98 protein-coding genes and 2 tRNA genes (2 of these 100 cut by a window edge) are annotated in these 115343 nt (G+C 38.2%); 62 read left to right on the forward strand and 38 right to left on the reverse strand.

The features are described from left to right. The 4 genes from serS to BW142_RS08295 form a co-directional block, all read left to right on the forward strand. Positions 1–359, forward strand: partial view of a serine--tRNA ligase gene (gene serS, locus BW142_RS08280; RefSeq protein WP_076924549.1) — the 3' end only. It extends 946 nt beyond the left edge of the window; the window shows 359 of its 1305 coding nt (coding positions 947–1305); its start codon lies off the left edge, out of view; its stop codon occupies positions 357–359. Between the two features lie 479 nt (positions 360–838). Beyond that, on the forward strand, positions 839–2314 hold the full coding sequence (gene dgt / locus BW142_RS08285) for a dGTPase (RefSeq protein ID WP_076924550.1): 1476 nt from the start codon (positions 839–841) through the stop codon (positions 2312–2314). 558 nt (positions 2315–2872) lie between these two features. Continuing rightward, positions 2873–3292: a hypothetical protein gene (locus BW142_RS08290; protein WP_076924551.1), complete on the forward strand. Its 420-nt coding sequence runs from the start codon at positions 2873–2875 to the stop codon at positions 3290–3292. 126 nt (positions 3293–3418) lie between these two features. Further along, positions 3419–3841 (forward strand): hypothetical protein, encoded by a 423-nt coding sequence (locus BW142_RS08295; protein WP_253188809.1) that lies wholly within the window; start codon positions 3419–3421, stop codon positions 3839–3841. Between the two features lie 196 nt (positions 3842–4037). Here the strand turns inward: BW142_RS08295 and BW142_RS08300 are convergent, their stop codons facing one another. Then, positions 4038–5228: a PQQ-dependent sugar dehydrogenase gene (locus tag BW142_RS08300; protein ID WP_076924553.1), complete on the reverse strand. Its 1191-nt coding sequence runs from the start codon at positions 5226–5228 to the stop codon at positions 4038–4040. Between BW142_RS08300 and BW142_RS08305 the strand changes: the two genes are divergently transcribed. Then, a complete protein-coding gene (locus BW142_RS08305) occupies positions 5213–5665 on the forward strand; it encodes a hypothetical protein (RefSeq protein WP_076924554.1) in 453 nt (150 codons plus the stop codon). The two genes, BW142_RS08300 and BW142_RS08305, sit on opposite strands and share 16 nt — an antisense overlap. 102 nt (positions 5666–5767) lie before the next feature. Here BW142_RS08305 and BW142_RS08310 read toward each other — a convergent pair whose 3' ends face one another. The 4 genes from BW142_RS08310 to BW142_RS08325 all read right to left on the reverse strand — a co-directional run bounded on the left by BW142_RS08310 (position 5768) and on the right by BW142_RS08325 (position 11729). Then, positions 5768–6967, reverse strand: a complete 1200-nt coding sequence (locus BW142_RS08310; protein ID WP_076924555.1) for an Nramp family divalent metal transporter — start codon at positions 6965–6967, stop codon at positions 5768–5770. Positions 6968–7369: 402 nt separating this feature from the next. Continuing rightward, positions 7370–8632 carry a valine--pyruvate transaminase gene (locus BW142_RS08315; RefSeq protein WP_076924556.1) on the reverse strand — a complete coding sequence of 421 codons (1263 nt, stop codon included), beginning with the start codon at positions 8630–8632 and terminating at the stop codon, positions 7370–7372. A 134-nt stretch (positions 8633–8766) separates the two neighbouring features. Continuing rightward, a complete protein-coding gene (locus tag BW142_RS08320; RefSeq protein WP_076924557.1) occupies positions 8767–9426 on the reverse strand; it encodes a glutathione S-transferase in 660 nt (219 codons plus the stop codon). Positions 9427–9437: 11 nt separating this feature from the next. After that, a complete protein-coding gene (locus BW142_RS08325; protein ID WP_076924654.1) occupies positions 9438–11729 on the reverse strand; it encodes a peptidase U32 family protein in 2292 nt (763 codons plus the stop codon). 296 nt (positions 11730–12025) lie between these two features. On the opposite strand from BW142_RS08325, the gene BW142_RS08330 reads away from it, so the two are divergent. The 3 genes from BW142_RS08330 to BW142_RS08340 all read left to right on the forward strand — a co-directional run bounded on the left by BW142_RS08330 (position 12026) and on the right by BW142_RS08340 (position 16362). Next, positions 12026–13135 (forward strand): endonuclease/exonuclease/phosphatase family protein, encoded by a 1110-nt coding sequence (locus tag BW142_RS08330; protein WP_076924558.1) that lies wholly within the window; start codon positions 12026–12028, stop codon positions 13133–13135. A 413-nt stretch (positions 13136–13548) separates the two neighbouring features. Continuing rightward, positions 13549–15753: a tetratricopeptide repeat-containing diguanylate cyclase gene (locus BW142_RS08335; RefSeq protein WP_253188810.1), complete on the forward strand. Its 2205-nt coding sequence runs from the start codon at positions 13549–13551 to the stop codon at positions 15751–15753. 189 nt (positions 15754–15942) lie between these two features. Beyond that, a complete protein-coding gene (locus BW142_RS08340; protein ID WP_076924560.1) occupies positions 15943–16362 on the forward strand; it encodes an MAPEG family protein in 420 nt (139 codons plus the stop codon). A gap of 131 nt (positions 16363–16493) precedes the next feature. Here BW142_RS08340 and BW142_RS08345 read toward each other — a convergent pair whose 3' ends face one another. Together BW142_RS08345 and BW142_RS08350 are read right to left on the reverse strand one after the other, a co-directional pair. After that, a complete protein-coding gene (locus tag BW142_RS08345) occupies positions 16494–18341 on the reverse strand; it encodes an ABC transporter ATP-binding protein (protein ID WP_076924561.1) in 1848 nt (615 codons plus the stop codon). A 151-nt stretch (positions 18342–18492) separates the two neighbouring features. After that, the gene (locus BW142_RS08350; protein ID WP_076924562.1) at positions 18493–19371 is read right to left on the reverse strand and encodes a hypothetical protein; all 879 of its coding nucleotides are present in this window, start codon (positions 19369–19371) and stop codon (positions 18493–18495) included. A gap of 247 nt (positions 19372–19618) precedes the next feature. On the opposite strand from BW142_RS08350, the gene BW142_RS08355 reads away from it, so the two are divergent. Continuing rightward, positions 19619–20023 (forward strand): GFA family protein, encoded by a 405-nt coding sequence (locus tag BW142_RS08355; RefSeq protein ID WP_076924563.1) that lies wholly within the window; start codon positions 19619–19621, stop codon positions 20021–20023. Positions 20024–20029: 6 nt separating this feature from the next. On the opposite strand, the gene BW142_RS08360 is transcribed toward BW142_RS08355, so the two are convergent. Further along, complete coding sequence (locus BW142_RS08360) at positions 20030–20827, reverse strand: hypothetical protein (RefSeq protein WP_076924564.1); 798 nt, start codon at positions 20825–20827, stop codon at positions 20030–20032. 149 nt (positions 20828–20976) lie between these two features. Between BW142_RS08360 and BW142_RS08365 the strand changes: the two genes are divergently transcribed. The 3 genes from BW142_RS08365 (at position 20977) to BW142_RS08375 (ending at position 23532) form a co-directional block, all read left to right on the forward strand. Next, positions 20977–21390 (forward strand): hypothetical protein, encoded by a 414-nt coding sequence (locus BW142_RS08365; RefSeq protein WP_076924565.1) that lies wholly within the window; start codon positions 20977–20979, stop codon positions 21388–21390. A 173-nt stretch (positions 21391–21563) separates the two neighbouring features. Beyond that, the gene (locus BW142_RS08370) at positions 21564–22967 is read left to right on the forward strand and encodes a M28 family metallopeptidase (protein ID WP_076924566.1); all 1404 of its coding nucleotides are present in this window, start codon (positions 21564–21566) and stop codon (positions 22965–22967) included. A gap of 118 nt (positions 22968–23085) precedes the next feature. After that, positions 23086–23532, forward strand: a complete 447-nt coding sequence (locus BW142_RS08375) for a DUF4826 family protein (protein ID WP_024597931.1) — start codon at positions 23086–23088, stop codon at positions 23530–23532. 72 nt (positions 23533–23604) lie between these two features. Here the strand turns inward: BW142_RS08375 and BW142_RS08380 are convergent, their stop codons facing one another. The 5 genes from BW142_RS08380 to mnmA form a co-directional block, all read right to left on the reverse strand. Next, positions 23605–24063 (reverse strand): GNAT family N-acetyltransferase, encoded by a 459-nt coding sequence (locus tag BW142_RS08380; RefSeq protein ID WP_024597930.1) that lies wholly within the window; start codon positions 24061–24063, stop codon positions 23605–23607. 154 nt (positions 24064–24217) lie between these two features. Beyond that, entirely contained in the window at positions 24218–25375 is a 1158-nt protein-coding gene (locus tag BW142_RS08385) for a cupin domain-containing protein (RefSeq protein ID WP_024597929.1), read from the reverse strand. A gap of 88 nt (positions 25376–25463) precedes the next feature. Beyond that, complete coding sequence (gene purB / locus BW142_RS08390; RefSeq protein WP_076924567.1) at positions 25464–26834, reverse strand: adenylosuccinate lyase; 1371 nt, start codon at positions 26832–26834, stop codon at positions 25464–25466. A 31-nt stretch (positions 26835–26865) separates the two neighbouring features. Beyond that, positions 26866–27468, reverse strand: a complete 603-nt coding sequence (hflD, locus tag BW142_RS08395) for a high frequency lysogenization protein HflD (protein ID WP_024597927.1) — start codon at positions 27466–27468, stop codon at positions 26866–26868. Beyond that, positions 27468–28568: a tRNA 2-thiouridine(34) synthase MnmA gene (gene mnmA / locus BW142_RS08400; RefSeq protein WP_007375708.1), complete on the reverse strand. Its 1101-nt coding sequence runs from the start codon at positions 28566–28568 to the stop codon at positions 27468–27470. Before mnmA ends, hflD begins: the two co-directional genes overlap by 1 nt. Positions 28569–28928: 360 nt before the next feature. Between mnmA and BW142_RS08405 the strand changes: the two genes are divergently transcribed. Beyond that, complete coding sequence (locus tag BW142_RS08405; RefSeq protein ID WP_076924568.1) at positions 28929–30200, forward strand: sensor domain-containing diguanylate cyclase; 1272 nt, start codon at positions 28929–28931, stop codon at positions 30198–30200. A gap of 45 nt (positions 30201–30245) precedes the next feature. Here BW142_RS08405 and BW142_RS08410 read toward each other — a convergent pair whose 3' ends face one another. The 7 genes from BW142_RS08410 to BW142_RS08440 are packed head-to-tail and all read right to left on the reverse strand — an operon-like array spanning position 30246 to position 33385. Beyond that, positions 30246–30683, reverse strand: coding sequence for an NUDIX hydrolase (locus tag BW142_RS08410; RefSeq protein ID WP_076924569.1), 438 nt, complete (start codon positions 30681–30683; stop codon positions 30246–30248). Next, on the reverse strand, positions 30676–31362 hold the full coding sequence (locus tag BW142_RS08415) for a pseudouridine synthase (RefSeq protein ID WP_076924570.1): 687 nt from the start codon (positions 31360–31362) through the stop codon (positions 30676–30678). The genes BW142_RS08410 and BW142_RS08415 overlap by 8 nt, the downstream gene beginning before the upstream one ends. Beyond that, the gene (locus BW142_RS08420; protein WP_007580207.1) at positions 31362–31691 is read right to left on the reverse strand and encodes a TusE/DsrC/DsvC family sulfur relay protein; all 330 of its coding nucleotides are present in this window, start codon (positions 31689–31691) and stop codon (positions 31362–31364) included. Before BW142_RS08420 ends, BW142_RS08415 begins: the two co-directional genes overlap by 1 nt. Positions 31692–31694: 3 nt before the next feature. Continuing rightward, positions 31695–31961, reverse strand: a complete 267-nt coding sequence (locus BW142_RS08425; RefSeq protein WP_076924571.1) for a DsrH/TusB family sulfur metabolism protein — start codon at positions 31959–31961, stop codon at positions 31695–31697. Then, a complete protein-coding gene (gene tusC, locus BW142_RS08430) occupies positions 31958–32314 on the reverse strand; it encodes a sulfurtransferase complex subunit TusC (RefSeq protein ID WP_024600506.1) in 357 nt (118 codons plus the stop codon). The genes BW142_RS08425 and tusC overlap by 4 nt, the downstream gene beginning before the upstream one ends. After that, entirely contained in the window at positions 32311–32664 is a 354-nt protein-coding gene (gene tusD, locus BW142_RS08435; protein ID WP_076924572.1) for a sulfurtransferase complex subunit TusD, read from the reverse strand. Before tusD ends, tusC begins: the two co-directional genes overlap by 4 nt. A gap of 55 nt (positions 32665–32719) precedes the next feature. Beyond that, positions 32720–33385: a Bax inhibitor-1/YccA family protein gene (locus tag BW142_RS08440; protein ID WP_007580214.1), complete on the reverse strand. Its 666-nt coding sequence runs from the start codon at positions 33383–33385 to the stop codon at positions 32720–32722. 251 nt (positions 33386–33636) lie between these two features. Here BW142_RS08440 and BW142_RS08445 point away from each other — a divergent pair. From BW142_RS08445 to BW142_RS08545, 21 genes are all read left to right on the forward strand, one after another. Next, positions 33637–33727, forward strand: a tRNA-Ser gene (locus BW142_RS08445). An 83-nt stretch (positions 33728–33810) separates the two neighbouring features. Further along, a tRNA-Ser gene (locus BW142_RS08450) sits at positions 33811–33901 on the forward strand. A gap of 178 nt (positions 33902–34079) precedes the next feature. Further along, the gene (locus tag BW142_RS08455; protein WP_007586920.1) at positions 34080–34460 is read left to right on the forward strand and encodes a hypothetical protein; all 381 of its coding nucleotides are present in this window, start codon (positions 34080–34082) and stop codon (positions 34458–34460) included. Between the two features lie 128 nt (positions 34461–34588). Next, positions 34589–35047 (forward strand): GAF domain-containing protein, encoded by a 459-nt coding sequence (locus tag BW142_RS08460; protein WP_076924573.1) that lies wholly within the window; start codon positions 34589–34591, stop codon positions 35045–35047. Further along, a complete protein-coding gene (locus BW142_RS08465; RefSeq protein WP_002961910.1) occupies positions 35047–35325 on the forward strand; it encodes a hypothetical protein in 279 nt (92 codons plus the stop codon). The genes BW142_RS08460 and BW142_RS08465 overlap by 1 nt, the downstream gene beginning before the upstream one ends. A 15-nt stretch (positions 35326–35340) precedes the next feature. Continuing rightward, positions 35341–35991: an RNA chaperone ProQ gene (gene proQ, locus BW142_RS08470; RefSeq protein WP_024600504.1), complete on the forward strand. Its 651-nt coding sequence runs from the start codon at positions 35341–35343 to the stop codon at positions 35989–35991. Positions 35992–36017: 26 nt separating this feature from the next. Beyond that, on the forward strand, positions 36018–38042 hold the full coding sequence (gene prc, locus BW142_RS08475; protein WP_076924574.1) for a carboxy terminal-processing peptidase: 2025 nt from the start codon (positions 36018–36020) through the stop codon (positions 38040–38042). 181 nt (positions 38043–38223) lie between these two features. Next, positions 38224–39687, forward strand: a complete 1464-nt coding sequence (gene nhaC, locus BW142_RS08480; protein ID WP_007586912.1) for a Na+/H+ antiporter NhaC — start codon at positions 38224–38226, stop codon at positions 39685–39687. Between the two features lie 47 nt (positions 39688–39734). Then, the gene (pepN, locus tag BW142_RS08485) at positions 39735–42329 is read left to right on the forward strand and encodes an aminopeptidase N (RefSeq protein WP_076924575.1); all 2595 of its coding nucleotides are present in this window, start codon (positions 39735–39737) and stop codon (positions 42327–42329) included. Beyond that, a complete protein-coding gene (locus BW142_RS08490; RefSeq protein ID WP_033036512.1) occupies positions 42330–42551 on the forward strand; it encodes a DUF2835 domain-containing protein in 222 nt (73 codons plus the stop codon). 252 nt (positions 42552–42803) lie between these two features. Then, positions 42804–44903, forward strand: coding sequence for a DUF1302 domain-containing protein (locus BW142_RS08495; protein ID WP_076924576.1), 2100 nt, complete (start codon positions 42804–42806; stop codon positions 44901–44903). Between the two features lie 13 nt (positions 44904–44916). Then, positions 44917–46281, forward strand: a complete 1365-nt coding sequence (locus tag BW142_RS08500) for a DUF1329 domain-containing protein (protein WP_076924577.1) — start codon at positions 44917–44919, stop codon at positions 46279–46281. 131 nt (positions 46282–46412) lie between these two features. Further along, positions 46413–47408, forward strand: a complete 996-nt coding sequence (locus BW142_RS08505; RefSeq protein WP_076924578.1) for a YCF48-related protein — start codon at positions 46413–46415, stop codon at positions 47406–47408. Further along, positions 47408–49729 (forward strand): MMPL family transporter, encoded by a 2322-nt coding sequence (locus BW142_RS08510; RefSeq protein WP_076924579.1) that lies wholly within the window; start codon positions 47408–47410, stop codon positions 49727–49729. The genes BW142_RS08505 and BW142_RS08510 overlap by 1 nt, the downstream gene beginning before the upstream one ends. A 208-nt stretch (positions 49730–49937) precedes the next feature. After that, complete coding sequence (locus BW142_RS08515; protein ID WP_076924580.1) at positions 49938–54779, forward strand: NAD-glutamate dehydrogenase; 4842 nt, start codon at positions 49938–49940, stop codon at positions 54777–54779. 120 nt (positions 54780–54899) lie between these two features. Further along, positions 54900–55910: a quinone-dependent dihydroorotate dehydrogenase gene (gene pyrD / locus BW142_RS08520; RefSeq protein WP_076924581.1), complete on the forward strand. Its 1011-nt coding sequence runs from the start codon at positions 54900–54902 to the stop codon at positions 55908–55910. 117 nt (positions 55911–56027) lie between these two features. After that, positions 56028–56558 (forward strand): cell division protein ZapC, encoded by a 531-nt coding sequence (locus BW142_RS08525; protein WP_024599589.1) that lies wholly within the window; start codon positions 56028–56030, stop codon positions 56556–56558. A gap of 91 nt (positions 56559–56649) precedes the next feature. Continuing rightward, a complete protein-coding gene (gene rlmKL / locus BW142_RS08530; RefSeq protein WP_076924582.1) occupies positions 56650–58767 on the forward strand; it encodes a bifunctional 23S rRNA (guanine(2069)-N(7))-methyltransferase RlmK/23S rRNA (guanine(2445)-N(2))-methyltransferase RlmL in 2118 nt (705 codons plus the stop codon). Beyond that, complete coding sequence (locus tag BW142_RS08535; RefSeq protein ID WP_024599587.1) at positions 58760–58999, forward strand: glutaredoxin family protein; 240 nt, start codon at positions 58760–58762, stop codon at positions 58997–58999. The genes rlmKL and BW142_RS08535 overlap by 8 nt, the downstream gene beginning before the upstream one ends. Positions 59000–59014: 15 nt before the next feature. Beyond that, positions 59015–60928 (forward strand): ABC transporter ATP-binding protein, encoded by a 1914-nt coding sequence (locus tag BW142_RS08540; protein WP_076924583.1) that lies wholly within the window; start codon positions 59015–59017, stop codon positions 60926–60928. Positions 60929–60939: 11 nt separating this feature from the next. Next, entirely contained in the window at positions 60940–62685 is a 1746-nt protein-coding gene (locus BW142_RS08545; protein ID WP_076924584.1) for a DUF3466 family protein, read from the forward strand. A 119-nt stretch (positions 62686–62804) separates the two neighbouring features. Here the strand turns inward: BW142_RS08545 and BW142_RS08550 are convergent, their stop codons facing one another. Next, positions 62805–63311: a DUF2062 domain-containing protein gene (locus tag BW142_RS08550; RefSeq protein WP_007586895.1), complete on the reverse strand. Its 507-nt coding sequence runs from the start codon at positions 63309–63311 to the stop codon at positions 62805–62807. On the opposite strand from BW142_RS08550, the gene BW142_RS08555 reads away from it, so the two are divergent. From BW142_RS08555 to tcdA, 7 genes are read left to right on the forward strand one after another with little or no spacing between them, the layout of a single operon-like run. Next, positions 63291–65558, forward strand: a complete 2268-nt coding sequence (locus BW142_RS08555; RefSeq protein WP_076924585.1) for a DNA internalization-related competence protein ComEC/Rec2 — start codon at positions 63291–63293, stop codon at positions 65556–65558. The two genes, BW142_RS08550 and BW142_RS08555, sit on opposite strands and share 21 nt — an antisense overlap. Positions 65559–65618: 60 nt before the next feature. Continuing rightward, positions 65619–67364 (forward strand): lipid A export permease/ATP-binding protein MsbA, encoded by a 1746-nt coding sequence (gene msbA / locus BW142_RS08560; protein ID WP_076924586.1) that lies wholly within the window; start codon positions 65619–65621, stop codon positions 67362–67364. Next, positions 67361–68341, forward strand: a complete 981-nt coding sequence (gene lpxK, locus BW142_RS08565) for a tetraacyldisaccharide 4'-kinase (RefSeq protein ID WP_076924587.1) — start codon at positions 67361–67363, stop codon at positions 68339–68341. The genes msbA and lpxK overlap by 4 nt, the downstream gene beginning before the upstream one ends. Continuing rightward, entirely contained in the window at positions 68331–68528 is a 198-nt protein-coding gene (locus tag BW142_RS08570) for a Trm112 family protein (protein WP_024599582.1), read from the forward strand. The genes lpxK and BW142_RS08570 overlap by 11 nt, the downstream gene beginning before the upstream one ends. Beyond that, the gene (kdsB, locus tag BW142_RS08575; RefSeq protein ID WP_076924588.1) at positions 68516–69277 is read left to right on the forward strand and encodes a 3-deoxy-manno-octulosonate cytidylyltransferase; all 762 of its coding nucleotides are present in this window, start codon (positions 68516–68518) and stop codon (positions 69275–69277) included. The genes BW142_RS08570 and kdsB overlap by 13 nt, the downstream gene beginning before the upstream one ends. Then, positions 69274–69954 carry a TIGR01621 family pseudouridine synthase gene (locus BW142_RS08580; RefSeq protein WP_024599580.1) on the forward strand — a complete coding sequence of 227 codons (681 nt, stop codon included), beginning with the start codon at positions 69274–69276 and terminating at the stop codon, positions 69952–69954. The genes kdsB and BW142_RS08580 overlap by 4 nt, the downstream gene beginning before the upstream one ends. Continuing rightward, positions 69955–70752, forward strand: a complete 798-nt coding sequence (gene tcdA, locus BW142_RS08585) for a tRNA cyclic N6-threonylcarbamoyladenosine(37) synthase TcdA (RefSeq protein WP_076924589.1) — start codon at positions 69955–69957, stop codon at positions 70750–70752. Positions 70753–70758: 6 nt separating this feature from the next. Here tcdA and BW142_RS08590 read toward each other — a convergent pair whose 3' ends face one another. The 3 genes from BW142_RS08590 to BW142_RS08600 form a co-directional block, all read right to left on the reverse strand. Further along, positions 70759–71175, reverse strand: a complete 417-nt coding sequence (locus tag BW142_RS08590; protein WP_076924590.1) for a SufE family protein — start codon at positions 71173–71175, stop codon at positions 70759–70761. A 33-nt stretch (positions 71176–71208) separates the two neighbouring features. Continuing rightward, a complete protein-coding gene (locus tag BW142_RS08595; protein WP_076924591.1) occupies positions 71209–72435 on the reverse strand; it encodes a SufS family cysteine desulfurase in 1227 nt (408 codons plus the stop codon). Positions 72436–72548: 113 nt separating this feature from the next. Next, the gene (locus BW142_RS08600) at positions 72549–73835 is read right to left on the reverse strand and encodes a citrate synthase (RefSeq protein ID WP_007586875.1); all 1287 of its coding nucleotides are present in this window, start codon (positions 73833–73835) and stop codon (positions 72549–72551) included. A gap of 419 nt (positions 73836–74254) precedes the next feature. On the opposite strand from BW142_RS08600, the gene sdhC reads away from it, so the two are divergent. The 8 genes from sdhC to sucD all read left to right on the forward strand — a co-directional run bounded on the left by sdhC (position 74255) and on the right by sucD (position 84122). Then, positions 74255–74632: a succinate dehydrogenase, cytochrome b556 subunit gene (sdhC, locus tag BW142_RS08605; protein WP_076914908.1), complete on the forward strand. Its 378-nt coding sequence runs from the start codon at positions 74255–74257 to the stop codon at positions 74630–74632. Further along, complete coding sequence (gene sdhD, locus BW142_RS08610; protein ID WP_007586873.1) at positions 74623–74970, forward strand: succinate dehydrogenase, hydrophobic membrane anchor protein; 348 nt, start codon at positions 74623–74625, stop codon at positions 74968–74970. The genes sdhC and sdhD overlap by 10 nt, the downstream gene beginning before the upstream one ends. After that, a complete protein-coding gene (gene sdhA / locus BW142_RS08615; protein WP_024594659.1) occupies positions 74971–76743 on the forward strand; it encodes a succinate dehydrogenase flavoprotein subunit in 1773 nt (590 codons plus the stop codon). It begins immediately after the preceding gene. Between the two features lie 10 nt (positions 76744–76753). Then, positions 76754–77470 carry a succinate dehydrogenase iron-sulfur subunit gene (locus BW142_RS08620; protein WP_007375751.1) on the forward strand — a complete coding sequence of 239 codons (717 nt, stop codon included), beginning with the start codon at positions 76754–76756 and terminating at the stop codon, positions 77468–77470. Positions 77471–77565: 95 nt separating this feature from the next. Continuing rightward, complete coding sequence (gene sucA, locus BW142_RS08625; protein WP_024599576.1) at positions 77566–80385, forward strand: 2-oxoglutarate dehydrogenase E1 component; 2820 nt, start codon at positions 77566–77568, stop codon at positions 80383–80385. A gap of 3 nt (positions 80386–80388) precedes the next feature. Continuing rightward, a complete protein-coding gene (odhB, locus tag BW142_RS08630; protein ID WP_024599575.1) occupies positions 80389–81906 on the forward strand; it encodes a 2-oxoglutarate dehydrogenase complex dihydrolipoyllysine-residue succinyltransferase in 1518 nt (505 codons plus the stop codon). 177 nt (positions 81907–82083) lie between these two features. Beyond that, positions 82084–83250, forward strand: a complete 1167-nt coding sequence (sucC, locus tag BW142_RS08635) for an ADP-forming succinate--CoA ligase subunit beta (RefSeq protein ID WP_024599574.1) — start codon at positions 82084–82086, stop codon at positions 83248–83250. Further along, a complete protein-coding gene (gene sucD, locus BW142_RS08640; protein ID WP_024599573.1) occupies positions 83250–84122 on the forward strand; it encodes a succinate--CoA ligase subunit alpha in 873 nt (290 codons plus the stop codon). Before sucC ends, sucD begins: the two co-directional genes overlap by 1 nt. 59 nt (positions 84123–84181) lie before the next feature. Here sucD and BW142_RS08645 read toward each other — a convergent pair whose 3' ends face one another. After that, positions 84182–85252, reverse strand: a complete 1071-nt coding sequence (locus BW142_RS08645) for a DUF3083 family protein (protein WP_076924592.1) — start codon at positions 85250–85252, stop codon at positions 84182–84184. Between the two features lie 218 nt (positions 85253–85470). On the opposite strand from BW142_RS08645, the gene glnS reads away from it, so the two are divergent. Continuing rightward, on the forward strand, positions 85471–87129 hold the full coding sequence (glnS, locus tag BW142_RS08650; RefSeq protein WP_076924593.1) for a glutamine--tRNA ligase: 1659 nt from the start codon (positions 85471–85473) through the stop codon (positions 87127–87129). 109 nt (positions 87130–87238) lie between these two features. Here glnS and fur read toward each other — a convergent pair whose 3' ends face one another. The 5 genes from fur to BW142_RS08675 form a co-directional block, all read right to left on the reverse strand. Next, positions 87239–87682, reverse strand: coding sequence for a ferric iron uptake transcriptional regulator (gene fur / locus BW142_RS08655; RefSeq protein ID WP_007586857.1), 444 nt, complete (start codon positions 87680–87682; stop codon positions 87239–87241). Between the two features lie 186 nt (positions 87683–87868). Continuing rightward, positions 87869–88396: a flavodoxin FldA gene (fldA, locus tag BW142_RS08660; protein ID WP_007586856.1), complete on the reverse strand. Its 528-nt coding sequence runs from the start codon at positions 88394–88396 to the stop codon at positions 87869–87871. 14 nt (positions 88397–88410) lie between these two features. Then, positions 88411–88689 carry a LexA regulated protein gene (ybfE, locus tag BW142_RS08665; protein ID WP_002962928.1) on the reverse strand — a complete coding sequence of 93 codons (279 nt, stop codon included), beginning with the start codon at positions 88687–88689 and terminating at the stop codon, positions 88411–88413. 2 nt (positions 88690–88691) lie between these two features. After that, complete coding sequence (locus tag BW142_RS08670; protein WP_002962930.1) at positions 88692–88913, reverse strand: DUF2788 domain-containing protein; 222 nt, start codon at positions 88911–88913, stop codon at positions 88692–88694. Between the two features lie 95 nt (positions 88914–89008). Continuing rightward, the gene (locus tag BW142_RS08675) at positions 89009–89776 is read right to left on the reverse strand and encodes an alpha/beta fold hydrolase (RefSeq protein ID WP_076924594.1); all 768 of its coding nucleotides are present in this window, start codon (positions 89774–89776) and stop codon (positions 89009–89011) included. Positions 89777–89996: 220 nt separating this feature from the next. On the opposite strand from BW142_RS08675, the gene seqA reads away from it, so the two are divergent. The 7 genes from seqA (at position 89997) to BW142_RS08710 (ending at position 97976) form a co-directional block, all read left to right on the forward strand. Beyond that, positions 89997–90593: a replication initiation negative regulator SeqA gene (gene seqA / locus BW142_RS08680; RefSeq protein WP_076924595.1), complete on the forward strand. Its 597-nt coding sequence runs from the start codon at positions 89997–89999 to the stop codon at positions 90591–90593. Positions 90594–90602: 9 nt separating this feature from the next. After that, positions 90603–92240 (forward strand): phosphoglucomutase (alpha-D-glucose-1,6-bisphosphate-dependent), encoded by a 1638-nt coding sequence (pgm, locus tag BW142_RS08685; protein WP_024599567.1) that lies wholly within the window; start codon positions 90603–90605, stop codon positions 92238–92240. 119 nt (positions 92241–92359) lie between these two features. Continuing rightward, on the forward strand, positions 92360–93412 hold the full coding sequence (gene astE / locus BW142_RS08690) for a succinylglutamate desuccinylase (protein WP_076924596.1): 1053 nt from the start codon (positions 92360–92362) through the stop codon (positions 93410–93412). Positions 93413–93677: 265 nt separating this feature from the next. Beyond that, entirely contained in the window at positions 93678–94892 is a 1215-nt protein-coding gene (locus tag BW142_RS08695) for a thiamine pyrophosphate-dependent dehydrogenase E1 component subunit alpha (protein WP_076924597.1), read from the forward strand. Beyond that, a complete protein-coding gene (locus tag BW142_RS08700; RefSeq protein ID WP_024599564.1) occupies positions 94892–95869 on the forward strand; it encodes an alpha-ketoacid dehydrogenase subunit beta in 978 nt (325 codons plus the stop codon). The genes BW142_RS08695 and BW142_RS08700 overlap by 1 nt, the downstream gene beginning before the upstream one ends. Before the next feature lie 8 nt (positions 95870–95877). Then, entirely contained in the window at positions 95878–97461 is a 1584-nt protein-coding gene (locus BW142_RS08705) for a dihydrolipoyllysine-residue acetyltransferase (RefSeq protein ID WP_076924598.1), read from the forward strand. Between the two features lie 149 nt (positions 97462–97610). Then, positions 97611–97976, forward strand: a complete 366-nt coding sequence (locus BW142_RS08710; protein ID WP_010552684.1) for a DUF805 domain-containing protein — start codon at positions 97611–97613, stop codon at positions 97974–97976. A gap of 69 nt (positions 97977–98045) precedes the next feature. Here the strand turns inward: BW142_RS08710 and BW142_RS08715 are convergent, their stop codons facing one another. Both BW142_RS08715 and BW142_RS08720 read right to left on the reverse strand, forming a co-directional pair. Beyond that, complete coding sequence (locus tag BW142_RS08715) at positions 98046–99221, reverse strand: putative manganese transporter (protein ID WP_076924599.1); 1176 nt, start codon at positions 99219–99221, stop codon at positions 98046–98048. A gap of 160 nt (positions 99222–99381) precedes the next feature. Beyond that, a complete protein-coding gene (locus tag BW142_RS08720) occupies positions 99382–101007 on the reverse strand; it encodes a M28 family metallopeptidase (protein WP_076924600.1) in 1626 nt (541 codons plus the stop codon). A 113-nt stretch (positions 101008–101120) separates the two neighbouring features. On the opposite strand from BW142_RS08720, the gene BW142_RS08725 reads away from it, so the two are divergent. The 4 genes from BW142_RS08725 to BW142_RS08740 all read left to right on the forward strand — a co-directional run bounded on the left by BW142_RS08725 (position 101121) and on the right by BW142_RS08740 (position 107254). Beyond that, positions 101121–101933, forward strand: coding sequence for a DUF3025 domain-containing protein (locus BW142_RS08725; protein WP_076924601.1), 813 nt, complete (start codon positions 101121–101123; stop codon positions 101931–101933). Further along, the gene (locus BW142_RS08730; protein WP_076924602.1) at positions 101930–102718 is read left to right on the forward strand and encodes an ATP-binding cassette domain-containing protein; all 789 of its coding nucleotides are present in this window, start codon (positions 101930–101932) and stop codon (positions 102716–102718) included. Before BW142_RS08725 ends, BW142_RS08730 begins: the two co-directional genes overlap by 4 nt. Next, positions 102711–103919, forward strand: a complete 1209-nt coding sequence (locus BW142_RS08735; RefSeq protein ID WP_076924603.1) for an ABC transporter permease — start codon at positions 102711–102713, stop codon at positions 103917–103919. Before BW142_RS08730 ends, BW142_RS08735 begins: the two co-directional genes overlap by 8 nt. A 275-nt stretch (positions 103920–104194) precedes the next feature. Next, the gene (locus BW142_RS08740) at positions 104195–107254 is read left to right on the forward strand and encodes an ATP-binding protein (protein ID WP_171972319.1); all 3060 of its coding nucleotides are present in this window, start codon (positions 104195–104197) and stop codon (positions 107252–107254) included. Between the two features lie 25 nt (positions 107255–107279). Here BW142_RS08740 and BW142_RS08745 read toward each other — a convergent pair whose 3' ends face one another. The 6 genes from BW142_RS08745 to BW142_RS08770 all read right to left on the reverse strand — a co-directional run bounded on the left by BW142_RS08745 (position 107280) and on the right by BW142_RS08770 (position 114516). Then, complete coding sequence (locus tag BW142_RS08745) at positions 107280–108113, reverse strand: UDP-2,3-diacylglucosamine diphosphatase (RefSeq protein WP_076924604.1); 834 nt, start codon at positions 108111–108113, stop codon at positions 107280–107282. A 591-nt stretch (positions 108114–108704) separates the two neighbouring features. Beyond that, positions 108705–110429 carry a proline--tRNA ligase gene (locus BW142_RS08750; RefSeq protein ID WP_024599556.1) on the reverse strand — a complete coding sequence of 575 codons (1725 nt, stop codon included), beginning with the start codon at positions 110427–110429 and terminating at the stop codon, positions 108705–108707. A gap of 89 nt (positions 110430–110518) precedes the next feature. Then, positions 110519–111223, reverse strand: a complete 705-nt coding sequence (gene tsaA, locus BW142_RS08755) for a tRNA (N6-threonylcarbamoyladenosine(37)-N6)-methyltransferase TrmO (RefSeq protein WP_076924605.1) — start codon at positions 111221–111223, stop codon at positions 110519–110521. Between the two features lie 205 nt (positions 111224–111428). After that, positions 111429–111998: an outer membrane beta-barrel protein gene (locus BW142_RS08760; protein ID WP_024599554.1), complete on the reverse strand. Its 570-nt coding sequence runs from the start codon at positions 111996–111998 to the stop codon at positions 111429–111431. 273 nt (positions 111999–112271) lie between these two features. Beyond that, positions 112272–112736 (reverse strand): acyl-CoA thioesterase, encoded by a 465-nt coding sequence (locus BW142_RS08765; protein WP_007586808.1) that lies wholly within the window; start codon positions 112734–112736, stop codon positions 112272–112274. A gap of 133 nt (positions 112737–112869) precedes the next feature. After that, positions 112870–114516 (reverse strand): electron transfer flavoprotein-ubiquinone oxidoreductase, encoded by a 1647-nt coding sequence (locus BW142_RS08770; protein ID WP_076924606.1) that lies wholly within the window; start codon positions 114514–114516, stop codon positions 112870–112872. 221 nt (positions 114517–114737) lie between these two features. Between BW142_RS08770 and BW142_RS08775 the strand changes: the two genes are divergently transcribed. Continuing rightward, positions 114738–115343 carry the 5' portion of an electron transfer flavoprotein subunit beta/FixA family protein gene (locus BW142_RS08775; protein ID WP_076924607.1) on the forward strand. 144 nt of this gene lie beyond the right edge of the window, so 606 of the gene's 750 nt are visible here — the first part of the coding sequence; the start codon lies at positions 114738–114740; the stop codon falls past the right edge of the window.

The following is a 115343-nucleotide window of genomic DNA, read 5'->3' on the forward strand; positions in this document are numbered from 1 at the left end:
AAATACTACGAGCACTTGACCTACCATACCGAAAAGTAATTTTATGTATGGGCGACATGGGCTTTGGCTCAGCTAAAACATACGACTTAGAAGTATGGTTACCTGCGCAAGATACATACCGCGAAATTTCATCATGTTCAAACATGGCTGACTTTCAGGCGCGTAGAATGCAAGCACGTTTTCGCCGTGAAGGTGTTAAAAAACCAGAGTTACTACATACACTAAATGGTTCAGGCTTAGCCGTTGGCCGTACACTCGTAGCAATACTCGAAAACTACCAACAAGCCGATGGCTCTGTAGTTGTACCAGAGGTTTTACGCCCATACATGGGTGGACTAGAAGTAATTGGTAAACAATAAAAATCAACTTTAAGTTAAGCACGCTTTAAGCTTGTAAATCTTAAGACGAAAGCCGCTGTTTGTAATAAACAGCGGCTTTTTTGTTTTAGGTTAAAAGTAAAAAGGTTCAGCTAATATGTAGGGCGTGCTTTAGTGCTTTATAGTTCTTAGCCAAAAATATGCGCCTGTCCTTTTATCTGTTACGGGGTCAAGTGAATGAGCAATGGCAACTGTATTGCCTTGTTCATAATATATAAAAGATGCAAAACACGATGCATTAAGAAGGATAAGCGCTTTTAACCTAAATAAAAACCACTTAAACACCCGTAATATCTTCCAAAATGCCAATTAAAACAACACCAAACACTTTTTATATGCTACGTAAAAGTACAGTAATAGATTGAACCAAAATAGGAACTCAGCTATGGTTTGTTTATCAATAAAAATAAATAAAAACGAATTAATCTACAGGCTCGTTATATCAATATTCAAGGAGTATTATGAACTATCAAGAAAAGCTTAAAGTTAATAGGTTTAGAAAGTCTTCAATTGAGGGGCGATCTTTCAATGACGAGATGGAAAGCGATCGAGGTAGATCTATAAACTCCGCTGCGGTTAGGCGTTTACAGCAAAAAACTCAAGTATTCCCACTAGAAGCAAATGCAGCGGTTAGAAGCCGATTAACACATTCATTAGAAGTACAACAAGTTGGTCGTTATATAAGTAAACTCATCCTAAAAAAGCTTAATGATCAAGGTATGGAAACTAATGAATACTCAGAGGGCTTTGTGAGTGCAGTTGAAGTTGCCTGTTTATTGCATGACATTGGAAACCCTCCCTTTGGGCACTTTGGAGAGGAAGCAATCAATTTGTGGACAGAATCGTTTTTGTCTGGAGTTATTCATGATTTATATAGTGATGAGAACGACTGTGAAAAATTAATTAAAGATCTGTGTAACTTTGAAGGTAATGCTCAAGGCATAAGGTTGCTTCATCACATTCAAGAATTGAACTTGACCTATACACAGTTGGCTTGCTTAATTAAATATACGCGCTCTGCTTATGAGGATAAACCAAACGAAGATACTCCAGAAGGAAAACGATCTCAGTATAGAAAAAAGAAGCCTGGTTATTATTTTTCTGAAGAATATTTATACAAAAAAATACAAGATAAATTATCTATAAGCAGTGGCTGTCGCTTCCCTTTAACATATATTATGGAAGCCGCTGATGATATTTCTTACTGTATTGCAGACGTAGAGGATGCTGTGGATAAAGGTATTCTGTCGATAGAAAAGTTACACTCAGAAATTACGAGAATATGGAATTCTTTTCGAGGAAACGAAGGGGTCAAGGATTCAGTAGTCGATGAAGGTTACTTGCTCAATATTGCAGATATCGCAATGAAGAAAGCTGTTAAAGAAAAATTTAATAGTAGTCATGTATATACATTAACTTTAAGAACAATTTTAGTTAATGATTTATCAAAATATGCAGCAAATCGCTATGTCGAAAATCATGAATCAGCTTTTAATGGAACATTAGATGAATCCCTACTAGATGGTTCTGATAAATATAACTTAGCTACGGAAACACTAAGATACCTTTCTGTAGATAATGTTTTTAACCACAGTGAAGTAGAAAATTTAGAGCTTAAAGGGTATGCAGTTATATCTGGTTTATTAAAGATATACTCCCCATTGATGACGCTTACATATGAAAATTTTAAAGATTTGATTGAAAAAAACAGATTGAAGAATAAGCCAATTGAAACTCGACTCTTTCATAAGCTATCGAGTAAGCATAAAGCAACTTACTTAGCATCTGTTTGTACTTTACATGATCAAAGTGAGTTAACGAATGCAGATAAACTCCATGAACTTTATTATCGTTCAAGACTTCTTATAGATTACATAAGTGGAATGACCGATGGTTTTGCTCTTGAAGAGTATCAAAATCTTAGCGCATCTACGTAAATTGATATAACAACACGCCCTGAGGTGGACAGCAAGCACTAAAGCTCACTTTCCACCGCAAATTTTAACAGCGGTGATCCCTTACTTTTCAATGCGGTTAAGTAAGTTAATTGAAAAGTAAGGGCGTATGTGTTTTCCAGCACCTAAATAGTATTCGTGTCCACTTAAACGTCAATGATTTGATGATGGTATTATGGGGCTTTCCTTTTGCCATTAGCTTTATTGTTGGTTATTTCATGTAAATTAATTCGGTATCACCAACATAAGCTTTGAATCTTCCCCATCGGTTAATATAACTATATTTTCCTCAGTTGTTACAAACACATCTCTTAGTCGTCCTGCGGTCTCTAGGAATATGTGAGACTTCGTAAACTCACCATTAGCCAGATTAATTTACAATTGGAGTGGCTGTCTAGTTTAATGCGAGCTTTGATATCACGCGTAAACATTCAACAATCGATTGTACCCAGTTAGAAACCCGGCTATGGTTTGTTTATCAAGATAAATAAACCAGTTAATTTACAGGTTCGTTATGTCTCTCGGAGGTTTTATCGCTCTATGAATGTTTTTCTAATAATTGCAGGTACATTAAGTGCTGTTGTAGCAACTTTGCATTTAGGTTGTATCTATTTTGGAGGTTCTTGGTATCGGTTCTTCGGTGCAGGAGAGCAAATGGCATTACTTTCTGAGCAAGGAAGTATTCAACCAACTCTTATTACTAGTGTAATTGTTCTGATCCTATCAACTTGGTCATTGTATGCATTTTCAGCCGCAGGTGTGATTTTTAAACTTCCATTCATTCGCCTAGCTCTTGTACTAATAACTTTTATTTATTTAGCCCGCGGTGTTGCTGGATTTTTTTTAATAAATAACCCTATGGGGCGTTCGCCTGAGTTTTGGGTTTGGAGTTCTATTATTTGTTTATTTTTTGGTATTGTTCACTTTGTTGGTTTAAAACAACAATGGGCAAGCTTGTGAGTAAAGTGTAATCTAATAAAGAATCAAACAAGGGCTATTACACTTGGCTTTTAGTAAAGCATTATATTTATAGTAAACTACTTCTCGCCAATAATTAACGGAACAAGGAATATTAAAATGGATAAAATGTCAGTTCACATAACCCCTAAACCTTTAGAAACTTACCCGCAAAAACAAACTTTAAAGGTGGTAGCTGATGGCGTAACCGAAAAAGCGACTATGCACAAAGCAGCGGACCAAAGTGACCAAGTGGATATATCTGAAGAAGGAAAAGAAAAAAGTCTGGAAGATCAAAATCGAGAGGCGTTACGTAAATTATCAGGCAATGAAGATGTAAGCCAGGCATCGCAATCTGAAGAAGACCCACTTGATGAACAGATTGCTGAAATACAAGAAAAGATAGAAAAACTACTACAGGAAACTGCATTATTACGCAGTAAAGAAGATGAAGAGTCACAAGCTAAAGTGAAGGTGCTAGAAGCCGAAATTACAGGGCTTAACACTCAACTGATTGAGTTATTGAAACAGCAATTAGAATCGGGTAAATAACAAGCACAGTAAGTATATGCTAAGGTAATTGGAGACAAGAACGTTATTAATAACATAATAAAGACGCTCATCTTAATTTTAAAACTAAAGGGGTTAACCCCTGATCTTACTAATCAAATTACTTAATTAACCAAAGTGGCTTATTGAAAGCCGCTACTTACTTTAAAAGCGCAGCGGCTCTTATCCCCTTTGTAAATTAATTTGATGTCATCAACATTAGCTTTGCCTCTTTACCATCGGTTAATACCGCAACATTACCTTCAGCTGTTACAAACACATCCCGTAATCTACCTGTCGCCTCTGGGAATACGTGAGTTTGCGTAAATTCACCATTGGCCAGATTAACGCTGTACAGCTTTTTATCGACTAGTGTTGTGATTAGTACATGTTGTTGCAATGAAGGATAAGCGGCATGTTTAGAGCCGTAATACGCCATGCCTGATGGCGCTATTGATGGCGTCCAATTAACACTTGGTTTTTGCATGCCTTTATATTCGGTAAATGGTGAAATACGCGCTTGCGAGTAATCTTTACCGTAGGTGATTACCGGCCATCCGTAATTAGTGCCAGCGGTTAAGTAGTTTAGCTCGTCACCGCCTGCAGGGCCGTGTTCGTTGCTAACAATTTGCTGCGTATCGTAATCATAAACTAAGCCTTGAGGGTTACGGTGACCAAGTGAGTAAACAGCATGTGCATTTTGGTTTTCGTGATTAATAAATGGATTATCTTTTGGGATGGTGCCATCTAGGTTTATACGTAATATTTTACCAAGTTGGCTGGTGATAACCTGTGCTTGCTCTCTAAAATCAAACCCATCGCCTGTTGAAACTAATAACGTATTGTCGGGTAGGACAAGGGCGCGTCCTGCGTAATGTTGCGGTGTGTTTTTATCAGTCGCTACTTTATAAATAACGTTAGGCTTTGAAAAGTCAGTGCCATTAAACGTGGCTTTGGCAACAACAAGCCTGTTTGCGCTTGCATCACCTTGGGCATAAGTAAAAATAACTTCTTTTGAGTCGTTATAATCTGGTGATAATACAATGTCGAGTAAACCACCTTGGCCTGCAACGTATAAACCTGTTAGGTTTAATTTTACTCTTGATTGCACGTTGTTTTTAACTATAACTATGTGGCCATCACGCTCTGTAATTAACCATGTGCCGTTTGGTAGTTTAACCATGCTCCACGGAGACTGCAGATGCGTAGCCAGTGTTTTTGTACTGTATTGCTCCTTTGGTAATGCGGCTTGTGCATTAACAGAAAACGAAAAAAGCGAAAGCAGAGTAAAAATAGAGATACATTGTTTACCGGGCAAGCCTTTGCTAGCATGACTAGTATAAGAGAAAAGCTTTATTTTAAGTTGAGATAACCATGTCGTTTTTAACACGTATGTTGCCTTCATTTTTAGTTTCTTGGTTACTTACATTCACACTTGCTAGCTTGTTTCATAGCCAATACGTTGTCAATGAATTAGTTAATGTAGGTGTAGTGGTGGGCTTTAGTGATCGGGTTAGTTTAACGCTTGATGATTGGCTAGGCCTATTACCTACCTACGGGGCTATTATTGCTGTGGCACTTGCCATCGCTTTTTTTGCTACAACAAAGCTTAATAAAAAGGTTCAAAAATACAGTACTCAGCTATTTGTTATTGCTGGCATTGTGGCATTTGCTATTGTGTTAATTGCCATTGAATCAATTATGAATATTCATATTATAGCGGGCGCAAGAGGCTGGGGTTTTTATGCTCAACTGCTTGCAGGCGCGGTAGGTGGTTTTGCGTTTTCGCAATTATTTAAGGCAGCTAAAATACAAAAAGCGTGTTGATGTGTGAATATAAGTACGGTTGATACGTTATTTGATGATTAACAAATAAAGGCTGCTGTTTATTGTAAACAGCGGCCTTTAAATATGATTTTTAGAGTTTAATTAAAAAATTAAACTAATTAGTTTGTAGCTACTTAGCCCAAAAATTAGGATTAAAACGGGTAGGGTGACTAGGTTTAAAGCCAAAGAGTTAGTGTAGTTTCCCATAACCCCTTTTTGATTAACCAGCCATACAAGGTAGGTGCTAACAATAGGGAGTAATAACCCGTTAGCCGCTTGTGCGAATATAATCACCGCTACTGGGTCTAAACCTAATGAGGCCACCGCAGCACCAAACAATAAAATAACAATAGCAACGCCTTTAAAGCGTAAGTTACCCATATCGTTTGACCAACCTAACATGCCGCATACGGCGTAAGCACCGGCAAGTGGCGCTGTAATAGCGCTTGTTAAACCTGCAGCAAATAAACCAATAGCAAAAAAGTAATGAGCGGCGTCGCCAAGCAATGGCTCTAGCTGTACGGCCATGTTGGCCGCACTAATTTGCCCTGCATCTGTGCCATAAAAGGCAACTGATGCAGTAGATAAAATAGCTAACGTGATGACACCGCCTAAAGTGATTGATAGGCCTGTATCAACATTTGTTTCTTTAATCATTTTTTGCATATCGCTGCTACTGTCGTGTCTGGCAGCGAGCACGCCGGAGTGTAAAAATAAGTTGTACGGCACAATGGTCGTACCGACTAATGCCAATATAGTTGTAATAGAACCTTCAGGCATACTAGGGATAAAACCAGCAAATACATCAGCGAGCGAAGGGGCAGCCATTACAAGTGTTGAGATAAACACTAAACTCATTAAAATAACGAGTAAAATTAGCGCGTTTTCAACCACTTTATGTTTGCCGCTATACAGTAAAGCAGCACTTAACAAAGCAATAAGTGGTGTCCATAGTTGGGAGTTAATTTGAGGGAATATTTCAATTAACCCCATGCTAGCGCCACTTAAGTTACCCGCTTCATAAGCTGCACTGCCTACGCCAATGGCGCTAATAACTAAAAATATCGCCAAGGATTTAAATAAAGGCGTTTGAATATTAGCTCTAAGAGCTTGTGCTAAATCTTGCCCGGTAGTAACGCCAAGGCGCGCCGCCATGGATTGTAATAATATAGTGGCAATTACTGAAAACAGTAACGTCCATATAAGTGCAAAACCAAAGTTTGCACCTGCCACGCTGGCGGTAGTAATGGTCCCTGGTCCAATGAAGGCAGCGGTGACGAGTAGTCCTGGTCCTAATCGCATAATTGACCTTAATAGTGCTATTGCATGTTGCTATTTAAAGTTACATCTAACGTTTAAAACTGATATTTATACGCGATGCCTGTTGTGTTATTGCTGCCACTTAGATTAAGTGCCCTGCAGCGATGTCGCCTCTTGGCTGGTTCTTTTTTACCAGCATATGCTAAAAAAGGTCGCGTAGGATACAAATTTATATATAAATTTAAAGGGGATACAATGCGTTTGCATGAATTTTAAACGAATAAGTGGTGCGAGTAGAGGTTACACGCGAAGTCTCAAAATTTAGTTAATGCTTACCGCATAAAAAAGTACAATATTTTATGCAGTAAATCACAAGAGAATGTATAAGCGACGCAAGTTAAATGACAGATGCCGATATTGCTATTAATAACAATATCAATGCATTTACTTTATTAGTGCTTTGATTGCTTCTAAGCCTTTTTTTAGTGTACTTGCATCGGTAGCATAGTTAATACGAATACACTCGTGTTTGTGTGGCCAGCTGTCGTCAATGCCGATAAAAAAGTTGTGACCAGGGATCACATACACGTCTTGCTCTTTAAGCTTTTGATATAACACCTCGCTTGTCATTTTTGCGTCTTTAAACCACAGCCACATAAAAAATGCGCCTTCAACTTTGTGCAAATAAACAGGCAATTCGGCAAACACTTCATCAAACAACTCAATCGCTATGTGTGCTTTATTACGATAAAAGGGCAGTACAACATTACGACACAGTGGGAGTAGTTCGTTGTCGTTAATTAAGCGTGTCACTAAGCTTGGACCAATACTATTTGGCGATAACACCATGCTGCCATTTACGCGGCCAATTGCTTTAATAATCTCATTGTTTGCAACCACAATACCGCTGCGTAAACCCGGTAGGCCAAGTTTTGAAAGTGACATACATAATATAATATTTGAGTTCCACGTTAGGTTTGCATCGGTGTAAATACAACCTGGGAACGGATCGCCGTACGCGTTATCAATAATGAGTGGAATGCCATATTGCTTAGCGAGCAAATCAAGGTGTTTTACTTCATCGTCAGTAATTACATTACCCGTTGGATTGGTAGGGCGTGATACGCACAGTGCGCTTATGCTGCTGTCATTTGCTAGTACTTTTTCAACTGCTTTAAAATCAATGACGTATTTAAACTGTTTTGATGCACTACCTGTATTTAAAATTTCGATATCAGGCTTTATGGCAACAAACATATCAGCCGATAAACCTTGATCGGCATAACCTATGTACTCTGGCGCAAGGGGGAATAAAATCTTTTTATGGCTGCCGCCCGGCATTTCGCCTGCCAACATATTAAACAGCACAAAAAAGTTAGCTTGGCTGCCATTACCAAGTGCTATGTTATCGGCGTTAATATCCCATGCATACTCTTTACTTAGCTGGCCTGCTAATGCAGCCCTAAACTCGTCGTTACCCGTTGGGCCGTCGTAAAGGCCAAATACTTGCGATACCTTATTACTGGCAACGAGTTTTTGTAATTCACTTAAAAAAACTTCATTTACTTGTGGTACTAATGCGGGATTACCGCCACCCAGCATAACAATATTAGGATTGTTGCTGTTTTTAGCACCGCCTAAATCTTCCATTAACTGAGTAATGCCGTTGGGTTGTGTAAATTTAGTGCCAAAGTTTGAGTAGTTCATAATGCATAGCGTTTGTTAGTAATGGGGGGGCAGTATAGCGTAAATAAAGGGCTTAAATTCGATGATGAGAATAATTCAATGCTTAGCTTTGTAGTTGGCTATGACAATAAAATTTCTATAAAACAAAGGCTAAGTTAAGATTTTTTAACGCCGTATAAAAACTCTTCGCCACAGTCCATATACAAATCAAATTTGGTCATAACTTTGGTAAACATGGGGGCGTGCAAAAATTCGTTTAACCAGGCGCGCACATGCGTGTATTCACTTTGCAAGTACCAGTGTTTATCTACACGGGCAAACTGTCTAATAAATGGTAGCAGGGCATAATCGGCAAGGCTTTTTTCATTGCCCATTAAGTATTTATGCGTGGTTAGTTTTGCTTCAAATTGCTTAATAAACTCTTCGCAGGCTTTTTGGTAATAAATTTGTGCCATGTCTTTTGTGCGCGCATAAAATTTGTACTTTTCGAGCACTGGTTTAAATTGTGTGTCGTTTAACTTAATTAATTCAAGCATGCGCTCAAGTGCTAATGGGTTTTGAGTATGCAGTAAATTATGCGGGTCATTTTGCTTTAATGCCCAGAGCATAATGTCTAGGCTTTCATCTATAACTTGGCCATTAGGTAATAATAAAACAGGCACCGTGCCTTTTGGTGATATTTCCAAAAGATGCGGTGGCTTATTTTTAGTTTTTATAGCGCGTAGGAGCACGTGTTGCTCTGCCATTAAAATACCCATTCGTGCACGCATTGCGTATGGGCAGTGTTGTAATGAATATAATAATGGCAATGTCATGTTTACTTACCTTAGCTATTTAAGCCTTCAACATATTGCTGACGTGTTTTTACTTTTACCATGTGATTTAACTGATCGGCCGCGTGTGTTTGCCCACTAATTAAATCTTGGAAGTGTGCAAGTAACACGGTTTTATCTAGCTTTTCTTTATCGCCTGAGCCAATGTCGGTTAAATCAATCATAAACTCATCAAACTTGTCAGCGTAATCGGTCACAATATCCATATTTAAAAATTGCTCATGGTTATAAATGCTCGGGTAGCCGCCTTTTTGTTTATCAATGGCAAAGCTAATGCCTTTAACATTGGTAACGGTTGTTTCTTTTTTACAGCTCAGCATACAGCTTGCGTCAATACGTGGTTTTTTACAGCCTACGGTTTGCTGGAAAAAACATTGTCGGCTGGTCATCATTAGTATTGGATGATAAATGCTGTACATCATTTTAAATTTGTTAGGGCGTTTAATACTACGCATTTGCTGTTTGTTAATCTCGTTTGAAATAAACGCGCCTTTAGCATTTAAATCCTCTTGTAGCGTTAATAATGCATAAGAGTTTGTGGTGTTTAATAACGGGCCTGCAATCCAGTCAATACCCATTTGCACTGCTTTGTATGCCACGCCGGTGTTATTACTAATAATAAGTTTAGGTTTTACAACCTCGAGTAAACGTACAGCTTCTTCAAAATCTTTACCAATTAGTACCGCTGGAAACCATGGAATTAACTGCGGATGCTCTAAAAATACATTTATGTATTTATCGTTATCGGTTCTAAAGCTCTCAGGTAATTTAAAGTAAACGTCACCATCTGTTAAATTACACAAGTGAGCGTCTTTTATGTCCGATATTAAAATAGAAAGTGTAGTTATATTTTCGGCTTTTTCGTGATTCACTAGTTTAGGTAATTCAACTTGCGCTATAACGTCTTTCCCTTCGTTTAATAAAAAAGCGACTTGCTTTTTAATACGCGCTAGCTCTTTAAACGGAATGCTTAAGTTGTCGCCGAGGTTTGTGTAATCCATATTTTTAATTTCAAAATTGGCATTACTAAACGTTTTAAAGCGCTTATCAATGGCAGCAATATCAACAACTGATTTGTCGGCTATTTGCATAGGCATTTGCGATTGAACTTCAAAGCGTAGAGGCTCTTTTGCGTTTTTATTTGAAAGGGTAATATCGTTTTTATCTTCAATAATTATGTTTACAGTGAATGGCTGATTTAATTGCCCTGTAAATTCTAATGAAAGCTCGCGCTTTGAAATATCTAAAAACTCAATTTTCTTTTTAACTAACGAATCAATTTCACTTTTTTGGGTAGAAAGCTCTTGTTGCGCATCGTAAATTTGCACTACCGAAATCGCGTTGTTTTTTTCGTTAGCGTGATCAAAGCTATGGTCGCGTGGATTGTCGGTAAACATGCTTTTGGTCATGTCGCCGGTTAAAAACTTATTAGTAAAGTTACGGTTAAACACTTTATATAAGCTTGAATCGTCTTCAATTAAGTTACCGGTTTGTACAAAGGTATCTATTTGTTTGCGCCAGCTATCAATAACCGTATGTACGTAGTTAGCGCCTTTAATTCGGCCTTCTACTTTTAACGAATCAACGCCTGCGGCTACCAGCTCTGGTAGGTCAAAATAAGCTGAGTTATCTTTTAAGTTTAATGGGTGTTTGTTACCCATTGCCGTTGGCTCATATTCATCACGACATGCTTGCGAGCAGCGACCACGGTTACCCGAGTTACCTACACTTACTGAGCTTGAATAACATTGCCCTGAAAACGCAATACATAATGCGCCATGTACAAACACTTCGGTTAGTACGTCGCATTTGTGCGCTACGTCGGTCAATATTTTAATTTCAGTTAAGTTAAGCTCGCGCGATAAATTTACACGCGTAGCGCCAATGCGCGCTAAAAACTCAACTTGCGATTCGTTATGCGTAGTTAACTGCGTTGATGCGTGAATATGCAAAGTAGGAAAGTGTTTTTTAACAATGTTGAACAACCCTAAATCTTGCACAATAATGCCATCAAGAGTTGTATTTACTAGCTGATTTAACAGCTTAAATAGCGCACCCATTTCGTGCTCTAATATTACCACGTTAAGCGTTAAAAAAATCTCACAGCCGTATTCGTGGGCTAAGCGAAGTGCGCCGTTAAGTTCATCAAACGAAAGATTAGACGCTCGGTTACGTGCATTAAAGGTATCTAACCCACAATAAACCGCATTAGCACCGGCTACAATGGCGGCTTTTACCGCGTTTACATCACCGCCAGGGGCTAATAGTTCAATCTTTCTACTCATGACAACTTCACTTCGCTCATATTTAATTGCCGCGAATTTTATCTGGTTAAGCACGTTAATGCTATTTATTGAGGGATATAATAAGTAGTAAAATAAAAGAGTGTATAAAATTACAATTAAGCTGGCTGATTTATTACGTAAACATGTAATAAAATGATAGTTTATAAGCAAGCTAGACTTTCAACTTTACTTAGGCGATACCCATCAGCAATCAATATATTAAACAGTTAGATACAGATTTAAATATTCAAGAATCTGTTATTACTAATACCCATCTAAAAATAGCCACATTTAACCTGTTTAATTACCTTGAGCCACCCAATGCATACTATGAGTTTGAGAAAATTTATACCGCGCAGCAGTGGGCTAAAAAGCAGCGTTGGATTACTGATTACTTAACAGAACATGCGCCTGATGTGATTGGTTTTCAGGAAGTGTTTAGTATTGATTCGTTAAAAGAGCTAGTTGCTGATCAAGGCTATAACTACTTTGCAGTAGTTGATACGCCAGAGGTAATTGATGATTTTATTTATAGACGCCCCGTCGTAGCGATTGCCTCTAAATATCCCATAGTTGAAGTAGCAGCGGTTGAACACGATAGTGAGCTTGCAAGTACGCTTGGCCTTAATAGTGAGTTTACTTTTAGTCGTAAGGTATTAAGAGCGACCGTTACTTTACCGCACATAGGCAATACTGATTGTTATGTGGTGCACTTTAAATCTAAGCGCTCAATGATTGAAGTTGATGAACACAATAAAGAGCTTGCACCTGAGCAAAACATAATTAAGATTTTAAAAGCGAATGTAGCGGGCGGGTGGGGCTCAACTATTCAGCGTGGCAGTGAAGCCACATTACTAATGATACAAATGATTACTCGCCGTGAAGCTACGCAGCAACCCATGCTATTAATGGGGGACTTTAATAATGAACTTGCGGATGGCGTATTAAGCCATTTACTCACAAATACATTACGCTTTGCTCCTGCGTTTGACGCTAAAACCTACCTTGCTAAATATTGTTTAAATGATTCATGGGATCTGTTTATTAAGTCGCAGCTAAGTATTGATGAGGTTTCTAGCGATGAAGCAATAACAAACGATGTACAAAGCGATTGTGATAGTAGTAACAGCGAGATTGCTGATTCAGCGGATAAAAGCCAAGTAAAAAATATAAACCTAACAAAGCCAGCACTGTTAAGGGCGCCAACACATTACTACGGCGCAAGCAGCTCTGTGCTTGATTACATTTTATTGTCGTGTGAGTTTGACGCTAGTTACGATGACAGCTTTTTTGAAGTCAGTAATTATAACACTTACGATAGGCACTTAATAAATCCCGAGTATGAACGTGATGATTTAACTACCGACCACGGTGTTGTATTGGTTACCCTTAAACTAAGAAGCTAGGTTTTCTCATCTAATAACTTACAGCGCACGATTAAGCTAAAAAAAGAATTAAGTTGCGATATGCATAATTATGCTAAAATCATAAATTAGCAATTACTCATATTGCAGCGAAACTTGACCTGCAGTCTTTATGTGTATATTTTATCGCCAGAATTTTTGCATTAAATTAATAACAAATCACTAAAATGGTAAATATGGAATTTTACACTCACTCGTATCACACGCGAAAGATGGACTTAATTTCGCAAGTACACTGTTTATTCGTAAATCGAATTTATAATTCTAAATTTTTAGTAAAAGCTTTGCTTTGTGCTTTGTTTATTAGCTTAAGCAGCGCTTACGCGCAAGAAACTACCTCATACAGTTTGATCAACGAATCCAGCGAAGGGCTACTAAAAAGAGCCGAATTACTTATGGATACTGACGTCATAACAAGTATCGAACTTAGTAAAGAATTGTTGTCACAAGCGCAGAGTGCCGATGACACATTACTCAGTGCAAAGTTGCATAACTTGTTAGGTAAAGCGAATAAAAAAAATAATAATATTAATGAATCGCTTCATCACTATTCACAATCCTCTGTTTATTACAGCAAGTTAAATGATGCTAATAACCAAATAAAAGCCTCTATTAATTATATAAAAATATTATTAGATGAAAAACGATATGACGAACTTGCTTCAAGCATTGAAACTTTGTTACCTACAACACTTGTGTATGGCGATGAGTTTTTTATAGCGCAAGTACTTCTTACTAAAGGGGATTCGTTTTATGACCAAAAAAAATATATTGATGCAAACGCACAATACTCATCTGCTTTAAAGTATCTCGTTGATGAGGATGAATCTGTACAAAAAAAGTTAGGTGAAACATATAAAAAATTAGCTCAGTCGTATAAACGGCTTAAAAATAGAGAGCAAACGGCTTATTTTTATACCAAAGCTTTAGGGGTATACACCAATTTAGGTGATTTAAAGTTGATGGCGCGCACATTAAATACACTAGCAGAAGCGCAGCGCTATTTAGATAATTTAGTTTTAGCCCTTGATTACTCCACTCGCGCATTAGAAATACATAAAAAAATTGACGACCCTGTTGGCTTTGCTAAAGCATTATTAGGTGCGGGTATTATTTATCGTCATATTAACCTTTACGAAAAATCACTCGAGCATGTAAATAAGGCATATTTATATTATAAAAAAGTAAATAACGTGCTTGGGATTGCTAAAACATCGAATCAAATGGGACTGCTATATACGCGATTAAAGCAATTTGATCAGGCCGAGCTTTTTTATCAAATAACCATTGATTTACCAGAAGGTATGGTTGAGGAAAAAACGCTGGCAACGGCTTTGAGAGAGATGGCTGTTATTAACTATGAATCTGGCGACTTAGATTCGGCGATGAAATTTGCACAAAAAGCTTACGTAACTTATAAAGCTGAAAACCTTAAGTCTTACATTTCCATAACGTCGCGGATTATTGCTAATATTTATCGCGCTCATGGGGATAAAAATAAGGCTATTGAGTATTATAAAGAGTCATTATCGGTCGCGAGAGTAACGGGTAATAAACTTTATGAAATAAAGTCGCTAACAGCGTTAGCCGCGATTTTAATTGGAATTGATACAAATGAGGCGATTATCTTACTTAAAAGATCACTCGCTTTATCAACGCAGTTAGATGATAAGTTACATATGCTATACGCTTATCGTGAAATTCGAATAGCCGAAAAGCTGCGTGGGCGCATAGACGAGTCACTTCGTTACGCGGAAGAAGAAATAGCCCTGACCGAAATTCTTCAAAACGAAAGAGACGAAAATAAGCTTGCTCTTGAAAAAGCACATTTGCATTCTCACAAGATGGAAACAGAGCTGGAGACCTTGAGAGAAAAAGAAAAACTCCATCAACTTGAGCTTGAAAAGAAAAACAATGAAATTGAAATATCTGACCAAGCTAGGGTTATATCAGAGCTAGAGCTTGCAAAAAACAAATATGCGAGTATTGCGCTCGCATTTTTATTAGCTGCTTGTTTAGCTATTGTTTTACTGGTTTATAGAAGTTTTATTGCTTCTAAAAAACGTAATGAAGAGTTGGACTATTTGGCTGCAAGAGATCCTTTGACCAATTGTTATAACCGTCGCATTTTATTTGAGGTTATGAATCGTGACTTTTTGAATTTACCTCAGATTGAAGAATATTGTATTTTAATGGTCGATATCGATCATTTTAAAAGTGTTAATGATACTTATGGGCATAGCATTGGCGACACTGTACTTTGTGGCGTTGCTGAGCTGTTACAAGCCAATATACGTAAAAGTGATCGTGTTGCTCGTTTTGGTGGCGAAGAGTTTTGTATTATTTTACCCAATACAACTCAAGAGCAAGCAATTCGGATTGCTGAGGCAATTCGAATTAAAGTAGAAGAAGCAATCTTTGATGAGATTCCTGTTACGTGTAGTTTTGGGGTTACCTCAATCAAATTTAAAGCCAGAACTCCTTCTGAGTTAATTGAGCAAGCTGATTTAGCTCTTTATGAAGCTAAGTCTTTGGGTCGTAACCAAGTTGTATTATGGGATGCTTCGTTTGAAGAATTTAAGCTTTTTAGATCGGAGTAAACCCAACTGTATATGGCTCAGTTTTGATTTCATTTTTAAAATCATAACAAGTAAATTTTATACAACGCTGTGAGTTACTTACATATGTGATTGGGCTGAAAAAATTAATCCTTCAAATATCAAGGTATTAACTTTGGCTTTGATATTGCTCCCCTAACTAAGTTAAAAAACAAAACAGGGAACTTAACAATGACAGAAGTTGCACTTTCGGCCTATTTGGCATTTTACCTCTATTTAATTATGTTGCTTGTACAGTGGGCGGTCGCTACGTTTAGCAAAGCTAAAGAGCCTAATGCTGTACCAGGTAAAATTAGCGATGATTTATCGCACGACAGCTTTATTTTTAGAGCACATCGTACATTTCATAATACGCTTGAAAACAGCGCGTTATTTATAGGTACTGTTTTATTTGCGTTTGTAATTAATTTACAGAGCCCTATTTTTGCAATGTGTGTTTGGGTGTACTTAATTGCGCGCTTAATCCATATGGTGCTGTACTATGCTATCGCAACAGAGAAAAACCCAAGCCCACGTAGTTACTTCTTTTTAATAGGGGTGCTTGCTAATGTGTTTATGCTGATAATGATAGGGTTAAGACTAATCTCTTAATTTATTAAAAAAGTTATAAACTCTATTTATAACTTTAAACAAAAAAGCGAAGAGCCTTTAAGGCATCTTCGCTTTTTTGTTTAGGTAGCAGCAGAATATAAACCACGTCTACAGTAAGGCAATATTAATGGCTAATCGACGCCTATAAACCCACCTGTTTGATGTGTCCATAGAGCTGCGTAAATTCCACCTTTAGCGATTAGTTCTTCATGAGTGCCTTGCTCAACTACGCCGCCATCATCAAGTACAATTAATCTATCCATTTGTGCAATGGTTGAGAGCCTATGCGCTATCGCGATGACTGTTTTGCCTGTCATTAAATCATCAAGGCTTGCCTGAATTGCTGCCTCTACTTCTGAGTCGAGTGCGCTGGTGGCTTCGTCGAGTATAAGTATGGGTGCATTTTTAAGTAGCACACGTGCAATAGCAATACGCTGACGCTGTCCGCCCGAAAGAGTAACGCCGCGCTCGCCTACTTGTGCGTCAAAGCCTTTGTTACCTTTGCTATCTACTAAGTCATTTATAAACTCAAGTGCTTTAGCTTGTTTAGTAGCGATTATCATCTCAGCTTGCGTTGCATCAGGGCGACCGTACAAAATGTTGTCTTTTACTGAGCGATGTAGCAGGGACGTATCTTGTGTAACCATCGCTATATAACGACGTAGGCTTTCTTGGCTTACATCTGTGATGTTTTGACCATCAATTTTTATTGTGCCAGAGTCGGTATCGTAAAAACGCAGTAGTAAGTTAACAAGTGTTGACTTACCTGCACCAGAGCGACCGACTAAACCTATTTTTTCGCCAGGTTTAATATTTAAGTTTAAACCATTCATTACTGGGCTGCGATTAGTCTCGTTTGCAGCTTTTCCGTAGTTAAAGTGTACGTTGTTAAACTCAATGGCACCTTGGCTTACGTTAAGTGTATCGGCATTTGGTTTATCGGCAACTTCAATAGGGTTAGAAAATGTTTTCATACCATCGGCTACGGTGCCAATGTTTTCGAATAAGCTGCTTATTTCCCACATGATCCACTGCGCCATACCGTTTAACCTAAGCGCTAAACTAACAGCCACTGCAATAGCACCTGCGCTAATTGCGCTAAGTGACCATAGGTAAAGCGAGACCGCAGCCACCGAAAATACCAATAGGTAATTTAAGCTTTGAATAACAAAGTTTAAGCTGGTGACCAAGCGCATTTGTTTGTACACCGGCTGTAAAAAAACATCCATGCTTTGTTTTGCGTATTGCTCTTCACGTTGGGTATACGAAAACAGCTTAATAGTAGAAATATTTGTGTAGCTATCAACAATTCGACCGGTCATTTCTGAGCGAGCATCTGCTTGTGAGCTGGCAATTTTTTTAAGGCGCGGTACAAAGTAAAGCTGCACGAAAATGTATAAAACTAACCAAACCAGTAGCGGAATCATTAACCGCCAATCAGCTTCGGCCACTAAAAACACCATAGAGCCAAAGTAAACCACTATGTACATTAATACATCGAGTAGCTTTGTAACGGTTTCGCGAACGGCTAAAGAGGTTTGTAATACTTTAGTGGCTATTCTTCCTGCAAATTCATTTTGATAAAAGCTAACACTTTGACGCAGTAAATAACGATGCGCTAACCAGCGAATCGACATGGGATAATTGCCTAGTAATGCTTGGTGCAAAATAGCAGAATGAAAAAATACAACAACGGGCAGCACAACTAATAGCATAACAGCCATTTTGATAAGTGCAGGCTTTTGCTCTACAAACAAGGTTTCGGGTGTGTAGGCGGTTAACCAATCCACAAGTTGGCCCATGTAGCTAAATAAAGAAACCTCTAAAATAGCGAGCATGGCGGCGCTGATTGACATTAGCAGCAGCGAGAGCTCCATTCCTTTGGTGTAGTGACGGCAAAAAGCAAATAAAGTAGAAGGCGGCTGAGTGGGTTGGTCCTCAGGAAATGCTTTTGTCATTTTTTCAAATAATCGATACATTTTAAAAACTTAAATGGCAAATAATGATGCGTATCATACCATTTAAGTATTTTTAAATGCAGGTTTGTAAGGTATTAATTGTGAATATACTAGAGCATTATTTATATAAACCTATGTCAAAAAGAGCATCAAAAAAGCACTTTACTTACTTTTATAGCATTGGGTTATTTAGGTTTTTGCCTTTGCTCATGTATAAATCGTCATATCTGAGGCCACCATTTCCGTAAGGCTTTTTAATCGGGCCTGTATTACAGTTTGCTAAAAAGTATATAAGAGGTTGTTCGCGCTTCATTCTAAATTGTGCATTTTTATACACCAGTGTTTGCTTGCTAAATTCACCGCCTTTTACGTAAACATCGTATTGCTGACCTTGCTTTGAGGCTGCTGCGTTATTAACAACATACCACACATCGTACCATGTATTTGTTTGCAGTGGCTTGGCCGATTGTTTGGTAGTGTAGTTTTGAATGTTGCTATACCCATTGCCGGTTTTAACCATTAATGCGCCATCGTTTACAAGCCCGTTTGATTCTGTTTTATCGGTTACGCGAAGTGTAGGCTCAAACGCATCGTACGCATGTTTATTAATTAGCTCTGGCATGAGGTTGCTTAATCCAAAAGCATGGTTATTAGGGAAAGCAGCCACGTTTATACGTATATAAAATGTGTAGGTTTGACCAACTTCAACCGCTTGTGGAAGCTTTGTATAAGAAAGCGCTTTGCGATTGCCAACAATGCCATCGCGTGCAGGCTTTTTTAGTAAATAATGATTTGTAGATGTAGATGTAGATGTAGATGTAGATGTAGATGTAGATGTAGATGTAGATGCTTGTTCTGGTTGTATAACCGTTATTTGTGGGTTTTTAACCTGTGGTTTAGTTTCATTTTGCGTATCGACACTCTGCCAGTCGCTAAGAGAGTTTTCAAAATTATCAATAAGCAGCCAATCGCTCGATGTACTTTTTTGAATGGTTGAACATGCTGATAGCGTGCTAAACAAACATAGAATTAAAATGTGTTTGGAAGACATAATTGGCTCTCGTAATATTATTGATATTTGGTTAACCAATTTAAATTTTGGCTATAGTTTTTATTGAGAGTTATATAACCAATTTAATGTTTTTATGTCAATCATTAAAGCAATACGTAATGGCGTGGGAACTGCGAAGATATAAAAATTATTATTCCATTCAAAAAATTAACCAGTAAACTTATCCATTAAATCAACTCAGCAAATTTCAGCTGAGTTTAAAATAATTTAATAGTTAGGATGTTATATGTATACGGGTTCGTGTTTGTGCGGTGAAGTAAGGGTTGAAGTGTCGGGCAGTATAACCAGCATTATTCATTGTCATTGTTCACTGTGCAGAAAAAACAGCGGGACTGCATTTGCAACCAATGGCTTTGTAAATACTGAGGACTTTATAATAACTAAAGGACAAGAGCAGCTGAGTGAATTTAGTTTTAAACCAGGGCGCACTCGTTACTTTTGTAAATGTTGCGGCTCGCCGGTTTACAGTAGCGACAATGATGACAAAAGCAGAATACGAATTCGTTTAGGAATATTCGATAGCGATATTACTGAGCTGGTATTATCGCATAATTTTGTTACGTCTAAAGCTAACTGGGAGCAGCTAGAAACAAGCTTACCGTGCTATGAAAAACATGAACCTGGGCGGTAACGCATTTTATTCAATGTGGTAAATACTGTTAATACTTTTATAAAGGTTTGGCGCAAAATTTATAAACACAGGTGAGTTTTGTATTTCATCAACGTTTATGTGCATTAATGTTTGCTGGCTTAGTATGATTACTATATTTTTGTATTCGTTAAACTCTATTATCGCTAAGCACTTAAAATGTTGCCTTAAAAGCACTAAAAGCATTTGCAACTCTTTGCCAGTTTGCGGGTTTAAATTAATGATTACTTGAGTACTTGGCTCACTACAGCGGTTTATGTTTTGCCAAAAGCTATAGCTGGTTAAAAAAGGCTGATGATATTCACCACTAAAAATATCGATAGTGATCACGTTAAAGTGATCAGAGCATTGCGAAATATATTGCTCGGCGCATTGTAAATAGGTGTTGTGGTTACTTGGTAAATTAAAGTGCTGGGCAGCAATAGAGGCAATATTTGTGTTTATTTCTACCGTATTAAATGTATTTATGGCATTTATATATGGCGTATTATTTTGCAAGTAATACATAACACGCTCAAACCCTGCTGTGCCTAGACCTAAATTTAGTATGTTTAATGTATTTTCCGGTTTAAGTAAAAACAACAGCATGCATTGATTTACAGGAACGATTACTTGCTCAGGGTGTGTTAGGTTCATAACACCTTGAATAGTTATGTCATCATTGGCCTTTTGTGCAAGGGTTAGCCAACGATATTCTTTATTTTGGTACACACATATGGGACCGTATGCACTTTGCTGCGATTCAATAAGGTTACTTTTAACTGTATCTTCTTTTAGCTGGCGCATAACTTAAACTATTTATATAAACACAATGATAGTGTGCCATGAAAAACACACTTTATAATAGATTATTGTGTAACAAGGTTTGTAATTTAACCTCTAAATATAATATTGTATTAGCAATTAATTAGTTATACGTTATTCAAGGATTGAAAATGGGATTAATTTTAGGGCCTGCTGTTTTGGCATGGTTTGCAGTATTTATCTATTCTTTACGATTAGGGTATGTGCTTATTTATAAAAACATGAGCGCACTGACCACAGTGACTACTTTTGCAATTGGTATTATTGGTCTGTTGGCTTTTATGACGTATGGATATAGGCATTTTGTAAACAACACCTCTGTTTGGGCGTTTGAGATCCCAAGTTATTTTTTATTTAGCAAAATTGCTTTTATAGGTGTCTTGAGTGGTTTTTTACTTAACTACTATATTAATCCTGAAAATAGTTCGGAGTTTTTGAGCTGTTTAGCATTTGTATTAATATTTATGTTTTCTGCTGGTGTGCTTGCAAGCTTAGGGGGACATGAGGCCTTTTTAAAAGAATTTGATATTAAAACCACTTATTAAAAATATGCATAATAAATTTTGGCCAGTACCCATTCAAGGTAGTGGGCTTTTTACTATCCTAGTAACCTCTTGTAAATGCGCTTTAGCGTGCTCCTTTCTGCGTCTACCTCAAATGTATTGCCATAAAATCTTACTTAAGTAATGGTTACACTATAATAATTAGGAGCTAATAGATGCTTAAAACACCTTTGAAAATTACAACAACGTTACTTAAATTTACTGCAATTGCAGGTGCCTGCACACTTGCATTATCAGCACATGGTGAAACACAATTACAATATACCGACCAACAAAAGTTACATGACATAGCAAGTGAAGTGTCGGCTACCCGTATTGGTAGTGATATTCAAACGCTGGTGGATTTTGGTACTCGTCATACGCTTTCAGATACTAAATCGGATACTCGAGGTATTGGTGCGGCTAGGCGCTGGATAAAAAAAGAATTTGAAAAAATATCGACACAGTGTGGTGGTTGCCTGGAAATTATTGAAGTAAAGGACACTATATCGGGCGAAAAACGCATTCCTAATCCTGTTGAAGTGGTTAACATAGTGGCTATTCAACGCGGATCAAGCGAGCCTAATCGAATGGTGATGATGTCGGGTGACATAGATTCACGTGTAAGTGATGTTATGGATTTTACTAGCGACTCTCCTGGCGCAAATGATAATGCATCAGGTGTAGCTGGTGTTATAGAAGCTGCTCGTGTTTTAAGTAAATACAAATTTAATGGTTCGGTAGTTTACGCGGCGCTTTCGGGCGAAGAGCAAGGTTTGTTTGGCGGTAAAATATTAACTGCTTATGCACAAAAGCATAACTGGCAAGTTCATGGCGTTTTAAACAACGATATGATTGGCAATATTACCGGTATTAATGGTGTAACTGATAACACGACTGCACGTATATTTTCAGAAGGTACCCGTGTTGTTGAAACTAAAAAGCAAGCTAATACTCGTCGCTTTACAGGTGGTGAAGTTGATTCAGCGAGTCGTAATTTAGCTCGCTACATAGACACTATTGCTGACAGGTACGTTCCTAGTTTAGATACAATGCTTGTATATCGATTAGATAGATTTGGCCGTGGTGGGCATCATCGTCCATTTAATGACGCAGGTTTTGCAGCCGTGCGTATTATGGAAACTAATGAGCACTACGATCGTCAGCATCAAGATTTACGCACTGAAGATGGTGTTGAGTATGGTGATACCATTGAAGGTGTTGATTTTGATTATACGGCTAAGTTAACCTCACTTAATGCGGTAACTATGGCGTCTATGGCGTGGGCACCCGCACCGCCAAAAGAAGTTAAAATAACGGGCGCTGTTACTGCTAACACTTCTTTCTCATGGGCGAAAAATGATGACGAGAACATTGCTGGATATAAAATTTATTGGCGTTATACGAGCGAGCCGCAATGGCAGTTTAGTAAATACGTGGGTAATGTTTCAAAATATACACTTGAAAATGTGGTAATTGATAATTATTACTTTGGTGTAGCTTCTGTTAGTAAAGACGGTGTTGAGTCACCAGTAGTTTTTCCGGGTGATGTAGGTTCGTTTGATCACAATATAAAATAATAGTTTGCCTAAAAACACAGCAAACAGAGAGCTTTAAGGTGCAAATGGGAGTTTTATGCTTGCACCTTATTTACTAAGCCCTTAGAGTGTAAAAAAAAGAAGTAAAAGGTTATTAAAAATGGAACAACAAGAAAAAAAGCCGTTAACAGCAAAAGAGCAAGTTATAACTGATGAGCAAAGAATGCAGTGGCAACGGGAGTGTTTTCAAGCAGCGCAAAAGCATTTAGCCGAAAAAGGCATTATGCCGAAATCAGTAGTTGATAAAGACAGCCGATTTTTAGCACCACTTTGTGCAATGTGGAAATTTAAAGCCCAGAACGGTAAAACATATTGGGTAGTTACAGGACGATTACCTACAGATCATGCTGAGGTAAGTGCAGCTACAGATGCTCGCGATGCAATGCGTTATTTTTCATTGCAGTGGCAATTAAAAGCGGATCAAATTATGAGTACAGGCGCGCGTGATAAAACTCAGGTAGATTTTGCTAACTTACTTATAAATAGAGCACATGGCTTATACGAAATGTATGATAATGAACCACTGTGGGCTAATGAACCCAAGTAGTTTAGGTAACTTAAGTTTAGTTTAAAATAATAATGTGGAGGGCGGTAGTTTATTTATTGCCCTTTTCTTTATCTAATGAACAAGTGTGAAGGGGGTTGTTTTAAACGCTGAAACAGGGCATTGCATGCGTTGCCTAGGTATTCCCGCTTCCATAAAAACATTTCCTTGTTGAATAAAGCCATTTCGCTTAAAACGCTCTACCTCATTTAAAATACAATTAATGCTTACTTCTTCTATACCTTGGTTTGACGCTAATTCAACAATAAAATTGAGAAGTGATTTATATACCTTGCGGTTACGATGCTCGGGTAATACAGCTATTCTGCCGATTAAGCCATCTGTACATAATCTACCTGTTGCAATAGGGCAGTTTGCATCGTCTGTGACAAGTACATGTAATGCAATTTTATCTAGGCTATCGAATTCTATGTGCTTGGGGATATGTAACTCGTAAACAAAAACTCGCTCTCGAATTTTTTGTAACATATCTTTTTTTATATCCCATTCAACTTTATCAACCAGATAGCCCATTGCAAACTCCTATTGATACCAAATTAAAATGAGTAAGCAATCGCAGCAAAATTATTTAAGCCAATATCAGGTGAAAATTGAAATTTTTAACTAACCTGTATACATAATATTTTACGTAGCAAAATGCTCACCATTATTAATAAAATTGGTATTATTATTCTTGGTCTATATTAAACCAGATCCCCTCATTAACAAGTGTAGTAAAGGTTTGAGTAAATACTAAACTTGGGTTTGTTAAGTTTAATGCTGAACTTTCAAACTCAGTATTATCGGTAAGTAGTTTTACCGCCGCTAAGTCAGTTAATGGCATAGCGTAATTTTCACCGTTAACACTTAATAGCACTTCGGTATCGAGCTGCTGGTAAATAGCACGCGTGCCACCTAAACGCTCAAACACAGTTTCTTCATCACTTAAATCATCGCTTATTTGCTCTGATGTAAATGGAGGCTCTACTGGTGCTAAATCCATTTCATGTTTGGGCTGACTAAGCGTTGAGCCTAACCATTGTTTAAATAAATCGTCATTTTCTAAAAGTGCCGCCATCAGTGTTTTAACTTTATCAACTTCAAGGTTTGTAAGTTCACCTTTTGACTTTCTTAGTGTGATATTGTGATCGGTATAACGTTTTTGTCCGCTTTCAGTATCAATAATATGATCGGCAAAGCTCGATAATAAATCTTGTTGATTTGGGGCTCTAAAACCAACTGAATAATTTAGTGCGTTTTCTACAGCGTAACCTTCGTGAGGGCACCCTGGTGGAATATACAAAATATCGCCAGGTTCTAAGATGCAATCTATTACGGCTTCAAATGCTTCAACCTGAAGTAGTTTTTTGTTTTGAGCAAACTGCTTAAGTGTTGGATCGGGTAAGCCTACACGCCAATGACGTTTGCCTTCACCTTGAATAATAAATACATCGTATTGGTCTAAATGTGGACCCACACCACCATTAGGCGTTGAATAGCTGATCATTAAATCGTCTATGCGCCAGTTGGGAATAAACCTAAAAGGTTCTAGCAGTTGTGCAGCATCGCTATGCCAGTGATCAACTGCTTGCACGAGTAAAGTAGAGTGATCGTCAGTTAATTGCTCAAAGTCTTCAAATGGACCTTGGTGTGTTTGCCAATCATTTTTATGATTGGTGATAATACGCGACTCTATGCTTTCTTCCATTGCTAGGCCGGCAAGTTCATTAGCATCAAGCGGGTCTTGAAAATCAGCAAAACCTTGTTTGATTAAAAGCGGCTTTTTTTGCCAAAAATGGCTTAAAAACTCTTGCTCAGACAAATTATTTATTTTTAATTGATACATACATTATGCCTACTAGTTAGTGCAATGGGGTTAAAACAAAAAAAGCGAAAGGATGATCCTTTCGCTTTTTAAAAGAGCAATTTAGTTTTTAAACTAAATCATCAATAAACTCAACAGCACGACCAATGTAATTAGCAGGTGTTAGTTTTTTCATTTCTACTTTAGCGTGCTCAGGAAGGTCTAAACCATCGATGAAGTCAGCCATTATTTCTTTGTTTACACGTTTACCGCGTGTTAAATCTTTAAGTTTTTCGTATGGTTTTTCAATGCCATATTTACGCATAACTGTTTGAATCGGCTCGGCTAGCAATTCCCAGTTTTGATCAAGCTCGTCAGCTAAACGTTGCTCGTTTACTTCAAGCTTGCTTACACCTTTAAGTGTTGATTGGTATGCAATAATTGCATAACCCATACCAACACCTAGGTTACGTAATACCGTTGAATCAGTAAGATCACGCTGCCAGCGAGAAACTGGTAATTTTTGTGCAAGATGAGAGAAAATAGCATTTGCTAAGCCTAAGTTACCTTCTGAGTTTTCAAAATCAATTGGGTTAACTTTATGTGGCATTGTTGATGAGCCAATTTCGCCAGCAATTGTTTTTTGCTTAAAGTGATTAAGGGCAATGTAACCCCACATGTCACGGTCAAAATCTAATAATATAGTGTTGAAACGTGCAATTGCGTCAAATAACTCTGCAATATAGTCATGCGGTTCAATTTGTGTAGTAAATGGGTTTAGTGTTAAACCTAAACTTGATACAAATTTATCTGCATGTGTGTGCCAGTCGTAATCTGGGTATGCGCTAAGGTGAGCGTTGTAGTTACCAACAGCACCATTAACTTTACCTAGCATTTCTACTTGTGCAATTTGGTCACGTTGACGCTTTAAACGCATGTATACGTTAGCAAACTCTTTACCCATAGTTGATGGTGTAGCAGGTTGTCCGTGCGTACGAGTCATCATTGGGATTGTTTTGTATTCAATTGCTTTAGCTTTAATTGCACTTAAAAGTTCGTCGCAATAAGGAAGTAAAACATTTTCACGTGCTTCGCTTAGCATCAAACCATGAGATAGATTATTAATATCTTCTGAAGTACAAGCAAAGTGAATAAATTCGTTTATTGCATGGAGCTCACTGTTATCGGCTACTTTTTCTTTTAGTAGGTATTCAACAGCTTTAACATCGTGATTTGTAGTGCATTCTATATCTTTAACGCGCTGTGCATCAGCTTCACTGAAGTTATCTACAATGGCGTTTAGAAGTGCATTAGCCTGTTCGCTAAATGCAGGTACTTCTTTAATATCGCTTGCTGCAGCTAACGCTTGCAACCAACGCACTTCAACAATTACGCGGTATTTGATTAAGCCAAATTCGCTGAAAATACTGCGTAGTTCAGTGGTTTTGCTGCCGTAGCGACCATCCACTGGAGAGATAGCCGTTAACGCTGAAAGCTCCATAATAACTCCTAAATTTTAGTTTGAACGATAGTTAAATTTTTGTTTTAGCAATGGCGAGTATTTTTCTTTTTGCAAAGAAAAAGTGACGGCGCTTACCGCCCATTTGTCGCCATAATACTGCACTTCTAATGCCGGCTAATAATAATGCACGGATTTTATTTTGAGTGAGCTGCTGTTTTAATAACTCGGGTTTACCATAAACCTGTATTCGGTGCCCAAGGGGGCTCAGCACCGACGAGTAAATATCTGCTAAACCGGCAACAACACTCTCATCGGTAATAGCAAAGTGGTCTAAACGACGATGAATATCATCAATGCGTTTACCTAATTCGTTTAAGCTTTTTTCGTTAGCGCTGAGTGCTCGCTCAAGCTGCATTAAACCACCTACGTACTTTACTATTTCAACATCTTTTTGAGCGCCAGCAGTAAGCTGCGCCATTAATGTTTTATAGCCATCACGTAAGTTGTCAGTACCTTGGTAAACATCTTCTGGCGATGCCGGAGATGTTTGAATAATGCTTGAAAGTAAGATTTCTAAATCATGTTCGTTATTGTTGCCGTACTGGGCAATTTTTTGAACTTGTTTAGCAGCCTGGCACATGGCGGCAAGCGCCATGACTTGGTGTTCATTCATTACTTAATCACCGAGTCAATAATACCACCACCTAAACACACATCTTCTGCGTAAAATACGGCAGATTGACCAGGTGTAACTGCTTTTTGTGGCTCGTCGAACAATACGCGGGCCATGCCGTCTTCACCTACAAGTAGGGTGCAGCTTAAGTCTTCTTGGCGGTAACGCGTTTTTACTGTGCAGCGAGTGGTGCCTTTAGGGCCAATACGGTCTACCCAGTGAAGTTGGTTTGCGTTAAGACCGTTGCTGTATAGGCGAGGGTGATCTTTACCTTGCCCCACAATAAGTACATTTCGCTCAAGGTCTTTATCTACTACGTACCAAGGCTCACCAGAACCTTCCTTCATACCACCAATTAACAAGCCTTTGCGTTGTCCAAGTGTGTGGTACATTAAGCCTTCGTGCTCGCCTACGTTGTTACCGTCTGTGTCTTCGATAACGCCAGGTTGTGCTGGTAAGAACTTTTGTAAAAAGTCTTTAAATTTACGCTCACCAATAAAGCAGATACCTGTGCTGTCTTTTTTATCGTGAGTGATTAGGTCTTGCTCTTCTGCTATGCGGCGTACTTCTGGTTTTTCGATATCGCCTACAGGGAATAACGTTTGGCCAATATGTTCATGGCTTAGAGTATATAAGAAATAGCTTTGATCTTTATTGTTATCAAGTCCGCGACACATTACGTATTTGTCATCGCGAAGCTCACGGCGAACATAGTGACCCGTTGCAATAAAGTCAGCACCGAGTGCTTGCGCAGCAAATTCTAAAAAGGCTTTAAATTTAATTTCTTTGTTACACATTATATCTGGGTTAGGTGTGCGACCTGCTTTGTACTCTGCTAAAAAGTACTCAAATACATTGTCCCAATATTCTGCTGCAAAGTTAACTGTGTGAAGCTCAATGCCTAATTTGTCACACACTGCTTGCGCATCTTTTAAATCATCAGCGGCAGCACAGTATTCATCATTGTCGTCTTCTTCCCAGTTCTTCATAAACAGGCCTTCTACTTGGTAGCCCTGTTGTTGTAATAAATATGCAGATACAGAAGAATCAACACCGCCGGACATGCCAACAATGACTTTAATGTGACTATTTTCGCTCATGAATAATTTCGCTTATACAGATTGCTGTTAACTTGGAAAGGCCGCGATTATAGCATGTATTTTGTTTGTGCTTAAAGAGACTAAGGGCGCAAAGAGGGGAATTAGTCAGTATTTTATTTATATAACAAATAGCGAACTAGACTTAAGCGCGTTATTAGGCTGTAACTTTAGTAATATTAAAGTGATCTTTACTAATAAATTAAGACTATAGAATAATTCATGTAGTTATTAAGTTTTATTAATAGTATTTTCTTTTAAAACTACTAGAGTAAATATACACTTAACAAAATAAAAATAGTGGTGAGTATATGAATGTAAACCACTTAAAATCGCTTAATATATAGTCAATGGAATGAATATATGAATTACGCCTATCAAATAAACAAGATAATCTCTTTAGTTGAACACTATACAAACGAATCTGATTTTGTGGATAGCGAATTACTTTATAGCAAAACGACAGAGTTTAAAAAGTCAGCCTATCACCTTTTTTATGAGTTAATAAAACTCAAAAACCCTCACATTTTCCAAGAACCAAACCATGTACATGAGTTATTTAGTTTAATTAAGGGCTCAGCCGCTAAAAAGAACATTGAGCTAAAGGTGCTTGAGCATGTAGAGCACTGGTGGCTTGAATGGTATTTTGCTTTAGAAATGGACGTAAAGCTTAGTATAGAAAAAAGTGATATGCCAATGAGTTACTTACCTCAAAGTACGCTCAACCCTATGCGCAAACATGAGATAAGTCACTACGCTAGGTTATTTACCGTTTTGCCAATGCCGGTATGTAATGTGTGTACCAAAACGGGTGATATTTTGAAAGTTAATCAACGCTTTGTAGATGTTTTTGGTTATACGGTAGAGGATGTACCTAATCTGAGGTCCTGGTGGGAGAAAGCGTATCCAGATCCACAATACAGAGCACTTGCAAAAGAGCTGTGGCAAGACTCACTTGAAAAGGCACTGAATAATAATAACGATATACCCGCAAATAATTATCGAGTGTCTTGTCGTGATGGAACACAAGTGATGATGGAGATATCAGGGATTGATATAGGTGAAGAGTTTTTGGCTGTTTTTAATGATGCAACAGAACGTTTAGAAGCGGAGGATATACTTAGAGATATGGCCTTTTTGGATGCATTAACCAAAATTGCAAATAGGCGCCGGTTTGATGAAAAACTAACGCATGAGTATGAACGAGCAAAAGAATGCGAAGGCATGCTGTCGATGATTATCATCGATATTGATCATTTTAAACAATTTAATGACCGGTATGGGCATGTGGCTGGCGATACGTGTTTATATGATGTTGCTCAAACAATTGCTTCAACGGTTAGTCGCCCAGAAGATTTTGTGGCTCGTTATGGGGGGGAGGAATTTGTTGTTTTATTACCTCAAACCGATAGGCAAGGGGCGTTGTTTATAGCTGAGCAAATACAAAAAGCTGTAGAAAACTTAGCTATTGCGCACCAGGATAGCTTTACCGGATTTTTATCTATAAGTATGGGGATTAATACCATTAGTGACTATACAAATAGTGACGAAATTAGCTTTGTTAAAGCCGCTGATAACGCCCTATACTATGCTAAAAAACAAGGGCGTAATTGTATAGCGCTAAGCTCAGAGTAAATAAAATAGAGTTAATTATCTTATTTACTCTACTCCCCAATATAGCTAATTGTAAATAGTTTCTAGGCTCAATACTGGTCGATTCAGGCTGTCGTTAATACACTTCAATACTAAAGGGCTTCTAAGGGAGAGTGATTTTATTTGCTCTAATGTGTACCAGTTAGCGCTGATAATATCGATATCTATTGGCGTTGGCGCGTTTATATTATCAGGCGCTTCAAATAAGAAGCAAAATCGCAAATAGTGCACTCCATTTTCAGCATGCAAATTATACACACCTAAAAAGCCGACTGGCTCAAGCGCTAAGCCTGTTTCTTCAAGTAGCTCTCTGCTTGCGGCTTGTGCAAGAGTTTCGTTTTGTTCTAAATGACCAGCAGGTTGATTGTAACAAACCTGCTGTGTAAATTTATCGCGCTCTTTGACAAGTAAAAACTCATTTTGCTTTTTTACTATTGCCGCAACGGTTACATGCGGTTTATGCATCAACTACGCCTTTAATTACTTTGTATTCTCCACAATTAATATCATCCAACGTATAGTTACCAATGCTATAGCGAATAAGGCGAAGTGTAGGGTGGCCAATATGCGCGGTCATTCTACGCACTTGTCTGTTTTTACCTTCGTTAATTGTAATACTTAGCCAAGTGGTAGGGATTGCTTTTCGCTCGCGTACAGGGGGATTACGAGTCCAAATTGTAGGTTCATCAATTATTTTAACGTTAGCGGGGAGTGTAAGCCCGTCTTTAAGTTCTACGCCATTACATAATGCGTTAATTGATTCACTGGTGGGTTCACCTTCAACTTGTGCCCAATAGGTCTTATTGGTTTTTTTATTAGGCGCAGTTAAAGTGTTTTGCAATTTTCCACAGTTTGTTAAAAGCAATAAACCTTCACTGTCTCTATCTAATCTACCCGCTGCGTAAACTTCTTTAATAGGGATAAACTCAGCAAGCGTTTTTCTGTCTGCGTCATCTGTAAATTGGCATAGCACATCAAATGGTTTATTGAATAACACAATTTTTCTGTCTTTAGATGCTATTTGCGGCTTTATCTCTCTTTTACCTGAAGGCGTTTTGTTAAGTGCACTGCGTGAATAAGTACGCCCTGTACTTCTTTTTGGCTTGGATTCAGTTACTTGATTATTGCCTGGTTTAGATCTCATTATATGCACCTAGCTGGTTTTGGTAATCCGGCAATTTTTGTTGCTTGCTTGGCTGGGCCTTTAGGAAATAATTTATATAAATAAAGGCTATTACCTTTGTCTTCACCGAGCGCTTTAGCCATTGCTTTTACAAGCATCCGAATTGCTGGACTGGTGTTATATTCAATATAAAAATCACGAACAAAGTTAATGACTTCCCAGTGTTGAACACTAAGGGTAATGTTTTCTTGGATAGCAATTACAGGTGCAAGCTCCTTTGACCACAAAGTATGGTCAAGCAAGTAACCTTGTTTGTCGGTTTCAATCTGTTGGTTGTTAAATTCAAGCATGAGTTACCACGTAATTGATTGATTAGTTGATAAAGTGAGTGCTACAAAGTCTTTATAGCTTATGGCTTTATCGTTATCTGTTAATTTTATTGCACGTACTTGCGCGTCTTGTTCAAGTATTAATAGTGTATCTGCAAATTGTCTAAATTGTTTTTTTGCAAAGCAGGCATCACCAACAAGTAGCACGTTATCGTCTGATAAAATTAAGTTTTCTAGCTGATTTGCCGAATAATAGTTAAGCGGCTTAGAAAAAATATGTAATGTACTCATAAATTCACCACATGTTGCTGCGCTTTAATTAATGTTTGTTGTTGGCTAAAGTTGAGTGCTTTTGCCTCTATGAGTAAATCATGTTTATTTAAACCATAATCAAGCAATGACTTTTCACACACGTAGATGTTTTCAACATCATAGATTTCGAGTGTTTTAATGTTTTTAAAAAAATCTTTTAAGCCAATATCGTTTGGTTGTTGATGCTTTTTTAAAGCCAAAACGGCGGGGCCGCTAAACAACCAACTCACATTTTGGTCAACGGCCGCAAATATCAATGTCATATCAAGTGCATCACGAATATTTAAATCGTCAAATGGGCTGCACTGACTCATTACTAATACGTTTATCATTTAAATTGCACCCATTTATCTGCGTCGCTTGCAAGCATTGCAAATTCAGCTAACCCTGCGACTGCAAATACACCTGTGTTTTTAATATCTAACCCGCGTTTTTCAGCGGCGGTAACACACAGCATTAAATTTAGTTTTTGATCGGCGAGTTGCTGCCAAAGTGCTGGTATTTGAAGTTCGTCTGAGGATAAATCAAAGTGGGTAGATGCATGATAAATACCTTGCTGGTATAAAAAAATAGCATCAATGATGTGCCCTTGGGCTAAACATGCATTCGCAAACTTAACAATGCGTTGCGTTGTATCGTGATCGGATGGTGGTGTATGTAATGAAAGAACAAAACGTGACAAAACAATTCCAATAAAAAAGCCCCAATTAAGGGGCTATTTTAACAGAACTATTTAATTAGTCATCACTTGCGCCAAGTAGAGCAAGTAAAGACGTAAATAAGTTATATACGCTTAGGTATAAAGACACTGTTGCACGAATGTAGTTAGTTTCGCCGCCGTTAATGATTCGACTAGTATCAAATAAAATCAAACCAGACATGATCAATACAACTGCAGCATTAAGCACCATAAACATAAGTGAACTGCCAACAAAAATATTAACAATGCTAGCTACAATCACAACGATTAAGCCAACCGTTAAAAAGCCACCCATGAATGAGAAGTCTTTTTTAGTGTTTAGTGCATAAGCAGATAAACCAAAAAAGATAAGCGCCGTAGAACCCAACGCTTGCATAATAAGCATTGGACCATTAGGCATTGCAGCATAATGGTTGAGCAATGGACCTAAGCCTGCTCCCATTAAGCCTGTGAAAGCAAACACCCAAAATACACCAGATGCTGTATCTGCTTTTTTATTTACAACAAATAATAAACCGAACGAAACAAGTGTAAACACAATTCCCATAAAGTAAGGTAATTGTAGTGCCATTGAAATACCGGCTGTAACTGCACTAAATGCAAGTGTCATAGCTAGTAAAAAGTAGGTGTTTTTAAGTACCTTGTTTGTTTCAATGGTAGACATTACCGGTTTCGCGGTATTGTACGATTGATTAAACGCCATTGTAGAGCTCCTTTAAGTGAAACGTGTGTGTTTCGATAATTTAACTAAAATTAGATTACCAACTCTTATATGTTTGGGCAAACCTTTGTAGATCAATAGAGTTAAATATTTAAATAAAAGAGTATTGACGGCTAAATTAAAAACACTTTGTTCTAACTTTAAACAAATTAATTGTTTTTTAAGCACTTAAACAATTAATTAAAAAAAAAGCTTCACAAAAGGGATGGGTTTCCCTATTATGCAGGCCGTGCGGAGAGATGGCAGAGTGGTCGAATGCACCGGTCTTGAAAACCGGCATGGGTTTATAGCCCATCTAGGGTTCAAATCCCTATCTCTCCACCACTTATTTAATAAGTGTGTGGTAATTAAATTATCATTCATTTAAATAGTTATTAGTACACTCTTACTTTTAACTTAGCAGTATCGGAGAGATGGCAGAGTGGTCGAATGCACCGGTCTTGAAAACCGGCATGGGTTTATAGCCCATCTAGGGTTCAAATCCCTATCTCTCCACCATATAACAAAATAGCCCGCTAATTTAGCGGGCTTTTTTGTGCCTGTAAAATAAATAACTACAGGTAGAAATAGCGCGTTTTATCATCATAAATTACGACCATAGTCTCTATTTCTAAGCTTTAGATCTTGGTGCATGCTTAATACATTAAAATTTATACTCTGTATTAAGGATTATTAGATGAAACATCAACTCGCAAAAAGCGTCGCGCTTTCATTATTGTCCCCGGTAATTATTGGCAGCTTGTTAGGATTGTATTACGCACTAACGCTACAGGGTGATTTCCTATCCGTATTTTTTCAACTTTTGATGACTGCTATCTCAAATGCACACATTGTAGGTTTAACAATGGCGGCTTTTGTCGTGCCAGGATATTTACTTATGTTTAAGTATTCTAAAGTTAATTATTCAGGTGTATTAACCCTTGGTTTGTTAGGTGGCGCTATATTCAGTTACTTATTAAGTGCATCAACTGGTGAGATATTTTTGATTAATAGTGTTATGTCAGCATTTGCAGCTGGACTGTTTTTATTTGGTCTTCGTAAATCGGTAAAAAAATAATCGCAGCATTATTAACCAAGCACGCTGATAAACGGTGCAATTTCCTTTTTTTTACCTCCAAAAGGTTCCAATTTTTCACGACAAAGAGTACCTTTAGCTACTGTATGTTTAATAAGAAGTAGTTTGGTATGCAAAAGCACGATTTTTACCAGTCATTAGTTAAGCAAACTGAATCGCTGATAGCTGGTGAATCTAATGTAATTGCCAATTTGGCAAACATAAGCGCGCTGTTATTTACCTCTTTAGAAGATGTAAATTGGGCGGGCTTTTACTTTATGGATTCTCCTACTGAATTAGTACTTGGCCCGTTTCAAGGTAACCCCGCATGCATCCGTATTCCCGTTGGGAAAGGGGTATGTGGAACAGCTGCGGCAACCGCAGAAACACAATTAATTGAAGATGTTCACGCTTTTGACGGGCATATAGCCTGCGATGCAGCGTCTAATTCTGAAGTAGTTGTACCTATCATGAAACATGGTAAAGTATTCGCAGTACTAGACATTGATAGTCCAAGTATTGGCCGATTTGATGCTGATGATAAAGTTGGCCTTGAAGCATTAGTGAAATGCTTAGAGGCGAGCCTGTAATGAAAGATTTGCTAAATGTTCAAGACTACCTATTTGCTGTGCAAGATGTTGGCGATTGGGAAGGCGAAGAAGAGCATGTAGCGGAAACGCTCAATGATTTAATTCATATTGCATGGGATCGTCTTCCAGATGATTCAGAATGTGAATTTATTGATGAAACAATTAATGGTATTTGGGAACACCTTCGGGGTGATATGGCTGTAATAGAAGCCGATTTCGAAGAGTTGGTCGACTGGGTAACACACTACGTCGATTCGTCCCTTGATGAAAAGATGTGAAAAATAGGTTCTAAAATGGAAACCACAAACAAGCTAAAAGATATTAATGAAGTGTTGGAATTTTTATATCAAGAATTCCCACAATGTTTTAAACAAAAAGATGGCATCAAGCCGCTTAAAGTAGGTATTTTTAAAGATATTGCTGAGCGTATTGAAGGGTCTGAAAAAGTAAGTAAGACTCAAGTTCGTCAAGCGCTTAGAAAATACACGTCTAATTGGCGTTATTTAGAAGCTGTGACTAAGTCAGAGTTTCGTATTGACCTTGATGGTAATCAAGGTGAAAAAGTTGAGCAAGAGCATATCGACCATGCACAAAAAGCATTGGAAGAAAGCCGTGCTAAAATGGCAAAACGCAAAAAACAACAGCGTCCACGCCAAGATTCTGATTCTAAATCTTTCAAGAAAAAACCAGCACATGCTAGTAAAGCAGGCGATAAAAACGCACCTGCAGCTAACAAACCTGCTAAAGCAGCGCCGGCTAAACGTTCAGGAAAAATTGAACCTTTACCAGCAACTGAGGTCAAGGTTAATAATAAGGTTAAGGTTAAACTTGGCCAAGCACTTGTAAACGCAGTAATCACTGAAGTGAACAAAGATGATGTTCATGTTGAATTAGTTACAGGCATGCAAGTTAAAACCAAAGCTGACAGCTTATATATTGTTTAAGTTGTAAATAAATTAAGGAGTTGTGTATGAGTAAAAAGTTTACGCTCATTCCGTTAGTTGCTGCCCTGTTTTCAGGTTCATTATTTGCTGCTGTTGAAGCCGTTACAATTGACGATTTACCCCAGCTTAAGCAAGAGAGTCAACATGGTACTGCTAGCAAACGAGTGGCTAGCTTATTTGCTCGTTCACACTATACACCGGTTCGATTTAACGATGAGCTTTCTAGTAAAGTGTACGATCGTTATATCGAATCCCTTGATTTTAATAAAAGCGTTTTCTTAGCCAGCGATATTGCCTCTTTTGAGCAATATCGTGATGACTTTGACAACGCGATTACTACCGGTAAATTAGAATTTACGTTTGATATTTTTAACTTAAGTCTTAAACGCCGTTTTGAACGTTACGAGTATTCACTTACTTTACTTGAAAAAGAAATGACGTTTGATAAAGAAGATGAATACTTTTATGACCGTGAAGATTCGGCATGGCCTGTGTCACAAGCTGAGCTTGATGAAATTTGGCGTGAGCGTGTAAAGTACGATGCACTGCGTTTAAAAATGACGGGTAAAGATTGGGAAGGCATTAAAGAAGTTCTGACCAAACGTTATAAAAATGCAGAAAAACGTTTAGTACAATCTAATTCAGAAGATGCTTTTCAAATTGTTATGAATTCGCTAGCACGCAGTATTGAGGCGCATACGTCTTACTTATCGCCACGTCGTGCAGAGCAATTCAAAATGGATATGGACTTAGAGCTTGAAGGCATTGGTGCCGTGCTAAGCCCTGATGAAGACTACACTGTTATTCGCAGCTTAGTGCCAGGAGGCCCTGCAGATAAAACAGATCAAATTAAAGCTGATGATCGCATTATCGGCGTTGCCCAAGATGGCGAAGAATTTGTAGACGTAATTGGCTGGCGTTTAGATGACGTAGTTGATTTAATTAAAGGCCCTAAAGGGACTAAAGTACGTCTACAGTACTTAAAAGGTGTTGACGCTCACGGTGCACCTAAAGTTGTTGAAATCACTCGTGATAAAATTCGACTTGAAGATAGAGCGGCTAAATCAGAAGTATTTGAAGCCAAATACTCTGACTTAACAAGTAAAGTTGGAGTGATTGAAATTCCTGGCTTTTACAATAATCTTTCTAAAGATGTAAAAGTTGAACTGGCTAAGCTTAAAGAAGAAAAAGTTGATGGCATTATTATCGACCTACGCCAAAATGGTGGTGGTTCTTTATATGAAGCGACTCAATTGTCAGGTTTGTTTTTTGACCAAGGTCCAGTTGTTCAAATTCATACCTTAAATAACCGTATAGAAGAGCAAAAAGATCGCGATGGTATAACTTATTACGATGGCCCTTTAACTGTTTTAGTTGACCGCTACAGTGCCTCTGCTTCTGAAATATTTGCAGCAGCAATGCAAGATTACGGTCGTGCGGTTATTATTGGCGAGCAAACATTTGGTAAAGGTACTGTACAGCAGCACAAAGGCTTAGGCCGCGCATATGACCTATACGATAATGCGCTAGGTAGTGTACAGTATACTATTGCTAAGTTTTATCGCATTAACGGGGGGAGTACACAACATAAAGGTGTGATCCCTGATATTTCGTTTCCATCAGCAATCGATCCTGCAGAGTGGGGCGAAAGTAAGCAAGATAATGCACTTCCTTGGGATAGCATTGTTAAAGCGAAATACAAAAAGTTAGGTAATTTAACACCTATTATTACCTACCTTGAGAAGCAACACGAAGTACGAATTAAATCAGAACCAGAATTTGGTTATGTATTTAATGACATTACCTTATACAACGAAGAGAAAGACCGTAAAACTATCTCTTTAGTTGAAGCTACGCGTATTAAAGAAAAAGATGAAGGTGAAGCACGTGCACTTGTACGTACTAACGAACGTCTTAAGCGTTTAGGTAAAGACCCGGTAGAAAACTTAGACGATTTACCAGAAGTAATTGAAGAGCTTGACCCATTTTTAGAAGAAGCTGCATTAATTACTCAAGACTATATTAATTATGGTCGTATAGCTAAGAAGTAATAACTGGTTTTACCTCTATAAAAAAGGCGCTTTAGCGCCTTTTTTACTACCTAAAATTTACTAAATTGTTATAATCTTTGATTACATAAATTTGAGCTAGATTAATGACGCTCAGTTAATGCGCTTAACGTGCTAAAAATAATAATTAAACACACAGTAAGTGTGTCTAGGAGTCTCTACTTTGAAGCTATTGGATGACAAACCAATCAAGCCCGCCTCGTTTTTTGATGCGTTAATTCCTATCTCTGTATTAATTTGTTTACTAGGTGCTGCAGTTTACTTATTTGGTGATAACTCTTCATCAGGGCCCAACCAAATTGCGCTTTTATTTGCTACTTTTGCAGCGGCTTTAATTGGGCTTAAAAACGGTTATACATGGAAAAAGTTAGAACAAGCCATGATTGAAGGTATAACGCTTTCGCTTGGAGCTATCCTAATTTTACTTATGGTAGGTGCGTTAATTGGCACTTGGCTACTTTCTGGAACGGTACCAACTTTAATTTATTATGGCTTGCAAGTTATAAACCCAAGTTGGTTTTACGCAGCGAGTTGTTTAATTTGTGGCATTGTAGCTATGAGCATTGGTAGCTCTTGGACTACTGCCGCTACAATAGGTGTTGCTTTATTAGGTGTTGCAACGGGTCTTGGACTTGAGCAAACAGTAACAGCAGGCGCTGTTATATCTGGCGCGTACTTTGGTGATAAGCTAAGCCCGCTGTCTGAAACAACAAATTTAGCGCCAGCAGTTGTAGGCGCAGATTTGTTTGAGCATATTCAACATATGCTGTGGACGACAGTACCTAGTTTTGTAATTGCACTGATTATATTTATATTCATGGGCTTTAACGCAACTGCTTCAAGCGAAGCGGGGCGTATTGATGAAATAACGGCTATTTTACAGCAAAACTTTAATATTGGTTTTGAAATGCTAATCCCGCTAATTGTACTTTTAGTTTTAGCGATTAAAAAAATGCCGGCCTTTCCTGCTATCTCTATAGGTGCTGTTGTAGGCGCTGTTTGGGCGATGTTGTTTCAATCTGATTTAATTGCTAGCCAAATTGATGTTTCTCAAGGACAGCTAGTTGGCTACTTTAAGCTTGTTTGGACGACGTTTTTTGATGGTTTTAGCATAAGTACAGGTGATGACAAAATGGACTCTCTACTTAGTGGTGGCGGTATGTCCGGAATGCTTACAACCACATGGCTTATTATGACTGCACTGATGTTTGGTGCAATTATGGAAAAAACAGGCCTTTTGGATATTTTTGTTAAAAGCATACTTAAAATAGCTAAAAGTACGGGATCGTTAATTGCGGCAACTATAGCAACGTGTATTGGTACTAACGTGATAGCGGCCGATCAATATATTGCAATTGTAGTACCTGGTCGTATGTTTAAAGATGAATATGAAAAACGTGGTTTGAAGCCTGTTAACTTATCTCGTACATTGGAAGATGGCGGTACAATTACCAGCCCTCTAATTCCATGGAACACGTGTGGCGCATATATGCAAAGCGTTTTACTAATAAACCCTTTTGATTATGCACTTTACGCTTTCTTTAACTTAATTAACCCTGTTTTAGCGGTTGTTTATGCCTACTTAGGCATTAAAATTTTACGTATTAAGCCAAAACAATCCGCCTAATTTTAAACAGCTCCTTTTAACTGAAAAGGAGCTGTTTTGGAGTATCTATGACTGAATCAAGTAAACCTCAAGCACAATATCTTAAAGACTATAAAGCTCCTGATTTTTTAATTGACCACACAGAGCTAACCTTTGACTTACAGCCATTATCAACCAAAGTAAGCTCTTTGCTAACACTAACGCGGGTTGGTGATAAAAAAGCACCTTTAGTACTTGATGGTATTGATTTACGCTTACTCTCTTTATCTGTTGATACGGTCGATATAACTGATTATGAAATTATTGGTGAGCAGCTAATAATTAATAATTTACCGGATAGTTGCCAATTAAGTATTGTGACCGAGATATCACCTGAGACAAATACTTCTCTAGAGGGTTTGTATTTATCTGGCGGTGCGTATTGTACACAGTGTGAAGCGCAGGGTTTTAGAAAAATCACCTATTACATGGATCGCCCTGATGTACTTGCCACGTTTGATGTAACTATCATTGCCGATAAAAAATATCTGCAACTTCTTTCTAATGGTAATCAAGTAGACAGTGGTGAAACACAAGATGGTCGTCATTTTGTAAAATGGCAAGACCCATTTAAAAAGCCGAGCTATTTATTTGCACTTGTAGCGGGCGATTTTGATGTTTTAAAAGACACGTACACAACTAAAAGCGGCAGGGATGTAGAGTTAGCATTGTTTGTTGATAAAGGTAATTTATCTAAAACACCCCATGCTATTGCTTCACTTAAAAAAGCAATGCAGTGGGATGAAGATCGCTTTAATTTAGAGTATGACCTTGATATTTATATGATTGTAGCCGTCGATTTTTTCAACATGGGCGCGATGGAAAATAAAGGGCTGAACGTTTTCAATAGCAAATGCGTATTAGCTAATCAAGAAACAGCCACAGATAAAGACTACCATACGATTGAATCTATTGTAGGGCATGAGTATTTTCATAACTGGACTGGTAACCGAGTTACTTGTAGAGATTGGTTTCAGTTATCGTTAAAAGAAGGTTTAACGGTTTTTAGGGATCAAGAATTTAGCAGTGATTTAGGCTCTCGTGCACTTAACCGAATTGATGCGGTTAAAGTAATGCGTACGCATCAGTTTAGTGAAGATGCAGGCCCTATGGCTCATCCAATTCGCCCAGAGAAAGTTATTGAAATGAATAACTTTTATACAGTTACTGTATACGATAAAGGTGCTGAAGTTATCCGTATGATGCACACATTGTTGGGTGAAACGAACTTCCAAAAAGGTATGACACTTTACTTTGAGCGCCACGATGGGCAAGCAGTTACATGTGATGACTTTGTTAGTGCGATGAGCGATGCATCAGGCGTTAATTTAGAGCAATTTAAACAATGGTACAGCCAATCAGGTACACCGCGTTTAAATGCAATTCAAAAATTTGATAGCAGCTCAAATACATACACTTTGACAATCGAGCAAACAGCGCCGGCTAATCAGCCAGAGAATAAACCGCTTCATATACCTTTTGCTATTGAACTACTTGATGCCAACGGGCAGAGTATTGCTCTGCAATATAAAGGTAAAAAGCTAGATCATGTACTTGATGTAACAAATACGACCCAAACATTTAGCTTTGACAATATTTTAGAAAAGCCTGTTGCAGTTTTACTCGAAGACTTTTCTGCTCCTTGTATTTTAAATCAGCAAACAACAGAGCCAGAACTATTGCATATTATGCGTTTTGCGCGCAGTGATTTTTCACGTTGGGATGCACAACAGCAGCTATTCATTAAGGCGATTAAATCTCAAATCACCGATACAACGAATAGCGTATTAAGTAGCGAAATTATAAATGCGCTACGTGTGCTTATAAACACCAAAGAGGGCGATTTAGCTTTAATTGCAGAGCTGTTTAAATTGCCAAGTTTTGACACGTTAGCTGCTGAATTTGATGTAATACCTGTTGATGAGATTATCGAAATAACAGAAAAGTTTGAGCAACAAATTGCTGATGAACTTGCTGATGAATTACTTAGTTGTTACGAATCTCTTGAAGATGATGGCAGTGTAAGTGCAACCTCCGTTGCGAATCGTGCTTTAAAACAAATATGCTTGCACTACCTTGCTAGAACACAAAAACCTGAGGCTGTAACCTTTATTAAGGAGGCTGCAAGTTCGACTAATATGACTAATGTACTTGGCGCCCTAAGCGCAGTGGTAAAAGCTTCACACCCTGTTCGACAAGCGCTTTTGAGTCATTTTGATAGTCAGTGGCGTCATGATGTTTTAGTCATGGATAAGTGGTTTGCACTGCAAGCTATGCAATCAGGCAGTAATGCGATAGAAAATATTAAAGCACTTTATGAACACCCGTGTTTTGACTTTTCAAATCCTAACCGTGTACGTGCACTTGTAGGAAGTTTTAGCCACTTTAATACAGCGCAATTTCATCGATCAGATGCTCAAGGCTATGCGTTATTAGGTGATTTATTAATAAAACTTAATGCAATTAATCCACAAAATGCGTCTCGTATGCTTACACCATTTATGTCGTGGAAGCGTTACGATGATGTACGTTCACACGCAATGAAATTGCAATTACAGCGTTTAGCCAACCTCGATGGCCTAAGTGCTGACTTGTATGAAAAGGTTGAAAAAGCGCTCGCATAAATGATTGAGTATTATTTTAGCCTAAGATTGAGCTATAACGAGTGCATGGATTACTACCATGGCCGTTTTAGCTCATTACAAGTTGTAGAAGATGGCGGGAAAACAGTACGTTTTTCTGCTAATCATTTAAGACCTTTTATTACCAGCCTAGGTATAAGAGGGCGTTTTAGAATGTTATTAACCCCCGAAAATAAATTCATTCGTATTGAACAAGTGGCTTAGCTCCCTGTTTTTATGTTATAAAACCATAAAAATATTGTATTTTTGTTAATTTCAATTTGTCCTATTGTTAAATAACGTGTATAAATTATCTGGTACGACGTCTTACCAATACGTAAGCGTTAACCAGAATAAAAAGTATATGACTGATTTGAGCGAGTATTTGTAATTTCACTGATTCGCTTCTATCGTTATGATTACACTAAAAACAATAACTTGATCACACAAAATGACCCGCGACAGGGGGGAACCAAAATGATAAGAAGATCGCTTTTTGTTAAAAATAGAATCGCTATAGGTTTAGCAGCCGCTAGTTTAGGTTTATCTGCAGCAAGTACTCAAGCTGTAACATTTGAAGCTGGAGGTTTTGATATTACCTTCGATTCAACTTTTTCATATGGGCAAAGTGTTCGCGTAGAGGATAGAGACTTTAACCTAATTGGTAAAAGTAATAATCCAGCATTTGATTGGACAGGATACAATCCTGCGCTAAGTAACACTATCTATTCATCTCAAGATGTATGGGCTCAACCTGGGTCTTATTCAAATAACGGTGATGCTGGTAATTTAAATTTTGATAGTGGTGACTCATTCTCAAAACTATTGAAGGGAACACACGACCTTTCAATAAATAAAGATAACTACGGTTTGTTTACTCGCTTCATGTATTTTTACGACTTTGCTTTAATGGATGGCTACCACGCTTATTCAAACCCTACATCAGGGCAAGGTGTTGATCCATGTGATGATAAAGACACTAAAGCACAAAGCTGTGCCGACATACGTTTATTAGATGCGTTTGTATGGGCCGATTTTGATTTAAATGATGGTAATAACCCTTTATCTGTCCGTTTAGGCCAGCAAGTAGTTAACTGGGGTGAAAGTACGCTTATATCTCATGGTATTAACGTAAACCCAGTTGATATAGATAGGTTAAAAGCTCCAGGCGCTGAGTTAAAAGAAGCATTTATACCAATAGGTATGCTTTGGGCATCGCTTGGTATTACTGAGAACATTACGCTTGAAGGTTTCTACCAATACCAATGGCAGGAAACGCGTTTACCAGCAGCAGGTACATACTTTTCTACTAATGACTTTGCAGCAGAAAATGGTTATCAGCAGAATGTTCAATTAGGCTTTACGTCTAATCCTGATATTGATGTTGCTTTTTTAACTGATAGTTTGAATAACCTAACATCCGATTTTGCATTAGCAGCCGCTGCTCAAGGTATTGATCCTTCAAGTGCTGAGGGGAGTGCTTTATTAGCCCAGATGTATCTTGCTTATCCAACTAAGGTTGCGCTTAAAGGCAAAGGGGATAATGGTAAAAATGAGCCTGAAGATGGTGGCCAATACGGTTTACGTTTAGGTATATTTTTACCTGAGTTTAATGATACTGAGATTGCATTATACCATGTGAATTATCACAGTCGTCGTCCGCTTATATCTGGTCGTGTATCAAACTTTTCGCAAGCAGCAATTGCACAAGATTTAGCAATGATCATGACAACAGAAATCACGTCAGATAATGTTGCTGATTTAACCGCTTTTTCAAAAGCTGAAAATGACTACCCTGAAGATATTAAACTATATGGTTTAAGTTTTAACACGACTATCGGTGAAACAGCCTTTGCAGGTGAATTTGCCTTTCGTCAAGATGAGCCACTGCAAATTGATGACGTAGAGCTACTGTACACAGCTATGCCTGAGCAGTTAGCGCTTGCAGGTCTTCGTCCAGACTTTGCAGGTATTTCGCAAATGAGTTTTGGCGATGATATTAGTTCTGTTGCTGCGGGTGAAGTTGCTCAAGGCTATATTGAACGTGATACGTCACAAATTCAATTTACTGCTACTCACCTATTTGGTCCTTCTTTAGGTGCAGATAGTTGGGCTGTTGTTGGTGAAGTAGGTGCAGTAAAAATTCATAATATGCCAGAATACGATGAAATGCGTTTAAATGTTTCGGGTACTGGCCGCAGTGGAACAATTACAGGCCCTGGTACAACTGATTACTCAACATTGCAACTTGGTTTATCAAATGGTGCTGAAGAAAAATCATTTGCTACTGCGTCTTCTTGGGGGTATCGCTTAATTGCTAAAGGTGATTACTTTAACCTATATAACGGTATTAACTTCTCGCCACGTTTTGTATTTTCTCATGACGTAAATGGTAATACTCCAGATCCTATGTTCTTATTTATCGAAGATCGTAAATCTTTAGGTGCAACTATGAACTTTAACTACCAAAATGCGTGGTCACTTGATGTGAGCTATAACTCGTTTTGGGGCGGCGGCGATATTAATACTTTCTCAGACCGCGATTACGTTTCTTTTAACTTAAAATATTCTATTTAGGGGTAACATTACTATGATTAAAAAACCTACCCTCATCGCTACAGCATTTTGTAGCTTGTTTGCAAGTAGCGCAGCTTTAGCTAAATTAAGCGCTGATGAAGTTGCTCAATTAGGTCAAAACTTAACGCCAATGGGTGCAGAAAAAGCAGCTAATGCTGATGGTTCTATTCCAGCTTGGAATAACGGCATTACAGCTGCTCCTACAGGTTATGAAGCTGGTATGCATCACCTTGACCCATTTACAGCTGATAAAGTACTTTTTACTATCGATAAAAGTAATATTGAAAAGTACAAAGCCAATCTAAGCCCGGGTCAAATTGCTTTATTTGAAGCATACCCGGACACATTTAAAATGCCAGTGTATGAAACACGCCGCTCAGCTTCGTACCCACAGTTTGTTTATGACGCGACTAAAAAGTTTGCACCGACTGCTGAATTAATTGAAGGCGGTAATGGTATTAAAAATACAGCGATTGGTATTCCTTTCCCTATTCCTAAAACTGGTTTAGAGGCAATTTGGAATCACTTATTACGTTACCGTGGCCAATCTATTGAGCGTTTTGGTGGTCAAGCCGCACCGACTGCATCTGGTTCTTATAACTATGTTGGTTTTGATGAGCAGTTATTAGTTAAATACTCAGACCCTAGTGCAACACCTGCGGAGCTTCAAGACTCAAATATTTTGTTTAAGTTTAAACAAAGCGTTACAGAGCCTGCGCGTTTAGCGGGTACTGCGTTATTAGTTCATGAAACGATGGACCAAATATTAACGCCGCGCCAAGCATGGACTTATAACTCGGGACAACGTCGCGTTCGTCGTGCACCTAATGTTGCATATGATGCACCAGGCACAGCGGCAGATAGCCTGCGCACTACCGATGACTTTGATATGTTTAATGGCTCGCCAAATCGTTACAATTGGACGCTAAAAGGTAAGCAAGAGTTATATATACCTTACAACAGCTATAAACTTCATAGTGATAAGCTAGAGTACGATGATATTTTAATGCCTGGTCATATCAATCCAGAACATACACGTTACGAAAAACACCGTGTTTGGGTTGTTGAAGCTAACTTAAAAGACGATACACGCCATATCTATAAAAAACGTGTGTTTTACATTGATGAAGATAGCTGGCAAGTACAGGTTACGGATATTTATGATAACCGCGACCAACTTTACCGTGTAGCAATGGCTTATGGCCTTAACTATTACGAAGTACCTACTCAGTGGAGTACGCTTGAAGTTTATCATGATTTAAATTCACGTCGTTATTTAGCAATTGGTTTAGATAACCAAGAAAAAATGTACGATTTTTCACAATCGTTTAATGATAACGAATTTACGTCAAGCGCATTACGTCGCGCAGGTAGATAGTTAGAAGTAAGGCACTTAACTTATGTTAAGTGCCTTTTCCTTTCACATCGCGTTTGTCTTATACCAAATCGCGCAACGCTTTCCTCAGTATATAAAGACAAACAATTCTCTCGTTCAAGGCGATTAAAATTATGAAGTATTTAGTATATGCCAGCCTGATCATAAGCGGTGCGGGTGTTGCCCAGGATGTTCCTGAAAACGCAATCAGTGCAATTAATGCAGATAAAACCCTACTTACTGATATAACAAACACAGGTAACGGGCTAATTGCAGTAGGCAAACATGGTACTGTTATTAAAAGTGAAACAGGTAATAAATGGCAGCAAGCTGAACTTGTACCGACTCAAGTGCTATTAACAGCTGTTGACTTTAGCGATGAAAATAATGGCTGGGCATGTGGCCACGATGCAACAATAATAAATACTACTGACGGTGGTATTAATTGGCAATTACAACAAGCACAACCAGAATTAGACAAACCATGTTTAGATATTCTATTTGAAGATGACTTGAAAGGTTTTGCAGTGGGCGCTTATGGTATGTTTTACCAAACTAGCGATGGTGGTAAACATTGGCAAAAGCGCTTTTTAGATTCGTTACTATTTAGTGATGACAGAGATTATTTAAACGATTTAAAAGAAAACGACCCCGAAGGGTATGAAGCAGAAACAGCTTCAATTTTACCGCACTTTAATCGAATCGAAATAACAGATAACGGATTAATATTGGTTGGTGAAATGGGATTAATGGCCAGAAGCATTGATGATGGTGAAACTTGGCAAAGGATAGAGGAAATTTATCCTGGTTCATTTTTCGCGGTTGCATCAGATAGCACACAAGAAATTGTGGCAGGGCTTCGTGGCAATGTTTTTGCGAAGCAAAATGGTGAACAGCAGTGGCAGCATTTCGAAAATGTAAAAACTGCGACGATCAACAACATCATTAATTACAATAATAAACAATGGCTCATGCTCGCCAATAGTGGCGTTATTTTTCATCTTCAAGATGGGTTACTCACCCATGAGCAGTTAGCCGATGGTAAAGCAATTTTAGATGGCGTGATTTTAAATAACAAACTAATCATGGCTACAGAAGATGGCATTAAAGTGAAGGAGTTAACCCCTTAATGCATAAGTTACTCGATTTTATTGAAAAGGCGATTTTTAGACATCGCTTAATTATGCTTATAAGTTTTGCGCTTATAACGTGTTTACTTGTATTCAAAGCAACTCAAATTCAATTAGATGCCTCGTTTAATAAAAACATCCCGTTAAATCACGACTATATGAAAGTATACACTAAGCATGAAAAACAGTTTGGTGGTGCAAACAGTATTTTGATTTCAGTGTGTGATGACAGCGGTGATATATTTAATCCAGAATTCTTTACTCAGTTAAAAGCGGTCCACGATCAGCTTTATTTTATTCCAGGCGTAAATCGTCCATTAGTTAACTCTATATTTTCACCCAGTGCTCGTTTTGTTGAAGTAGTCGAGGATGGCTTTGCAGGCGGTCCAATTATTCCTGCCAACTTTAAAGCTGACAAACGTGGCTTAGGTGTTGTAAAAGAAAATATCGAAAAAGCAAAAGTTGTAGGACGTATGATTGCCAGCGATTACTCGTGTGCAATGGTAACAGCTCAACTTTTAGAAACAGATCCACAAACACAACAAAAGTTAGACACATTAGCTTTTGCGCAAAAGCTAGAAAGTGATTTAAGAGAGCCTCTAAGCACAGAAAAAGTAAGCATCCATATTATTGGCTTTGCAAAAATGGCCGGTGATATAGCAGAAGGCGCTAAAGGGGTGGTCGTATTTTTTGCTATTGCTATCGCCTTTACCTTTATTATGGTATGGCTATTTTGTGGCAGTTTAAAGCTGACCATTTTGCCTATCGCGTGTTCTATCATTGCTGTTGTTTGGCAATTAGGTCTACTTTCAAGTTTAGGTTTTGGCCTAGACCCTATGTCTATTTTGGTACCGTTTTTAGTATTCGCTATTGGTGTAAGCCATGGTGTGCAGATGATAAATGCGATTGGTAAAAAAGTCGGTGAAGGTAAAACAACACGTATTTGCTGTCAGTCAAGTTTTAGGGCTTTATTGGTCCCAGGTGGTATAGCACTACTTTCAGACACTGTCGGTTTTTTAACATTACTTACCATAGATATTGGTATTATTCGCGAACTTGCCATTACAGCGAGTTTAGGTGTGGCAGTAATTATATTTACTAATTTAATTTTACTACCAGTTTGGGCTTCGTACATGAACTTTGAGAACAGTGTACATATTCAATCTGGTGATGCTACTAAGCCTAACATGCTTGATAAAATTCGAGACCTTCTTGTAAAAGCAACAGATCCTAAAGTAGCTAAAATGATTATTGGTTTTACACTTGTTTTATTTGCTTTAGGCTACTGGCAAGCAGATAAAATGCGTATAGGTGATTTACACGCAGGGGCGCCATCTCTGCATCAAGATGCGCGCTATAATCAAGATACATTCTTAATATCTGATAAATATACTATCTCGTCTGATATCTTAAAGGTAATTGTAGAAGCATATCCTGCAGCATGTACTGAGCATAGTGTGATGGAGCGTATAAGCCGTTTCCAATACAAAGTAGAGAATGTGGCCGGTGTACAGTCTGCTGTAAGTTTGAGCTCTGTAGCTCAATCGGTTAACGCAGGCTACAACGAAGGCAATCTGAAGTGGCAAAGCTTGCCACGAAATTCAGCAAGCTTAGTACAGTCAACATCTAGAGTTGAAACGAGTACAGGTTTACTTAACGGTGATTGTTCAGTTATGCCAGTGATTATATTTTTAGATGATCATAAAGCACAAACTATCGATACTGTAATTAAGAGTGTTAAGCAATTTGCACAAGAAGAGGGCACTGATAAATTAGCATTTAAATTAGCGTCAGGACCTGTTGGCGTAATGGCTGCTACTAATGAGTCTGTCTCAGAAGCGCAAATACCAATGATGCTTTACGTTTATGGTGCTGTTATTATTTTATGCTTAATGAGCTTTAAAAGCGTAAAAGCAACGATTGCCGTAGTATTACCGCTTTATATCGTATCAACGCTTGCACAAGCACTTATGGTGCAATTAGAAATAGGCTTAACCGTTTCTACTTTACCAGTTATTGCTTTAGGTGTGGGTATTGGTGTTGATTATGGTATTTATATACTGTCGTCGATGATGGGGCAGCTTAAGCAAAATGTACCATTGAGTGTTGCTTATCGAAATGCGCTTGTTGAACGTGGAAGTGCGGTTCTATTTACCGGTATAACATTAGCTATTGGTGTGAGTACCTGGATATTCTCAGATCTTAAATTCCAAGTTGATATGGGTATACTGTTAACCTTCATGTTTTTAGTGAATATGTTAGGTGCAGTGTTGTTATTACCTGCTATTGGTAGTCTTCTCTGGACTGACCAGAAAAAATAATGTGAATAATTTTGCTCCTAAATGGCCTGTAAAGGCCATTTATATCTACAATTTGTGAATAGATGACCAAATAGCTGAAATGCTTAAAATGTTTTCATCGAAAAGGCTGTTTATTAGCTGTAAAAGGGTTAGAATTTAATTGACTCCACGCTAATGAATAGCTGTACAAATTCCTGCTCCTGAGCAGTAATAGATTAAGGAACATACAATGACACGAAATGAAGGCCAAGCCTCGGTTATCCTAGATAATGTCTGTAAGCTGATCCAGAAAAAAGTTCGCGCTGATAATGTGTTACTCGTTGAGAAATTCGCCAAAGCCTTGTACAGCAATATGTCTAAAGAGGATTTGGCAAACCGCAACGATAGTGACCTATATGGCGCAGCATTAAGCCTTTGGAACTCGCTAGAAAAAAATACTACCGACGACGCTGTTATTCGCGTTTTCAACCCTGAAGTGGCAAAAGATGGCTGGCAGTCATCGCATACAATTGTAGAAATTATTACTAAAGACATGCCGTTTTTAGTTGATTCTGTTCGTATGGCCATGACACGTGAAAATATCGCCTCTCACTTATTACTTCACTGCCCATTAAAAATTAAGCGCGATGAAAACGCTAAAATTTCTGGTTTATCAAATTTAAAAGCAGAACAAGAATCTTCTTCTACTAAAACAGTATTCTTTATTGAAATCGACCGTCAAACAGATTCTTCTGTGATTGAGTCTTTCAAAAAAGAGTTAGAATCAGTTCTTGTCGATGTGTCGGTTGCCGTTGATGATTGGCAGCCAATCCGTAAAAAATTGATGGCAGTAACTAAAGAGTTACCTAAGCGTCATCATAATAAAACGAAAGAAGAAGTTTCAGAAACAACTGAGTTTTTAGATTGGTTAGCTAAAGATAACTTTACCCTAATGGGTTATCGTGAATATGAGCTAAGCCCAGTTCAAGGTGATTATCAATTAAAAGGTAAAATGGAATCAAGCCTTGGCTTGATGAAAAACTCTACTGAAGAACACACACGATTATTATCAGAATTACCAGAGGTTGCTCGCCAAGAAGCACGTAGTAGCAACCTACTGATCCTAACAAAAACTAACTCTGTTTCTCGCGTTCACCGTCCAGCCTACATTGATTATGTAGGTATTAAGCGTTTTGACGACGAAGGCAATGTAATTGGTGAAGACCGCTTTATTGGTTTGTTCTCATCAAGCTTTTACAATAACAGTGCTACTGATGTGCCAGTATTAAAAAGTAAAATTAATCGCATCATGGAAATGTGTGATTTTGCTAAAGGCACGCATGCTTACAAAGCTGTTTTAAATATTTTAGAAACCTACCCACGTGATGAGCTTGTTCAAGCGCGCGAAAGTGAGCTACTTGAAGTTGCTATGGGTGTGTTACAAGTACAAGAGCGCGATATGTGTCGCTTATTTGTACGTAAAGATGCGTATGGTCGCTTCTTATCTTGCATGGTTTATGTACCTCGCGAGCGCTATAACACGGCACTTCGTCGTGAAACGCAAGATATATTAGCCAATGCATTTAATTCTGACGATAAAGTCGAATTTACTACTTATTTCTCTGAGTCAACACTTGCGCGTACTCATTACACCGTTCGTGTGACCGACAACAAGATCGAATATAACGTGAAAGATATCGAAAACAATTTAGTAGAAGCTGCACGTACGTGGGAAGATAAACTTCAATCTGCACTTTTAGAATCTGCGGGCGAAGCACGTGGTAACGATTTAAATCGTAAATACTGTAATGCGTTTGCACGCTCATACAAAGATGAAGTGCTTCCAAGTGCCGCGGTTGTTGATATCGAAAAGTTAGAATTACTTAGTGATGAAAACAAACTAGAAATGCTTTTCTACCGTCCACAAGAAGAAGCTAATAGCAATATTGTACGATTAAGCTTATTTCATAAAGACGAACCAATTCACTTATCTGATGTTATGCCAATGCTTGAAAACTTTGGTCTGCGCGTTGTTGGCGAAACGCCGTATTCAGTTAAAACAAGCGATGGTCGTATTAATTGGATCATGGACTTCTCGATGCTTATTGATAGCAAAGGGATGGCTGATTTTGATAAGATTTCAGCACGTTTTCGCGCTGCATTAACAAATGTTTGGGGCAACCGCCTTGAAAACGATGGTTTTAACCGTTTAGTGTTAATGGGTGGCCTAACTGGCCGAGAAGCCTCTATTTTACGTGCTTACGCTAAGTATATGCGTCAAATCGGTGTTACGTTCTCTCAGACTTACATTGAAAGCACATTTGCTAACTATCCAAATATTGCTGCGCAAATTGTTAATTTATTTGCTAAAAAGTTCTCAATTAAGAGCCCAGCAAGTGCCAAAACACTTGAGAAGCTAAGCACACAAATCTATTTAGAGCTTGAAAATGTAGCAAACCTAGATGACGACCGTATTATTCGTTTATACGTCGATATGATTGTTGCAACGCTTCGTACTAACTATTTCCAAAAAGATGATGCAGGTCAGTTTAAGTCGTATGTATCATTTAAAATACAACCAAGCTTAATTCCTGATGTACCGCTTCCTCTTCCAGCGTTTGAGATTTTTGTTTATTCTCCGCGCGTAGAAGGTGTGCATTTACGTTACGGTAAAGTAGCGCGTGGTGGCTTGCGTTGGTCTGACCGTCGTGAAGACTTCCGTACTGAAGTTCTTGGCTTAGTTAAAGCGCAACAAGTTAAAAATACAGTAATTGTACCTGTTGGTTCTAAAGGTGGCTTTGTATGTAAACAATTACCAAGTGAGCGTGAAGCGTTTATTAAAGAAGGCCAAGAGTGTTATAAAATCTTTATCCGTGGTCTTTTGGATATTACAGATAACATTGAACGCGGTGAAATAGTGCCAGCTCGCGATGTTGTTCGCCACGATGAAGATGATGCTTACTTAGTGGTTGCAGCCGATAAAGGAACTGCTACTTTCTCTGATATCGCAAATGGCATAGCTAATGAATACAATTTCTGGCTTGGCGATGCATTTGCATCAGGTGGCTCGGTTGGTTACGATCACAAGAAAATGGGTATTACAGCTAAAGGCGCATGGGAGTCAGTTAAACGACATTTCCGTGAAATGGACATTGACTGTCAAACGACTGACTTTACAGTGGTAGCTATTGGCGACATGGCGGGTGACGTATTTGGTAATGGCATGTTGTTATCTAAGCATATTCGTTTACAAGTTGCCTTTAACCATATGCACATTTTTGTTGATCCGAACCCAGACGCTGCTACTTCTTATCCAGAGCGCGAACGTTTATTTAACATGCCGCGTTCATCGTGGGAAGACTACAACAAAGAGTTAATTTCTGCCGGTGGTGGTGTTTTCTCTCGTGCTGCTAAATCAATTACGCTTAGCCCAGAAATGAAAAAAATGTTGGGCACTAAAAAAGCAAGTATGACCCCAAATGAGTTAATGAAAGCTTCATTGATGATGGAGTTCGATTTACTGTGGAATGGCGGTATTGGTACATACATTAAAAACTCTAAAGAAACTGATGCAGATGTAGGGGATCGTGCAAACGATGCACTACGTATCAATGGTAGAGATTTAGGCGCTAAAATAATTGGTGAGGGCGGTAACTTAGGGGCAACTCAATTAGGTCGTGTTGAATTTGCAGCTAAGGGTGGTCGTGTTAATACAGACTTTATTGATAACGTAGGGGGCGTTGCTTGTTCAGATAACGAAGTTAACATTAAGATTTTACTTAATGGCTTGGTTGCTGAAGGTGACTTAACACGTAAACAACGTGATGAGCTACTTTATTCAATGACAGACGAGGTATCTGAGTTAGTATTAAAAGATTGTTATCGTCAAACACATACTATTTCAATTACGCAGTCTAAAGGTACTTCAACGCTTAAAGAAAAGATTCGCTTTATTCATGCACTTGAAAAAGATGGCAAGTTAAACCGTGCTATTGAGTTCATTCCAAGTGATGAAGAATTGGCAGAACGTGCAGCCGCTGGTAAAGACTTAACTCGTCCTGAGCTTTCAGTGCTAGTGTCTTACGCAAAAATGGTATTAAAAGAGTCTTTGGTAAGTGATGAAATTACTGAAAACCCTTACTATCGCCAATTGCTTGTGAAGTCATTCCCACGTCCTCTACGTGAGAAGTTTAACGATGCGATGAACAACCATCCACTTCGTAAAGAAATTATTGCAACTAAACTTGCTAACAGTATCGTTAATGATATGGGTTTAAACTTCATGGTACGTATGCATGAAGAAACCGGTGCAAACGAAGCTGAAATTGCAATGTGTTACTCAATTGCTAGCGAAATATTTGAAATGCGTGATACATGGTCTTCTATCAGCGCACTGGATAATAAAATACCAGCAGCGGTACAAACTGAAATGCTTTACCAACTTCGTCGTACTGTTCGCCGTACTACGCGTTGGTTCTTACGCCATCGTAATAAGTCACAAACGATTGAACAAGGAATTGAATTCTTTGCGCCAACATTTAAAGATTTAAGTGATAACTTAAATACCTACATGATTGAAAAAGAAAATGACCGCATTGTAATTGAAGCCAATAAGTTAATTGATGCCGGCGTTCCTGCAGATATAGCTAAGCGTATTGTTTCATTATCAAGCTTATTCTCTGTGATGGATTTAGCTGAAGTTGCTAATAATTCAGGTAAGAGTATTTCGATGGTATCGAATACTTACTTTAAACTAGGCGCAAGAATGGGTCTGCATTGGTTCTTAGAGCAAATAACTAAGCAACCAGTAGCAAATCATTGGCAAGCACTTGCTCGTTCATCTTACCGTGAGGAGCTTGATTGGCAGCAACGTACGTTATCTGAAGTGGTTTTAAATAGCTTTGAAGGTGATGAGAGTGATGTTGATAGTCAAATAGATCAGTGGATGGATAGCCAAGATTTATTACTTCAACGTTGGAAACAAATGCTGGCTGAGTTTAAAACATCACAAAGCCACGACTTTGCAAAGTTCTCAGTTGCACTTCGTGAACTTATGTTATTAAGTCACAACTGTGATACATCAGGAAAATAATTTAGCTTTAATCTATTATTTGTTTAGTAAATAAATAACTGATTGTTAAATTTGTTATACAATACCTCTGCCTTGTCTGAGGTATTTTTTTGTCTGAAATTTAAAAAGAGGATTATATTGATGTTTTATGATTTAGCTCGCCGTTTTATGTTTACCCGTGATGCGGAGTGGGCGCATGAGTTTGCACTTAATAATCTTCGTCGTTTTGCTAATACGCCTCTAAATCTAGCTTGGTCACAAAGTGTTTCAGATAAACCCGTAAACTTTTTAGGTCTTGAATTTAAAAATCCAGTAGGGCTTGCTGCTGGTCTTGATAAAAATGCAGAATGTATTGATGCTTTTAGCCAAATGGGATTTGGTTTTATCGAAGTAGGCACAGTTACGCCTCGTCCTCAGGAGGGCAATGAGAAACCGCGTATTTTTAGATTACCAGAATCAAACGCTATTATTAACCGTATGGGTTTTAATAACAAAGGCGTTGATAATTTAGTCAAAAATGTAAAAGCAGCAAAGTACAGTGGCATACTCGGTATCAATATTGGTAAAAATAAAGATACACCTAATGAGCAAGGTAAAGATGACTACATTCATTGTATGCGTAAAGTATTTGAGCATGCTTCATACATTACGGTAAATATTTCATCCCCAAATACCCCAGGACTTCGTGATTTACAATATGGTGCTGCACTTGATGACTTATTGCAAAGTCTTAAAAATGAACAGTTAGATTTAATTGCAAAGCATAGTAAGCAAGTACCTATGCTTGTAAAAATTGCACCGGATCTCGATCAAATACAAATAGAGCAAGTAAGTGAGTCACTTTTAAATAATAAAATTGATGGTGTAATTGCTACAAATACAACGCTTGAACGGGCTGCAGTCATGGGGCAGCAATATGCAGAAGAGGCGGGCGGTTTATCAGGTTACCCTGTTAGAATGCGCTCTACAGAGGTGGTAAGTGAACTAAAGCGCTTAACAAAAGGTAACTTACCAATCATCGGAGTTGGCGGTATTGATGATGCTTCATCTGCAAAAGAAAAGTTAGATGCAGGCGCAAATTTAGTTCAGGTTTATACTGGGTTCATCTACAAAGGTCCACAATTGGTAAAGTCGATCGTTAACGGCTTATAAGGATCAGTTATCTAAGCTTTTGATCGTTCGATAAATGTTCTAAGCAAACATTTTAAAAGTGGTCAAAAGTAGTTATACTGTGAGCAATAATTATTCAACATGCCCAAGGAGGAGTAAATGTTACAAGCATCAAAGCAATGGCAGTGGATTGCTTGTCCTGATAAAAACCGTTTGTTACTTGATTTAAATGACGACATGCAATTATGTACGCCTTACAAATTAAGACAACTCACCGATTCTGTTTTTAAAAATCCACGTTTTAGCCTAGAAGATGCTGCATTTTATGAGCAAGTTTATAATTATCTAGATGGATTTGAATTGTGGTCTGCGGCTCAAATTTGTCAAATATCATTAAATGCGACTGCTGTTAAATACCACTTAAAACCCGTTTTAGCAAAAAGTTGGTTTTTTGAAGAGTACACAGGTACAGAGCCAAGTGTAGAGGCAATAGTTAAATTAACATCTAAAGCGCAGTCAGGTGATTTTTTAATTGTAGAGCATTGTCCTGATGCATCTATTTGTTTGAATTTAAGTGAAACCTTTAAATTAGACGAAAACTTGTCTTTAGCGCAATTTGAAGTAATCCGTATTCTTAATAATCGAGTACACCCCATCCTAAATCAGCAATATCAAAGTCAAACCGCCTAACCAAATTTAAGTCTTAAGCGTGTCTTTATGGCGTGTTTGTCGCCCAACCTATGTTATAATCCTGCGCAATTAGCTATTAAGGGTTATTACTTTGCAATTTATCGCACTTACTTCTATCGGAATCGAAAATTTATTGGTTGATGAACTAACAGAACTTGGCGCAACCGTGTCTAAGCAAACTGTTGGTTCTGTTCGTTTTGAGGCTGACTCATTACTGGCGCAAAAGGTTTGTTTATCAACTCGTTTTGCAACGCGTGTGCTTATGCTTATTGAAGAAAAAGAAGGCGTAGATGACAAAAATAGCCTGTATAATTTTGCGCGCTCGCAACCTTGGCAAGAATGGTTTGGACCTACGCAAACATTCGCTGTTGACTTCAACGGTACCAATGACTCATTAAAAAACACGCAATTTTCGGGTCTTGTGATCAAAGATGCGATTGTTGATTATTTTAATGATTTATACGAGCAACGCCCGAACGTTGATAAGCAAGATGCTAATGTGCGCGTGGTTGCACGATTAAATCGTTACGGCGTATCGATGTATATTGACTATTCAGGTCCTCGTTTGTCAGAACGTGGTTACCGCCAAGGCCAAGGTAAAGCGCCAATTAAAGAGCATTTAGCTGCTGCATTAATTAAGCGAAGTGGCTGGCTTGAAAATGTAAAACAGCCTTTATTCGATCCATGTTGTGGTGCGGGTACTATTTTGATAGAAGCTGCGGGTATGGCGCGAAACGAAGCGCCAGGATTATTCCGTGAAGGTTTTGCTTTTGAGCGTTTACCAAGTTTTAGAGCCGCTAAGTTTAAAGAGCTTAAAGAAGAGTTACTCGCTAATATTACCGATCCTAAACTGTGGTTAATTGGCCACGATTACGATGAACAAGTATTAAGTAAAGCAATTGATAATGCTAAACGAGCCGAGCTTGACGACGTGATTAAGTTTAAGCAAAGTGATGCAACTAAACTTACAGCTGTTGCAAAATTACCGGGTGTTGTAATTTCAAACTTACCATATGGTGAGCGTATTGGCTCTATGGCTGAGCTTGTTGATTTACACCGTAATTTAGGCGTTGGCTTTAAAAAGCACTTTAATCACTGGAAACTTGCCTTACTTGGTATGGACGAGAGCTTATTTAAACTTTTAAAACTTGTGCGCCTTAAGCGTTATAAATTTAAGAATGGCCCGCTTGATGTAGAACTTAACTTATATCAATTAGATGATAAGCAAGTCAGTTTGACCACAGATGATAAAAAAGCACTTAATTTTGAAGGCTCAACGTCATTTGCAAATCGATTGAAAAAGAATAAGCAAGGCTTAAAAAACTGGCTTAAACAAAATAAAATAGATGCTTATCGCGTCTATGAAGCGGATATCCCTGAATACAATGTTGCTGTAGATATTTATGGGGACTCTGCTGTAATTTTTGAATATGCAGCGCCTAAAGAAATTGATGAAAAAACATCAGAAAAGCGTCTGCAAGACGTAATAAGTTTAACGGCTCAACAGCTTGAAATTTCACCTGAAAACATTGCTGTAAAAGTACGTAAAAAGCAGAAGGGCGAAGATCAATACACCGCTATGTCTAAACAAAACCGTACTATGGTTGTTGAAGAGTTCGGTGCTAAGTTTAAAGTTAATTTATTTGACTACTTAGACACAGGCTTGTTTTTAGACCACCGCTTAATGCGTCGTTATATTCAGGAAAATGCTAAAGATAAACGTTTCTTAAATCTTTTTTCATATACAGGTACAGCTTCTGTACATGCTGCTCTTGGTGGTGCTAAAGCCATTACTACAGTTGATTTATCAAAGACCTACTTAAAATGGGGCCAAGATAACTTTGATTTAAATGGTATTAGTAATACACGATACCGCTTTGAACAAGCAGATTGTTTAAAATGGTTAGAGCACGCAACAGCGCAATACGATTTGATATTTTTAGATCCTCCAACGTTTTCAAACTCAAAACGTATGAAAGATGCATTTGATGTTCAGAGCGATCATATTAAATTATTAACGTGGGTAAAAAAGATTTTAAGCCCATCGGGTACGTTGATTTTCTCTAATAACAAACGTGGCTTTGTTATAGATGAAGTTGGTCTGATTGGTTTAGGTTTAAAAGCCGTTAATATTTCAGATAAAACGTTATCACCAGACTTTAAACGTAATAAAAAAATCCATAATAGCTGGCTAATCACACATGGCTAATTGGGTTTTATACCACACTGATGGTTGCCACTTGTGCGAGCAAGCTGAGCAACTTATCACTGAGGTACTTTGTGATACTAGCGAGTTATTACTAATCGATATTATGACTGATGAGCAGCTTATAGCTGAGTATCAAATTACTATTCCTGTATTAAAAAGTGAAAAAGGCGAGCAATTATTTTGGCCTTTTACTTTAAACTCTGTGCGCGAATTTTTAGCACAAGCAGAATAAGAGCAAATAAGAACTATGGATTTAATTAGAATTTTAAAAGCACAACTTGCTTTTGGTACACATGCTTTGCTTAACAAAGCAGATGCCGTTATAGAAAGTGGCGAAAGAGTGTGTGTTGTTGGTAGAAATGGCGCAGGTAAATCAACTTTATTAAAAGTACTTGATGGACAAGTTGTTTTAGATGATGGCGAAATAAATCAGCTAGGTGGCATTCGAATTTCTCGCTTAGAGCAAGATCCACCAAAAGGTGCAAGCGGCACCGTATTTGATTACGTTGCACAAGGTATGCCTGAGATTGCAAACTTACTAATTGATTTTCATCATGTTAGTAACGAGCTTCAAACAGAGTGTAACGATAAGTTATTAAATAAACTTGAACGTTTATCAAATCAACTAGAAGCAGCTGATGGCTGGCGCTTTGATAGCCGCATTCAATTAGTTTTGACACAATTAGAACTAACCCCAGAAGCTAAACTTGAGTCTCTTTCTGGTGGTTGGTTACGTAAAGTGGCACTCGCACGTGCACTTGTAAGTGAGCCTGATTTATTATTACTAGATGAGCCAACAAACCATTTAGACATGGCAAGTGTAATGTGGCTTGAACAGTTTTTAAAAGAATTTAAAGGCGGTATTGTATTTATCTCGCATGACCGTGCGTTTATTCGTGCTGTTGCTACGCGTATTTTAGATTTAGACCGTGGTAAGCTTATTTCGTACCCAGGCGATTACGCTACTTATTTAGAACAAAAAGCGCATGATCTGAAAGTTGAAGAAGCTCAAAATGCATTGTTTGATAAACGCTTAGCCGAAGAAGAAACGTGGATTCGACAAGGTGTTAAAGCACGTAGAACGCGTAACGAAGGTAGAGTTCGTGAGTTAAAGCAGCTTCGTACCGAGCGCAAACAACGTGTTGACCAAGTTGGTAAAACTGATTTCAATATTGAAACAGCAGACCGCTCTGGCAAGTTAGTATTTGAAGCTCAACATCTTTGTCATGCATTTAAAGACAAAGTTATTGCTGATGATTTTTCTACACTTGTAATGCGTGGTGATAGAATCGGCTTAGTAGGCCCAAATGGTATTGGTAAAACAACACTATTAAAGCTAATGTTTGGTGATTTAGAACCAGATAGCGGTATAACTAAGCAAGGTGTTAATTTAGAATTTGCTTACTTTGACCAATATCGTGAAAAGCTTGATGAAGAAGCAACAGTTCAAGATAACGTCGCCGAAGGTAAACAAGAAGTGATGATGGGCGGCCGCTCACGTCATGTTTTAGGTTATTTGCAAGACTTTTTATTCCCGCCAGCACGTGCTCGAACCCCTGTTAAAGCACTCTCTGGTGGTGAAAAAAACAGATTACTATTAGCTAAATTGTTTTTAAAACCGTCTAATATACTTGTTCTCGATGAGCCAACAAATGACTTAGACATTGAAACTTTAGAGTTACTAGAGGACATCATTAATCAATACCAAGGTACAGTGCTGATTGTAAGCCATGACCGTGAATTTATTGATAATACATGTTCAAGTGTATGGGCGTTTGAAGGTAACGGTAAAGTTACAGATATTGTAGGTGGTTATAGCGACTATGAGGCTTACGTTAACTACTTAGCTGAACAAGAAAAAAAAACTCAGCAACAACCAGTAAAAAAAGTTGAAAAAGTGGTCGCTCCAGTTGCCAAGCCAGTAGCCAAGACTAATAAACTCTCTTACAAATTAAAACTTGAATTAGAGCAACTACCGAATAAAATGGAAAAACTAGAAGCTGAAATTGAAGCTCAACAAGCTGTAGTTAGTGACTCAGACTTTTTTAAACAAGAGAGTGATGTAACAACTAAAGCATTGAACCATTTGGCACAACTTGAGTCTGACCTTGAAGCTGCGCTTGGGCGCTGGGAAGAACTTGAAGAATTACAGAATCAGTAGTAAGGACTAAAATGAAATATAAATTACTCGCTGCCAGTATTTTAGCGACATTAAGCACTTCAGCAACAAGTGCTACGTACCAGTTAAGTGAATTGGGGACTCTTGAAGACGCTAAATATTCTTATGTAACAGATGTAAGCGAAAGCGGGCATATTATTGGTTTCGCAAATGGTTTATACAATTTACCTATTGATATCAGCTATATAGATTTTACCGAAAATATTATTGAAAATAGCTACGATAATACAGAGGCTGCATTTGATTTAAGTGATAAAGAGATTACCTTTACACTTGATGACATTGAAAATAATGATGCAGTACTTACTAATTCTGATGCACATACTTTCATGGTTAGTTTTTTATCTTCAATTTCTACAAATTTTGAATATCAAAAATTAAGCTCATTAGTTGGCATTAAGTACAATGACACACAAGTAACAGAGCAACCGTTATTTGATGTTGCATCTGTTGATTATGATGGCTTAACGCGTTCAACTATTAACCTTTTTAATGCTGTAAGTGAAGACGGCGTTACTGTTGGTTGGGGCGGTGCTCCTTACGATAAAGTGTCTTTTACACCTGATGGTGAAGATGATGCAGAAACGTGGTTTACCCACGAATTTATAGAACGTGGGATTGTAATAAGTGCTGATGGCAGTATAAGTGTTGAGTTAGAGCCAGAGTTTAATGAATACGGCGGAACAAGCCGTGCTAACGATATTGTCAAAACTAATAGTGGTTACACTGTAGTCGGTAATATCTCTACAAGTATTCCTGATGACAGACAAGATAATATTGATGATAACTGTGATAATGAAGACGAACCAACGTCAGTGTGTATCAATTTATTAAATTCTAATATTTCACGAGGCTTATTTAATAAGCGTGCTGTTAAATGGGAACTTGATGAATCGTTAAATATTATTTCTGTTGAAGAGCTTGGTATGGCACTTACACCTGATGAAGGTGAAACGGAAGATGACGCATTTACGAGTACTGCTTTAGCAGTGAACAACAACGGTACAATTGTAGGTTCATCAAATACGCGTTATTACAAAAATGATGATACGATTCTTACAATGCCAGTTTTTTTTAAAGACGGTGCAGTCACTGACTTTATTAATCAAGAAGACGATTGGCAGGCTGGTAAATCAATCGCTATTAATGATAATGATGTAATTACAGGTTATGCGACTAAGCGGATTGAAGGCACTCTTCGTAATAAATTCTTCTATCATGACATCGAAACAGGTAATACCGTTTTTCCAACTGATTATTTTTCAAGCTCAAGTTCTTATGGCAACGATATAAATAATCAAGGATATATTGTAGGCGAAGGGGAAGTGGGTGTTTCTGATAGCTCACGACTTAAAGAAGCCTTTATTTACAAAATTGGTGAAGATAAAATCACTAATCTAAACGATTTACTGCCTTGTTATGACACTGATGGCGAAACTGATTACGCTTATTCTATGGTTGAAGCAACAGCTATCAATGAAAATAATGAAATATTTGGTACTGCGACTAAGACAGTTGAAAAACTTGATTCTTTAGGCGGTGTTGTAACTGATATCAATGGCGAAATTGAATATGAGAGTGTTGCAATTGCAGTTAAGTTAACGCCAATTGCAAATGGTGAAGTAGAAAATTGTGCTCCAGTAGAAGCAGAAGTGTATGAGCGTAACTCTGCTAGCTTTCCTTGGTATACATTATTGCTATTACCATTAGTTGGCTTAAGACGTATATTTCGTTTTTAAAGTTTACTAATATTGATTATAAAAAACCAACTTAATAAAGTTGGTTTTTTTTCGTCTATAATATTTTATAAGATTAGGATTGCCGTGAATCTTATAATTATTATTTAGCTTTAACGCTACTAATTATTTCGTGATAACCATGCCTTTTTGACAGAACGGCGCCAAATAATATCAATACCAAAATAGCCGATAATTGATGCAATAGAAGCACATACTAATGAACCGAGTAAAAACGCAGGACCAATAGTTTCTATGCTCTCTAGAAACCAAGACCAACTTGCTTCAAATACAAAGTGTTGCTCCGGCTGATTAAGTATTAATGTACCGACTAAGTATGAGCCATAAAAAATAGGTGGCATAGTTAGAGGGTTTGTAAGCCATACTAATGCAACTGAGATAGGTAAATTAACCCTAAATAATATAGCGCCGGCTGCTGCTAAAACCATTTGAAAAGGAACAGGGATGAAAGCAAAAAATAACCCGACTGCAAATGCACCCCGAGCAGAACGTCTATTTAAATGCCAAAGATTTGCATCTTGTAAAAGGCGTCCAAATATCCTTAGTGATTTATGATGTCTAATTTTATTTGGATCAGGTAAAAATCTTTGGATCGTTTTTTTAGCCATTTAAAGCAACCATTTACATCAGTGTGGATAAGTCTTGGGTTTGTAATTGGCTGTATAGCAACCGTATTTTATTATCAAACTCTCGAATTTACAGTATTCACAATTTTCATTGTTATAGTGAGCGCTTATTTTAAGCCGTTTTTAACCGTATTGTTAGGCTTTATTTGTGCAATTTGCTTCGTTGGTCTGCATTTTTACGTTTTTTATAGTTTTGAAATACCAAAACCGGATGAAAAGTATGCACTTGATTCTACATTAATTGTTGAAGAGGTTATTTCTGACAAAAAACCTCAATATATTAAAGTTAAAATAGTGGCATTAGAAGGGAGTTATTTTTCAGGTTTTAGAGCACCCAAAGCAATGCTCAGTGTTAATTCTGCACAGCCTTTAATAGTAGGTGATGAATTTTCTGCTTTAATTCATTTAAAACATTTTCGTAGTAATAAAAATTTTAATGTATTTGATAATGAACGTTATGCTTTTATAAATAGAATATTATTTAAAGGTAAAGTGCTTAATAAAAATCTTAATATTATAAATAGCGACAAACAAAGCATAATTTTAGATTATCAACACTTCCTTAAAAACACTTATACGGATACAAAATTACAGTGGCTCTATTATGCATTGCTTAGCGGTGAAAAATCGTTGATGAGCTACGCTGACAAACAATTAATGCAATCTCTTGGGCTAAGTCATTTACTTGCTATATCGGGGTTACATATTGGTTTGATTTTTAGCTTCGGTTATCTATTTACTCGATTCATTTTTGCAAAAATTAATTCTTCGATTGGGCAATCATTCAACCTGACTCTTTATTACAGTTCATCCGGATTTTTAGTAGCCTTGGTTTATGTGTACTTAAGTGACTTTTTAGTATCGGCAACGCGAGCGCTTATCATGCTGGGTTGTTATTTATTATTGTATTTTCTTGCTAAGCAGCCGCTGCGTTGGCGGAGCATTTTATTTGCCTTGGTTATTGTTCTTATTGTTAACCCATTTAATTTACTCAATCCAGGTCTCTACTTTTCATTTTTAGCGGTTGCTATCATTTTTACAGTTATTAATAAATTACCAATATTAAACACTCGCATAAAAAACAAAGTTATTTCACTGTTTGTTATTCAAATAGCGTTATTTATTGGTCTATTGCCACTTTCACTCTATTTTTTTAATGGGGTAAGTATTGCAGGTTTGATAATAAACTTAATTGCTATACCGCTGCTTTCAATCATTATCTTACCCTTTTTAATTGTTTTTACATTACTGAGTATTTTCTTAGATATAAGTATTTTAATAAACCTGTTTGATACAGGCTTATATGCGCTATTTAAATTGCTTAATGAAATACCAGAATCGTTAAGGTGGATAACGACTGGCAGAATTGACTCAATATTTGTCGTTTTTACTTATATTATTATGTTGATGGTTTATTTTCTTCCTTATAAATTGCTCGCTTTTATTCCAGCAATGACGCTTTTATTAAATTATTGGCTAACAGAAAAGTCTAAATGGCAACTACATGTATTTGATGTTGGACATGGACTTATGGCTTTAATTGAAAAAGATAACCAAGTGCTTATCTATGATTTTGGCCCCAGTTATTTCAATCGTTTTAGCCGTACGCGAAGTATTTTATTGCCTTATATTAAAGCAAATAATTTAATAGTGAAAACGGCGATTCTAAGTCATGAAGATAATGATCACGCTGGAGGATTACAGCATTTCATAGATGCTGGCTTTGGAGAAACATTACAACAATTTCATCCTAAAAATACACATAGTGTATGTGAAGTTATAAACATTGATTTTGCTGGATTAAAAATACAAAGCTTTAGTACAAAAGGATTTGGAAATGAAAATGATGATTCATGCGTTGTTAGAGTATCAGATAATACTCATAGCGTTTTACTTACCGGTGATATATCAAAAGCGCGTGAAGCATCGTTATTAGCGGATAATACATCGTTAAAAAGTACAGTAATGTTAAGTCCGCATCACGGCAGCGATACATCCTCAAGTGTTAATTTTATAAATAACGTAGCTCCTAAAGTAGTAATTCATTCTAGTGCCTATAAAGGGCAGTGGGAATTCCCAAAGCCTCTTGTCGTCGAACGGTATAACCAAATAAATGCTCAGCAATTTACGACAGGCGTTGAAGGACAAATTAGTATTAAATTTTATGCAAAGAATTTGGCTATAGAAACAGCAAGAGGGCAGGAAAGTTACTGGTTTATCAAAGATTGACGTTTAGTTTTATCTCATCGAAGGATACAATACAGGTTGTTACTGTATTTAGAGAGTGTTATGGATCAAAGTACTACACAAATTTATAAACGACTTGTCTCGTATGTTGGCACCTACAAAAGCGTCGCATTTGTCGCAATTATTGGGATGATAGGCTATTCAGCAATGGATGCTTTATTTATTCAATTAATGAAGCCGTTTATTGATCAAGGTTTGAACCAGCGTAATACAGAAGTTTTAAAGTACGCTCCTTTTGTCGTTATCGCGTTAGTTCTAGGGCGTGGTGTTTTTAACTTTATGTCTTCTTACTGCTTAAGTTATGTAGGCTCCCAAGTTGTACGCTCATTACGCCAAGAGTTATTTGAGCACATATTGCACTTACCGGTCTCTTTTCATGACAAAAACTCAACGGGCGATTTAATTTCAAAAATCACATTTGATACAGAACAAGTTCAACAAGCAATTACCAAAGCCTTATTAATCGTCGTACGCGAAGGGGCATTTGTTGTATTTTTACTTGCAGTTATGTTTTATACCAGCTGGAAATTATCACTGATATTTTTAGTGATCATCCCACTTGTTGCTATTATTGTCGCTGTCGTTTCTAAACGTTTTCGCCACATTTCTAAAAATATTCAATCGGCCATGGGGCAAGTTACCCGTAGCTCGGAACAAATGCTGAGCGGACATAAAGTTATTCATGGGTTTGGTGGTCAAGATCAAGAGATTAATCACTTCTCAAAGATTAATAATCATAATCGTCAGCAACGTATCAAAATGGATGCAACCAAAGCGCTTAGTGTGTCTATAATTCAAATTTTAGCGGCAAGTGCCATGGCAGTTATTTTGTGGGCAGTGTCGTTACCGTCAATGATTGATACGATTACATCTGGTGACTTCATGGCATTAATTGCTTCAATGATGATGTTACTGCGTCCACTAAAACAACTTGCCAATGTGAACAGTGATATGCAACGTGGTATCTCTGCAGCTCAAAGTATATTTTTAGTTTTAGACGAAGAAATGGAAAAAGATACAGGCACTGTTTCGGTTGATAAAGTTAAAGGTTTAATCGAAGTTAAGAACGTAACCTTTAAGTACCCAACGAAAGATGAAGCCGTATTAAACGATTTATCTTTAACAATTAAGGCGGGTGAAAGTATTGCTTTAGTTGGGCGCTCAGGCTCAGGTAAGTCAACAATTTCTAACTTGTTACCACGCTATTATGATTTAGAGCTACCGAGTGAAATATTACTTGATGGCATCGCACTGCAAGACTATAAATTAACTGATCTGCGTCGCCAATTTGCTTTAGTGTCTCAGCAAGTCGTGTTATTTAACGATACGATTGCCAATAATATTTGTTATGGCATAAAGCACGATGTGTCTGTTGAAGAGTTAGAACAAGTTGCCAAACAAGCGCACGTGTGGGAATTTGTTAAAGACCTGCCAGAGCAATTAAACACCATGGTAGGCGAAAATGGGGTAATGCTCTCAGGTGGTCAACGCCAGCGAATAGCGATAGCGCGTGCAATATTAAAAGATGCACCTATTTTGATTTTAGATGAGGCAACGTCAGCACTTGATACTGAATCTGAAAAGCTTATTCAGCAAGCGTTAGAAACGCTAATGAAAGATAAAACCTCTATTGTTATAGCACATCGCTTATCTACTATTGAAAACAGTGACCGAATTTATGTTATTGATAACGGTCGTGTGATAGAAAATGGCGATCATAGTAGCTTATTAGCGAATGACGGTACTTATTCAGCACTTTGCAAAATGCAGTTTGGTGATCAGGCGTGAGCAAAATAGAACAAAGCTGGTATAAACCATTTGGTCTAATTACTTTATTGTTATTACCATTAAGTGCTTTGTTTTGGGTTGTATCGTCATTTCGAAAACTCTTGTACAGCGCAAAAATACTTAAACCTTTTGAGTGCAAAACGCCTGTAATTGTAGTTGGCAATATAAGTGTTGGCGGTAATGGTAAAACACCTTTTGTTTTGTGGTTGTGTGAGTATTTGAGCGAGCAAGGTTTATCAGTGGGTATTATTAGTAGAGGTTATGGTGGGCAATCAGATAACTACCCGCTGTTAGTCACTTCAGTTGTTGACGCCCAACAGGCTGGAGATGAGCCTGTGCTTTTATACCATCGTTTAAAGTGCCCAATAGCAGTTGGCCCTAATAGACAACACAATATCGATTTATTAGAAAAAAATTATACGCTAGATGTCATTATTTCTGATGATGGGATGCAGCATTATAAAATGCCTCGTAGCATTGAGTGTTGTATTGTTGATAGTGAACGCCGTTTTGGTAATGGCTTTGTTATGCCAGCAGGGCCACTTCGTGAAACAACTAAACGCTTACAAAGTGTTGATATAGTAATTGAAAATGGCGGTGAGGCTCATAATAGCTACATGCTGCAAGTAAGTAATCTTCGTTTAGTTAATTCGAGTGATGATGCAAAAGATACCGTAACTCACGCACATGCAATAAGTGCAATTGGAAATCCTAAACGGTTTGAAAACTCATTAGAAGCACAAGGTATTAAGTTATTATCGACTCATCACTTTAGAGATCATTATGCTTATACCGCAGATGATTTTGCCCAGTTTGGCGATGATTGCATTATAATGACCGAAAAAGACGCGGTTAAATGTAAGTCTTTTGCAAAATCTAATTGGTATTATTTACCTGTAGATGCAGAGCCTTCCGATAGCGTAATAAACACATTAAATTTATTATTAAAAGAAAAAGGAATACTCAATGGCCTTTGATTCAAAACTACTCGAGATTATTGCGTGCCCAGTTTGTAAGGGTAAATTACGCTTTGATAGAGAAAACAACGAACTAATTAGTACGGCAGCTAAGCTTGCTTACCCCGTTCAAGACGATATTCCGGTATTGCTTGAAAACGAAGCACGTGAGTTATCTTTAGAAGAGGTTGAAAAGTGGAATTCGTAGTTGTAATTCCAGCTCGCTTTGCATCAACCCGACTACCGGGTAAACCGCTTGCTGATATTTGCGGTAAGCCAATGGTTCAACATGTGTACGAAAAAGCATGTTTATCAGGTGCAAGTAAAGTGGTTATAGCTACCGATCATCAAAAAGTGTTTGATGCAGTAAGTTTATTTACTAGTGATGTTGTAATGACTCGCGAAGATCACCAATCGGGTACTGAGCGTTTAGCCGAAGTGGTTGATTTACTTGATCTCGACAGCAATACAATTGTGGTGAATGTACAAGGCGATGAGCCATTACTTGCGCCAGAAAATGTATCCCAAGTTGCTGCACTATTAAGTGATTCAACAGCACCAATGGCAACGTTAAGTGTTGCTATTGAAGAGCGTAATGAAGTATTTAATCCTAATGCAGTTAAAGTGGTTAGCGATATAAATAAAAATGCGCTGTATTTTTCTCGTGCAAGTATTCCGTTTGATAGAAGCACAATGATGAATGACAGCAGTGCTCTTAATTTAGCGCCATTTCAGCGCCATGTAGGTATTTATGCGTACAGAGCGGGTTTTATTAAACAATATATAGAATTGAGCGTATCGCCACTTGAGTTACTTGAATCGCTTGAACAATTGCGTGTGTTGTATCATGGTTATAAAATCAAAATAGAGCAAGCTCAAATAGCACCCCATGCTGGAGTTGATACGGCAGATGACTTAGCGAAGGTGATAGCGCATATTAAAAGTATAAGCGCGTGAGTGAACAAGTAAGTAAAATATTAAAAATTATTTTTACACATAACGATTTTTATATTTTAGAAAAACCTGCGGGTCTTAATTTTCATTCAGAAGATGGCCCCGGCTTTGTTGTGTTAGCCGAACAACAATTATCGCAAAAGCTTTATGCCGTTCATCGTTTAGATAAAGTGACATCAGGGCTTATTATTTTAGCTAGAAACAAAGCCGCTGCAGCTAATTTTACTGCGCTTTTTACTGAGCATGCGATTAATAAATTCTATTTAGCGATTAGTGATGCTAAACCAAAAAAGAAGCAAGGTTGGATTAAAGGCGATATGGCTAAATCTCGCCGTGGCTCGTTTAAGTTACTAACGAGTAAGCTTAACCCTGCAATCACCCGATTTTATTCGCTAAGCTATAAGCCTGGGTTTAGAGGGTATATTTTAAAACCATACTCAGGGAAGACCCATCAATTAAGAGTAGCACTAAAAAGTGTTGGCTCACCTATTTTAGGTGATGCAATGTATTCAGGTACGTCTTCAAATCGTACATATTTACATGCATATGCCTTGAGTTTTGTATGGCATGGTGAACAAATACAGTTTACTTTACTACCTGACTGCGGTGATGAGTATTTAGCGTTAATTAAACATCAAGATTTTCAAGCATGGCAGTCGCCATGGCAACTGGATTGGTAAATGAGCGAAAAAGTTACAGATATACGTTTTGGCGGAATTAAGCGTTTATATGGTCATCAACAATTTGATTGGCTTCAAGAAGCACACTTTTGTGTAGTAGGTATTGGTGGTGTAGGAAGCTGGGCGGCTGAAGCACTTGCACGTACTGGTGTTGGTAAAATAACATTGATTGATTTGGATGATATTTGCGCCACTAACATAAATAGGCAGATTCATGCATTAACGGGTACTATTGGTCAAGCTAAAGTAGAGGCAATGAAAGCGCGCTGTGAGCTTATTAATCCAGAGTGCCAAATTAATGTGATAGATGATTTTATTACACTTGAAAATATCCAAGAGCATATTCAAGATTTTGATTATGTGATTGATTGTATTGATGCAGTTAAAGAAAAGGCAGCATTAATAGCACATTGCAAACGTAATAAACTCCCTATAATTACAACCGGTGGTGCTGGCGGGCAAACAGATCCTAGTCAAATAACCTTTGGTGATGTAGCTAAAACCACACAAGACCCATTACTTGCAAAAGTACGTTATATCTTGCGTAAGCAGTATAATTTTAGTAATAATCCTAAACGTAAGTTTAATATTGATTGTGTCTACTCAACAGAACAACTGGTTTACCCAGGAAGCGATGGCAGTGTATGTCATGCAAAGCAAAGTGCTGATGGCTCGATGAATATGGATTGTAATAATGGTTTTGGATCTGTGACTATGATCACAGGAAGCTTCGGCTTTTTTGTTGCGGCAAAAGCGGTGCGTAAATATCTAGATAAAAAACAACGCTCACAAGCTTAGTTTTCGTTAACTAAGCTTTTGTTGTGCCATGGTTTGTATTTTATCAACCATGGCTTTAATACCATTACCACGTGATGCGCTTAAGTGGCTTATAAGACCTAGCTTTTCAAATTCTTCATACGCATTTTTATTCACTACTTGCTCTGGTGTGAGGCCATTGTAAAGCGCTAAAATAATGGCTAATAATCCTTTTACTATACGTGTATCTGAGTCACCAATTACAACAAGTGTATTTTCTGTTAAATCAAATTCAACAAACATCCATACTTTGCTTTCACAGCCAGGTACAAGTGCATCATCGGTTTTCAAAATATCAGCTAAAACAGGTAAAGTTTTTCCTAAAAGCATTATCTCACGATATTTTTGCTGCCAAGCGGGTGCATTTTTTATAGATTCAGTGACTTTGTTAAACGTATTTGTCATGAGTTATCCTAATTAATTCTATTAAAGTGACGTTTAGTCCAGTAAAGCGATACACTTTTTGAGTGAATCAATGAATATATCTACATCTTCATAGGTATTATAAAAACAAAAGCTCGCTCTTAGCGTTCCATTAAGCCCTAAATGTGTCATTAATGGCTGTGTACAATGGTGTCCACTCCTCACTGCAACCCCGTACCCGTCAAGTAAAGTTGCCAAATCATAAGGATGTTCATCATTTAAATTGAAACAGAGTGTACCAATATTGTCATATAGGTTGCTATATATTGTAATACCATCGATCTTTACCAATTCTTGAGCTGCATAGCTAAACAATTTTTGCTCATACTGCTGAATTTTTGCGTGATCTAACTCATTTAAATAGTCTAATGCGGCACCAAAACCTAAAACTCCAGAGATATTTGGTGTTCCAGTTTCAAATTTTGCAGGCGCAGGACGATAAGTACTGTGAGTTAAGTACACTTTATCGATCATTTCCCCACCTGATTGGTAAATATCAAGGGTATTTAATTGCTTATATCGACCATAAAGCACACCTAATCCTGTTGGGCCGAGCATTTTATGGCTGGAGCAGACATAAAAGTCACAGTCTAATTCACGTAAATCTGGTTTTAAATGCAGTGCACCTTGTGCTCCATCGACTAATACAAGAGAATTGACGTCTTTTGCAGCTCTAATTAGTGGTTTTAAATCGGTAATATTACCCAGTGTGTTAGATGCTTGTGTAATAGCTAATAGGGCAGGCTTAGTTTTTTTTATATATTCACAGCATTCTTTGGTGTTCAGCGTGCCATTTTTATTAAGTGGAAGTTCTATTAATTTAGCACCCGTTTGTTGACTTACTATTTGCCAAGGCACTATGTTTGCATGATGCTCAAGCGGAGATATCATTATGGTATGACTTTCATTGAAGCGTTTTTTTAATCCGTTAGCGACCAAATTAATGGCTTCTGTAGCGCCTTTAGTCCATACAATCTCTTTACTAAACACATTAAAATACTGTGCAGTTTTATCCCGTACTTGTTCGTATGAATAAGTGGCTTGCTCGCTAAGTGTATGGCGTCCACGGTGTACATTAGCGTTTTGAAACGTATAGAATTCAGTAATTGTATCTATAACTGATTGAGGCTTTTGTGAAGTTGCTGCTGAGTCTAAATAAACAAGCGGGCAGCCGTTTATTGTTTGATTTAATGTTGGGAAGTCGTTTCTAATTTTATTTATATCAAACTTTAAATCAAGCATGGCTCATCTACATAGTGTTTTAAGGCAGGAATTGTAATCGGTTTATGATAATTCTCAAGTGTTGTTAATAAAAAAGGCCGCAAAATGCGGCCTTTTTAAACTAACCAGCGTAATTAACGCTTGTCAGTTGATACGTAGTCACGTTGAGTGTAACCAGTATAAAGTTGACGAGGACGGCTGATCTTATGACCTGGCTGAGATAGCATCTCATCCCAGTGAGTGATCCAACCAACAGTACGTGCCATTGCAAAGATTACAGTGAACATGCTTGTTGGAATACCAATCGCTTTTAAGATAATACCAGAGTAGAAATCTACATTAGGGTATAGTTTTTTCTCTACAAAGTACGGGTCTTCAAGCGCTATTTGCTCAAGCTTCATAGCAATATCAAGAAGTGGATCTTGGATATTCAGCTCAGCTAAAACTTCGTGACACGTTTGACGCATTACTGTAGCGCGTGGGTCAAAGTTTTTGTAAACACGGTGTCCAAAGCCCATAAGGCGGAACGGGTCAGCTTTATCTTTAGCTTTAGCTACGTATTCATCAATACGGTCAACAGAGCCAATCTCTTCTAACATGTTTAAACATGCTTCATTAGCGCCGCCGTGAGCAGGTCCCCATAAAGATGCAATACCAGCTGCAATACATGCATACGGGTTAGCACCAGATGAACCCGCAAGACGAACTGTTGAAGTTGATGCATTTTGTTCATGATCTGCATGAAGCATAAAGATTTTATCCATTGCTTTTGCAGTTACAGGATTAACTTTATATTCTTCAGCAGGTACAGAGAACATCATGTGTAAGAAGTTTTCTGCGTAGCTTAAATCGTTACGTGGGTATACAAACGGTTGGCCGATATTTGTTTTGTAAGCCATTGCCGCGATTGTTGGTAACTTAGCGACAAGCTTAACTGCGCTTGTTTTACGTTGTTCAGCATCAGTAATATCAAGGTCTTCATGATAGAAAGATGATAATGCACCCACTACACCACAAAGCATTGCCATTGGGTGAGCGTCGAAGCGGAAACCTTGGAAAAAGTTAGCAATCTTCTCATCAAGCATAGTGCTTGTAGTGATTTCATTCTTAAAAACTTCATATTGTTCTTTAGAAGGTAACTCACCATTTAAAAGTAAGTAACAAAGTTCAATGTAATTTGAGTCTTCAGCTAATTGCTCAATTGGGTAACCACGGTGAAGTAGTACACCTTTACCACCATCAATATAGGTGATTGCAGATTCACAAGAACCAGTCGACATGAAACCTGGGTCATAAGTAAAGTGACCGTGTGAACCTAACGTACGTACGTCGATTACATCTTGGCCAGCAGTGCCTTGATAAATTGGAAGTTCGATTGGATCTAGTCCATCAATTTGGACTGTGGCTTTTTTATCTGCCATCGTTATGTATCTCCTATTAAGGTATCTATTCTGATTTTTAGATTTTAAAGTTCTGAAATCTGTTTTAAGCACATCTTTTCATTTTAACGTGAAAGAGGGGGTTAAAGTCAATTTTTATAAACATTATGCATATATGTATAATAAATATTCGGTATTAATTAAATATAATACTATTGGCTAATTCGCAAACATCTCTAAATAAACAAGAATTGTAAAAAGCCCTGTGGGTATATATACTAACGGTGGTTTTAAACCGTATTGTATTTGGGTAAACATATTCTTAACAGCTTAAAATTTACAGGTTTGTGAACTTTAATTGTTTTGGTACGTTTATTTTGATAGTTCCATCAGTAATATTTGGTGGGTTTTTAGAAAAACAAGTAGATGAGCTCCACTGTGAGCAAGATGGGCAAGTAACTGTGAAAAAGCAAAGACCTGTAAATCTAGATCTAACAACTATATCTATGCCGGCAACGGCTAAAGCTTCAATTTTTCACCGCGTCACCGGTGTTGCATTATTTTTTGCTTTAACGTTTGTCATTTGGGCTTGGTCTGAGTCTCTCTCTTCAGCTGAAAGTTTTGAATTCGTCAAGGGTCTGTTTAACGGATTCATTGCCAAATTTATAGCTTGGGGCACTGTTTCTGTATTAGGTTATCACCTTATTGGTGGTATCCGTCATATGATTATGGATATGGGACATTGGGAAGAACTTGAATCAGGTAACCTCAGCGCTAAAGTTTCAATGGCTCTTGGTGTTGTGTTTGCCGTATTGGCAGGGGTGTGGATATGGTTTTAAATCAAGCAACTCTAAAACGTGATGGTGTACAAGATTTCGTATCTTTACGTACCACGGCATTAATAATCAGCGCTTACGCGATTTTTATTATCGGCTATTTTTTAGCGACGCCAGAAGTCACTTTCGAAGCCTGGACAGGCCTCTTCTCTAACCTAGCAATGAAAGGGTTTACGTTAATTACCCTTGTTTGCATTATGGTTCATACCCGCATTGGCCTTTGGCAAGTTCTTACAGACTATGTTAAGTGCGCAAAGCTTCGTGCAGTTTTAGGTTTTGTATTAAACCTAATGGCCGTTGCTTACGTAGCTATTGGTCTAATCGTATTATGGGGTGTTTAAGTGAAATATTCTGTTCGTGAATTTGACGCCGTAGTAATTGGTGCAGGTGGTGCAGGTATGCGCGCTGCTTTAGCAATTACAGAATCTGGCAAAACGTGTGCATTAATATCTAAAGTATTTCCAACGCGCTCACACACTGTATCTGCTCAAGGCGGTATTACGGTTGCGCTTGGTAATTCACACGAAGATAATTGGGAATGGCATATGTACGATACCGTTAAAGGTTCCGATTTCATCGGTGACCAAGACGCTATTGAATACATGTGTCAAACTGGCCCAGAAGCTATTACTGAATTAGAAAACATGGGTTTACCATTTTCTCGTTTTGAAAATGGCCGTGTTTACCAACGTCCTTTCGGTGGTCAATCGAAAAACTTTGGTGGTGAACAAGCCGCACGTACTGCAGCAGCTGCTGACCGTACGGGCCATGCTTTATTACACCTTCTTTATCAACAAAACGTTAAAAACAAAACAAATGTATTCTCTGAATGGTATGCACTTGATTTAGTTAAAAACGATAATGGTGATGTAGTAGGGTGTACTGCAATTGAGATTGAGACAGGTGAAGTTACCTTCTTCAAATCTAAAGCTGTTGTATTAGCTACTGGTGGTGCAGGTCGTATATTCGCATCAACCACTAATGCTCATATTAACACTGGTGACGGTGTTGGTATGGCAACACGTGCTGGTATTTCTATGCAAGACATGGAAATGTGGCAGTTCCACCCAACGGGTATCGCAGGTGCTGGTACGCTAGTAACTGAAGGTTGTCGTGGTGAAGGCGGTTATCTTTTAAATAAAGATGGCGAGCGCTTCATGGAACGTTACGCTCCAAACGCAAAAGACTTAGCGTCTCGCGACGTTGTTGCACGTTCAATGATGACTGAAATCCGTGAAGGTCGTGGCTGTGATGGTCCTTGGGGTCCACATCTTAAGTTAAAACTTGACCACTTAGGTGAAGAAACACTTAACTTACGTCTTCCTGGCGTATGTGACCTTGCTAAAACATTTGCTCACGTTGACCCTGCAAAAGAGCCAATTCCAGTAATTCCAACTTGTCATTATATGATGGGTGGTGTTCCTACTAATGTAAATGGACAAGCGCTACAAATCGATGCTCAAGGCAACGAAACAGTAGTTCAAGGTTTATTTGCAGTAGGTGAGATTGCCTGTGTATCTGTACATGGTGCAAACCGCTTAGGTGGTAACTCATTACTAGATTTAGTTGTGTTTGGTCGTGCTGCGGGTAACTTCTTAGGTAAGTACCTAAATGACGTTGAAATATCTAAAGCTGCTTCAGAATCAGATTTAGAAGCGTCTCTTGCACGTTACAATCGTTGGGAAAACTCAACGGCTGGCCAAGGTGAAGATCCAGTTCAAATCAAAAAAGACCTACAACAATGTATGCAGCTTAACTTCTCGGTATTCCGTGAAGGTGACTCAATGGCTGCAGGTCTTCAAGAACTTAAAGAAATTCGCGAACGTCTGCAACATGCTCGTCTTGATGATAAATCATCAGACTTCAACACGCAGCGTATCGAATGTCTTGAACTAGACAACTTAATGGAAACAGCTTACTCAACTGCAGTAGCTGCAAACTTCCGTACAGAAAGCCGTGGTGCACATTCTCGCTTTGACTTCCCAGATCGTGATGACGAAAACTGGTTATGTCACTCAGTATTCAATCCTGTAACGGATGAAATGAGTAAGCGTGACGTGAACTATGCGCCTAAAACGCGTGAAGCTTTCCCACCTAAAGCACGTGTTTACTAGGAGATAGACGATGGCACAAGTACAATTTTCAGTTTATCGTTATAATCCAGATGTTGACAACGCTCCTCGTATGCAAGAATACACCTTGCAAACAGAGGAAGGTCACGACATGATGGTGTTGGATGCACTTATTCTTCTAAAAGAACAAGATCCTACATTATCTTTCCGTCGTTCATGCCGTGAAGGTGTGTGTGGATCTGATGGTGTTAACATGAATGGTAAAAATGGTTTAGCATGTATTACTCCTTTATCTACGCTACAAAAAAATGGCAAAGGTAAAATAGTAGTACGTCCACTACCAGGTTTACCTGTGGTTCGTGACCTTGTTATTGACATGAGTCAGTTCTACACTCAGTACGAAAAAGTTAAACCTTATTTAATTAATGATCAGCCTGCAGCAGGCGAACGTCTTCAAACTATTGAAGAACGTGATAAATTAGATGGGTTATATGAGTGTATTTTGTGTGCATGTTGTTCAACATCGTGTCCTTCGTTCTGGTGGAATCCAGACAAGTTCATTGGTCCAGCAGGCCTTCTTCATGCTTACCGTTTCTTGGCTGATAGCCGAGATACAGCAACTGAAGAGCGTTTAGCGGATTTAGACGATGCGTTCAGTGTGTTCCGTTGTCACAGTATCATGAACTGTGTTAGCGTTTGTCCTAAGGGTCTTAATCCGACCAAAGCAATTGGACAAATCAAATCTATGTTACTAAACCGAGCGGTTTGATAGCTTAGTAAAGGTAAGATGGCTAATATTAAAATTATATTAGCCATCTTGTTATAATAACTATTAATTTCTGCGCTAAAAAAAAGGGCTTATAAATGCACGAAGGTGTGATGAAGGCATGGCTAGAATCTTCACATTTAAACGGCGGCAACGTTGCTTATGTAGAAGAGCTTTATGAAGCGTATTTAGACGATGCGACTTCTGTGCCAGACGAATGGCGAGAAGTGTTTGAACAATTACCTAAAGTTGATGGTGTGGATGTTGAAGTAAAACATTCAGAGGTTCGAGCACAGTTTGCACAGCTTGCTAAAAACAAGCATAGAGAAGTAGTGGTAGCAGAGGGTAGTGGCGGTGACCTTAAACAGGTTAAAGTTCTACAACTTATTAATGCTTTCCGTTTTCGAGGACACCAAAATGCAAACCTAGATCCATTAGGCATTTGGCAGCGAGAACGTGTACGAGATTTAGAGCTAGAGTACCACGACTTATCTTCAAGTGATTTTGACCGCGAGTTTAACGTAGGATCGTTTGCCGTTGGGCGCGATACTATGCCTTTAGGTGAATTATACCAAGCTCTGAAAACTACTTATTGTGGTTCGGTTGGCGCTGAGTATATGCACATCACATCAACAGAGGAAAAACGTTGGTTACAACAACGTCTAGAATCTGTCCAGTCTAGACCTAAATTCTCAAAAGATGAAAAGCTTCGTATCCTGAAAGGGCTTACAGCAGCTGACGGTCTTGAAAAATATTTAGGCTCAAAGTTTCCAGGTGCTAAACGTTTTTCACTTGAAGGTGGTGATGCGTTAGTTCCAATGCTTAAAGAGCTTATTCACCGTGCTGGTGAAAGCGGCCAACAAGAAGCTGTTATTGGTATGGCTCACCGCGGTCGTTTAAATGTTCTTGTGAACGTACTTGGTAAAAACCCATCAGAGTTATTTGATGAATTTGCTGGTATTCACAAAGAAACATTAAGCTCTGGTGATGTTAAGTATCATATGGGTTACTCGTCTGATTTTGCTACCAAAGGTGGCAATGTACATATGGCGCTTGCTTTTAACCCATCACATCTTGAAATTGTTAATCCAGTAGTTATGGGCTCTGTGCGTGCTCGTCTTGATCGCTTAGGTGACAGCTCTGGTATTAAAGCATTACCAATTACGATCCATGGTGACTCTGCGATTGCTGGTCAAGGTGTTGTTCAAGAAACGTTTAATATGTCACAAACTAACGCGTTTAGTTGTGGTGGTAGTATTCGTATTGTTGTTAACAACCAAGTAGGTTTCACAACCTCGAAGCAAGATGACGTTCGTTCAACGCCATACTGTACTGACATTGCTAAAATGGTCCAGTCTCCTATCTTCCATGTTAACTCAGATGATCCTGAAGCAGTTGCATTTGTTACTCAAATTGCACTTGATTTTAGAAATCAGTTTAAGCGTGATGTAGTAATCGATTTAGTTTGTTATCGTCGCCACGGTCACAATGAAGCTGATGAGCCTAATGCAACTCAGCCTGTTATGTACCAAAAAATCAAAAAACATCCAGTGCCGCGTTTAATCTATGCAGATCAACTTATTGCTGAAGGTTCTTTCTCTGAACAAGAAATTAAAGCGCTCGCTGATGAATATCGTGATGCATTAGATGAAGGTAACTGTGTTGTTTCTGAAATACAGCCAGAGACTTCACATTCTTCTGATTGGGCAAAGTATGTTGGTCATGAATGGGACGTTGAGTATGATGCTAGCGTACCTTTAGAAGAGCTTAAGGCTCTTGGTGAGAAGATAGCTTCTTACCCAGAGCAGTACAAAGCACAGTCACGCGTTAAAAAGATCTATGACGACCGTAAACTAATGGCTTCTGGAGAGAAACCACTTGATTGGGGTATGGCTGAAACGCTTGCTTATGCAACAATTGCAACTGAAGGTACTGATATTCGTTTAACGGGTCAGGATTCAGGACGTGGTACTTTTTTCCACCGTCATGCGGTAGTTCATAGCCAATCAGACGGTGCTACTTATACGCCACTTCAACACTTGAGTGAAGACCAAGGTACTTTTCAAATATTTGACTCTGTTCTTTCTGAAGAAGCTGTTGTTGCCTTTGAATATGGTTATGCAACTGCGGAGCCAACTTCACTACTACTTTGGGAAGCTCAATTTGGTGATTTTGCCAATGGCGCTCAAGTAGTATTTGACCAATTTTTAAGTTCTGGTGAGCAAAAATGGGGCCGTTTATGTGGTCTTACAATATTGTTACCTCATGGTTACGAAGGTCAAGGTCCAGAGCATAGTTCAGCACGCCTAGAGCGTTTCTTACAACTATGTGCTGATCACAATATGCAAGTATGTGTTCCTTCAACGCCAGCGCAAGTTTACGCTATGCTTCGTCGTCAATCAGTTCGACCACTTCGTCGTCCATTGATTGTTATGACGCCTAAGTCACTACTTCGTCATCCGCTTGCTACTTCATCACTTGAAGAGCTTTCACACGGTGTTTTCCATAATATGATTGACGAAATCGATGATATTAAGCCAGAGAAAGTAGAGCGAGTTGTATTTTGTAGCGGTAAAGTTTACTACGAGCTATTACAAGAACGTCGTAAGCTTGAGCAAGATAATATTGCAATTGTACGTGTTGAACAGTTATACCCGTTCCCACACGATGAAATGCAAACAATTATAGAGCGTTACCAACACGTAACTGATTTTGTTTGGTGTCAAGAAGAGCCACAAAACCAAGGCGCATGGTACTGTTCACAACATCACTTTATTGATGCAATCCCACAAGGTGCTAAATTAAAATATGCAGGTCGTAAAGCCTCTGCATCGCCAGCGTGTGGTTACATGTCAGTACATACTAAAGAACAACAAGCGCTCGTAGCCGACGCGCTTACTATAGAAAATAAAGGATAAGCAATGAGCACAGAAATTAAAGTTCCTGTTCTTCCTGAGTCGGTTGCAGATGCTACCGTTGCTACATGGCATGTAAGTGTTGGCGACAAAGTAACTCGCGATCAAAACTTAGTAGACATTGAAACAGATAAAGTGGTTTTAGAAGTGGTTGCACAGCACGACGGTGTAATTACAGAAATATCACAAGAAGAAGGTGCAACCGTACTTGGCGATCAAGTTATGGGTTTACTTGGTGATGCTGATGCAGCGCCAGCAAGTGAAGGTTCAACTAAAGAAGAATCAGCACCAGCTAAATCAGAAGACGCGCCAGCGGCGCAATCAGCACCAGCATCAGAAGGTAAAGAAGTGGACATTAAAGTACCTGTACTTCCAGAATCAGTTGCAGACGCAACAATTGCTACATGGCATGTACAACCAGGTGACGCGGTAACACGCGACCAAAACTTGGTAGATATTGAAACAGATAAAGTTGTTCTTGAAGTAGTAGCTCAAGAAGATGGCATCATGGGTGATATCATTCACGGCGAAGGCGATACTGTATTAGGCGAGCAAGTAATTGGTTCGGTTAAAGCAGGCGGTGCACCAGCGGCTCCAGCTGCAAAAGCAGACTCTGCGCCAGCAGCAGATTCAAGCGAAAGTTCAGATGTGTTAACACCATCAGTTCGTCGTTTAATCGCTGAGAAAGGCCTAGACGCTTCTAAGATTAATGGCACGGGTAAAAATGGTCGTGTAACTAAAGAAGACGTTGATACTTTCTTAAAAGCACCAGCGCCAGCGGCTAAAAAAGCAGAAGCTTCTGCTCCAGCAGCACCGATGGGCGATCGTACTCAAAAACGTGTTCCTATGACCCGTTTACGTAAAACGATAGCAACACGTCTTCTTGAAGCTAAAAACTCAACTGCAATGTTAACAACATTCAACGAAGTGAACATGGAACCAATCATGAGCCTTCGTAAGCAGTACCAAGAAGTGTTTGAAAAGCGTCATGGTATTCGTTTAGGTTTCATGTCTTTCTACGTGAAAGCGGTAACTGAAGCACTTAAGCGTTTCCCAGATGTTAACGCATCAATCGATGGTGACGATATTGTTTATCATAACTATTTTGATATCAGCATTGCAGTATCTACTCCACGAGGTCTAGTTACTCCAGTACTTAAAGATTGTGACAAACTATCTGTTGCTGAAATCGAAAAAGGTATTCGTGAACTAGCACTTAAAGGTCGTGATGGTAAGCTTACGCTTGCTGATATGACTGGTGGTAACTTCACTATAACTAACGGTGGAGTATTTGGTTCATTACTATCTACACCTATCATTAACTTGCCACAATCTTCGATTTTGGGTATGCATAAAATCCAAGACCGTCCTATGGCTGTAAATGGTAAAGTTGAAATACTTCCTATGATGTATTTAGCACTTTCTTATGACCACCGCATCATTGATGGTAAAGAATCTGTTGGTTTCTTAGTGACTATTAAAGAGTTACTTGAAGATCCAACTCGCTTATTGCTAGATGTTTAATCTAGTTGTATGAAATGTAAGCTGTGAATGAACATTCACAGCTTTTTTTTTGCGCCTTTGGTCTTACTGGGGTTTTCATGTTAAGCCTTGGGATCTATACTAGGTGCGCAATTTGGGATAGTTGTTTATTTGAAAAAATATTCAGCTCTTTTAGTATAAAAAATTGGATAAAGCATCATGAATTTGCATGAGTATCAGGCAAAACAACTTTTTGCCGAATATGGTTTACCAGTTTCTCAAGGTTTCGCTTGCGATACACCTGAAGAAGCTGCAGCAGCTGCTGAAAAAATCGGCGGTGATATGTGGGTTGTTAAAACTCAGGTTCACGCAGGTGGACGTGGTAAAGCTGGCGGTGTAAAGCTAGTTAAAACTATCGACGAAGTAAAAGCGTTTGCAGCTAACTGGTTGGGTAAAAACCTAGTTACTTACCAAACAGACGAGAAAGGCCAGCCAGTAGCTAAAATTTTAGTTGAAAGCTGTACTGACATTGCTAACGAATTGTACCTAGGTGCAGTAGTTGACCGTGCATCTCGCAAAGTAGTTTTCATGGCGTCTACTGAAGGCGGCGTTGAAATTGAAACTGTTGCAGAAGAAACACCTGAGCTTATCCACAAAGCTGAAATCGATCCACTAGTGGGTCCACAGGCTTTCCAAGCACGTGAGCTAGGCTTCAAATTGGGTCTTAACCCAGTACAAATGAAGCAGTTTGTTAAGATCTTTATGGGTCTTGGTAAAATGTTCACTGATTTTGATTTCGCACTACTTGAAATCAACCCGTTAGTAATCACAGACGAAGGTAATCTTCACTGTCTTGACGGCAAAATCGGTATCGATGGTAATGCACTTTACCGTCAACCTAAAATCCGTGAGTTCCACGATCCATCTCAAGAAGATGCACGTGAAGCACACGCAGCAAGCTTCGAACTTAACTACGTTGCTCTAGATGGCAATGTTGGTTGTATGGTTAACGGTGCAGGCCTAGCGATGGGTACTATGGACATCGTAAACCTACATGGCGGCAAACCGGCTAACTTCCTAGATGTTGGCGGCGGCGCGACTAAAGAACGTGTTTCTGAAGCATTCAAAATCATTCTTTCTGACGACAATGTTAAAGCTGTTTTAGTAAACATCTTTGGCGGTATTGTACGTTGTGACATGATTGCTGAAGGCATCATTGGTGCAGTTAAAGAAGTTGGCGTAACCGTACCAGTTGTTGTACGTTTAGAAGGTACTAATGCTGAATTAGGTCGTGAAGTTCTTAAGAACTCTGGTCTAGATATCATTGCTGCTGAATCACTAACAGACGCTGCTGAGAAAGTTGTTGCTGCTGCGGAGGGCAAATAATGTCTGTATTAATCAATAAAGATACAAAAGTTATCTGTCAAGGTTTCACTGGTGGCCAAGGTACTTTCCACTCAGAGCAAGCGCTTGAGTACGGTACACAAATGGTTGGTGGTGTTAGCCCAGGTAAAGGCGGTCAAACGCACCTTGGTCTTCCTGTATTCAACACAGTTCGTGATGCTGTTCAAGAAACTGGCGCAACAGCTTCAGTTATTTATGTACCAGCTCCTTTCTGTAAAGATGCAATCTTAGAAGCTATCGATGCTGGCATCGAGCTGATTGTTTGTATCACTGAAGGTATCCCTACACTTGATATGGTTGATGTTAAAATCAAACTAGATCAAACAGGTACTCGTATGATCGGTCCTAACTGTCCAGGTGTTATCACTCCTGGTGAGACTAAGATTGGTATCATGCCTGGTCATATCCACAAACCTGGTAAAGTAGGTATTGTTTCTCGCTCTGGTACTTTAACGTACGAAGCAGTTAAGCAAACTACTGATGCTGGTTTTGGTCAGTCTACGTGTGTTGGTATTGGTGGTGATCCAATTCCAGGTACTAACTTTATCGACGTTCTAGAAATGTTCGAAAAAGATCCACAAACTGAAGCAATCGTAATGATTGGTGAAATTGGTGGTACTGCAGAAGAAGAAGCTGCAGAGTACATCAAAGCAAACGTAACTAAACCTGTAGTATCTTACATTGCTGGTGTTACTGCACCAGAAGGTAAGCGTATGGGTCACGCTGGCGCAATCATTGCCGGTGGTAAAGGTACTGCTGATGAGAAATTTGCTGCATTAGAAGCTGCGGGCGTAAAAACTGTACGTTCACTTGCTGATATAGGTAAAGCACTTAAAGAGAAAACAGGCTGGTAATCGCTTGTTTCCTTTAAAAAGGCCCGCATATGTGGGCCTTTTTGTTATTAGCTGAAAATTTAGAACGGGTAACTGATATGTTGGAAAAAACGTACAGATAAATCTTGTCGCTGCTTATTTATGGCTAGCTCATTGCACAAAGAATGAATTGTTTTTTCCACTTGGTTCATAAATCGACCGTACCCCATTTCATGTTTATCCTGTTGCGTAGCAACCACTACAAAATGTAGGGTCTCTACTAGTTTATTTGCCTCATAAAAATACTTAATCTGATTTTCATTAGAGTCAATATCAAAACTTAATTTTTGAAGTTCTGCATTGCCTTCACTTTTATCAATTTTACTGTTTCGTATAATAGGTGTTGCGCCATTAGCAACCATAGCGCCATGATTCAGGTTGTTATTTTGACACGCACGTATAAATGAGTAGGCAAAGTAGTCATAAAATTTAGCATAGTCATTTGTGTTCATTAGTGTTTGAAATTGCGTTTTAATAGCGCGCGAAACCGGTATAGTAAAAGTCGCGTAAGTCATCTCTGCGTAATCATTGGGTATGCTGCATTGTCTTGACTGATAGCGAGGGAAAAGGCTTCTTAATTTGTAACCATAGCTTTCTTTATTGCCTTTTTCTTTAGCAAATAGGTCATATGTTAAGTGTTGATGATCGCGAAGCTTAAACTGGGATTGATTTACTAAAAGTTGTTCTTGTAGAGTGTTTAAGACTTTTTGAACTTTATTATGAAATTCTGCAGAGTTGGCTCGTAAATCATCGCCTGTAGCTAAAAATAGAATACGTATTTTTTTACTCGGTGTACCTTCAGTGTAATAAATCTTATGCGCTTCATGATAGCAGGGGTTATAAAAAAAGAGCATCTGTTTATCTGTCTCAAACTGATAAGACTCATCATTAAACCTTACAACGGGCAGTTTATCATTCGCTAATAAGTGCACATTATAAAGCTCATATTCATCGCAAGAAGCAAATAGTTGGCGCGCAATACGTTCATAGCAACAATTTATATCACTAAAGCTTTTGTAAAAATCTTGATTAGGGGTGATTTCTGCTAAAAGGTAGTGGTTTGCGCGTGCGTTAGTTGGAATATATACACGATGTTGATTAAGTGTAGCCATCTTCGAATCCTTATAAAGTAGGTTATTTTGCTACTATAATTGGCTTTGATGACTTAAATATTGCGCTAAAACAAATTTTATTCATAAACAAGAGTTAAGCTGAATTAAAGTTAAGCAATATCTAAAATAAACCTTAATCTATTGCTGTATGTTAGTGTATGTTTTTGTAATAATGCATTAGTTTTGTTATTACGTAATATTTAGAGGACTGCACTCCTATGGCGGAAACTGAGAATCGCCCAAGTAACTTTATTAGAACCCGAATTGATGAAGACTTATCAAGTGGAAAACATGCCACTACGCATACACGTTTCCCACCTGAACCAAATGGTTTTTTGCATATTGGTCATGCCAAATCAATTTGTTTAAATTTTGGCATCGCAAAAGATTACAATGGTTTATGTAACCTACGTTTCGACGATACAAACCCAGAAAAAGAAGACATTAACTACGTTAATTCTATAAAAGAAGATGTTCAGTGGTTAGGTTTCAATTGGGATGGTGATATAAAGTATTCTTCTAATTATTTTGATACTTTATATGGCTACGCTGTTGAGTTAATTGAAAAAGGTTTAGCGTACGTTTGTTTTTTAACAGCAGATCAAGCACGTGAATATCGTGGCACATTAAAAGAGCCAGGTAAAAACAGCCCATACAGAGATACTTCAGTTGAAGAAAACCTAGCGTTATTTGAAAAAATGCGTGCTGGCGAATTCAAAGAAGGCGAATGTGTCTTGCGTGCAAAAATTGATATGGCAAGCTCATTTATGGTGCTTCGCGATCCAATTATTTACCGTGTACGTTTTGCTCATCATCATCAAACAGCAGACAAATGGTGCATTTATCCAATGTATGACTTTACGCACTGTATTTCTGATGCGCTAGAGGGCATTACACATTCGTTATGTACATTAGAATTCCAAGATAACCGCCGTTTATACGATTGGGTACTTGATAACATTAGTTTAGAGTGTCACCCACAACAAATTGAGTTTTCACGCTTAAACCTTGAATACACTATTATGTCAAAGCGTAAGCTAAGCGACTTAGTGGTAAACAATTTTGTTGAGGGCTGGGATGACCCACGTATGCCTACAATTGCAGGTTTACGTCGCCGTGGTTATACACCTGGCTCAATTCGTGAGTTTTGTTTGCGTATTGGTGTAACAAAGCAAGAGAATATGGTTGAAATGGGCATGCTTGAAGCGTGTATCCGTGAAGATTTAAACGAAAATGCACCGCGTGCAATGGCCGTACTCGATCCTGTTAAAGTTGTTATTGAAAACTACGATGCAGACAAGGTTGAAGTTTTATCTGTGGCTAATCACCCAAATAAAGAAGAAATGGGTCGTCGTGATGTACCATTTACTCGTGAAATCTGTATAGAACGAGAAGACTTTAAAGAAGAAGCGAATAACAAATTCAAACGTTTAGTGCTTGATAAAGAAGTACGCTTACGTGGCGCTTATGTTATTAAAGCACAGCGTTTTGAAAAAGACGAAAACGGCGAAATCACAACTATTTTCTGTACTTACGATGCTGAAACACTTGGTAAAAATCCAAGTGACGGACGTAAAGTAAAAGGTGTTATTCACTGGGTTTCAGCACCAGAGTCTATTACGGCAGAAGTTCGTTTATACGATCGTTTGTTTAGTGTGCCAAATCCAGCAGCCGCTGATGAGTTTGAAACAACATTAAATCCTGAGTCACTGGTTGTTTTATCAAACGCTAAATTAGAGCCATCGCTTGCTAATTCACAAGCAGAGCAGGGCTTTCAGTTTGAGCGTACAGGTTATTTCTCTCGTGATTCTAAATCAGAGAACGTTGTATTTAACCAAACAGTGGGTCTTCGCGATTCATGGTCTAAAACTCAATAAGTAATATCTAAACATACCCAGTTTTTACTGGGTATGTTTATTACAAGCGTATTTTAGACACAAAAAAACCTGCACTTAGCAGGTTTTTTATTGCTTTTTAAAAGCGGTATTAGCTGTTAGCGTCGCTAAACTCTTTACACGCTGCTTTATCATTACACTCACCGTATAAATATAAAGAGTGGTTTGTAAGTGTAATACCATTTTCTTCAGAAATTTCAAGTTGACGACGTTCAATCATCTCATCTTCAAACTCTACCACTTTGCCACATTTCAAACATACTAAATGATCGTGGTGTGTGCTTCCAGAAAGTTCAAATACTGATTTGCCACCTTCAAAGTGATGACGGCTTACAATACCCGCATCATCAAATTGGTTAAGTACGCGGTATACAGTTGCAAGACCAATTTCTTCGCCTAAATCCAAAAGAATTTTGTAAACATCTTCAGCGCTGATGTGTTGGTTATCTGGAGATTGTAAAATCTCTAATATTTTAATACGCGGTAAAGTTACTTTTAAACCGGCTTTTTTAAGTTCCAAGTTATGATCAGTCATTAAATCTGTCTCAATTTTATTTGGTTATACTAGACATCTTGCAAAGATGTACACGACACATTAGCAACAAACAGGATAACGTGCCTAAGCGTTAAGTGCAAAGAACAATTGATTTATATTGCCACTAAAGCTTAAAACGCTAACTGTTTGATAATTATTTAAACAGTTAGCGATATATGCAGTAAATTAGTCAGCTAATTCACTTAAACACATTTCTTCATATACTTGAGCAGACCATGCTTTAACACGTTGTTCTGTAAGCTCTGGTTGGCGGTCTTCGTCGATACCCAAACCTACAAAATGTTTATCATCAGCCATGCCTTTAGATGCTTCAAAGTCATAGCTTTCACTCGGCCAATGACCAACCACAATAGCGCCACGCTCAGTAACGATATCGTTGATCATGCCCATAGCATCTAAAAAGTACTCAGCGTAATCTTCTTGGTCTCCACAACCAAAAATAGCGACAAGTTTACCTTCAAAGTCTACTTCTTCAAGCTCTGGAAAAAAATCATCCCAGTCACATTGTGCTTCGCCGTAGTACCAAGTAGGGATACCGAATAAGATCAAATCAAATTCAGCAATCTCTTCTTTAGAGCTTTTTGCAATATCATGAACAGCCACTAGCTTTTTACCCAATTCTTTTTGGATCATTTTTGCTACGTGTTCTGTGTTACCTGTGTCACTTCCGAAAAAAATGCCTACACTTGCCATGGATTTAAAACCTTTTATGTATCAATAGCCAATCTTTCTTGTAAAATTGTTTCAATCAGCGCACTGCGGCTAATATTTTGTGCATCTGCCATATCACTCAATGCTTGATATAACTGCGATGAAACTTTAAATTCAACACGCTTTAAACCACGTGCTTTATCTCTTTTTATTTGATTACGTTTATTTACCTTTAACTGCATATCCCGTGAAAGGGGATTGGTTTTAGGTCTGCCTGGGCGTTTTTCGTATTCAAATAAATCGAGTGTAGTTCTATCTGTTTCTGACTTCGCCATGCTTAACCTACACCTGCGCCTTGCCAAAATACTTGAATAAGCCCTTTAGCAATAAAGCCCGAACAACCTAAAAAGAGCACGCCCCAGACAATGTATTGTCCGAACTTAGGCACATTGCCACTTTTTAGTACGTCTTTAATTGCCATGCCGATGAATATGAAAATACCGGCTAAGCCAAAATACAACCCTAGGGTATCAAATTCGTTAATTAACTGACTGACCATCAACGTATAACCTTTAAATTAAACGGCGCGTACTATAGCATATAATTATTCATATATTTAGTGCGCAAAATCAAAAACACGCGATTAAAATTACTTTAAACCGCAGTTAAAAAGTCGTTTATCGCTTTATTTACAGCAAGTGGCTTTTGAGCATGAAGCCAATGGCCTGCGCCATGAATTATTTTAGCTTTAGTATTTTTAAAGCGAGCTTTAATTGCAATACGATGCTCAGGCAAAATATAGTCAGAATCATTACCTTTAATGAAAAGAGTATCGCATGAACAAGAATTATTTTCATTAACATTGGATGTGATTGTAGAATATTTTTCGTCAAGCACATTTAAGTTAAACCGCCATGCAAAATGACCTTCCTCATTTTTAGCGAGACTTTTAAGTAGAAACTGTCGCACTCCCAGTTCTTCTATATAAGGTTGCATAATTACATCAGCTTGCTTTCTATCGTCTATTGACTGCGCTGAAACCGCTTTTAATGCTTGTAATATTTTTGTGTGGCGAGCGGGGTAACTAACAGGTGCTATATCAAGTACAACAAGCTTATTTACAAGTTCAGGATGTGTAAGCGCTAATTCCATTGCCACTTTACCACCCATAGAATGCCCAACTAAATGTGCTTTATCTATGTTCAAATCTGCAAATAACTCAACAATATCTTGAGCCATTGCCGGGTAGTTCATTTCCTTGCTATGCGGTGAAAGTCCGTGGTTGCGTAAATCAACGTTAATAACATTAAAGTGTTCACTTAATGGTTTTGCGATTACATTTAGGTTTTCTAATGATCCAAAAAGCCCATGTATCAAAATAACATTAGGACCTTGCCCTTGTTGCCTGTAATTTAACTGCATACCCGCCTCCTGAAAATTTCGCCATAGTTTGCCGAGCATTGCTCTAAAAAGCAAAAAATACAGCGACTATTTATTAAGTTGGGCTTTTGGGCGTTAAATCAACAACAATTAGGTAAATATTAATATGTTTACGGGAGTGCTTGTTGTAACTCGCATTTCTGATTGGTTTGGGTATAATCACACGGGAGAAAAAAATGTGACCCGTAATGACAGGAAGAACATGAAACAAATCGACATAGACGACGAGTTATATCAATATATTGCAAGCAATACGCAAAGTATTGGTGAAAGTGCATCCACTATTTTACGTCGTTTATTAAATCTGAGCGGCGAAAAAATTCAAACCGCAAACGTAGAACTAACTCAAAATAATCAAACTGCGACTACGTCTACCGCCACATTAAAAAGCTCAGAGCCATCTGCTGCTGAGACTGCAAAAAAACAAACGCCTTTAGCTCACGCACCAGTGAAGCAAAAAAGCGATAATGTTTTTAATGTATTAAATAAAGAAGAGCTGGCAATGCAAAAGGGCGTTGTTGGACGCTTTTTGTTTATTTTAAGTGCATTTTACCGCACACATAAAACTGATTTTTCTGCGGTATTAGACATAAAAGGGCGTGACCGTGTTTACTTTGCTACTAGTAAAGAAGCTTTAGTAAACAGCGGGAGTAGTATGAACCCTAAGAACATAACCGATAGTGAATATTGGGTTATGACTAATTCTAATACAACACGTAAAAAAATGATGCTTCATGAAGTTGCTCTTTGCCTTGGATATAGTGCAGAGCAAGCTGAAAAAATTCGCGATTACCTGTAAGGAAATATAATGGCTATTCACTCAGGCGCAGGCAAAACTGCTCCACAATCGGCATTGGTTAATGTACCTAAATTAGTATCTGCGTACTACTTAAACGAACCTGATCTTGAACAAAATCCAGATCATTGTGTTGCTTTTGGTACTTCAGGGCACCGTGGTTGTTCTTACGATGTTAAATTTAACGAGTCACACATTCTAGCGATTACTCAGGCTATTTGTGATTACAGAAAACAAAATGACATATTTGGTCCGTTATTTTTAGGCAAAGACACACACGCATTGAGTGAAGCGGCATTTAACTCGGCTATTGAAGTATTAGTCGCTAACGAAGTGCAAGTGATAACGCAAGAAAACGGTGATTTTACACCAACGCCAGTTATCAGCCACGCTATAGTGAGCCACAATAAACTACACCCAAATGAATTAGCAGACGGGATTGTTGTTACGCCTTCGCATAACCCTCCTGAAGATGGTGGCTTTAAATACAATCCACCTAATGGCGGACCAGCTGATACCGACGTAACTAAGTGGATTGAAGACAGAGCTAATCAACTTTTATTAGAAGATTTAGTTGAAGTTGAGTTATTCCCATTCGCTAAAGCATCGCGTTCAGGCTTTATCCGCTACGAAGATTTAATGACTCCTTATATTGATGACTTAGCAAATATCGTTAATTTAAAAGCAATCAGCGATGCAGGTATTAAAATTGGTATTGATCCATTAGGTGGTTCAGGTATTAATTTTTGGCCAGTCATTGCAAAAAAATATAATTTAGATTTAACCGTAGTTAATGATGTTGTTGATCCACGTTTTGCTTTTATGCCACTTGATAAAGACGGCAAAATTCGTATGGATTGTTCATCACCTTATTCAATGGCAAATCTTATTGCACTAAAAGATGATTTTGATGTGTCTATTGGTAATGACCCTGACTACGATCGTCACGGTATTGTAACGCCAGATGGCTTAATGAATCCAAACCACTTTTTAGCAGTGGCAATCGATTACTTACTTAAACACCGTGATTGGAATGAAACCGTAGAAATTGGCAAAACATTGGTTTCTAGCTCTATGATCGACAAAGTCGCTGCTCGTAACAACCGTAAGGTTAAAGAAGTACCAGTAGGCTTTAAATGGTTTGTTGAAGGCTTAAGCAAAGGCAAGCTTGCCTTTGGTGGCGAAGAAAGTGCAGGTGCTGCATTCCTACGTTTTGATGGCTCTGTATGGTGTACAGATAAAGATGGCTTCATTATGGGTCTATTAGCCGCAGAGATTTTGGCTGTGACAGGTAAAACGCCATCAGTGCTTTATAAAGAATTAGAACAAGAGTTTGGTTCTCCAATTTATAAACGCCTAGATGCACCAGCCACAAGCGGTCAAAAAGCACGTTTAAAAGCATTGAGTGCTTCTGATGTTAAAGCAGATACACTTGCTGGCGAGCCTATTTTACAAAAATTGACTCATGCACCAGGTAACGATGCCGCCATTGGTGGTTTAAAAGTGGTAACTGAGAACGGCTGGTTTGCAGCGCGTCCATCAGGTACCGAAGATATTTATAAAATATACCTTGAATCATTTAAAGGTGAAGAGCATTTAGCATTACTTGAAAAAGAAGCTAAAAAGCTTGTAGATTCAGTTATAAGCTAACTTAATCTAATAATTTTAAAACGGCTGATTTATTCAGCCGTTTTCGTTTCTATACCTTGTGTATATAAAAATATATTCATAAGAGTCTACTCTCACATTATTTTTTAAGGGCTTATTATATGTCAGCCAATCCATCTTACTTAAATGAATTAAAACACACTGGCGATTTTTTAACGCTTAGTTGCAATAACGAATGGCATTTAGATGCAGGTGAGTTTGTTTTAGATAATGGAACTCGTGTAAATATACACGATACCGGTGTAATCGAGTTTCAACCTGCTGTTACAACGTCAAAAGATGTAGTTTATTCAAGCGCCGTACACGGTAACGAAACTGCGCCAATTGAAATTTGTGATGCACTTATTAAACAAATTATAAAAGGCGAGCTGATACTTAAGCAGCGCGCTTTGTTTATTTATGGTAATCCACAATCAATTAATATTGGCCTGCGTTTTGTAGAAGAAAACTTAAATAGATTATTTAATGGTAACCATACAGTTGAAGGTGTACCAATGAATAATGAGCGTACCCGTGCTGCAAAGCTTGAGCAATACGTAAGCGATTTTTATGCGCGTGGCGAGCAAGGCAGTAGCCGGTGTCACTACGACTTACACACTGCAATTAGAGGCTCTAAAAACGAAAAATTTGCTGTGTATCCATTTTTACATGGTAAGCCTTGGAAAAAGTCTCAGTTACAATTTTTATTGAGTTGTGGTGTAAATACCGTACTTATGATGAAATCTCCTGCAACAACATTTAGCTATTATTCGTCATTTGTACATGGAGCTGATTCATTTACCGTAGAGCTAGGTCAAGTTAAACCATTTGGTCAAAACGATATGGCTCGCTTTGAAAAAACAAAGCAAACCTTAACTGCATTAATTAGTCAAAATGAAGTTGAATATCCTGAATTTAATGCAAACGATTTTGAGTTATTTGCTGTCCATCGCACAATTAATAGAACACAGGACGATTTTAGTTTTCCTTTTTCTGATAATGCTGAGAACTTTACTGGCTTTGCGAAAGGTGAACTACTTGCAACCGACGGTGATAAAGCGATTTACGCTGACGTTGAAGGAGAGGCTATTATTTTCCCAAATGCGAGCGTAGCATTAGGGCAAAGAGCACTCCTTACAGTTATTCCAATGGATATTGATAGCAATTTCGTCTAATTAAACTCATCAGACCACTGATGTCTTCAAGTTAACTATATGATTACTATTAATTAAAGTAATCGTATCGTTAACTTGCCACTTATTTAACCTGTATTTGCTTTTGTTTCGTCCCAGATCTGTTGAATAACACTTTACGTTAACGTAAAGTGTTGGCAGCTTTAATTAAAGATAGTGCAGATGTTGCAAAGTTTAACCAGCAGCAATCACCCATAATAATAATTTAAAGGGGCACTGTTTTACCGACAACAAAAGAAGGTAGGTTATGAGTAATCCAAATAACGTATCGCTGAATATTAACCACGAGCTTGAATTTATTGATGGTCAAGCGCTTAATATTCCAACCCTTAGTATTTTAACTGAGGACGGCGACATTCATCCTAGTGCAACCGCACCTGATATTTCAAAACATACCGCTATTAAGTTATATGAAACAATGCGTTTTATACGTTTGTTAGATGAACGTATGCAAGGCGCGCAGCGCCAAGGCCGTGTTAGTTTTTATATGCAATGCCTAGGCGAAGAAGCCGCAGTTACAGCCTCTGCTGCTGCACTTGATCAAAACGATATGATCATGGCTCAATATCGTGAACAGGCAGCACTGCATTATCGTGGCTTTACGCTTGATCAATTTATGAACCAAATGTTTTCAAATGAATTGGATTTAGGTAAAGGTCGTCAAATGCCAATTCACTATGGTTCTAAAGCGCTAAACTACATGACGATCTCATCGCCATTGGGTACGCAAATACCACAGGCAACAGGTTATGCATATGGCCAAAAAATAAAGCACATCGACGCTAAAACAGGCGAGCTTTCCAGCACAATTGATAATGTAACCATTTGTTATTTTGGTGAAGGTGCTGCATCTGAAGGTGACTTTCATGCCGGTTTAAATATGGCCGCTGTTCACAGAGCGCCGGTTATATTTTTTGCACGTAATAACGGTTATGCCATATCTACCCCTGCTGATGAGCAGTTTAAAGGCGACGGTATTGCATCGCGTGGTGTGGGTTATGGCATTAAAACAATTCGTGTTGATGGCACAGATGCACTTGCTGTTTATGCGGCAACTAAAAAAGCACGCGAAATAGCTTCAACACAAGGTGAGCCTGTACTTATTGAATCGATTGCTTATCGTTTAGGAGCGCATTCTACGTCGGACGATCCAAGTGGTTATCGTTCTAAAGATGAAGAAGCGAATCATCAAACGTGTCCTATTGATAAATTTAGAAAATGGCTGGTCAAGCAAGACTGGTTAAACGAAGAAGACGATTTAAAAGCAAAAGAGTCGATTCGTGAAGAAATTTTAGCAGCGCTTAAACGTGCTGAAGTTGTTGCAAAGCCCGCTTTAGAAGAATTGATATCTGACGTTTACGATACACCAATTCCATTATTGCAACGCCAGTACGAGCAACTAAAAGAACATATAAAACAGCATCCAGATGCTTACCCAGTAACCGCAGGGAGAATTAAGTAATGGCTAAAATGAACATGCTCCACGCAATTAACTCTGCTCTGGATATTACGATGAATGAGCATCCTCAAGCCTGTATTTTTGGTGAAGATGTTGGTTACTTCGGTGGTGTATTTAGAGCAACATCTGGCTTGCAAGAGAAGTACGGTAAACACCGTGTTTTTAATACGCCTTTAACCGAGCAAGGTATTTTAGGTTTTGCTAATGGTTTAGCGGCTTTTGGTGCGCCTGCATTAGCAGAAATTCAATTTGCTGATTATATTTTTCCAGCGTTTGATCAAATAGTAAATGAAGCCGCTAAGTTTCGTTATCGCAGTGGTAATGAATTTAATGTCGGTAACTTAACTATTCGTACGCCCTATGGCGGTGGCATTGCCGGTGGTTTGTACCATTCACAATCACCCGAAGCGTATTTTGCGCACACACCAGGTTTGAAAGTAGTTGTACCGCGTAACCCTTATCAAGCTAAAGGATTATTACGTGCATCAATTAAAGACGATAACCCGGTCATATTTTTTGAGCCTAAGCGTTTATATCGTGCATCAATTGGCGAAGTGCCAGAAGAAGATTATAGTATTGAATTAGGCACGGCTGAAGTAGTACAAGAGGGTAGTGATATTACGCTTTTAGCGTGGGGTGCTCAAATGGAAATTATTGAAGATGCAGCAAAGCAAGCAAGCGAGCAAGGTATAAGCTGTGAAGTAATTGACCTTCGTAGTATTTTACCTTGGGATGTTGAAACGATTGCTAAATCGGTTACTAAAACCGGCCGTTTAATCGTGAGTCATGAAGCGCCTATAACCAATGGCTTTGGTGCAGAGATAGCAGCAACAATACAACAAGAGTGTTTCTTGCATTTAGAGTCGCCAATTTTACGTGTATGTGGTCTAGATACCCCATACCCGCTAGCACTTGAAAAAGAATACGTACCGGATGCACTAAAAGTGTTGGCTGCAATTAAACAATCAATGGATTTTTAGGGGTTACCATGGCTAAAGATTTTATATTACCCGATATTGGTGAAGGCATTGTTGAATGCGAAGTAGTTGAATGGCTAGTACAAGAAGGCGATACCGTATCTGAGGATCAACCAATCTGCGATGTTATGACAGACAAAGCATTAGTACAAATTCCGGCAGTGCATGATGGCGTAATTTCAAAGTTATATTATCTAAAAGGTGAGATTGCTAAAGTACATGCCCCTTTATTCGCTATGGATGTAGCCGGTGAAAGCATTAGCAATGAAGTAGTACAAGAGCCAGTACAAGCTGAAAATAAAACTAATGGTGCAGCTGATGTGGTTGAGGATTTTATATTACCGGATATTGGTGAAGGTATTGTTGAGTGTGAGATTGTTGATTGGTTAGTTGCTGAAGGCGACGAAATAGAAGAAGACCAAGCGGTTTGTGACGTAATGACCGACAAAGCATTAGTACAAATTCCGGCAAAATATACAGGCACTGTACAAAAGTTATATTATCAAAAAGGCGAAATAGCCAAAGTACATAGCCCGTTGTTTCAAATGACAATTGCAGGCAGTGCACCAAAACCAAATGTTGATATAAACCAAGCGGTCGTAAAGGCTCAAACTAATGCCGTCGCTGAAAAAGTTTCCCCTGTTAAAACGCAGCAAGCTGCTAAAATTATCAATCAAAAAGCGGTTGCATCGCCTGCGGTTCGTCGTAAAGCACGTGAACTAGATGTTGATTTAACCTGTGTACCAGGTAGTGGTAAAAATGGACGTATTTACAAGCAAGATATTGAAGAGTTTGTAAAAGGTGAAGTGCCAAATACTATTGATACTTCACCGCTTGATAGCGATGCTTCTCAAAGTGCAGTACAAAACCAAACGCAGAATCAAAGCGGTGGCGTAAGAGTCGAGCAAATTAAAGGCATTAAAGCGGCCATGGCCAAGCAAATGGTAGCGTCGGTTTCAACTATTCCGCACTTTACGTTTAGTGATGAAATAGACTTAACGCAGCTTATAGCTTTGCGTAGTTCTTTAAAAGAGCAGTACAAAGCACAAGGCGTAAAGCTCACTATGATGCCATTTTTTGTAAAAGCATTGTCGCTAGCAATGAAAGAGTACCCTGTACTTAATTCAAAAGTGAACGATGAATGCTCAGAGCTTACCTATTATAACGATCATAATATTGGTATTGCGGTTGATTCTAAAATTGGCTTGTTAGTGCCTAATATTAAATCGTGCCAGAGTAAGAGCATTGTTGATGTGGCAAATGATTTAACCAGGTTAACTCATTCAGCGCGAGAAGGGCGTGTTGCACCGGATGATTTAAAAGGTGGGACGATTAGCATCTCTAACATTGGTGCGATTGGCGGCACTATTGCGACCCCTATAATTAATAAACCAGAAGTGGCAATTGTTGCGCTTGGTAAATTACAGTATTTACCGCGTTTTGACGAAAGTGGGCAAGTTGTAAGTAAAGCTATTATGCAAGTGAGTTGGTCTGGGGATCATCGTGTTATTGATGGGGGCACTATTGCTCGTTTTAATAATTTATGGAAATCGTACTTAGAAAATCCATCAGCAATGATGATGGCTATGAGTTAATAGCTAAATTGTTAATATGTAATAAAAACCAGCTTTTAGCTGGTTTTTTGTTTTAATTTGAGCTGTTTTTAATTAAGATACAAATGTTACTAAAAAGTAATTAGATTAACCCCGTTAGGGAATATAAAAAATAACACTAAGGAAATTTCATGGAACATTATATGAACGCGTTGCGTAGCTACGCAGATTTTTCAGGCCGTAATCGTCGTAAAGCATATTGGATGTTTATATTATTTAACTTCATTTTTTCAGTAGTTTGTAATGCGATTGATGGTGTACTAGGAACAATGTTCATTGGCTCTATTTATAGCTTAGCGCTATTAATTCCTGGCTTAAGTGCGGGTGCACGTCGTCTTCATGACACAGGCCGTTCAGGCTGGTGGCAGTTACTTTGGTTAGTACCAATCATCGGTTGGATTGTTTTAATTGTTTTTCTTGCGCAAGATTCGCACGAAGGCGAGAACGATTTTGGTCCAAATCCAAAAGAATTAGCAGCAGAACCAACTACTGTATAAGTAAGCATAACTTAACATGTTAAAAGCTCAGCAATTGCTGAGCTTTTTTGTGTTTTTAAATCTCATTTTTTAAATTTCAGCAAAAAAATACAACCCATAACCAACTATTAATGCGGGAATAGACGTATAAAGTGTAGCTATAACTGCAGCTTTGGGCGCCATTGCTATTGCTGGGAATAACGCATCACCATCGTTAGAAATTGCGTTTCCTGCTAAAGCACTAAAGGGAATAATGCCTTGAATATAAAGCGTTGTAACAATTATTTGCGGGCCACAGCCGGGTAAAAATCCAATTAGCACTGCAATTAATGGGGCCAAATAGGCGTAATGTACAAACCACGTTTTTAAATCAAGTCCGGCAATGTTAACCAAAATCTCAAATAGCATAAAAGAGGCTACAACCCATGCCGTAACAAAATGGGTATCTTGTAATACTTTTATTATTTTAGAAGGAGGGTGACAGGCATCGTCTTCTGACGTTACCTCTTGATAGCTTTCACCTCTTGACGAAAGTGCCCAAATACTAACAATAAATAAAGCCATTAATGCACCAAATAGCGTAACTAAAGTGCTTGTGCTTGCGCCAAACTGTGTAAAATTAACATTAAAGGCAATCAAAAAGGCAATTATAAGGCTTGGGATAATTGCTACCACCCAAATCGGTTTACTGATTTTAATAATGTTAGTTGAGAGTATTTTAATTTGGCGCTTTTGTTCTTGCGCTGTTGGGCGTAAAAAATCTTTTTTGTGTATTGTATTAACCAGTAAACCACTGAATGTACCCACAACTAACCCTATGCCCATAATTAACAAGCCTTCAGTAGGTCGGGTAGCAAGTAATAAAAACGCTGCATCGCCCATTGTAGCTGTTAGCACAGCAACAATAGCACCAAAGCTTGCTTGGCCTTTTGTAAATTGAGTAACCACAATAATAGCCCCACCACAGCCAGGTAATGCACCTAAAACCGCTGCAAAGCTAATTTCTAAAATAGGGGACTTGGCACTTAAATAACTAAGCTCTAATTGAGGTAAGTGTTCTATAGCGTAGTAATAAATTAACAGGGTAGCAGCAACAAACACACTTACTTGAAAAAATGCATCACTGAGTGCGGTCATTGTTATTTCGCGTAATTGCGGTATTGCAAGGCAAGTTAAAATAAATAAAGGCAGCAGTAAGCGTTTATTTTGGCTCAAAAATCGTTTTGAGGCAGGAGTAATAAAACCAATGTGAGGAAGTGAAATCATACAATGCGACCTAATAAATTAACTAGGTCACACTGTATATTTTAATTAAATGATAATCAATATCATTAGCATCTATTTAAATCGATTACTCTGTTTGAGTTTTTCGATAGCTAAATCTAAGTTAGTTTAAACTTAAATTTTAGGCTGTGATTAAATAGAACTACTTACGCTGAAATTCAGAGTTTGTATTCCACGTTGGCCACTGTTCTGTTTCAGAAATATCAAAACCTACCTTATAAAATAATTGTAAGTCTTGAACAGCACCCGATAAATCCCATTCATCACGGTAACGGTCACATGGTTGATGGTAACAACCGCGAAGTACTAAGCTCATACGTTTACGGTAATTAGCCGTTTCTTCATCAGCAGCGACGGTGCCGCCACCTGCGTACATAGCCGGAATACCCATGTTAGCGAATGCAAAGTGATCAGAGCGGTAATAGCCACCAGATGACGGTTTAGGATCGCCTGATATTGTTCTGCCTTGCTCTTTAGCTGCAGTTTCTAAAAACTCATCCATTTGTGATTTACCTATACCAACCACATTCATGTCTTTTACTTTGCCTAATAAATTTAAGCTATCCATGTTTATGTTAGCGACTGTTTTATCCGCTGCAATTACTGGATTTGCCGCATAGTATTTAGAACCTAATAAGCCTTGCTCTTCAGCAGTTACCGCTAAAAATGTCATTGAGCGGCTAGGGTGCTTAGGTAGTTTAGTAAAGGCTTCAGCTACTTCAATTAGCCCAGCGGTACCCGTTGCATTGTCGTGAGCACCGTTATAAATTTGATCGCCTTTACGTGTTTTATCTGTACCTAAGTGATCCCAGTGAGCCGAGTAAATAACATGCTCGTCTGGTTTTTCACTACCAGGTAAAGTGGCGATAAAGTTATACGACACCGATTTTTTAATCGTGTTTTTAACATTAACAGAAGCAGTTAAATCGCCCATATCAACATGGTAAGCACCTTTAGCAGCATTTGTTTTAACGGTATCAAAATCTAAACCTGCTTTAGTAAAGAGCTCTTTTGCTACGTCAGTTGTAACCCAGCCTTCAACGGCTACACGGTCCATGTTGTTGTTTTCTTTTTGAAAACCAAATTGCTCGCCGCTCCACGAGTTTTCAACAACCGACCACGGGTAAGAAGCAGGTGCTGTTTCATGAATAATAATTGCACCAGCGGCACCTTGTCGACTCGCTTCTTCGTATTTGTATGTCCAACGACCATAATAGGTCATCGCGTCGCCAGTAAATAAAGTAGGGTCTTTTGTTGCAAAACCTGGATCGTTAACCAGCATTACAACCGTTTTGCCTTTAACGTCTAATCCTTCGTAATCATTCCAATTGTATTCAGGTGCGTTAACGCCGTAGCCCACAAATACAAGTTCAGAATTTTCTATGCCTTCTTGTGCGCTTATGCGGCTGCTACCCATAACCATGTCTTTTTTGTATTGATAGTCTTTACCACCAATACTTAATACCATGTTTGCATCAGCCTCAAGCGACACAAGTGGAACTTCTTGTAAGTAGCTGTCGCCATTACCTGGCTCTAAACCTAGGGCTTTAAACTGCGCAGTTAAATAATCAAGCGTTAGCTTTTCGCCAGGTGATGAAGGAGCACGACCACCAAATTCGTCTGATGCGAGTACTTTTACATGTTTAGCCAATTCATCAGCTTGAATACTGTTATAACCATTTGTTACATCAGTAGGTGTAATACTTGTTGTTGCGCAACCTGCTAAAACAGCAGTAGCGAGTAGTGTGAGAGAGAAATAATGTTTCATGTCAGCTCTTTTTTTGTTTTAAGTTATGATTAGTATATTAACTTCTATTAAGTAGAACCAGTTTTTGCGGTAAACTTCTCGTAAATTATAGGCATAAATTGTTAAAGGTTTAAATGAAGCGTTTTACTCCCCCCGAGCAGTGGCAAATTAGTAGTTTAGAAACCGGTACATTTTCGCACTTACGTGAGCTATTTAAAGTTAACGAACTAACTGATTGGCCGGCTCCACAGTGGTTTTCTCCATTTTTAACCGCTATTAATGCGAATAATATTCCTATTACTTTTGAAGATGATGCAAAGGTAGATTTTGGCGATCGTTATTACGAACAAGTTATTTTTGAAACGGGTGTTGTACCTACGCGCAGTGAGAATTGGCATGACTTGTTTGGTGGCTTTATTTGGTGTTTATTTCCTAAAACGAAAGCGCTTATTAACCAGCGTCATGTGCAAGATATAGCTGAACATGGTTTGCAAAAGCGTACCAAACATCGTAATGCATTAACGCTCTTTGACGAATGTGGTGTGGTATTGGCAATAAGCGATACTAAATGGCAAGAATTGCTTCGCGATCACCAATGGAAAAAAGCATTTGTTGAGCATAAAAGTGAATGGGGAAAAAGCATTAAAGCGTTTATGTTTGGCCATGCTAATTATGAAATGCTCACCAAGCCTTATATAGGTTTAACGGGTAAAGCATTGTTTGTTTGTGTACCAGATGAAACATTTTGTAAAGATTTAGTTACTCAATATCAGTACCTAGACCAAGCCCTTTATGAGATGATTAAAATAGATAACTGCTTAGCCGATAACAAACAGCTTTCGCCACTGCCATTATTAGGCGTGCCTGGTTGGCATGATGAAAACAAAGACGACTCTTTTTATAACAATACAGATTATTTTAGAGCGAAACGAAGGATACGAACATGATAGAAGTTGCTGGGCTTAAAAAGAAATTTAAGCTAACTAAAGATCACAAAAAAAATAAAATAGACGACATCGATCCTCGTGAAGATAAAGACTATTTTCATTCAGTACGAGACGTAAGCTTTAGCTGCGCGAAGGGTGAGGTACTTGGATTACTAGGACCCAATGGCGCAGGTAAAACAACAACACTTAGAATGATATCAACCGCATTAAAGCCCGATGAAGGTTCAATAACAATTGCTGGAAACGACACTGTGAAAAAACCGTTATTAGGGCGTAAGTCTATCGGTTTTTTATCGGGTTCAACCGGTTTGTATGGTCGCTTAACTGTAAAAGAAAACATAGAGTATTTTGCAAAGCTTCACGGTATGAGCAAAAGCGATATTGCATCGCGTTGTGATGAGCTATTCACATTGCTTGATATGCATAAGTTTGTAGATAAACGCGCTGAAAATCTATCAACTGGTATGAAACAAAAGGCGAATATCGCTCGTGCTGTTGTACATCGCCCAGCAGTAGTGGTGCTCGATGAGCCAACAACCGGGCTCGATATAATGACCACGCAAACCGTTATTCAATTTATTAAGGGTTTAAAGGCACAAGGTACTCCTGTTATTTTTTCTACCCATCATTTAGATGAAGTTGCACTCTTATGTGACCGAGTCGCTGTAATTAACGAAGGTATTAGCTGCTTTGACGGAACAGTAGATGAATTTAAACAAGCAGGTAATAGTGATGAGCTTAATCAAGCGTTTATGAACATATTAACGGAGAAACATGATGTTTGAGGTATTTAAAAAGGAATTAAGAGAGTTATTACGCGACAAAAAAACGCTATTATTTGTTGTTGCGCTCCCTGTAGCAATTTTTCCGTTATTGTTTGCTGTAATGGCATTTATAAGCTCACAAGCAGCGATGGATGCAGAACAAAAAGTAAATACGTATGCCATTATTAATGGTGAATACGCACAAGAGTTTACTGATAAAGTGTTTTATCACAAAAGTTTTGAGCTTTATAAAGGCACTAAAACCTTTAATAACATTGAAGAGCTTAAAGCTGGCGTTATAGCTGGCGATATCGATATGGGTATTTATTTACCAAGCCATGCTGAGCAAACATTAGATGATGGAAAACAAAGCCAGTGGCAGGTTGTATTTAACGACTCAAAATCTATCAATTTTTTATTCGAACGCGTTAAAGAGCTCGCAAAAGAATACAGTGACGTGCTGCAAACTCAAAAGCTAATCAGTTTTGGTATTGAAGAGTCTGTTCAAAAATCCATTCTTAATCCAATTGAAGTTATTAAAGTAGATACAGCCGATAAACGTGAAAACCTTGGCGAAAAAATTGGCGGGTTTTTACCTTACTTACTTATACCATTAGTACTAATGGGGGCTACTTACCCAGCTATTGATTTAGGCGCTGGCGAAAAAGAACGCGGCACGCTAGAAACACTCCTACTTACACCTATTACGCGCACAGAGCTAGTGCTTGGTAAATTTATAACTTTGTTAACTACATCCATTGCCTCCACAACCATAACTGTCTTAAGCATGGGCTGTTGGATAGCACTGGCGTTAGCATTTGCTGATCTTGATTTTATTAAAGCCGCGTTTAGTACATTAGCGGTTACCGATTTACTGATGATATTTGTACTGCTACTACCTGTGGCTGCTATATTCTCAGCCTTAGCTTTAGCTATATCTATTTATGCGCGTACGTTTAAAGAAGCGCAAAACTACATGGCTCCGCTTAGCATGGGTGTATTTTTCCCTATTATTATTTCAATAATGCCAAATATGGAGCTTACTGCTAAAACAGCATTCATTCCTGTTACAAACGTGGCTTTAGCGATTAAAGAAATAGTAAAAGGGACTGTTGATTACACATTTGTGGGCTTAATATTTTTAGCTACTGCAATCATTGCGGCTGGGCTACTGGCATTTTGCGTTAAATGGTTTAACAGAGAAGATGTACTATTTAGATAATATAGATTTAGCACTCTAAAAATATATAAAAGGTAGCATTGGCTACCTTTTATATTTTAAAGGGATGATTGGTTGAAACAACTATTTTATAGTCTGTGTAAGTCGATATGAGTACTCTCATTCATTTATAATTCATATAGAGGGTGAGCTTTAAATAAAACTAATGATTTAGTCTTTTTATTATAAAAATTATAGCGATAACTGATTAGTTAGATGGTCCAATTCTTTCGTTAATGCTCTATACTAATAACAATAAAAATTTATGGTGAAGGTAAATGCTAAAAAGAAATATTTTGTTGAATGTAACAAAAAATAATAAATTAATGCTCGTTGCAACAATAATATTTGTTCTTATAGCTTTGCCTTCTCTATATATGTTCGATCAAAAAGTAAGAAGTGACGTTTACCATTCAGCTCAAATAGAATTAAAACGTGAGCTTGAAACAAAAAGCCTTTCACTAAAAAACCACCTCAAAGATAGTGTTACCGCTATTCGCTTTTTAGACGCTACCCCCCCTATTAAAGGTATTACTCGCGCCACTGAAAACAAGAAAATTGATCCCTTGTTAGGCACGCACATTGACGTTTGGGAAGAACGCTTAGCGAGCATTTTTAGTGGTTTTATGCGCACAGATGACAGCATACTTCAGGCTCGCTATATTATTCTCGCAGATGGTGGACAAGAAGTTGTCAGGGTTGATCGAAACCAGCTAGGGGAAATTAATCGACTGCAAGGCCTGCAATTACAAAAAAAAGGTCAACGCGATTACATGATAAAAGCGAGCATGCTCGATAATAAAAGTGTTTATATTTCTCCTATTAACTACAACCGTGAAAATGGGCAGATACAAGAACCCTACATAAGTACTTTTCGTGTAGCTAAGCCTGTTTTTGATGAAAAAAATAAGATATTTGCAATATTAGTCACTAACTACTTTGCTGATAAATTAATAAAAAGTTTAACGGTTGAATCGCCAGATGGAACACACATTTACCTCATGAATAATGAAGGTGAATTTCTATATCATCCAAACTCTCAACTGCGCTTCGGATTTGAATTTAATAAAGCTAAAACGTGGACTGAAGAATTTTCCGCTGCAACCACAATGCTAGAGCAAGGTACTTTACCGCTAAGTAATTACCCAATTGCTTATACATTAAAAAAACGTATTTCGCTTGAGGGTGATATTGCGATGTTACCTTTAGAGCTTGGTGTGAGTGTTAATACTAAAACGTTGTTAGCAAAAGTTAGTGAAAGGCGTCAAAACTTTATTGTTATGCTACTCATGTTTTTTGGAGTATTTTTAATTATCGCCTTTTTATACCAACGTTTCATCAACCGTAAATTGTTAATTAACTCATTAAAAGAGCAAAACAATAAAGTAATTGAAAACTCACTGGATGCTATTTTTACAATTGAGCAAACTGGCGAAATAGTTCACTTTAACAGCACGGCTAAAGAGGTTTTTGGTACTTCAATTACAGGTGTTAGTCCTGACTTTGTCTCTTTATTTAACTTAAATGAAGTCGATAACAACTGTATAGAAGAGACAATTTCAAACGGGTCAAAAATGCCGTTTGAAGCTATCTACACAGATGGTTATGGCAATAAACAATACTTTTCAATTACGCTCAGCAGTATTTTTGATGTATACAATAACCGTTATCAAGTAGCGGCTATTTTAAGAAATATTAGCTCGTTAAAAAACACTCAATCAGAGCTTGAAGGTTTGAACAGTACTTTGGAGCTAAAAGTATCACAAAGGACTGTTGAGCTAGAGCGCGCAATTGATCAAGCATTAGCAGCAAGCCAAGCAAAAAGTGATTTTGTAGCAAATATATCTCACGAAATCCGTACACCAATGAATGGCGTTTTGGGTATGCTTGAAATGCTCAAAGAAGATGGCTTAAGTGAACAACAATATCATTACCTAAAACTAGCCAACAGCAGTGCTAACTCACTGATGAACTTGATTAACGATATTCTCGATTTTTCGAAAATAGAAGCGGGTAAGCTTGATATTGATAATCATACATTTGATGTTGTTACAGTATGTAGCGATATGATTAGCTCTTTAGCGTTACAAGGCCAGCGCAAAGGTCTTGAAGTATTTTTAGATACTAAAGATGTAGTAGACAGAATGGTTATTGGCGACAGCCATCGCCTTAAACAAATTTTAATTAACTTAGTTAATAATGCTTTTAAATTCACTCACCGAGGTGAAGTAAGTCTAACAATTGGTTCTAAGTATATTACCGACTCAAAGTTATTAATGAGCTTTACAATAAAAGACACTGGTATTGGTATAGCACCAGAGAACATAGACAAACTATTTGAAGTGTTTACACAAGAAGACTCAAGCACAACCCGCCACTTTGGTGGTACAGGCTTAGGTTTATCTATATGTAAAAAGCTCGCTCAGTTAATGGGTGGTAATATCACTGTTATAAGTGAAAAGGGCGTTGGTAGTACATTTACAGCAACGGTTGAGCTACACGTCGCACAAGAGAAAAAACTAAACACAGGTATTGAACTTGCTACTAGCATTAGCGTAGCTGCATTAATAGCGCGCGATAATGTCTATCAAAATGTGTGCGATTTATTGCTATTAACTTGTAAAGTAAATGCAGAAAACATTATAAGACTCGACTACTTTAGTGAGCATAAAGAGTTTGAGGCTGACTTATTATTGATTGATGATGAGCACCCTCAAATTGATGCCCTTATTAATTACTGTAAACAGTTTAATAAAAAGTATGTTTTAATTTTACGCGACATGGTGACCGATAAACCAACTAAAATGGTGTTACCTGAAGGTAGCCATATTTTAAATAAACCGCTTACCCAAGATCAATTCAGCTATAAATTAGCAAGCTTATTTGGTGCTAGTAATGACTGTATTATAGCGCCACCCAAAGGCTTAACAGAAGAACAAGTAGATCCTGACCTTTCTGCTTATCATATATTATTAGTAGACGATAATATGATAAACATTGAAGTAGCTAAGGCGATTTTAAAACGAACTAAAGTAAAAATCACCTGTGCATCAGATGGCGTAGAAGCATTAGAAGCATTGAGAGAAAACACAGAACAATCCTTTGATGTAATTTTAATGGACTGCCAAATGCCTAATCTAAATGGGTACGATACAACAAGTGAAATCAGAAATAGTAAAGCCGGAGTCGATTACACACACATTCCTATTATTGCGATGACAGCAAGCGCGATGGAAGGTGATAGAGAGCGTTGTTTAACTGCAGGCATGAACGACTATATTACTAAACCAATCAAGCCAAGAACGCTAAAAGATAAGTTAATCACCTGGCTAAGTTAATAGTTATTAATTGAGAATCAGCTGCTTATGCAGCTGATTTTTTTGGTTTAGCATCCGTTGATATATTTAACTTTGTTATGTCGGCGCTATCGAGTACGGATTGTGTGTCTGACCAATGTAGTAATTCAATTTTTCCATCTTGCTGCTCTACCAGCGCTGTACAGCTCTCAATCCAATCTCCATCGTTACAATACATAATTCCGTCATCTACTTTTATTTTGGGATGATGAATGTGTCCACAAATAATACCGTCTACGTTTTGCTTTTTAGCTTCATGAATTGCGGCATCTTCGAAGGCTTTAATTGCTTCACGGGCTTTGTGTACGCGAGCTTTTATCCATGATGCAAGCGAGTAGTAATTACCACCAAATAGCTTTCGAATACGATTGGTCCAGCGGTTTAAAAATAATAAAAAGTCGTATCCTGCATCGCCCGCGATACTAATAAGTTTGTTATAGCGTGTCGCGGAATCAAAATCATCACCGTGTACGAGTAAAAAACGTTTATTAGCTTTAGTGGTGTGAATAAACTGCTGGTGGATTTCAATACCAAATAACGTTTGATTTATATAGTTCCTAAACGTTTCGTCATGATTACCGGGTATATAAATGATGCGTGTACCATTAACTGCTTTTTGTTGTATACAGCTCAATACTTGATAATGCGAAGGGTGCCAATAAAACTGTCTTTTCATCGACCATAAATCAATAATATCACCCACTAAATAAAGTGTGTCGGATTCTACCGAGTTTAAAAAATCGAGCAAATAATCGGCTTTACAGTCTTTGTAACCTAAATGAACATCTGATATCCAAATAGTAGGGTAGTGTTGTTTCTTACGCTGTTGATTGTTTGTCATGCCCGTTATCCATAGTGTAATAATTAACACTGTAGATAAACCCAATGACACTTATGAGACACTTTAGCGAAGCCTCTATGACAATTTATACAAAGTCATGCAATTAAAATACTTATATAGAGCTAGGGCGTGTTGACCTTTCGTGATTGATTTTACAGCAGACTGTTTGTTTTTAGGCAAGGAAGATCATATGTAGCGTGGTTATTCCCCATAAATAGGTGATAACGCAGTATAAATGCCAAACATGAGCTGCCCTTTGAGTTCTTATAGGGACTATTAGCTCTTTGTTGCCTACATAGATGTCGGTAAGGGGCGTAAGCAGGACGCGGAAGCTTTGCTCGGCTTTTACTTATTCTTACATGGATGTAAGTCAGTAGAATAACGCAGGAGCAGTTATCGAGTCTACTAGGTTACAAACTTCGCGCTGCGATTAAATCGTCCCTAGATTGAGCGAATTTCGATCCACGAGATCAATGCGCCTTAGGAAAGGTGAGTTGATGATCAGCTACCATTACGCATTGCTATTAATTGCGCATAAAAAAGGCCGCATTTTAAATGCGGCCTTATAGTCTGTTCTAAGCGTGGGTGTTATTAACCTTTAACGGCTGCTTTAATTGCATCAATTGCTGTATCGATATCAATCATTAGCTTTTCACCTGTACGGCGGTTTTTAAGCTCAACTTTATTCTCGTCAAGGTTACGCTCACCAATTACTAGCGTAAATGGCACACCAATTAGCTCCATGTCATTAAACATAACGCCAGGGCGCTCTTTACGATCATCAAATAACACATCAAGACCTGCATCTTTTAAACCTTGGTAAAGGTTATTTGCTATATCAGGAATACGATGCGATTTGTGCATGTTCATTGGAACAATTGCTAAATCGAATGGCGCGATTGATTTTGGCCAAATGATCCCGTATTGATCGTTGTTCTGCTCAATAGCAGCGGCAACAATACGTGAAACACCAATACCGTAACAACCCATAGTCATGGTTTGGTTTTTACCACCTTCGTTTAACACGCCGGCTTTCATGGCTTCTGAGTATTTAGTGCCAAGTTGGAAAATATGCCCAACTTCAATACCGCGTTTAATTTGCAAAGTACCTTCACCACATGGACTCATATCGCCTTCAACAATATTACGAATATCAGCAACGTCGTAATCAGTTACGTCACGATCCCAGTTAATACCGCTGTAATGCTCGTCGTCTTTATTTGCACCGGCAACAAAATCAGCAAGTATGTTAGCTGTTCTATCAACAATAATAGGCATTGATAAGCCAACAGGGCCTAATGAGCCAGGCTTTGCGCCAATAGCAGCAACAATATCCGCCTCTGTTGCCATTTCAAGCGGAGAGTCTACTAATGGGTGTTTTTCAGCTTTTAGTTCATTTAATTCGTGATCGCCACGAAGTACTAAGGCAACTAAACCACGTACTTCATTTTCATCAGGCGTACCATAAACAATTAACGTTTTAACACCGCGATGTGGCTTAACACCGTAGTGTTTTTTAAGCTCGTTAATAGTTTTAGCGTCAGGTGTTGGAAACGCTTTAAGCTCTTTTGATGCTTCAGGGCGAGCTTCAATAGGTGCCAGTGCTTCAGCTTTTTCAATGTTAGCGGCGTAATCACTGCCATCACTAAATGCAATTGCATCTTCGCCCGATTCAGCAAGTACATGAAACTCATGCGATACGCTACCACCAATAGAGCCTGTATCGGCTATAACAGGGCGGTAATCAAGGCCTAAACGCTCAAAAATGTTACAGTATGCTTTGTGCATTGCTTGATAAGTTGCATCTAAACACTCTTCACTTAAGTGAAAAGAGTAGGCATCTTTCATTGTAAATTCACGAGCACGCATTACCCCAAAGCGAGGACGACGTTCGTCGCGTACTTTCGTTTGTACTTGGTATAAAGTAACCGGTAGTTGTTTGTAGCTGCTTATTTCTTTACGAACAAAATCTGTAATAACTTCTTCGTGTGTTGGGCCAAGTGCAAACGTACGGTTATGACGGTCTGTAAAGCGCATAAGCTCAGGACCAAATTCATTCCAACGACCAGACTCTTCCCACAAATCAGCAGGTTGAATAACAGGCATTAGCATTTCAATGGCGCCAGCTTTGTCCATTTCTTCACGTACAATGTTTTCTACTTTACGTAGCACGCGTAAACCAGAGGGTAACCAAGTGTATAAACCCGAAGCGACGCGACGGATCATACCGGCTCTAAGCATTAACTGATGCGATACAATTTCAGCATCTGATGGCGTTTCTTTAAGTGTTGCGAGTATATATTGGCTTGTACGCATGTTTTTTCCGAAATAGAGTAATTATATTCTTTTAATAGAGCTTAAGTTTACCAGCGGATGCTTTTACACTAAAGCGCTAAGTGAGTTATTTAGTTTTTTTCTATGCTTGTTACTAAGTTATGTGCATCATTAACCTGCCAGCGAATATTAAAGTCATAGAGAGTCATCCCGTAGCTTTGCATTTCTTCTTTTTGTTTTTTATAAGCAGGGCGAGGATCTTGTTTTAAAACATTGGTTATAAAATCATGTAAGTCTGGGTATTGTGTTTGGGCATTAACGAACTCAATTGCCTGAGGGCTAAATTCAACCGTCATTTGTGTTTCAGGGCGCGTGTCAGCAAAGCCAGCGCTTGCATCGGGCATTGAGTCTGAATAAGGCAAATACGGTTTTATATCAATGATTGGTGTGCCATCAAGTAAATCAATCCCAGCAAGTAATAAGCTAAGCTGTCCGTTTTTATATTCAATGCCTTCAAGTTTTACTGCGCTCATTCCAATCGCGTTGGGTCTAAATGTAGCGCGGGTAGCGAATACGCCTTTTCGCTCATTACCACCTAATCGTGGAGGGCGTACCATAGCAGAGTAACCTTTATCAGCTGTTTCGTGAAAACGAAATAGCAACCAAATATGAGTAAATTCATCGAGCCCGCGTACAAATTCTTCGCGATTAAAATCAGGTGCAAAAATAAGCTTTGCTTTAGCTTGGGGCACTAAACGCGGTTGCCTAGGTATAGCAAACTTTTGTTTATAAGGAGATTCAATGTGGCCAATAGCCGAAATGGTGTAATCGCTCATAGTACTCGGGTACAAATAAAATAGAGCGCTATTCTACCCGCATTTAGTCTTTATCGCATTAAGGTAAGAAAGTTTATTACTTATAAACCGCTCGGTTTAAATCTTTAATTAGACTGAATGGTTTATATGAGTGTATTAATTAAAAAGAGCCTGAAACAAAAAAGGTAAGCCCTTAGGCTTACCTTTTATACATGTTAAATATTAATTAAAACATGTACTGAACTGATACAGATGCTACATCCATATCTGGATCAATATCGTCATCAAGTTTGTAGCGTTCGTACTCTAAACGAAATTGTACATTTGTTGTAAGTGCGTATTCAATACCCGCACCATAAAACGCATCACCACCATCTGTAGAAGCTGTTACACCGCCTACTGGTAAATCTTGTGTGTAATCAGCATCCCATTCAAGCCAACCGCCTTTTGCATACACAGAAAAGCTCTCAGTGATAGGATAGCCCAAACGTGCGGCAAGCGATACGCCATCAATTTCAGCTTTGCTGTCGATATCACTCACTTCATCAAAGTTTTGATATGCAAGCTCTAAGCTTAAGTATTCATTAAATTGTGCACCAACGTAACCTTTAAGCATTTGTGCATCGTCGTCAAAATCAGTGTCGTTATCGCTATCTTCAAATTCAAAAGAATATTGACCGTAACCAATACCTGTGTAGATACGTGGAGAATCGAAATCAGAAATGTCAGCGTGTGCTGCAGAGTTAAAACCCATTGTTGCTAAAGCAAGTGCAGAAAGAGAAAGTGTTTTAATCATTGAATAGCTCCTTTAAAATAATTTAAATGTTTGATTAAACTTATCAAACGACAATTATCTAGTTGCAGCGAACATGCCAATTTTAAAAATGATATTAAAACGCCATAATAGCTACTTTTGTATTAGTTATTATGGCGTTTAGATTGTTTTATAAACAAAATGAACTTTTTGATGATTTTGTTTTCAAATATAAGTTGTATGTTTTACAAAACATTATGAGTTTTTTACATGCCTATAGGTATAGGATACATTCTTAAATGATTATTCTGGTATCTAAACTGTATGAAGCAAGTTTTCTGTTTCTATCGCAATTTCTTTCATTTTTATAGCGTAGTTTTCTAATTTAATATCTTCTTCGGTTACGGCTTTAAACGAAGGGACTTCTATTGGGTAGCCAGTTTCGTCCATAGCAATAAAACTAATAACACAGTGGTTTGTTTCTACCATGTTCTGTGTTTTTGGGTCGCCACATCTAACTTGAATAAATATTTGCATGCTACTTCTACCCGTATGGGCAATTTTAGCTTCTACTTCTACAATTTGGCCTACTAGAATAGGGCGTCTAAATTTAACACCTGCAACCGAAACCGTTACACAGTAATGACCACTCCAACCAGCAGCGCAGGCATAGCCTGCTTGGTCAATCCATTTCATGACGGCCCCACCATGAACTTTACCTCCGAAATTTACATCGGTAGGCTCTGCTAAAAAACGAAAAACAACTTTTGACGACGGCATAGATAATACTCATATTTATTAGAACTACTATTAGCATAACGTAAAAAAGGGGCCGAAGCCCCTGCAATTTAGGATATGTTTATAATTTATATGTAAAAATAGTACTTAAATACGTATCTAGCGCATAATTTAGTTACATATTCGGGTAGTTTGGTCCACCAGCGCCTTCAGGTGTTACCCATGTAATGTTTTGACTAGGGTCTTTAATATCACAGGTTTTACAATGCACACAGTTTTGAGCGTTTATAACAAACTCTTTACTGCCTTCTACTTCTTGCACTTCGTAAACGCCTGCTGGGCAATAACGCTGTGCAGGCTCATCAAATTTCAATAGATTTACGTTAATAGGGATTGACGGATCTTTGAGCTTTAAATGACACGGTTGTGACTCTTCGTGGTTAGTATTTGATAAAAACACACTTGAGAGTTTATCAAAGCTAAGGTGTCCATCTGGTTTTGGGTATGCAATTTTGTCAGCTGCGTTAGCATCAACAAGGGTAGAGTGATCGGGCGTATTATCTTTAAACGTAAAGGGTAAACCACCATTAAAAATGTTTTGATCAAGGGTATTGTACGCACCACCTAAAAATTTACCGAGTTTGTGCATAGCAGGGCCAAAGTTACGAGATTGATATAACTCTTTATATGCCCATGATTGCTCAAACGCAGTTTGATAATTAGTTAAATTGGTATTTGCTAACTCATTTTGCAATGCTTCAAAAATAACCTCTGCGGCAATCATTCCTGATTTCATTGCAGTGTGATTACCTTTAATTTTTGCAAAATTAAGAGTGCCTGCATCACACCCAACAAGTAAACCACCAGCAAAATGCATTTTTGGTAATGAATGCAAGCCACCTTTAGCAATAGCACGCGCACCGTAAGCAATACGTTCAGCGCCTTCAAGTACGTTTTTAAATACAGGATGGTGTTTCATTCGCTGAAACTCATCAAACGGGCTCAAATGTGGGTTTGAGTAATTTAAATCAACAATTAAACCAACAACAACTTGATTGTTTTCACTGTGATACATAAATGCACCACCATTAGTATCGCCGCTAAGTGGCCAACCTGTACCATGAACTACTTTGCCTAGCTCATGTTTACTTTCATCTATTTGCCAAATTTCTTTAAAGCCTAAACCGTAATGTTGTGGCGATGAATCTGCATCAAGTGCAAATTCATTAATTAGCTGCTTACCTAAATGTCCTCGGCAACCTTCAGCAAAAATAGTGTATTTTGCTCTAAGTTCCATGCCTGGCATGTAACCGTCTTTTTCATTACCGTCTTTGTCGACTCCCATATCGCCAGTAATAATGCCTTTTACTGCTTTATCTTCAATTATTAAAGAGTGAGCACTAAATCCTGGGAATATCTCTACGCCTAAGTTTTCAGCTTGCTCTGCAAGCCATCGACATACATTACCCATAGACACAATGTAGTTACCATCATTATGGAATGTTTTAGGCGTAGCAAAGTGGGGGATAGATGTCGCTTTTTGCTCATTATTAAACCAATAAATTTCATCGTTAGTTACTTTGGTTGTAACAGGGGCGCCCAGTTCTTGCCAACTTGGTAGTAGCTCATCCAAAGCTTTGGTTTCAAATACAGCACCAGATAGTACATGTGCACCCACTTCAGAACCTTTTTCGACTACGCAAATCATGCACTCTTGTTGTTTTTCTTGTGCTAATTGCGCGAGTTTAATTGCACTTGAAAGCCCAGCAGGTCCTGCACCAACAATTACTACATCAAATTCCATGGTTTCACGTTCGACCATAATAACCTCTTTATCTATGACGGACTTATTCGAATGTTTACTACGCATTTAAATAAGGTGTACAGCTTATTTATAACCTTGCAAATTAAACGTTACAGACTGTGAATAGTTAAAGGTTATTTTAGGTTGACGTTTACGTCAACAGGAAGTAGTCTAATTTCATAAAATAAATAGGTTGACGTGCACGTCACCTTGTAGGTTTCAATAATTATGGAGTTCCTATGAAAGTTCTCGTACCAATAAAAAGAGTGATTGATTACAACGTAAAAGCACGCGTTAAAAGTGACAACAGCGACGTTGATTTAACAAACGTAAAAATGGCAATGAACCCGTTTTGTGAAATTGCTATAGAAGAAGCCATTCGCCTTAAAGAAGCCGGTACGGCCAGCGAAGTTGTTGCTGTTACTATTGGTCCCAAAGCATCGCAAGAGCAATTACGCACAGCACTAGCACTGGGTGCCGACAAAGCCATTCACATCGAAACCGATGAAAAGCTCGAATCACTCCATATTGCAAAGCTACTCGCTAAAATTGTAGAGCAAGAATCTCCTGAACTTGTAATTTTAGGTAAACAGTCAATCGATTCAGATAATAACCAGACAGGTCAAATGCTAGCGGCTTTAACTAAACGTGGCCAAGGTACATTTGCATCCAAGGTTGTTATTGAAAATGGCAAAGTAAACGTGACCCGCGAAGTTGATGGGGGCCTGCAAACGGTAGCACTTAACTTACCGGCGGTTGTTACAACCGATTTACGCTTAAACGAGCCTCGCTATGCATCACTGCCAAATATTATGAAAGCCAAACGTAAGCCGCTTGAAGTAATA

The sequence above is a fragment of the Pseudoalteromonas sp. EB27 genome (assembly GCF_001974875.1).
Taxonomy (GTDB): Bacteria; Pseudomonadota; Gammaproteobacteria; order Enterobacterales; family Alteromonadaceae; genus Pseudoalteromonas.

Excerpts from the sequence above, each read along its gene's own strand:
- dgt (WP_076924550.1), top strand. The coding sequence starts at position 839 with ATGAACTATCAAGAAAAGCTTAAAGTTAATAGGTTTAGAAAGTCTTCA.
- BW142_RS08290 (WP_076924551.1), top strand. The coding sequence starts at position 2,873 with ATGAATGTTTTTCTAATAATTGCAGGTACATTAAGTGCTGTTGTAGCA.
- BW142_RS08295 (WP_253188809.1), top strand. The coding sequence starts at position 3,419 with ATGTCAGTTCACATAACCCCTAAACCTTTAGAAACTTACCCGCAAAAA.
- BW142_RS08305 (WP_076924554.1), top strand. The coding sequence starts at position 5,213 with ATGTCGTTTTTAACACGTATGTTGCCTTCATTTTTAGTTTCTTGGTTA.
- BW142_RS08310 (WP_076924555.1), bottom strand. The coding sequence starts at position 6,967 with ATGCGATTAGGACCAGGACTACTCGTCACCGCTGCCTTCATTGGACCA.
- BW142_RS08315 (WP_076924556.1), bottom strand. The coding sequence starts at position 8,632 with ATGAACTACTCAAACTTTGGCACTAAATTTACACAACCCAACGGCATT.
- BW142_RS08320 (WP_076924557.1), bottom strand. The coding sequence starts at position 9,426 with ATGACATTGCCATTATTATATTCATTACAACACTGCCCATACGCAATG.
- BW142_RS08325 (WP_076924654.1), bottom strand. The coding sequence starts at position 11,729 with ATGAGTAGAAAGATTGAACTATTAGCCCCTGGCGGTGATGTAAACGCG.
- BW142_RS08335 (WP_253188810.1), top strand. The coding sequence starts at position 13,549 with ATGGATACTGACGTCATAACAAGTATCGAACTTAGTAAAGAATTGTTG.
- BW142_RS08340 (WP_076924560.1), top strand. The coding sequence starts at position 15,943 with ATGACAGAAGTTGCACTTTCGGCCTATTTGGCATTTTACCTCTATTTA.
- BW142_RS08345 (WP_076924561.1), bottom strand. The coding sequence starts at position 18,341 with ATGTATCGATTATTTGAAAAAATGACAAAAGCATTTCCTGAGGACCAA.
- BW142_RS08350 (WP_076924562.1), bottom strand. The coding sequence starts at position 19,371 with ATGTCTTCCAAACACATTTTAATTCTATGTTTGTTTAGCACGCTATCA.
- BW142_RS08355 (WP_076924563.1), top strand. The coding sequence starts at position 19,619 with ATGTATACGGGTTCGTGTTTGTGCGGTGAAGTAAGGGTTGAAGTGTCG.
- BW142_RS08360 (WP_076924564.1), bottom strand. The coding sequence starts at position 20,827 with ATGCGCCAGCTAAAAGAAGATACAGTTAAAAGTAACCTTATTGAATCG.
- BW142_RS08365 (WP_076924565.1), top strand. The coding sequence starts at position 20,977 with ATGGGATTAATTTTAGGGCCTGCTGTTTTGGCATGGTTTGCAGTATTT.
- BW142_RS08370 (WP_076924566.1), top strand. The coding sequence starts at position 21,564 with ATGCTTAAAACACCTTTGAAAATTACAACAACGTTACTTAAATTTACT.
- BW142_RS08375 (WP_024597931.1), top strand. The coding sequence starts at position 23,086 with ATGGAACAACAAGAAAAAAAGCCGTTAACAGCAAAAGAGCAAGTTATA.
- BW142_RS08380 (WP_024597930.1), bottom strand. The coding sequence starts at position 24,063 with ATGGGCTATCTGGTTGATAAAGTTGAATGGGATATAAAAAAAGATATG.
- BW142_RS08385 (WP_024597929.1), bottom strand. The coding sequence starts at position 25,375 with ATGTATCAATTAAAAATAAATAATTTGTCTGAGCAAGAGTTTTTAAGC.
- purB (WP_076924567.1), bottom strand. The coding sequence starts at position 26,834 with ATGGAGCTTTCAGCGTTAACGGCTATCTCTCCAGTGGATGGTCGCTAC.
- hflD (WP_024597927.1), bottom strand. The coding sequence starts at position 27,468 with ATGAATGAACACCAAGTCATGGCGCTTGCCGCCATGTGCCAGGCTGCT.
- mnmA (WP_007375708.1), bottom strand. The coding sequence starts at position 28,568 with ATGAGCGAAAATAGTCACATTAAAGTCATTGTTGGCATGTCCGGCGGT.
- BW142_RS08405 (WP_076924568.1), top strand. The coding sequence starts at position 28,929 with ATGAATTACGCCTATCAAATAAACAAGATAATCTCTTTAGTTGAACAC.
- BW142_RS08410 (WP_076924569.1), bottom strand. The coding sequence starts at position 30,683 with ATGCATAAACCGCATGTAACCGTTGCGGCAATAGTAAAAAAGCAAAAT.
- BW142_RS08415 (WP_076924570.1), bottom strand. The coding sequence starts at position 31,362 with ATGAGATCTAAACCAGGCAATAATCAAGTAACTGAATCCAAGCCAAAA.
- BW142_RS08420 (WP_007580207.1), bottom strand. The coding sequence starts at position 31,691 with ATGCTTGAATTTAACAACCAACAGATTGAAACCGACAAACAAGGTTAC.
- BW142_RS08425 (WP_076924571.1), bottom strand. The coding sequence starts at position 31,961 with ATGAGTACATTACATATTTTTTCTAAGCCGCTTAACTATTATTCGGCA.
- tusC (WP_024600506.1), bottom strand. The coding sequence starts at position 32,314 with ATGATAAACGTATTAGTAATGAGTCAGTGCAGCCCATTTGACGATTTA.
- BW142_RS08440 (WP_007580214.1), bottom strand. The coding sequence starts at position 33,385 with ATGGCGTTTAATCAATCGTACAATACCGCGAAACCGGTAATGTCTACC.
- BW142_RS08455 (WP_007586920.1), top strand. The coding sequence starts at position 34,080 with ATGAAACATCAACTCGCAAAAAGCGTCGCGCTTTCATTATTGTCCCCG.
- BW142_RS08460 (WP_076924573.1), top strand. The coding sequence starts at position 34,589 with ATGCAAAAGCACGATTTTTACCAGTCATTAGTTAAGCAAACTGAATCG.
- BW142_RS08465 (WP_002961910.1), top strand. The coding sequence starts at position 35,047 with ATGAAAGATTTGCTAAATGTTCAAGACTACCTATTTGCTGTGCAAGAT.
- proQ (WP_024600504.1), top strand. The coding sequence starts at position 35,341 with ATGGAAACCACAAACAAGCTAAAAGATATTAATGAAGTGTTGGAATTT.
- prc (WP_076924574.1), top strand. The coding sequence starts at position 36,018 with ATGAGTAAAAAGTTTACGCTCATTCCGTTAGTTGCTGCCCTGTTTTCA.
- pepN (WP_076924575.1), top strand. The coding sequence starts at position 39,735 with ATGACTGAATCAAGTAAACCTCAAGCACAATATCTTAAAGACTATAAA.
- BW142_RS08490 (WP_033036512.1), top strand. The coding sequence starts at position 42,330 with ATGATTGAGTATTATTTTAGCCTAAGATTGAGCTATAACGAGTGCATG.
- BW142_RS08495 (WP_076924576.1), top strand. The coding sequence starts at position 42,804 with ATGATAAGAAGATCGCTTTTTGTTAAAAATAGAATCGCTATAGGTTTA.
- BW142_RS08500 (WP_076924577.1), top strand. The coding sequence starts at position 44,917 with ATGATTAAAAAACCTACCCTCATCGCTACAGCATTTTGTAGCTTGTTT.
- BW142_RS08505 (WP_076924578.1), top strand. The coding sequence starts at position 46,413 with ATGAAGTATTTAGTATATGCCAGCCTGATCATAAGCGGTGCGGGTGTT.
- BW142_RS08510 (WP_076924579.1), top strand. The coding sequence starts at position 47,408 with ATGCATAAGTTACTCGATTTTATTGAAAAGGCGATTTTTAGACATCGC.
- BW142_RS08515 (WP_076924580.1), top strand. The coding sequence starts at position 49,938 with ATGACACGAAATGAAGGCCAAGCCTCGGTTATCCTAGATAATGTCTGT.
- pyrD (WP_076924581.1), top strand. The coding sequence starts at position 54,900 with ATGTTTTATGATTTAGCTCGCCGTTTTATGTTTACCCGTGATGCGGAG.
- BW142_RS08525 (WP_024599589.1), top strand. The coding sequence starts at position 56,028 with ATGTTACAAGCATCAAAGCAATGGCAGTGGATTGCTTGTCCTGATAAA.
- BW142_RS08535 (WP_024599587.1), top strand. The coding sequence starts at position 58,760 with ATGGCTAATTGGGTTTTATACCACACTGATGGTTGCCACTTGTGCGAG.
- BW142_RS08540 (WP_076924583.1), top strand. The coding sequence starts at position 59,015 with ATGGATTTAATTAGAATTTTAAAAGCACAACTTGCTTTTGGTACACAT.
- BW142_RS08545 (WP_076924584.1), top strand. The coding sequence starts at position 60,940 with ATGAAATATAAATTACTCGCTGCCAGTATTTTAGCGACATTAAGCACT.
- BW142_RS08550 (WP_007586895.1), bottom strand. The coding sequence starts at position 63,311 with ATGGCTAAAAAAACGATCCAAAGATTTTTACCTGATCCAAATAAAATT.
- msbA (WP_076924586.1), top strand. The coding sequence starts at position 65,619 with ATGGATCAAAGTACTACACAAATTTATAAACGACTTGTCTCGTATGTT.
- BW142_RS08570 (WP_024599582.1), top strand. The coding sequence starts at position 68,331 with ATGGCCTTTGATTCAAAACTACTCGAGATTATTGCGTGCCCAGTTTGT.
- tcdA (WP_076924589.1), top strand. The coding sequence starts at position 69,955 with ATGAGCGAAAAAGTTACAGATATACGTTTTGGCGGAATTAAGCGTTTA.
- BW142_RS08590 (WP_076924590.1), bottom strand. The coding sequence starts at position 71,175 with ATGACAAATACGTTTAACAAAGTCACTGAATCTATAAAAAATGCACCC.
- BW142_RS08595 (WP_076924591.1), bottom strand. The coding sequence starts at position 72,435 with ATGCTTGATTTAAAGTTTGATATAAATAAAATTAGAAACGACTTCCCA.
- BW142_RS08600 (WP_007586875.1), bottom strand. The coding sequence starts at position 73,835 with ATGGCAGATAAAAAAGCCACAGTCCAAATTGATGGACTAGATCCAATC.
- sdhD (WP_007586873.1), top strand. The coding sequence starts at position 74,623 with ATGGTTTTAAATCAAGCAACTCTAAAACGTGATGGTGTACAAGATTTC.
- BW142_RS08620 (WP_007375751.1), top strand. The coding sequence starts at position 76,754 with ATGGCACAAGTACAATTTTCAGTTTATCGTTATAATCCAGATGTTGAC.
- sucA (WP_024599576.1), top strand. The coding sequence starts at position 77,566 with ATGCACGAAGGTGTGATGAAGGCATGGCTAGAATCTTCACATTTAAAC.
- odhB (WP_024599575.1), top strand. The coding sequence starts at position 80,389 with ATGAGCACAGAAATTAAAGTTCCTGTTCTTCCTGAGTCGGTTGCAGAT.
- sucC (WP_024599574.1), top strand. The coding sequence starts at position 82,084 with ATGAATTTGCATGAGTATCAGGCAAAACAACTTTTTGCCGAATATGGT.
- sucD (WP_024599573.1), top strand. The coding sequence starts at position 83,250 with ATGTCTGTATTAATCAATAAAGATACAAAAGTTATCTGTCAAGGTTTC.
- BW142_RS08645 (WP_076924592.1), bottom strand. The coding sequence starts at position 85,252 with ATGGCTACACTTAATCAACATCGTGTATATATTCCAACTAACGCACGC.
- glnS (WP_076924593.1), top strand. The coding sequence starts at position 85,471 with ATGGCGGAAACTGAGAATCGCCCAAGTAACTTTATTAGAACCCGAATT.
- fur (WP_007586857.1), bottom strand. The coding sequence starts at position 87,682 with ATGACTGATCATAACTTGGAACTTAAAAAAGCCGGTTTAAAAGTAACT.
- fldA (WP_007586856.1), bottom strand. The coding sequence starts at position 88,396 with ATGGCAAGTGTAGGCATTTTTTTCGGAAGTGACACAGGTAACACAGAA.
- ybfE (WP_002962928.1), bottom strand. The coding sequence starts at position 88,689 with ATGGCGAAGTCAGAAACAGATAGAACTACACTCGATTTATTTGAATAC.
- BW142_RS08670 (WP_002962930.1), bottom strand. The coding sequence starts at position 88,913 with ATGGTCAGTCAGTTAATTAACGAATTTGATACCCTAGGGTTGTATTTT.
- BW142_RS08675 (WP_076924594.1), bottom strand. The coding sequence starts at position 89,776 with ATGCAGTTAAATTACAGGCAACAAGGGCAAGGTCCTAATGTTATTTTG.
- seqA (WP_076924595.1), top strand. The coding sequence starts at position 89,997 with ATGAAACAAATCGACATAGACGACGAGTTATATCAATATATTGCAAGC.
- pgm (WP_024599567.1), top strand. The coding sequence starts at position 90,603 with ATGGCTATTCACTCAGGCGCAGGCAAAACTGCTCCACAATCGGCATTG.
- astE (WP_076924596.1), top strand. The coding sequence starts at position 92,360 with ATGTCAGCCAATCCATCTTACTTAAATGAATTAAAACACACTGGCGAT.
- BW142_RS08695 (WP_076924597.1), top strand. The coding sequence starts at position 93,678 with ATGAGTAATCCAAATAACGTATCGCTGAATATTAACCACGAGCTTGAA.
- BW142_RS08700 (WP_024599564.1), top strand. The coding sequence starts at position 94,892 with ATGGCTAAAATGAACATGCTCCACGCAATTAACTCTGCTCTGGATATT.
- BW142_RS08705 (WP_076924598.1), top strand. The coding sequence starts at position 95,878 with ATGGCTAAAGATTTTATATTACCCGATATTGGTGAAGGCATTGTTGAA.
- BW142_RS08710 (WP_010552684.1), top strand. The coding sequence starts at position 97,611 with ATGGAACATTATATGAACGCGTTGCGTAGCTACGCAGATTTTTCAGGC.
- BW142_RS08715 (WP_076924599.1), bottom strand. The coding sequence starts at position 99,221 with ATGATTTCACTTCCTCACATTGGTTTTATTACTCCTGCCTCAAAACGA.
- BW142_RS08720 (WP_076924600.1), bottom strand. The coding sequence starts at position 101,007 with ATGAAACATTATTTCTCTCTCACACTACTCGCTACTGCTGTTTTAGCA.
- BW142_RS08725 (WP_076924601.1), top strand. The coding sequence starts at position 101,121 with ATGAAGCGTTTTACTCCCCCCGAGCAGTGGCAAATTAGTAGTTTAGAA.
- BW142_RS08730 (WP_076924602.1), top strand. The coding sequence starts at position 101,930 with ATGATAGAAGTTGCTGGGCTTAAAAAGAAATTTAAGCTAACTAAAGAT.
- BW142_RS08735 (WP_076924603.1), top strand. The coding sequence starts at position 102,711 with ATGTTTGAGGTATTTAAAAAGGAATTAAGAGAGTTATTACGCGACAAA.
- BW142_RS08740 (WP_171972319.1), top strand. The coding sequence starts at position 104,195 with ATGCTAAAAAGAAATATTTTGTTGAATGTAACAAAAAATAATAAATTA.
- BW142_RS08745 (WP_076924604.1), bottom strand. The coding sequence starts at position 108,113 with ATGACAAACAATCAACAGCGTAAGAAACAACACTACCCTACTATTTGG.
- BW142_RS08750 (WP_024599556.1), bottom strand. The coding sequence starts at position 110,429 with ATGCGTACAAGCCAATATATACTCGCAACACTTAAAGAAACGCCATCA.
- tsaA (WP_076924605.1), bottom strand. The coding sequence starts at position 111,223 with ATGAGCGATTACACCATTTCGGCTATTGGCCACATTGAATCTCCTTAT.
- BW142_RS08760 (WP_024599554.1), bottom strand. The coding sequence starts at position 111,998 with ATGATTAAAACACTTTCTCTTTCTGCACTTGCTTTAGCAACAATGGGT.
- BW142_RS08765 (WP_007586808.1), bottom strand. The coding sequence starts at position 112,736 with ATGCCGTCGTCAAAAGTTGTTTTTCGTTTTTTAGCAGAGCCTACCGAT.
- BW142_RS08770 (WP_076924606.1), bottom strand. The coding sequence starts at position 114,516 with ATGGTCGAACGTGAAACCATGGAATTTGATGTAGTAATTGTTGGTGCA.